Annotated in this window: 106 protein-coding genes, 2 tRNA genes, 1 pseudogene and 1 CRISPR repeat array (2 of these 110 running past the window's edge); of the genes and pseudogenes, 24 read left to right on the top strand and 85 right to left on the bottom strand. The window is 42.3% G+C overall.

The features are described 5' to 3' along the window. Positions 1-726, top strand: partial view of an ABC transporter permease gene (locus tag ACIRUQ_RS04750; protein ID WP_055288826.1) — the 3' portion only. The gene continues 72 nt to the left of window position 1, outside the view; the window shows 726 of its 798 coding nt (coding positions 73-798); its start codon lies beyond the left edge, outside the window; it ends in the stop codon at positions 724-726. Between the two features lie 163 nt (positions 727-889). On the opposite strand, the gene ACIRUQ_RS04745 is transcribed toward ACIRUQ_RS04750, so the two are convergent. Next, positions 890-1246, bottom strand: a complete 357-nt coding sequence (locus tag ACIRUQ_RS04745) for a hypothetical protein (protein WP_242831208.1) — start codon at positions 1244-1246, stop codon at positions 890-892. Positions 1247-1306: 60 nt separating this feature from the next. After that, complete coding sequence (locus ACIRUQ_RS04740; RefSeq protein ID WP_172679860.1) at positions 1307-2245, bottom strand: SH3 domain-containing protein; 939 nt, start codon at positions 2243-2245, stop codon at positions 1307-1309. Positions 2246-2600: 355 nt separating this feature from the next. On the opposite strand from ACIRUQ_RS04740, the gene ACIRUQ_RS04735 reads away from it, so the two are divergent. Beyond that, positions 2601-3749: an RtcB family protein gene (locus ACIRUQ_RS04735; RefSeq protein ID WP_082432643.1), complete on the top strand. Its 1149-nt coding sequence runs from the start codon at positions 2601-2603 to the stop codon at positions 3747-3749. 82 nt (positions 3750-3831) lie between these two features. On the opposite strand, the gene ACIRUQ_RS04730 is transcribed toward ACIRUQ_RS04735, so the two are convergent. From ACIRUQ_RS04730 to ACIRUQ_RS04710, 5 genes are all read right to left on the bottom strand, one after another. Continuing rightward, positions 3832-4062, bottom strand: a complete 231-nt coding sequence (locus ACIRUQ_RS04730) for a DUF697 domain-containing protein (RefSeq protein ID WP_242853556.1) — start codon at positions 4060-4062, stop codon at positions 3832-3834. Between the two features lie 87 nt (positions 4063-4149). Then, on the bottom strand, positions 4150-4371 hold the full coding sequence (locus ACIRUQ_RS04725) for a hypothetical protein (RefSeq protein ID WP_172679861.1): 222 nt from the start codon (positions 4369-4371) through the stop codon (positions 4150-4152). A 416-nt stretch (positions 4372-4787) separates the two neighbouring features. Further along, complete coding sequence (locus ACIRUQ_RS04720; RefSeq protein ID WP_055288830.1) at positions 4788-6200, bottom strand: hypothetical protein; 1413 nt, start codon at positions 6198-6200, stop codon at positions 4788-4790. Between the two features lie 11 nt (positions 6201-6211). Beyond that, positions 6212-6667, bottom strand: a complete 456-nt coding sequence (locus tag ACIRUQ_RS04715) for a hypothetical protein (protein ID WP_055288832.1) — start codon at positions 6665-6667, stop codon at positions 6212-6214. A 48-nt stretch (positions 6668-6715) separates the two neighbouring features. Next, positions 6716-7666, bottom strand: coding sequence for a YafY family protein (locus ACIRUQ_RS04710; RefSeq protein ID WP_055288834.1), 951 nt, complete (start codon positions 7664-7666; stop codon positions 6716-6718). A 195-nt stretch (positions 7667-7861) separates the two neighbouring features. On the opposite strand from ACIRUQ_RS04710, the gene ACIRUQ_RS04705 reads away from it, so the two are divergent. Further along, positions 7862-8098, top strand: a complete 237-nt coding sequence (locus ACIRUQ_RS04705; RefSeq protein WP_055288836.1) for a helix-turn-helix transcriptional regulator — start codon at positions 7862-7864, stop codon at positions 8096-8098. 86 nt (positions 8099-8184) lie between these two features. Here the strand turns inward: ACIRUQ_RS04705 and ACIRUQ_RS04700 are convergent, their stop codons facing one another. The 3 genes from ACIRUQ_RS04700 to ACIRUQ_RS04690 all read right to left on the bottom strand — a co-directional run bounded on the left by ACIRUQ_RS04700 (position 8185) and on the right by ACIRUQ_RS04690 (position 9368). After that, positions 8185-8628, bottom strand: coding sequence for a phosphate-starvation-inducible PsiE family protein (locus ACIRUQ_RS04700; protein ID WP_021739808.1), 444 nt, complete (start codon positions 8626-8628; stop codon positions 8185-8187). 30 nt (positions 8629-8658) lie between these two features. After that, complete coding sequence (locus ACIRUQ_RS04695; RefSeq protein ID WP_055288839.1) at positions 8659-9102, bottom strand: VOC family protein; 444 nt, start codon at positions 9100-9102, stop codon at positions 8659-8661. A 193-nt stretch (positions 9103-9295) separates the two neighbouring features. After that, positions 9296-9368: transfer RNA gene (locus tag ACIRUQ_RS04690), tRNA-Thr, on the bottom strand. 307 nt (positions 9369-9675) lie between these two features. Here ACIRUQ_RS04690 and ACIRUQ_RS04685 point away from each other — a divergent pair. After that, the gene (locus ACIRUQ_RS04685; RefSeq protein ID WP_022036425.1) at positions 9676-10575 is read left to right on the top strand and encodes a DUF5688 family protein; all 900 of its coding nucleotides are present in this window, start codon (positions 9676-9678) and stop codon (positions 10573-10575) included. Positions 10576-10962: 387 nt separating this feature from the next. Here ACIRUQ_RS04685 and glgA read toward each other — a convergent pair. Together glgA and spo0A are read right to left on the bottom strand one after the other, a co-directional pair. Continuing rightward, positions 10963-12396, bottom strand: a pseudogene (gene glgA / locus ACIRUQ_RS04680) (glycogen synthase GlgA); the annotation flags it as partial. A 116-nt stretch (positions 12397-12512) separates the two neighbouring features. Then, on the bottom strand, positions 12513-13301 hold the full coding sequence (spo0A, locus tag ACIRUQ_RS04675) for a sporulation transcription factor Spo0A (RefSeq protein ID WP_021739804.1): 789 nt from the start codon (positions 13299-13301) through the stop codon (positions 12513-12515). A 250-nt stretch (positions 13302-13551) separates the two neighbouring features. On the opposite strand from spo0A, the gene ACIRUQ_RS04670 reads away from it, so the two are divergent. From ACIRUQ_RS04670 to ACIRUQ_RS04655, 4 genes are all read left to right on the top strand, one after another. Further along, entirely contained in the window at positions 13552-15990 is a 2439-nt protein-coding gene (locus tag ACIRUQ_RS04670; RefSeq protein ID WP_082432644.1) for a heavy metal translocating P-type ATPase, read from the top strand. A gap of 251 nt (positions 15991-16241) precedes the next feature. Further along, positions 16242-16550, top strand: coding sequence for a metalloregulator ArsR/SmtB family transcription factor (locus tag ACIRUQ_RS04665; RefSeq protein WP_022036421.1), 309 nt, complete (start codon positions 16242-16244; stop codon positions 16548-16550). A 22-nt stretch (positions 16551-16572) separates the two neighbouring features. Further along, a complete protein-coding gene (locus tag ACIRUQ_RS04660) occupies positions 16573-17523 on the top strand; it encodes a DMT family transporter (protein ID WP_022036420.1) in 951 nt (316 codons plus the stop codon). Positions 17524-17606: 83 nt separating this feature from the next. Next, positions 17607-18176 (top strand): sugar O-acetyltransferase, encoded by a 570-nt coding sequence (locus ACIRUQ_RS04655; RefSeq protein ID WP_022036419.1) that lies wholly within the window; start codon positions 17607-17609, stop codon positions 18174-18176. Between the two features lie 94 nt (positions 18177-18270). Here ACIRUQ_RS04655 and yedF read toward each other — a convergent pair whose 3' ends face one another. Then, positions 18271-18903 (bottom strand): sulfurtransferase-like selenium metabolism protein YedF, encoded by a 633-nt coding sequence (gene yedF, locus ACIRUQ_RS04650; protein WP_055288845.1) that lies wholly within the window; start codon positions 18901-18903, stop codon positions 18271-18273. Between the two features lie 112 nt (positions 18904-19015). Then, positions 19016-20044, bottom strand: a complete 1029-nt coding sequence (gene selD / locus ACIRUQ_RS04645; protein WP_055288847.1) for a selenide, water dikinase SelD — start codon at positions 20042-20044, stop codon at positions 19016-19018. Positions 20045-20216: 172 nt separating this feature from the next. On the opposite strand from selD, the gene ACIRUQ_RS04640 reads away from it, so the two are divergent. Further along, positions 20217-21563 carry an MATE family efflux transporter gene (locus tag ACIRUQ_RS04640; protein ID WP_021739796.1) on the top strand — a complete coding sequence of 449 codons (1347 nt, stop codon included), beginning with the start codon at positions 20217-20219 and terminating at the stop codon, positions 21561-21563. 74 nt (positions 21564-21637) lie between these two features. Here ACIRUQ_RS04640 and spoIVB read toward each other — a convergent pair whose 3' ends face one another. From spoIVB to ACIRUQ_RS04560, 16 genes are all read right to left on the bottom strand, one after another. Beyond that, positions 21638-22855 carry a SpoIVB peptidase gene (spoIVB, locus tag ACIRUQ_RS04635; RefSeq protein WP_021739795.1) on the bottom strand — a complete coding sequence of 406 codons (1218 nt, stop codon included), beginning with the start codon at positions 22853-22855 and terminating at the stop codon, positions 21638-21640. Positions 22856-23014: 159 nt separating this feature from the next. Continuing rightward, positions 23015-24691 carry a DNA repair protein RecN gene (gene recN, locus ACIRUQ_RS04630; RefSeq protein ID WP_055288849.1) on the bottom strand — a complete coding sequence of 559 codons (1677 nt, stop codon included), beginning with the start codon at positions 24689-24691 and terminating at the stop codon, positions 23015-23017. Positions 24692-24709: 18 nt separating this feature from the next. Continuing rightward, positions 24710-25162, bottom strand: coding sequence for an arginine repressor (argR, locus tag ACIRUQ_RS04625; RefSeq protein WP_021739792.1), 453 nt, complete (start codon positions 25160-25162; stop codon positions 24710-24712). An 11-nt stretch (positions 25163-25173) separates the two neighbouring features. After that, positions 25174-26034, bottom strand: coding sequence for an NAD(+)/NADH kinase (locus ACIRUQ_RS04620; protein WP_044964072.1), 861 nt, complete (start codon positions 26032-26034; stop codon positions 25174-25176). Between the two features lies 1 nt (position 26035). Next, positions 26036-26839: a TlyA family RNA methyltransferase gene (locus ACIRUQ_RS04615; protein WP_021739790.1), complete on the bottom strand. Its 804-nt coding sequence runs from the start codon at positions 26837-26839 to the stop codon at positions 26036-26038. A gap of 89 nt (positions 26840-26928) precedes the next feature. After that, positions 26929-28791 (bottom strand): 1-deoxy-D-xylulose-5-phosphate synthase, encoded by a 1863-nt coding sequence (gene dxs / locus ACIRUQ_RS04610; RefSeq protein WP_055288852.1) that lies wholly within the window; start codon positions 28789-28791, stop codon positions 26929-26931. Positions 28792-28800: 9 nt separating this feature from the next. Beyond that, entirely contained in the window at positions 28801-29688 is an 888-nt protein-coding gene (locus tag ACIRUQ_RS04605) for a polyprenyl synthetase family protein (RefSeq protein ID WP_055288855.1), read from the bottom strand. A 13-nt stretch (positions 29689-29701) separates the two neighbouring features. Beyond that, complete coding sequence (xseB, locus tag ACIRUQ_RS04600; protein WP_021739787.1) at positions 29702-29929, bottom strand: exodeoxyribonuclease VII small subunit; 228 nt, start codon at positions 29927-29929, stop codon at positions 29702-29704. A 4-nt stretch (positions 29930-29933) separates the two neighbouring features. Then, complete coding sequence (xseA, locus tag ACIRUQ_RS04595) at positions 29934-31148, bottom strand: exodeoxyribonuclease VII large subunit (protein WP_021739786.1); 1215 nt, start codon at positions 31146-31148, stop codon at positions 29934-29936. Next, positions 31145-31540, bottom strand: a complete 396-nt coding sequence (nusB, locus tag ACIRUQ_RS04590) for a transcription antitermination factor NusB (RefSeq protein ID WP_022036410.1) — start codon at positions 31538-31540, stop codon at positions 31145-31147. The genes xseA and nusB overlap by 4 nt, the downstream gene beginning before the upstream one ends. Positions 31541-31627: 87 nt before the next feature. Further along, positions 31628-32011, bottom strand: coding sequence for an Asp23/Gls24 family envelope stress response protein (locus tag ACIRUQ_RS04585; RefSeq protein WP_021739784.1), 384 nt, complete (start codon positions 32009-32011; stop codon positions 31628-31630). A gap of 81 nt (positions 32012-32092) precedes the next feature. Further along, complete coding sequence (locus ACIRUQ_RS04580; protein ID WP_021739783.1) at positions 32093-33565, bottom strand: chromate transporter; 1473 nt, start codon at positions 33563-33565, stop codon at positions 32093-32095. Between the two features lie 43 nt (positions 33566-33608). Beyond that, positions 33609-35630, bottom strand: coding sequence for an NAD-dependent DNA ligase LigA (gene ligA / locus ACIRUQ_RS04575; RefSeq protein ID WP_404856533.1), 2022 nt, complete (start codon positions 35628-35630; stop codon positions 33609-33611). Next, entirely contained in the window at positions 35631-36410 is a 780-nt protein-coding gene (locus ACIRUQ_RS04570) for a pseudouridine synthase (protein WP_055288857.1), read from the bottom strand. Positions 36411-36499: 89 nt separating this feature from the next. Then, the gene (locus ACIRUQ_RS04565; protein WP_021739780.1) at positions 36500-36952 is read right to left on the bottom strand and encodes a hypothetical protein; all 453 of its coding nucleotides are present in this window, start codon (positions 36950-36952) and stop codon (positions 36500-36502) included. Positions 36953-37078: 126 nt separating this feature from the next. Next, the gene (locus tag ACIRUQ_RS04560) at positions 37079-38506 is read right to left on the bottom strand and encodes an SH3 domain-containing protein (protein WP_022036406.1); all 1428 of its coding nucleotides are present in this window, start codon (positions 38504-38506) and stop codon (positions 37079-37081) included. A gap of 174 nt (positions 38507-38680) precedes the next feature. Between ACIRUQ_RS04560 and ACIRUQ_RS04555 the strand changes: the two genes are divergently transcribed. Together ACIRUQ_RS04555 and ACIRUQ_RS04550 are read left to right on the top strand one after the other, a co-directional pair. Next, positions 38681-38752 (top strand) — tRNA-Arg (locus tag ACIRUQ_RS04555). A 64-nt stretch (positions 38753-38816) separates the two neighbouring features. Then, positions 38817-39101, top strand: a complete 285-nt coding sequence (locus ACIRUQ_RS04550) for a PqqD family protein (protein WP_167618686.1) — start codon at positions 38817-38819, stop codon at positions 39099-39101. A gap of 51 nt (positions 39102-39152) precedes the next feature. Here the strand turns inward: ACIRUQ_RS04550 and ACIRUQ_RS04545 are convergent, their stop codons facing one another. Genes ACIRUQ_RS04545 through aroD form a run of 4 tightly spaced genes read right to left on the bottom strand, consistent with a single transcriptional unit; the run spans position 39153 to position 42500 of the window. Further along, positions 39153-39308: a hypothetical protein gene (locus ACIRUQ_RS04545; protein ID WP_021739777.1), complete on the bottom strand. Its 156-nt coding sequence runs from the start codon at positions 39306-39308 to the stop codon at positions 39153-39155. Further along, the gene (locus tag ACIRUQ_RS04540) at positions 39305-41161 is read right to left on the bottom strand and encodes an NAD(P)-dependent oxidoreductase (protein ID WP_242853558.1); all 1857 of its coding nucleotides are present in this window, start codon (positions 41159-41161) and stop codon (positions 39305-39307) included. The genes ACIRUQ_RS04545 and ACIRUQ_RS04540 overlap by 4 nt, the downstream gene beginning before the upstream one ends. A gap of 30 nt (positions 41162-41191) precedes the next feature. Continuing rightward, positions 41192-41704, bottom strand: coding sequence for a shikimate kinase (locus ACIRUQ_RS04535; protein ID WP_022036403.1), 513 nt, complete (start codon positions 41702-41704; stop codon positions 41192-41194). A gap of 31 nt (positions 41705-41735) precedes the next feature. Then, positions 41736-42500: a type I 3-dehydroquinate dehydratase gene (aroD, locus tag ACIRUQ_RS04530; RefSeq protein ID WP_022036402.1), complete on the bottom strand. Its 765-nt coding sequence runs from the start codon at positions 42498-42500 to the stop codon at positions 41736-41738. Positions 42501-42709: 209 nt separating this feature from the next. Between aroD and ACIRUQ_RS04525 the strand changes: the two genes are divergently transcribed. Beyond that, positions 42710-43579: a shikimate dehydrogenase gene (locus ACIRUQ_RS04525; protein ID WP_172679862.1), complete on the top strand. Its 870-nt coding sequence runs from the start codon at positions 42710-42712 to the stop codon at positions 43577-43579. A 12-nt stretch (positions 43580-43591) separates the two neighbouring features. Next, complete coding sequence (locus ACIRUQ_RS04520; protein WP_022036400.1) at positions 43592-44623, top strand: 3-deoxy-7-phosphoheptulonate synthase; 1032 nt, start codon at positions 43592-43594, stop codon at positions 44621-44623. Positions 44624-44799: 176 nt separating this feature from the next. Here ACIRUQ_RS04520 and ACIRUQ_RS04515 read toward each other — a convergent pair whose 3' ends face one another. From ACIRUQ_RS04515 to ACIRUQ_RS04450, 14 genes are all read right to left on the bottom strand, one after another. Next, positions 44800-45426, bottom strand: coding sequence for a hypothetical protein (locus ACIRUQ_RS04515; protein ID WP_021739771.1), 627 nt, complete (start codon positions 45424-45426; stop codon positions 44800-44802). Positions 45427-45453: 27 nt separating this feature from the next. Then, positions 45454-45996, bottom strand: coding sequence for an NUDIX hydrolase (locus ACIRUQ_RS04510; protein ID WP_021739770.1), 543 nt, complete (start codon positions 45994-45996; stop codon positions 45454-45456). Positions 45997-46097: 101 nt separating this feature from the next. Further along, positions 46098-46595 carry a preQ(1) synthase gene (queF, locus tag ACIRUQ_RS04505; protein ID WP_022036398.1) on the bottom strand — a complete coding sequence of 166 codons (498 nt, stop codon included), beginning with the start codon at positions 46593-46595 and terminating at the stop codon, positions 46098-46100. Positions 46596-46702: 107 nt separating this feature from the next. Further along, entirely contained in the window at positions 46703-47389 is a 687-nt protein-coding gene (gene queC / locus ACIRUQ_RS04500; protein ID WP_022036397.1) for a 7-cyano-7-deazaguanine synthase QueC, read from the bottom strand. Positions 47390-47518: 129 nt separating this feature from the next. Next, a complete protein-coding gene (gene folE / locus ACIRUQ_RS04495) occupies positions 47519-48097 on the bottom strand; it encodes a GTP cyclohydrolase I FolE (RefSeq protein WP_021739767.1) in 579 nt (192 codons plus the stop codon). Positions 48098-48115: 18 nt separating this feature from the next. Then, positions 48116-48784 (bottom strand): putative 7-carboxy-7-deazaguanine synthase QueE, encoded by a 669-nt coding sequence (gene queE / locus ACIRUQ_RS04490; protein WP_021739766.1) that lies wholly within the window; start codon positions 48782-48784, stop codon positions 48116-48118. A gap of 69 nt (positions 48785-48853) precedes the next feature. Further along, positions 48854-49273, bottom strand: coding sequence for a 6-carboxytetrahydropterin synthase (locus ACIRUQ_RS04485; protein WP_021739765.1), 420 nt, complete (start codon positions 49271-49273; stop codon positions 48854-48856). 208 nt (positions 49274-49481) lie between these two features. Beyond that, complete coding sequence (locus tag ACIRUQ_RS04480; protein WP_022036395.1) at positions 49482-50477, bottom strand: SseB family protein; 996 nt, start codon at positions 50475-50477, stop codon at positions 49482-49484. A gap of 13 nt (positions 50478-50490) precedes the next feature. Beyond that, a complete protein-coding gene (locus tag ACIRUQ_RS04475; protein ID WP_055288859.1) occupies positions 50491-50955 on the bottom strand; it encodes a hypothetical protein in 465 nt (154 codons plus the stop codon). Between the two features lie 121 nt (positions 50956-51076). Continuing rightward, a complete protein-coding gene (locus tag ACIRUQ_RS04470) occupies positions 51077-51847 on the bottom strand; it encodes a S1 RNA-binding domain-containing protein (RefSeq protein ID WP_021739762.1) in 771 nt (256 codons plus the stop codon). Between the two features lie 71 nt (positions 51848-51918). Further along, complete coding sequence (gene lepB, locus ACIRUQ_RS04465) at positions 51919-52545, bottom strand: signal peptidase I (RefSeq protein WP_055288861.1); 627 nt, start codon at positions 52543-52545, stop codon at positions 51919-51921. Between the two features lie 52 nt (positions 52546-52597). Continuing rightward, entirely contained in the window at positions 52598-53356 is a 759-nt protein-coding gene (locus ACIRUQ_RS04460; RefSeq protein WP_055288862.1) for an exodeoxyribonuclease III, read from the bottom strand. 170 nt (positions 53357-53526) lie between these two features. After that, the gene (locus ACIRUQ_RS04455) at positions 53527-54747 is read right to left on the bottom strand and encodes a GNAT family N-acetyltransferase (RefSeq protein WP_341436954.1); all 1221 of its coding nucleotides are present in this window, start codon (positions 54745-54747) and stop codon (positions 53527-53529) included. After that, positions 54701-55354 (bottom strand): DUF1847 domain-containing protein, encoded by a 654-nt coding sequence (locus tag ACIRUQ_RS04450; protein ID WP_021739758.1) that lies wholly within the window; start codon positions 55352-55354, stop codon positions 54701-54703. The genes ACIRUQ_RS04455 and ACIRUQ_RS04450 overlap by 47 nt, the downstream gene beginning before the upstream one ends. Before the next feature lie 198 nt (positions 55355-55552). Between ACIRUQ_RS04450 and ACIRUQ_RS04445 the strand changes: the two genes are divergently transcribed. After that, positions 55553-56365 (top strand): MBL fold metallo-hydrolase, encoded by an 813-nt coding sequence (locus ACIRUQ_RS04445; RefSeq protein ID WP_055288864.1) that lies wholly within the window; start codon positions 55553-55555, stop codon positions 56363-56365. A 643-nt stretch (positions 56366-57008) separates the two neighbouring features. Here ACIRUQ_RS04445 and prfA read toward each other — a convergent pair. From prfA to rho, 5 genes are all read right to left on the bottom strand, one after another. Continuing rightward, positions 57009-58082: a peptide chain release factor 1 gene (gene prfA / locus ACIRUQ_RS04440; protein WP_021739754.1), complete on the bottom strand. Its 1074-nt coding sequence runs from the start codon at positions 58080-58082 to the stop codon at positions 57009-57011. A gap of 3 nt (positions 58083-58085) precedes the next feature. Further along, positions 58086-58922 (bottom strand): peptide chain release factor N(5)-glutamine methyltransferase, encoded by an 837-nt coding sequence (gene prmC / locus ACIRUQ_RS04435; RefSeq protein WP_055288866.1) that lies wholly within the window; start codon positions 58920-58922, stop codon positions 58086-58088. Continuing rightward, positions 58919-59920 carry a DUF1385 domain-containing protein gene (locus ACIRUQ_RS04430; protein ID WP_055288869.1) on the bottom strand — a complete coding sequence of 334 codons (1002 nt, stop codon included), beginning with the start codon at positions 59918-59920 and terminating at the stop codon, positions 58919-58921. The genes prmC and ACIRUQ_RS04430 overlap by 4 nt, the downstream gene beginning before the upstream one ends. 78 nt (positions 59921-59998) lie before the next feature. Next, positions 59999-60199: a 50S ribosomal protein L31 gene (gene rpmE / locus ACIRUQ_RS04425; RefSeq protein WP_021739751.1), complete on the bottom strand. Its 201-nt coding sequence runs from the start codon at positions 60197-60199 to the stop codon at positions 59999-60001. A gap of 144 nt (positions 60200-60343) precedes the next feature. Then, positions 60344-61858, bottom strand: coding sequence for a transcription termination factor Rho (gene rho / locus ACIRUQ_RS04420; protein WP_021739750.1), 1515 nt, complete (start codon positions 61856-61858; stop codon positions 60344-60346). A gap of 294 nt (positions 61859-62152) precedes the next feature. Between rho and ACIRUQ_RS04415 the strand changes: the two genes are divergently transcribed. From ACIRUQ_RS04415 to ACIRUQ_RS04405, 3 genes are all read left to right on the top strand, one after another. Continuing rightward, positions 62153-63307, top strand: a complete 1155-nt coding sequence (locus ACIRUQ_RS04415; protein ID WP_022035239.1) for an NADP-dependent malic enzyme — start codon at positions 62153-62155, stop codon at positions 63305-63307. 5 nt (positions 63308-63312) lie between these two features. Then, positions 63313-64230, top strand: coding sequence for a TIGR01212 family radical SAM protein (locus ACIRUQ_RS04410; RefSeq protein ID WP_021739748.1), 918 nt, complete (start codon positions 63313-63315; stop codon positions 64228-64230). A 64-nt stretch (positions 64231-64294) separates the two neighbouring features. Continuing rightward, positions 64295-64810, top strand: coding sequence for a DUF4364 family protein (locus ACIRUQ_RS04405; RefSeq protein ID WP_021739747.1), 516 nt, complete (start codon positions 64295-64297; stop codon positions 64808-64810). Positions 64811-64894: 84 nt separating this feature from the next. Here the strand turns inward: ACIRUQ_RS04405 and ACIRUQ_RS04400 are convergent, their stop codons facing one another. The 11 genes from ACIRUQ_RS04400 to nifJ all read right to left on the bottom strand — a co-directional run bounded on the left by ACIRUQ_RS04400 (position 64895) and on the right by nifJ (position 79932). Then, positions 64895-65458, bottom strand: coding sequence for a flavin reductase family protein (locus ACIRUQ_RS04400; RefSeq protein ID WP_022035241.1), 564 nt, complete (start codon positions 65456-65458; stop codon positions 64895-64897). 37 nt (positions 65459-65495) lie between these two features. Further along, a complete protein-coding gene (locus tag ACIRUQ_RS04395; protein ID WP_044964016.1) occupies positions 65496-67151 on the bottom strand; it encodes a putative manganese-dependent inorganic diphosphatase in 1656 nt (551 codons plus the stop codon). Between the two features lie 95 nt (positions 67152-67246). Further along, a complete protein-coding gene (locus ACIRUQ_RS04390) occupies positions 67247-68362 on the bottom strand; it encodes a CdaR family transcriptional regulator (protein WP_021739744.1) in 1116 nt (371 codons plus the stop codon). 133 nt (positions 68363-68495) lie between these two features. Next, positions 68496-69608 (bottom strand): ABC transporter ATP-binding protein, encoded by a 1113-nt coding sequence (locus ACIRUQ_RS04385; protein ID WP_021739743.1) that lies wholly within the window; start codon positions 69606-69608, stop codon positions 68496-68498. A 238-nt stretch (positions 69609-69846) separates the two neighbouring features. After that, positions 69847-70281 (bottom strand): dUTP diphosphatase, encoded by a 435-nt coding sequence (locus tag ACIRUQ_RS04380; RefSeq protein WP_055288871.1) that lies wholly within the window; start codon positions 70279-70281, stop codon positions 69847-69849. Between the two features lie 128 nt (positions 70282-70409). Further along, positions 70410-71300 (bottom strand): hypothetical protein, encoded by an 891-nt coding sequence (locus ACIRUQ_RS04375; RefSeq protein WP_055288873.1) that lies wholly within the window; start codon positions 71298-71300, stop codon positions 70410-70412. Positions 71301-71422: 122 nt separating this feature from the next. Beyond that, complete coding sequence (locus ACIRUQ_RS04370; protein ID WP_021739740.1) at positions 71423-72430, bottom strand: NAD(P)H-dependent glycerol-3-phosphate dehydrogenase; 1008 nt, start codon at positions 72428-72430, stop codon at positions 71423-71425. 194 nt (positions 72431-72624) lie between these two features. Next, the gene (gene plsY, locus ACIRUQ_RS04365; RefSeq protein WP_055288875.1) at positions 72625-73269 is read right to left on the bottom strand and encodes a glycerol-3-phosphate 1-O-acyltransferase PlsY; all 645 of its coding nucleotides are present in this window, start codon (positions 73267-73269) and stop codon (positions 72625-72627) included. Further along, positions 73269-74594 (bottom strand): ribosome biogenesis GTPase Der, encoded by a 1326-nt coding sequence (der, locus tag ACIRUQ_RS04360; RefSeq protein ID WP_021739738.1) that lies wholly within the window; start codon positions 74592-74594, stop codon positions 73269-73271. The genes plsY and der overlap by 1 nt, the downstream gene beginning before the upstream one ends. A gap of 207 nt (positions 74595-74801) precedes the next feature. After that, positions 74802-76229: a DUF512 domain-containing protein gene (locus ACIRUQ_RS04355; RefSeq protein WP_055288877.1), complete on the bottom strand. Its 1428-nt coding sequence runs from the start codon at positions 76227-76229 to the stop codon at positions 74802-74804. 166 nt (positions 76230-76395) lie between these two features. Next, complete coding sequence (gene nifJ / locus ACIRUQ_RS04350; protein WP_055288879.1) at positions 76396-79932, bottom strand: pyruvate:ferredoxin (flavodoxin) oxidoreductase; 3537 nt, start codon at positions 79930-79932, stop codon at positions 76396-76398. A 601-nt stretch (positions 79933-80533) separates the two neighbouring features. On the opposite strand from nifJ, the gene ACIRUQ_RS04345 reads away from it, so the two are divergent. From ACIRUQ_RS04345 to ACIRUQ_RS04330, 4 genes are all read left to right on the top strand, one after another. After that, positions 80534-82174, top strand: a complete 1641-nt coding sequence (locus ACIRUQ_RS04345) for an ABC-F family ATP-binding cassette domain-containing protein (RefSeq protein ID WP_021739734.1) — start codon at positions 80534-80536, stop codon at positions 82172-82174. Positions 82175-82459: 285 nt separating this feature from the next. Then, the gene (locus ACIRUQ_RS04340; protein WP_055288882.1) at positions 82460-83305 is read left to right on the top strand and encodes a transporter substrate-binding domain-containing protein; all 846 of its coding nucleotides are present in this window, start codon (positions 82460-82462) and stop codon (positions 83303-83305) included. Between the two features lie 377 nt (positions 83306-83682). Then, positions 83683-84366 carry an amino acid ABC transporter permease gene (locus tag ACIRUQ_RS04335; RefSeq protein WP_021739732.1) on the top strand — a complete coding sequence of 228 codons (684 nt, stop codon included), beginning with the start codon at positions 83683-83685 and terminating at the stop codon, positions 84364-84366. A gap of 15 nt (positions 84367-84381) precedes the next feature. Continuing rightward, entirely contained in the window at positions 84382-85170 is a 789-nt protein-coding gene (locus ACIRUQ_RS04330; RefSeq protein WP_021739731.1) for an amino acid ABC transporter ATP-binding protein, read from the top strand. Positions 85171-85494: 324 nt separating this feature from the next. On the opposite strand, the gene ilvA is transcribed toward ACIRUQ_RS04330, so the two are convergent. The 13 genes from ilvA to ACIRUQ_RS04265 all read right to left on the bottom strand — a co-directional run bounded on the left by ilvA (position 85495) and on the right by ACIRUQ_RS04265 (position 99091). Beyond that, complete coding sequence (gene ilvA / locus ACIRUQ_RS04325) at positions 85495-86706, bottom strand: threonine ammonia-lyase (RefSeq protein WP_055289015.1); 1212 nt, start codon at positions 86704-86706, stop codon at positions 85495-85497. A 1-nt stretch (position 86707) separates the two neighbouring features. Continuing rightward, positions 86708-87649: a signal recognition particle-docking protein FtsY gene (gene ftsY, locus ACIRUQ_RS04320; protein ID WP_021739729.1), complete on the bottom strand. Its 942-nt coding sequence runs from the start codon at positions 87647-87649 to the stop codon at positions 86708-86710. 48 nt (positions 87650-87697) lie between these two features. Further along, the gene (smc, locus tag ACIRUQ_RS04315; RefSeq protein ID WP_055288884.1) at positions 87698-91267 is read right to left on the bottom strand and encodes a chromosome segregation protein SMC; all 3570 of its coding nucleotides are present in this window, start codon (positions 91265-91267) and stop codon (positions 87698-87700) included. Positions 91268-91288: 21 nt separating this feature from the next. Continuing rightward, positions 91289-91981 (bottom strand): ribonuclease III, encoded by a 693-nt coding sequence (gene rnc / locus ACIRUQ_RS04310; RefSeq protein ID WP_055288886.1) that lies wholly within the window; start codon positions 91979-91981, stop codon positions 91289-91291. An 82-nt stretch (positions 91982-92063) separates the two neighbouring features. Further along, positions 92064-92291, bottom strand: a complete 228-nt coding sequence (gene acpP / locus ACIRUQ_RS04305; protein ID WP_021739726.1) for an acyl carrier protein — start codon at positions 92289-92291, stop codon at positions 92064-92066. 21 nt (positions 92292-92312) lie between these two features. After that, positions 92313-93323: a phosphate acyltransferase PlsX gene (gene plsX / locus ACIRUQ_RS04300; protein WP_055288888.1), complete on the bottom strand. Its 1011-nt coding sequence runs from the start codon at positions 93321-93323 to the stop codon at positions 92313-92315. Positions 93324-93505: 182 nt separating this feature from the next. Next, positions 93506-94360 carry a patatin family protein gene (locus tag ACIRUQ_RS04295; protein WP_055288889.1) on the bottom strand — a complete coding sequence of 285 codons (855 nt, stop codon included), beginning with the start codon at positions 94358-94360 and terminating at the stop codon, positions 93506-93508. 125 nt (positions 94361-94485) lie between these two features. Continuing rightward, a complete protein-coding gene (locus ACIRUQ_RS04290; RefSeq protein WP_055288891.1) occupies positions 94486-95661 on the bottom strand; it encodes an ATP-binding protein in 1176 nt (391 codons plus the stop codon). 523 nt (positions 95662-96184) lie between these two features. After that, entirely contained in the window at positions 96185-96697 is a 513-nt protein-coding gene (locus ACIRUQ_RS04285; RefSeq protein ID WP_022036442.1) for a hypothetical protein, read from the bottom strand. 107 nt (positions 96698-96804) lie between these two features. Then, positions 96805-97113: a helix-turn-helix transcriptional regulator gene (locus tag ACIRUQ_RS04280; protein WP_022036443.1), complete on the bottom strand. Its 309-nt coding sequence runs from the start codon at positions 97111-97113 to the stop codon at positions 96805-96807. Between the two features lie 345 nt (positions 97114-97458). Beyond that, positions 97459-98049, bottom strand: a complete 591-nt coding sequence (locus ACIRUQ_RS04275; RefSeq protein WP_021737696.1) for a DUF1294 domain-containing protein — start codon at positions 98047-98049, stop codon at positions 97459-97461. Between the two features lie 152 nt (positions 98050-98201). Continuing rightward, the gene (locus ACIRUQ_RS04270) at positions 98202-98477 is read right to left on the bottom strand and encodes a sigma-70 region 4 domain-containing protein (protein ID WP_021737695.1); all 276 of its coding nucleotides are present in this window, start codon (positions 98475-98477) and stop codon (positions 98202-98204) included. A 176-nt stretch (positions 98478-98653) separates the two neighbouring features. Then, complete coding sequence (locus ACIRUQ_RS04265; protein WP_070103930.1) at positions 98654-99091, bottom strand: DUF6431 domain-containing protein; 438 nt, start codon at positions 99089-99091, stop codon at positions 98654-98656. A 256-nt stretch (positions 99092-99347) separates the two neighbouring features. On the opposite strand from ACIRUQ_RS04265, the gene ACIRUQ_RS04260 reads away from it, so the two are divergent. Continuing rightward, on the top strand, positions 99348-99455 hold the full coding sequence (locus tag ACIRUQ_RS04260; RefSeq protein ID WP_242831171.1) for an ATP-binding protein: 108 nt from the start codon (positions 99348-99350) through the stop codon (positions 99453-99455). A gap of 224 nt (positions 99456-99679) precedes the next feature. Here ACIRUQ_RS04260 and ACIRUQ_RS04255 read toward each other — a convergent pair whose 3' ends face one another. From ACIRUQ_RS04255 to ACIRUQ_RS04225, 7 genes are all read right to left on the bottom strand, one after another. After that, positions 99680-101449, bottom strand: a complete 1770-nt coding sequence (locus ACIRUQ_RS04255) for a hypothetical protein (RefSeq protein ID WP_055288899.1) — start codon at positions 101447-101449, stop codon at positions 99680-99682. Between the two features lie 106 nt (positions 101450-101555). After that, positions 101556-102576: direct repeats of the CRISPR family, unit length 36 nt; unit sequence GTTTTACACCATTACAAACTTACAAGGTTCTCAAAC. A 53-nt stretch (positions 102577-102629) separates the two neighbouring features. Beyond that, a complete protein-coding gene (csn2, locus tag ACIRUQ_RS04250; RefSeq protein WP_021737689.1) occupies positions 102630-103301 on the bottom strand; it encodes a type II-A CRISPR-associated protein Csn2 in 672 nt (223 codons plus the stop codon). Next, a complete protein-coding gene (gene cas2, locus ACIRUQ_RS04245) occupies positions 103298-103588 on the bottom strand; it encodes a CRISPR-associated endonuclease Cas2 (RefSeq protein WP_404856548.1) in 291 nt (96 codons plus the stop codon). The genes csn2 and cas2 overlap by 4 nt, the downstream gene beginning before the upstream one ends. Positions 103589-103614: 26 nt before the next feature. Further along, positions 103615-104481: a type II CRISPR-associated endonuclease Cas1 gene (gene cas1, locus ACIRUQ_RS04240; protein WP_055288903.1), complete on the bottom strand. Its 867-nt coding sequence runs from the start codon at positions 104479-104481 to the stop codon at positions 103615-103617. Between the two features lies 1 nt (position 104482). Beyond that, the gene (cas9, locus tag ACIRUQ_RS04235) at positions 104483-108610 is read right to left on the bottom strand and encodes a type II CRISPR RNA-guided endonuclease Cas9 (RefSeq protein WP_055288905.1); all 4128 of its coding nucleotides are present in this window, start codon (positions 108608-108610) and stop codon (positions 104483-104485) included. Positions 108611-108928: 318 nt separating this feature from the next. Further along, on the bottom strand, positions 108929-109108 hold the full coding sequence (gene rpmF / locus ACIRUQ_RS04230; protein ID WP_021737685.1) for a 50S ribosomal protein L32: 180 nt from the start codon (positions 109106-109108) through the stop codon (positions 108929-108931). A gap of 281 nt (positions 109109-109389) precedes the next feature. Then, positions 109390-110580, bottom strand: coding sequence for an acetate/propionate family kinase (locus ACIRUQ_RS04225; RefSeq protein WP_021737684.1), 1191 nt, complete (start codon positions 110578-110580; stop codon positions 109390-109392). Between the two features lie 318 nt (positions 110581-110898). On the opposite strand from ACIRUQ_RS04225, the gene ACIRUQ_RS04220 reads away from it, so the two are divergent. After that, positions 110899-112203, top strand: coding sequence for a nucleotidyltransferase family protein (locus ACIRUQ_RS04220; RefSeq protein WP_055288907.1), 1305 nt, complete (start codon positions 110899-110901; stop codon positions 112201-112203). A gap of 1 nt (position 112204) precedes the next feature. Here ACIRUQ_RS04220 and ACIRUQ_RS04215 read toward each other — a convergent pair whose 3' ends face one another. Then, positions 112205-112432: a hypothetical protein gene (locus ACIRUQ_RS04215; RefSeq protein WP_021737682.1), complete on the bottom strand. Its 228-nt coding sequence runs from the start codon at positions 112430-112432 to the stop codon at positions 112205-112207. Positions 112433-112610: 178 nt separating this feature from the next. Between ACIRUQ_RS04215 and ACIRUQ_RS04210 the strand changes: the two genes are divergently transcribed. Next, on the top strand, positions 112611-115343 hold the 5' portion of the coding sequence (locus ACIRUQ_RS04210) for a pyruvate carboxylase (protein WP_055288909.1). Its footprint extends 732 nt past the window's final position; the window shows 2733 of its 3465 coding nt (coding positions 1-2733); its start codon is at positions 112611-112613; its stop codon lies beyond the right edge, outside the window.

The raw sequence follows: 115343 nt of genomic DNA, 5'->3' as shown, positions 1-115343 counted from the left end.
TTGCGCATTTTTATCTTTGTGGTTTTTCTCATTCTCTGGGAACTGGCAGCAGATCTGTCCTGGATCAATGACTTTATTTTCAGTTCCCCGAAACGGCTTGTCACCTGCTTTGTGCAAATGCTGATGGAAGGAATCATCTGGCAGCATGTCAGCATCACATTGTTGGAAACAATGATCAGTTTTGTGCTGGTCATTCTTTTTACCATTCTGATTGCAGTTTTGCTCTGGGCAAAAAAATCTGTCTCTGATATATCAGAACCGTATATGGTTGTGCTGAACAGCCTGCCAAAATCTGCCCTGGCGCCACTGCTGATCGTATGGCTGGGCGGCAATTACAAAACCATCATCGTCACCGGAATGTCTGTGGCAATATTTGGTTCCATCCTCAGTCTCTATCAAGGCTTTCTGGGTGTCGATCCAAATCAGATGAAACTGATTGAAACACTGGGTGGGAATCGACGGAATATCCTGACAAAAGTTGTTTTTCCAGCCAATATTCCCAATCTGTTTTCCATCATGAAGGTAGACATCGGACTTTGTCTGGTAGGCGTTGTAATTGGTGAATTTATTTCTTCCCGCCGGGGACTGGGATATATGATCATTTATGGCAGTCAGATCATGAAACTGGACTGGGTCATTCTTGGAATCGTGATACTCTGTCTGATCGCCATGGGATTGTATCAGTTGATTGTATCTTTAGAAAAATGGTATCTGAAAAAGGTATAACCGTTGTCATTATCAGTAGATATATAGGGAACACGAAAACGCTGTATCCGGATCATTCTGTGGATACAGCGTTTCACTTTCTTTTACTGTTTTTCAAATGTTTTACTGTCTTTTACTGCTAATCAATTCTAACTTTTATATTCTCTGGCCAGTCAATAAATAATTAATAATTTTCCATAACATATTCTTCAAAAAGCGGCAATGTAAAATATACATAACCTCTCGTTTCACCGGAAAGAATTCCCTTTTTAATCAGTCTTTTCCGATATGGATTAAACTCATTTGTTTCCATGTGTAAATGTTCCCGAATATCCTTTATTTTTCCACCTTCCACATCTGCAATTCCACGTGCAACCATACGATCTTTCTGTGACAGTTCCGACCAGATTTTGTCATAAACAAATTCACTCAGATATTGCTCATATTCTCCTCTGACAGCGTTGTAATCTCCATGATGATTCCATGTCAGATAGCCAAGAACCTGAAATGCAAAGGGATATCCTTTCGTAAGATCTGCCATCTGTGTCGCCTGATCCACCTCAATTTCAAAAATAGACTTATACTTATTTACAATTATATACTACTCTTTCACAATATTTTCAAGCTCCTTTTCCGAAAGCTCATATCCCAAAAAATCCTCACAAAACTGTTGTCCCCTCTTTGGATCAGAACCAATATACTCCTGCACCTCTTTCAAAATTTCATCTCCAATTCCCATGTTTCCACGCCAAATCGTTGCCGTATAAAGCGGTGACACAGTTGGGAAAGAAAAATAACCAACTCTCCCATGTTTTACCGATCCAATATACCAGGTATCATCTGCGGTCTTACTCAATGCTCTCACTGAACAACAGTTACGATTGTCTCCAACCGTCAAAATCAACATAGGAAATGCTATGGCATATGGGAAACCATTGACATAAATCAGATCTCCCGCCTGAAACGGCACAGGAAGATTCAAATTCATACCATCGCAATAATCAATGCTGTCCTCCCGTTTTTCACCATTCGGCGTATTGTCCAGCTCCGCGTAATAAATCTCATCATCCGCCACTACATAAGAACACGCGTCATAATATTCTCCATCATCATTTTTGATCCATTTCTTCAAAATATACCAGATGCGTCCATAAGGATCTGTTCCTTCCTTTTTGGCATGACGATCTACAAAGTTCATTGCTTCATTACAGGTATCAAACACCCCTTCAAAATGTGAATCTGCTTCATTCATCATCTCATCCGCAATATTCGATTCCACTGAAATAATCCCATTTACACGCAAATAAGACAACGCTTCTTCCATATTTGAAATATATCTGTGGCACTCTTTTTTCAAAATTTCATCCTGATTTTTCTCTGCCAGATCCCGCAATCTGTAAAATGCTTGCTTTTTCTGTTGCAGCAAAACCGGCGAAAAATAAATCAACTGCGTGATCTGTTCCACACTTAAATCTACGGTTTTCAAATACTGCCTCATGCTTGGTGACAACACAAATTCGTCTATAAATTCTCTGTACATTCCTTTTCGCTCCTTCGTCTTTGTTTGAATTGAGACTCCCGCTTCTGTAATTAAAGGGAAATCTGTAAGTAATGAAAAATAAGAAACCTTTCTCCTTGGAAGTTCAATTTCCGATTTTTCCTTGATTGTACCGCATAAGACAGACATATATTGTCATTGTGATTTCTCACAAAAGAATTTTTCAATATTCCATTTTGTGGCTCACAATGTCAATATATGTCACTCTTAAATGTTATCGTACATAACGAAAAGGTTCCATAAACCAGCCGTTTACTGCTATGTTGTAAAATTTATAGTATAATGACGCCAATAAAGCCACCAAAACAAATGAAGAAAAATAATGGAGATAAATATTATGAAAACAATCGAAGGAACATACACATTTGCAAATATATTTACCACAAATAATGAAGTTCATGCCATTGAGGACTATGCCCTGGCTCAGATTCAAATGATCTGCGATCAGGAAGCTTCAAAAAACTGCCGCATCCGTGTCATGCCGGATGTTCACCCGGGCAAAGTCGGTCCCATCGGCTTAACCCAGACACTTGGAGACAAAATCATTTTAAACCTTTTAGGCATTGATATTGGCTGCGGCATGACCTTAGCACAGATCAAAGGGAAAAAAATTGAATATCAGAAATTAGATACCGTAATCCGTGAAAACGTACCATCCGGATTTTCCATTCGAATGAAGCCGCATCGATTTGCAGAATACTTTGATTTTTCTGCTTTGCACTGTGCTTCCCACATCCAGATGGACAAAACAATGCGAAGTCTCGGAACACTCGGGGGGGGCAATCACTTCATCGAAGCGGATAAAGACGATGACGGTAACCTCTACATTGTCATTCATTCCGGAAGCCGCCGTCTTGGAAAAGAAGTAACAGAATATTACTTAAATCAAGGACAAAAAGTTTTAAAAGAACAGGGATTACAAATACCTTATGAACTTACCTGGCTTGAAGGTGACATGATGCAGCATTACCTTCATGATCTGCAGATTGTACAGAAATTTGCCTCCCTGAATCGTGAAATCATGCTGGATGAACTTATCAAAGGTATGAAATGGAAAGTCTTGGATTCTTATGAGTGTATTCACAACTATGTGGACAATCGCCCTGAAATCACAGAGTTATTTCATGCCCCTATGCTCCGCAAAGGTGCTATTTCTGCCCTTTCCGGTGAAAAAGTGATCATTCCGATCAACATGCGGGATGGTATTCTTCTTGGCACCGGAAAAGGAAATCCAAACTGGAACTGCTCCGCCCCACACGGTTCCGGTCGAATCATGAAACGGGAAGATGTCAAATCATCCTTTACCGTTTCCAGCTTTAAATCAGTAATGAAAGGAATTTACAGCAGCTGTATCAACAAAGACACTTTGGACGAAGCACCATTTGCCTACCGTTCCATGGTTGATATGCTGGATGTCATTCAAGATACGGTAGATATAACAAATGTACTTCGTCCGGTGTATAACTTCAAAGCTGGTGGAAAATAATCATCATTTTCCTGCCAGCTTTGGCAAGTTTTCCCCTGCCTCTGTCGCATTCACACCCAATCCCTAAAAATACTTCTCAAAACTAATGTGTAAGGAAACTTGCCGCTCCTGCGATAGAGACAGCACCAAGTACCATAGTTGCAAGCATTTTCAATCCATCTTTACCAATATTCATTCCATATATTCCACAGATGGTAGCCATCAGAGTAACCTGTTCGCCAATAAGCAATAAGGCATCCGCAAAAGGAATGGGAATTGCAACTGTTGCAACGGTAGCAGCAACTGCAATCGCATTGTCTGCCTTTTCATTCATCTTTACAAACTCAAGTCTTTTCAATTCATCATTTTGCTTCTTCCACAGCTTTATCCGCCAACTCTTCATTTTTATTAGAAAGAGAAATTAACGAAATACCTGTTGAAGCAGCTGTAATTCCTCAGCCAATGCCAGAAATGCCTGTCCGGCAGCCATACCAGCACCTTCAGCTGCAAATCCAGCGAACATCCTTCCAATCCATACCAGAGCAGCTTTCTGAGCAACACATCCTGATAATGTACTAATAGCCGTACCGGTTGATGCTGTACCAAAAGTTGTAGCGATACTCATTAAAGTTGTTGGTGCCATAGATGCAACACCCAATCCAGTTGCCGCTCCTCCTGCAATATTTACACCTGCCTGAACGGAAGCATTATATGCTTTTTTGCATATTTTTCCGTATCATTAAATTTAATTAACTCTTTGCCTATTTTTCCAAGGGTTGTGTCAAATTTTTTCGGTGTGTTTGCAATACTGTTAATAACATTTTGAATCAATTTTATAATCGTTATGGCCTATCCTCGAAGATCATACAAATTTTCACATGTACTCTTCATTCCGTCATATGAACTATTGTATCTTTGTAATGTCTTCTCATGTATTCTTAATGTTTCTTTTTTCAATTCTACATTAAACATTCCTTTTTCTCCTTTGCCACTTCACAATTTTACAAAACTTTTGCCATTGCTTGCATCTACCTAGCATATCTGAAGAAGAATTTTTATTTATAACATTTCTTGATACATCTGATCAATTTCGTTCAATTCAGCTCGTAATTTTGTCGAAATTTCATTTTCCACAAATTCTTTCTTTATTCTTGCAAAAAATGCAATATCTGTAAACAAATGTGTGACGGTATTTAACAGTCCACCTATGTCCAGATTTTTAGGATTTTTAGTAATGCTAGAACAAATAATTGAACTTGTAGACGCCAGTGAATTCGAAATCAAGAGAATTTTTCTTGTTTTTACTTCGTACAAATCCTGATTTTCATCTGGCTTTCTAAATAATCCATGTGTAAGCGTAATAATAATATCTATTATTTTCGACACAGCAAAAGATGCACCTACAATTTTCAGATCCCTAGAAAAACATAATGCGTCATAGTGTTCACTATATAATTTACTAGCAAAATTTTCATTTATACTGGACAAAAAAGGTACAGGCAACCCCATTTTTGTATACTTATCTGATTCTAAATGTAACGCTTGCATATACAATGCTGCAGGAAGGTCTAAATAATCGGCACATACATAATCATAACATTCTTTAAACATAACCCCTATCGGTACAATTTCTGGTGTAATAACCAATGCCTTTTTCCTTGTAGCCGTATTAAATCTAGTTACTTTATTTGTTTGAAATGTATTAAAAGTAATACAATCTGTCATAATATTTGCAGTTCCAAAAATCCATCCTAACATAGGATCATGACCTAATGTATACATTCGATGGTTTCTCCCACCCATATTGATTCCCAATTCTCTGGAACCTTGTGTGGCATCATATGCAACAGGTTGCGTTACTATATATCTCCAATGTTTTATTTCAGATTTGTCTTTATGTTTATTTAAAAAACGCTCTTTTGCATTCTTATAATCCTGTTCTATTGACTTATCATCAGACACTTTTCTGTTAGTCGCATCAAAGCCTTTCCCATAGTCAAATTTTTGTGCTACATATGGGAAAAGCAAAGACTTTGCCACTTGCAATCCTGTTGCAATTGCCAAAAAACTTAAATCCGTTTTGTTAACAATGCCTGTCTTTTTTGAAAACTTCTCATTAATCTCATCAAGTTCCCTAAATGCATTCTTTATCTCTTCTTCTGTCATAATATCTTCAAGGATTATTTGATCTGGAGAATATGCACTAGCCTCATCATATATCTTGTCCCATGACTCCAAAATTGGTTTATTTTCTAGCTTACGATTTTCAGAAATCTCTTGCTTATTTTTCAATACATCTGTACTTTTTTCCATAGATTCAATCAGTTCTAAAGATTTTCTTATCGCATCATCAGCGTTGTCTCTAACATTTTTCATTTTCTGATCATGCAATAATTCCGTTGATTGCTCCTGATTCATTTTAAGAACCTTATTAATTTTCTTTTCTTCTGATGTATATATAAATTTTTTCATATATCCCTCTTTTAAGATTCCATATCTAAATCATATTTTAAATCATTAATAATTTGAGTTAACATTTTATTTGTTGCTTCCAAAAGCTCTACCCGCTCTTTATCCGCATCCTGTTCTTCACGAAGTGCCTTAATGATAGCAGTTTGTTTTTCCAAAGCATTTTTATAAGTTAAACTTTTTGCCTTATTCAAATCTTTCATCATAAGAACTGCGGGAGTAATCAGACCAATACCTGTTGATGCTAACATAGGTGTTGCCCCAATTGCTACAAATGGTCCAATAACTGGCAATAAAGATAGAGCCACTAGTACACCACCTGTCGCCACCATCGAAAACGCAGTTTTTGCTGAAGGATCTGTTAATTTTATTGTCTTGTCTTTTATAATAATATCTGCATTCTTTAAAAATGCCTGTATCTTCTTCAAAGAATCTGCGTCCTTAATTTTCATCGTTTCATTGTTTTTCATGTTTCCCTTTTCTCCTTTCAGAAATTAAATCATTATAAACTGCTAGTTTTATATTACTTTCACCACATCTCCCTGACTCCTCAGCCACATCTCAATCCCGGAGCCGAATACTTCTGCCAACACTGTATACTCGCCTTCTTTCTCCTCTAAGATCTGTGCCGTCGGCAACCGGTCTAACACAGCATCAATATCCGCACCGGAATACCGAAACTTCACTTTTTGAAGTCTGCCTCCATACATAAATTGGATCCGCTTCCGGAATTCGCCTTCTTCAAAGCGATCACTGTATGGCACTGCGAAATGCTCGTTTAATACTTTTATACTTTTTAACCGATCCACCCGATAGATGGTCGGAAAGGTATCATTTGGATTTTGAAATGCCTTTTCTTTGTCAATTCCATCAATATATGCAACCAGATAGAAGTAAAATTCTGAAAAGATTACACCAACCGGTTTTACTTTCCGATTGACTACTTCATGGTTTTTCAGTTTCTGATATTCGATTTCCAGATACTGCTGCGCTTTTACTGCCTGTTCCAGTTTCCAGATGCTGTCCAACAGCGGTTTCCCATGCCTCAGTTCCACATAATGAAATTCCTCATTCTTAATCAGTTCCCTCAAAAGCTTCATATCCGCTTCATTGCTGCACAGATGAATCAGTTTGTGAATAATCGGATACAGTTCCTGTTTTGTGAGTGCCCGGCTCTCCAACAGTATTTTGGCAACGGCCAGAAGTTCTTTTTCCTCCAGCTGTGTCTTTTTCTTCGTCTGAAGTACATACCCCCCCAGAGCCTTTTCAAATATAATTTCCTGAATTTCTCCGGATGTGGAGGCATGCTCCTCCAGAAAGCACTGAATATCTACGATATCACGCTGAATGGTTCGTTCCGCTACCCCGTAACGGATACTCTCTTCCTGCTTATAAATCACTTTTCCTTGTTTCAATCTCGTATATATCGACAGAATACGTCCTGCTTTATCTTCTGAATCTCTTCCCATTTTTTACTCCTTTTCCTGTTTTTCTTGATTATATAATTACAGACGGACATATACTGTCATCGACACAATATTTTTTTAATTTTTCAAAGACATCATATGTCATTTAATTCCATATTTTGTCCTGTAATAAGACAATTTTTTGTGCTTTTTAGTATACCATTTATTATGTCCTATTTCAAGACAGGAGGTCTTTGTATGGCACGGATTATTGATACTGATAACAAAAATCTGATTGGAAATAAAGTGAAACTTTTACGAAAAAAGAAGCATATGAGCCAGCAGCAGCTCTCTGACAAACTGGAAACACTGGCCATCTATATCTGTCGCGGTTCCATTTCCAGAATTGAAGACGGCAGTCGGACAGTTACGGATATTGAATTGTACGGTCTGTCTCAGGTGCTTGCAACACCCATAGAAGATTTTTTCAAATAGCCTCAGCATAAAAACTATTTCAAAACAAAAAAGACGGAGCATATCATCTTTCATATGCTCCGTCTTTTTACATACTGTTTTTTATTCTATTCTACTTTCCCTTTTGTGATAACGTCCAGTTTTTCTCTGACTTTACTTTCCGGTATTTCCTTTTCTTCTTCCCTTGGTGTTTTCAGGAATTTTTTAATTGCAAATATAATTGCCATACCAATGATCGTCAACAGATTTTCCACCGCACTGGTATCCAGCACCACCATATGACGGACGATTACGAACATTACGACTTCCAGGATCGTGTCCACATCCGGTTTACAAAGCATCTTGAAAAACTCAATGCCGATGAGAACATTTAATACATACCCCAGGAAATCCAGAAATGCATGTGCCGATTCCCGGTTCTGTACAAATGCCAAAAACGGTTTCCATAACGACAAAATTGCTACAACCACAGCAATTATAATAATGACATTGACCACAAGCTCCAGCAATTCACTGGCATGGTCAATCATTTTTCGAATCTTTGCCCCCATATATCATTCCTTTCCTTTCTCTGAATTATCTTATGCCTGATCTTTGTGCTGATTGAACACCACGTCACCAGACTCTTCAAAAATCTCAATCAGATTTCCTGTGTTATCCCGGATAAAAACACCATACGTATCATCTACTTCCGCAACCATCGCGATTTCGACACCCATTGCCTCCAGCTCAGCTTTCGCTTTTTTTCCATCCGGTACGCCAAAGGACATATGCTTGTTTCCATGTGTCAGCAGATCCCGATTCGGTACTCTGCGATCTTCCGGCAAGGCATTCGCTCCTGGTGCTTCAAATACTTCCAACAAAAAATCTACTCCTTGCAGATGTGCCACTTTGATGCCTGCTCCTGGAATTTCCGAACGGTTAACCACGGTAAATCCAAACACATCGTGATACCATTTAATCGTTTCTTCAATATCCGCAACACTGATTGCACAGTGATTGATCCCATTGATTTTTACTGCCATTTTTCTCTATTACCTCCATCTGACAATCTTTCTTTCAATAATCGTGACGTCCCAAAAGTGCTTCATCCGCCCTTGTACGACAAATGCTTCGTCCTTTTGACGATGTAATCAGTATATAGAAAAAATATGCCTCCTGCAAGATGATTTTTTACAAACAAAAAATCCCGGTAAAAACCGGGACTTTCTGATTACAAGCTTCGAAAGGGACTCGAACCCTCGACCTACGCATTACGAGTGCGTCGCTCTACCAACTGAGCCATCGAAGCACGCATGAGATATTATATTAGATTTTTCCCTTTGTTGCAAGACCTTTTTTTCATTTTTTTCACAAATCTGTACAAAATTTCAGTTGTGAAACAAATTTTATTACAGTTCCATGCCAAATACTTGTAAAGCGGACATTCACAATCCGCTTTCGCTACTTGCTCATGAACGCAGCCGCTTTGCGACCTGTGTTCAAATGGTATTCATATTTAGAATATTTTTCAGATTACACTTGCTATTCTTCCTAAACTGTGATATGTTATCCAAGTAAAAACTACTATATTCGTCTTATCTTTATACAAATCAATCATGAACTATTCTACATTTCAAACGGTGATCATGGAACGCTTAGAGCGTGATATCCCGGATCCCAAACATATTTCCATTCAACAGGTTACAAAAAATAATGGCATTGTTCTGGACGGACTTTCTATCATGGAAAATGACTGTAATATATCACCAACACTGTATCTGAACTACTATTACGATTCCTATAAACACGGCGTAGCCTTTCAAGATGTGTACCAATCATTATTAAGGGATTATCAGAATCACAGGCCATCCGGAAATATTGATCCCTCTTTTTTCACAGACTTTTCCAACATCAGAGACAAAATCGCCCTGAAGTTGATTCACTACGAACGTAACAAAATACTACTCAAAGATGTTCCGCATATTCGTTTCCTGGATCTTGCCATCGTCTTCTACTGCCTGATCAGCATGGATATTACACAAGGGTCAGCTACGATACTGATTCATCATTCTCATTTAAAAAACTGGAATATGCAGACCGACGATCTCTTCGAGATTGCGAAAAAAAATACGCAGCAGATTCTTCCGGAAAAACTCTATGACATGAATGATGTTTTGCATGAACTCACCGATAAAAGCCAGCATGTATCTGATGACTGCTGCTGTGAGGTACCATACCCGATGTTCGTTCTCACCAATGAAAGTAATCTTTTCGGTGCAGCCTGTATCATCTACCCAAATCTTCTGCAGCATTATGCCGCGGAAGCACAGACGGATTTCTATATTCTTCCAAGCAGTATCCATGAAGTAATCCTTGTACCAACACTGGAGAATAGTGATTATCAGGAGCTTTCTGAAATGGTTCAGGAGGTCAATGACACACAGCTTCAGGATGATGAAATTTTATCTACGCACGCCTATTATTATTCACGCAAAGAAAATGAAATCACGATGTAACAATGTATATGAATTCACGTTGATCGCACGTGAGACTTGGTGCGTGATTCCGGTCAGCATAAGCTGACCTATTCTCCTCAGAATCACTGCACGTTACACTTCCCTTGATGATTCATACTGCAGCCATCAGGGGAAGCATTATTTCTTTTTATTATTTGTCTTTGTTTTTGCAGCTGGCTTTGCCTTTGGCTTGACCGTTTCTTTCTTCTTTGCCTCTGCTTCTTTTGCCGCAGCTTCCATTCTTTGAAGTTCCGCTTCTCTTTCGGCAGCTTCCGCTTCCAGCATCAATTTGACCCTCAATTCTGCTTCCAGACGTTTCTGTTCCCGCTCTTCCAGTTCTTTTTGCCATTCCAGCTCCTGTGCACGATCTTTTTCACTGCGTGCATAGAGTCCTTCGTAGATCTCTGCATATTTGCTGGCAGATGCCGCCCAGGAATAATCCATCGCCATGCCTCGGTGAATGATACCTTCCCATTCTTCCGGATAGCCAAAATAAATCTTGCAAGCGTAACGAATCATATAAAGCATCTCATGTGCATTATAATTATGAAAACTGAATCCTGTTCCGGTATGTTCAAACTCATTATATGCTTCTACCGTATCCTTCAGGCCACCGGTTTCACGAACCATCGGTACAGTTCCGTAACGCATACTCATCAGCTGACTCAGTCCGCATGGTTCAAACAAGGACGGCATCAGAAATGCATCACAGCCTGCATAGATACGGTGTGCAAACTCCTCAGAATAACAGATATTCGCAGACACACGCCCCGGATATTTCTGTGCAAAATACCGGAACATATCTTCATAACGCTGTTCTCCTGTCCCAAGAACTACGATCTGAATCCGCTCATCGCCAAGGATTTCATCCATCATATAATCTACAAGATCAAATCCTTTCTGATCGGTCAGACGGGATACCATTCCAAGCAGGAACTTATCCGTATCTTCTTCCAGGCCAGTCTCCTTCTGTAATGCCTGCTTATTTGCTTTTTTATAAGAGGAAACATCACCCGTCAGTTTTTTTGCAATGGCCGGATCTTTCTTCGGATCAAACACATTATAATCCAGACCATTGATAATTCCGGACAGTGCAAACGATTTTGCACGCATCAGACCATCCAGCCCTTCGCCACCTTCGGTGGACTGAATCTCTTTCGCGTATGTCTCACTGACGGTCGTGATATGGTCCGCATATACGATACCGCCTTTCAGAAGATTCGCATTTCCATAGCTTTCCAGCTTGTCTATCGTAAAATAGGAACTGTCCAATCCGGTCACATCTCGAATTGCATCCACATACCAGCGTCCCTGGAATTTCATATTATGAATAGTGTATACCGTACGCATATAGCGATAGAACTCATTCTGCCGGAACTGAGCTTCCAGAAATACCGGAATCAGACCTGTCTGCCAATCATGACAATGAATAATATCCGGCTGGAATCCGATTTCCGGCAAAATAGTCAGGACAGCTTTTGAAAAATAAGCAAATTTCTCCGCATCCTGATAAATCTGTCCATAAGGTGCCGGTCCCGCAAAATAATACTCATTGTCAATGAAATAAAATGTGACACCATCTTCTTTCCGTTCATAAACACCTGCATACTGGGTACGCCAGTTTAACTGCACCTGACATTCAGTCACAAGTTTCATCTCTTCTGTGTATTTACGGTCCATGCACATGTACTTCGGAACCACAACACGTACATCATATTCATTCTTTGGAAAATATTTCGGCAAAGAACCAACGACATCGGCCAGTCCGCCTGTTTTAATAAACGGTACTGCTTCCGATGATGCAAATAATATTTTTTTCATCCTGTTCCCCCAATCCTTATTGTAGGTAGTATATTTGTAAAATATTATAGCACATTTGCCGAGCCTCACCAACTGCTTTTCTCAGTTTCTTTTCCTGCTTTTTATCTTTTTTAACGTTAACTATTTTCCAGACGGATTTTGTCTGCTATCAGTGCGATAAACTCTGAATTAGTAGGTTTACCCTTGCCATTATTGATGGTATAACCGAATAAAGCATCAATGGTATCCATTTTTCCACGGTTCCATGACACTTCAATCGCATGTCTGATGGCACGCTCCACACGGCTTGCCGTTGTCTGATACTTTTTGGCAATCGTAGGGTACAGAATTTTTGTAATTGAATTTAACATTTCTATATCATTTACAGACATAATAATCGCATCCCTCAAATATTGATATCCTTTGATATGTGCCGGTACACCGATTTCGTGGATGATATCCGTGACACGACTTTCCAGACTTTTCTGCAGTTGCTCCGGATTTTCTCCCGGATTAATCCGACGCATATGAAAAGACTTTCTATTTTCATGATGTCGGACCATTTTTATCCGATTTACGATCATATCTCTGTCAAAAGGCTTCATTATGTAATAGTCCGCGCCAAGTTTGAAGGCATCCTCCGTCACACGCTCCTGACCGATTGCACTGATCATGATAAATGTCGGAAATTTCTTTAACGTTTTATCTTTTTTAACTTTGTCGATCACACCTAAGCCATCTAATTTCGGCATCACAATATCTAATAGAACGACATCCGGCTCCTTTGTTTTTATCATTTTGTACGCTTCCTCACCATTACATGCGGTTCCTACCACCTGTAATTCTTCATCTCGTGCCACAATATCTGACAACAGATGTACCATTAATTCATTATCATCTGCAATTCCGACATTCAGCTTACTCATATTTACCTCCTAGTGATTTATATTTTGCGAACAAATGTATTATAAACACAGGAAATCTTATTTTTTGTCGACTATTGTCTATAAATTTCATTTCGTGTTTATATATAATATGCTATCACAGTAAGACGCAGATTGCAATTTTTTCGTTGTATAAATAAAATATACTGTTGACAAGTAGACGTTCATATGTTTTAATATTCATATGAATAATTAATCATATATTCATCAATATAGACAGGAGGATTTCCCTATGCATAAATTGGAAGACGAACATAAATTGGAACATCAGCACGAAAAAGAGGCCTGCACCTGCGATTGCTGTGCTCATGACCATGACGATGACTGCTGTGAACATGAGCATGAGCATGAACATCACCACCATCATGACGACCACTGCGACTGTGGTTGCTGTGATGACGATGACGACGATTGCTGCGATGATGACGACTGTGACTGCGGATGTCACGAACACGATCATAAACACCATCATCATGAACATGAGAATGAATGTGGCTGCGGACACGAGCATCACCATCATGAGCATGAACATCATGTAGAACGTGTCCACAGTGGGAACAGTAAAGTTTATATTTTGCAGAACCTTGGCTGTGCTCATTGTGCAGCAAAAATGGAAGATAAGATCAATGAACTTCCCGGTGTTACTGCTGCCACTATTACTTATACTACAAAACAACTGCGCCTCTCCGCCGCTGATCCGGACAAATACCTCCCGGAAGTTCAGAAAATCTGTGCTTCCATCGAGTCAGAAGTAAAAGTTGTTCCAAGAGATACGCTGGAAAAAGAGAAAAAGCAGAAACAGACGGAAGGTCATTCTCACGAAGAAGAAGGCGACGATAAGAAAGAACTGGCCTGCATCATCAGTGGTGCCGTACTTTTTGCCATCGGTATCATTTTAAACCACACCATTGATAATGCACTTGCTTCTTTTATTATTTTTGCGATTGCTTATATCATTCTGGGTGGAGAAATCCTGGTAAAAGCATTCAAAAACATCTCCCACGGACAGGTATTTGATGAAAATTTCCTAATGAGTGTGGCTACTCTTGCCGCGTTTGCAATCCGTGATTTTCCAGAAGCTGTCGGTGTTATGCTTTTCTACCGCATCGGTGAATTTTTCGAGGATAAAGCAGTGGAACGCAGCCGTGGTCAGATTATGGATGCCGTTGATATGCGTCCGGAAGTTGTAAATCTCGTATCTGATCAGAATATTACTGTCATTCCGGCAGAAGATGCAAACGTAGATGATATCCTGTTGATCCGCCCAGGTGACAGAGTTCCACTGGACGGTGTGATCATTGAAGGTGAAAGCCGGCTGGATACTTCTCCGATCACCGGTGAACCGGTTCCGGTAAGTGTATCTGTGGGTGATTCCATCACATCCGGCTGTGTCAACACCTCCGGCCAGTTAAAAATGCGTGTGGAAAAGCCGTTATCCGAATCTATGGTTTCCCGTATTCTGGAATCCATGGAAAACGCTGCCGCAAGTAAACCGAAGATTGATCGTTTTATCACAAGATTTGCAAAGGTATATACCCCTTGCGTCGTAATCGCAGCCGTCATCATTGCTATTCTTCCATCTGTTGTGAGCGGAAACTGGAATTACTGGATCTACACAGCCATTTCCTTTTTGGTAATGAGCTGCCCTTGTGCCCTTGTATTAAGCGTGCCGCTGGCATTCTTCTCAGGTATTGGTGCCGGTTCCAAAAAAGGTATCCTGTTCAAAGGCGGACTGTCCATGGAATCTTTAAGCAAACTTGGTGCCGTTGTCATGGATAAAACCGGAACAATCACAGAAGGTAACTTTAAACTTCAGAAAACTGTATCTTCCGGTTCCCTTTCAGAAGACGAACTGCTTGCACTCTGTGCCGGATGTGAACAGCATTCCACACACCCGATTGCTGTCAGCATCGTCGCAGCGGCAAGAGAAAAGGGACTGCACTTTGCAGAGCCGGAAAAACTCTCCGAAATCGCCGGACACGGTATTATCGCAGAAACTTCTTATGGTTCCGTTTTATGCGGAAACCATAAATTGATGGATAAGTATCACATTATCATGCCGGAACTGACAGCTGATTCTTATGGTTCCGAGGTATTCCTTGCAGTAAATGGTATGTTTGCCGGATATATGGTTATCTCTGATACGATCAAATCCGATGCTGTATCTGCTATCCGGAAATTGAAAGCACTTGGCCTGCATTCCGTTATGCTCACCGGGGATTCTCAGTCCGGAGCTGACGCAGTCGCTGCTGCTACCGGCATTGACGAAGTACATGCGAAACTGCTCCCGGAAGGCAAATTAAATGAGCTTGGAAAAATACGCAATAAATATGGTGCTGTCATGTTTGTCGGTGATGGTATCAATGACGCTCCTGTACTGGCCGGTGCAGATGTCGGTGCTGCCATGGGAACCGGTGCAGATGCTGCCATTGAAGCGGCTGATGTCGTATTTATGACATCTTCCACAGAGGCCATTCCGCAGTCTATCAACATTTCAAAAGCAACGAACCGTATTGCAATTCAGAACGTTGTATTTGCACTTGTCATCAAAATTGCTGTTATGATCCTCGGACTGACCGGACATGCAAATATGTGGATGGCTGTATTCGCAGATACTGGTGTAGCCATGATCTGTGTATTAAATTCCATCCGTGCGCTCTATATTAAATAAAAAATAGTCGGTGGTATTCTCCTGCTGCTGAAATCTGATTACATCTTGAAGCAATGCATACATTACATTATCCTGTATCAGATCACTTTCAGCAGTACAGAGAAACCCCCGATAATTATTTGACTTGCTTTTCATTTTACGTTACAATAGAAGTACTATGCAGGGAACCGTTGTGCCACACGATCGGACATTTGGAACAATATTTTTCCTGCAAAGTGCAGCTAGAATTTCGATTTGGAGGATATGATACAATGGGGATAGCAAATATGGATGATTCCAATTATGATGACACTTTATATCAGCTTGCTGATTTATTTAAAGTATTTGGAGATCCGACCAGAATACGAATTTTATCAGTTCTTTCCAAACAGGAATTGTGTGTGCAGGACATTGCAGATGCGCTGTCCATGACACAGAGTGCTATCTCGCATCAGCTTCGGATTCTGAAACAGTCCGCACTGGTTAAATTCCGCCGGGAAGGGAAAACCATCTACTACTCCCTGGCAGACGATCATGTGGCAACCATCATGGCTCAGGGTCTGGAACATGTGTGTGAATGATTATGTATGATGAAAGGGTTATATGAATATGAAAGAAAAAGCATTGCAAAGACGCAACTCATTTTTGCTTGTTCTGGCGGCTTTTATCTGGGGAATTGCATTTGTCGCACAGAGCGAAGGCGGCAAATTCGGACCATATACATTTAACGGCATCCGTTTTTTACTGGGTGCCGCTGTCTTATGTCCGGTACTTCTGATTATGAGCAAAAAGAATCCAGACCACAAAGCGCCATCTCCTAAGAGCAGAAAAGCTTTGATCACCGGCGGCATCGCCTGCGGTATTGTTCTCGGATTTGCAAGTACCCTGCAGCAGCTGGCGCTCTTTTACGGAGCAACTGCTGGAAAAGCAGGATTTTTAACTACCTGTTACATTTTAATTGTACCAATCATTGGTCTGTTTTTGGGAAAAAAATGCGGATGGAACATTTGGATTGGCATTGGGCTGGCACTGATCGGTCTTTATCTGCTTTGTATGAAAGGCTCTTTCTCTCTGCAGTTGCCGGATCTGCTTCTCCTGCTGTGTGCCCTTGGATTTTCCTTTCATATCTTGTGTGTGGATCATTTTTCCCCACTTGTGGATGGCATCAAGCTTTCCTGTGTCCAGTTTCTGGTAGCAGGTATTGTCTCTCTGATTCCTGCATTCTTCATTGATATGCAGCACTCATTTGCTAATATTCCATCCACACTTGCCGCCTTTGGTGCACCTGCTGCCCTGATTTCCCTGCTCTATGCCGGAATTCTTTCCTCCGGTGCAGGCTATACACTTCAGGTAGTGGGCCAAAAAGGTATCAATCCGACAATTGCATCTCTGCTGATGAGCCTGGAATCTGTATTTTCCGTGCTGGGAGGCTGGATCATTCTGCATGAGCGCATGAATGGACGGGAGTTGTTCGGTTGTGCCTTAATCTTTGCAGCAGTTATCCTCGCACAAATACCACTGGAAGCTTTCCGCCGGAAATCTTCTACACAATAATTTTACAATTTTGTACTAATAATACTCCCAGGTCCTTTATGCTAAAAGGAACTGGGAGTATATCATTAAGGAGACATGATTCTATGGAAAAAGATACCCGTACTGAATTTGAAAAAATGGAAGCCGGTGAAATGTTCTGGAACAGTGACGCAAAAATCGGCGAACTAAAAAAGCACGCCCGCAGACTTGCCGACCGATTTAATGCAACTACCGAAGATGAAGATCAGCTTCGTCTCTCGCTTTTAAAAGAATTATTCGGCGACTGCGACGATGATATTTTTATCAAACCACCATTTCACTGCGATTATGGTTTTCATATCCATGTCGGCAAAAATTTCTTCGCCAATTTCCAGTGTGTCATGCTGGATGCAGCACCGATCACCATCGGTGATAACTGTCTGATGGGACCACAGACCTGTCTCTACACCGTCAGTCATCCAATGGATTCCAAAACCAGGATAGCAAATTATGTAAGCGGCCAGCCCATCACCATCGGTGACAATGTCTGGTTCGGCGGTAACTGCATCGTCCTTCCGGGTGTGAACATCGGAAATAACGTCGTAGTCGGTGCAGGTTCCGTCGTAACAAAAGACATTCCGGATAACGCCGTAGTCGTCGGTAATCCCGCCAGAATCATCCGCTATACGACATAAAAAATAGAACAAATAAAAAAAGAACTCCAACATAAGACGGTAGGGAAATTTTCCGTGTCGGTGTTGGAGTTCTTTTTCATTTGTTCTTTTCATATCAAGGCTTCACAATCAAATCTGCTTGTGTCATTTTTTCTGCAATGACATACATATTTGTCACGTCTCCTACTTTCAGTTTATCTGTCAACCCATAATGATTCAGGCATGTTCCACACGTCAGAATTTCTACTCCCTGCGCTTCCAGGGAACGCAGATCTTCCAGAGACGGAGATTCTTCGCAGGAAATTTTTGCACCTCCATTATACAGGAGAATCGTAGCCGGTAATTCTTCCTGCTGGCTCAGGGCATAGATAAATCCTTTCATCAGTATTTCTCCCAGTTCTTCATTCCCGGCACCCATCGTAGCAGAAGCCAATACTACAACCGTATTTTTCTTTCTTGCATCCGGATAACATACGATCTGCTCTTCTTCTGCGGAATCTCCTGTTGTGGTAATAGCGTCAGCATTTCCATCGGAAATAGTCATAGTGACTTCATATTTTCCTTCTCCCAGTTTCTGAGATTTCACACCATAACCTTTCTGATTTGCCATTTTCGTCAGGTTCTGCACAGCAATTTCATTATCAACCAATGTCTGTACCTCACCGCTACCCTTTAACTCTTTGATCGCATTTTTGGTTTTTACAACCGGAATTGGGCAGGTATCGCCCATTGCATCTACTTTGATCATTCTGTTTCCCTCCTGTATAAAAACATTTCTTTTTTATATTGATTTGGATGTCATGCAATGCATGACATATTCTTCTGTGCATCTCTGCAAGTCTATACCCAGGCAATAACTCTTACATCTCAACGGTAATCTCTGCAGTTTCTTTTTCTGTTACTTCCCCGACAATAGCCGCAGGAAGTCCAGCATCACATAATTCCTGCAACAATGCCTTCGCATGTCCGGCACTTACCGCAACCAGGAGTCCACCGGAAGTCTGTGGATCATAAAGCACCTCTTCCATGGCAAACGGCACATTCACAAACTTCACAAAATCCTGTACATGATTCCGATTTCTCTGTCCGGCTGCTGTCAACAGAAACTCATCCGCAGCCTCCAGTGCCTCCGGGAACACCGGTACCGAAGAGCCATCGATTCTGCAGCTTAATGTACCATCCATCATCTCATGCAAATGTCCAAGGAAACTAAATCCCGTCACATCTGTACATGCATGTATCTCATACTTCCTGCAGATTTCTGCCGCATATTTATTTAAGGTAGTCATAGATGCGATTGCCTCCCGCATTGCCTCCTCCGAAGCTTCCTGCACACGGTTTGCCGTACATATAATTCCTACGCCGAGTTTTTTGGTCAGGATCAGCTTGTCCCCTGGTCTGCCACCATTATTCGGATAGATTTTTTTGGGATGCACTACACCGGTTACAGACAGTCCATATTTGACATCCGTATCGTTAATAGAGTGACCGCCGGCCAATGTGCCTCCTGCCTCAATTACTTTATCAGATCCGCCGCGCATGATTTCACCCAGAATATTCAAATCCATCTGTTCCGGAAAGCAGACAATATTCAAGGCTGTCTTTACTTCACCACCCATGGCATAGATATCACTCAGGGCATTGGTTGCCGCAATTTTACCAAATGTATATGGATCCTCCACCATCGGTGGAAAAAAATCCAATGTCTGTACGATAGCAATATCATCACTGACCTGATACACTGCTGCGTCATCCTTGCTGTCATAACCGATCAGCAGGTTGGGATCCTGTTTTCCTTTCGGCAGACGTTCCAACACACGACTTAAAATGCCGGCACCTAGCTTTGCTGTGCATCCACCGCCTTTGCAAAATGTAATTATTTCTCCCATTCTTCCGTCCCTCACATCTTTTTTTCATTGTTATATATCATTATAGCAAATATCACTCAGTTTGAGAAAAAGATTTTTCCTATGAAAGTATTTTCTCTATTGAAAAAAATAATAAATGCGATACAATAGTGTTTGAACTTTTCAAATCAATCATTTTTTAAGGAGAAAACATATGCAATTGGACATGACAAAAGGGCGACCGCTTCCGGTCATCCTTCAATTTACACTTCCGCTTATCATCGGAAATATATTTCAGCAGTTATATAATATGGTGGACACCATCATTGTCGGACGTTATGTGGGGGCAGACGCTCTGGCAGCAGTCGGTTCCACCGGAACAATCATGTTTTTACTCACCGGTTTTTCCCAGGGTATTACTGCCGGATTTGCCATTCTGATTTCTCAGCGATATGGTGCCCACGATGCAGATGGCGTGAAACAGGCAGTTGCTAACGGTACCCTGCTGTCTGTTTTGTTTACGCTATTCCTGACATGTTCCTGTTTGTTTCTGATGAAACCGCTCCTAACGATCATGAACACACCGGATAATATTTTTGCCGACGCTTATAGCTACATAATGATCATTACCGCAGGAATTGTTGCTAACATTTTTTACAACCTGTTGTCAGCCTTTCTACGGGCAGTTGGAAATAGTAAAGTTCCTTTGTTTTTCCTTGTCTTTTCCGCCTGCCTGAATGTGCTTCTGGATCTGTTTTTTATCATTCAGCTGCACATGGGTGTGGCAGGTGCCGCTTGGGCTACCAATCTGGCTCAGGCCATTTCCGCTGTTTTATGTGCCATTTATATCTGGTGTAAGATTCCGGAGCTGAAGCCATACAGAAGTGACTGGAAAATCTCACGCACAGATACGAAAAATCAGTTGGCAGCCGGTATTCCCATGGCATTACAGTTTGCAATCACCTCTTCCGGTACTATGATTATGCAGTCTGCCATCAATCTGTTCGGTTCTACGGCAGTGGCTGCATTTACTGCTACCGGAAAACTACAGAGTCTTCTTATGCAAGGTATGATCGCTATGGGACAGACTATGGCAACATACAGCGGACAAAATTTCGGTTCCGGTGATATCAAAAGGATCAAAGCAGGTGTAAAAACAGCACTTGGCATCGCACTGGTCTATGCTCTTGTGGTGACCGCACTGATGTGTTCTCTGTTAAAACCGGCATTGCACCTGTTTTTCTCCGGAGATGTAGATATGTCAGCCATGCTCCCCTGGGCACAGACTTATGCATACATGTGCTCCATGTTCTTCATCCCGCTGAGCACGATTTTCATTTTCCGAAACACTATGCAGGGATGCGGTTACGGCTTTCTTCCGATGATGGGCGGCGTAGCGGAGCTTCTTGCAAGACTGGTCGTTTCCATCTTTGCCATGAAAATCCTGAATTTCCGTCTGGCTTGCTTTGGCGATCCGGCAGCCTGGATTGCAGCTGCTGTATTTACCGGTATTTCCTACCTCTATGTTATGCGAAAAATCGAACAATCTCATCCTGCTTAAATAATATCATCCCGCATCCACTCCCATATAATTCAAGAATGCCAATGGCATTCTTGAATTTCCTAATGTCCATCTCATTGTTCTATCATAGTTTCAATAAAAATTCCGTATCCTTTGCAGGGATCATTTACCAAAACATGGGTTACCGCTCCAATGACTTTTCCATTTTGCAGAATCGGAGCTCCGCTCAGCCCCTGGATAATCCCACCGGTTTTCCGAATCAGATTCGCATCTGTCACTTGAAAACGAATGCCCTTATTTGACTCTCTGGGATTCAGATCCACATCCATGATCTCGATATCAAATAACTCCGGCTGATCATCAATCGTAGCCAGAATCTGTGCCGGTCCGTTCTCAATCTCCTGCTTGAAACCAATCTCCATCGAAGTGGCATCTGCCAGAGAATCCGGCAGATTTTCAATCTGACCAAAAATACCATTTTTTGTGTTTTTCGTAATCTGTCCAAGACGATTTGCCTGATTATAATGAATCTGTCCCACCAACTCTCCGGGTTTTCCCTGTTCTCCCCGAATGACACTAAGGATCTTTGCCTGATATACAGTGCCATCCAGCACGCTGATCAGATGTTCTACATCCGTATCTGTGATTCCATGTCCCAATGCACCGAATGTTCCTTCCCCGTCAATATAAGTCAGAGTCCCTATTCCGGCCAGATCATCCCTTACCCAGACACCAATTTGAAAGATTTTGCTATCTGTGCAAATCGGTGTCACACTACATTGAAAGGCTTCTCCACCACGCACCACTGTCAACTGCAGCACACTGCCTCCACTTTCTGCTACTGCCCGCTGTAAATCTTCTTTGGCTGTTACTTGCGCTCCATTCACTGCTGTGATGTAATCCCCGGGTTTCAAAATGTGTTCGGCCGGACTTTCCACGGATATGCCATTTTGCTCCAGATCACATAGTTCCACCACAAGGATACCTTCCATTTCAATATAAATACCAAAAGGGATTCCACATGGTATTACTTCAGTTTCCTCTACAATATGAACTGTCACTTCTTTTACCGGAATCAGACCAAACAACTTGCATTCGACCTCATACCTGCCGCCAGTCATCATCCCGGCAGAAACAGCAATTCCGTCCGTGCTGCGAATCTGACTGGTCACTGGCAGACCTTCCGTAATATTTAGCGGCTGACCATCAGAAACACAGACAGTTCCTGGGATTTCATCCAACATCCACACATAAGCAGACATGAGCCAGATGGTCATGCCTGCCGCAGCAATCCATCTTCTTTTATTTCGATAAGTGCTCAAAAAAATCATTTTTTCACACCCTTCTTTCGTAAAATAGAAAATTTTCGATCAAATAAAAAAGATACCTTTTTTACCAGGTATCTTTCTTCTATCTGTTCATGATCTGTCATATTCAGTGTTCTTTCTTCTGTTTTTATTATATGGATATTCCGCCATTTCACACAGGGATTATCTTACCGCATCTGCCATTTCTTTCATTTCTTTTGCATTTTGTAGCACAGTATCTGTAATCTTGACACCACCAAGCATCCTGGCAAGTTCCTGGATACTTTCTTCTCTCTCTAACGGCCTGATATTGGAGATTGTACTGTCCGCACTGGAAGTTTTTTCAATTAAAAAATGATGATCTGCCATTGCTGCGATCTGTGGCAGATGAGTGATACAGATAATCTGATGGTTTTTACCGGTCATCTTAATCTTCTCCGCCACCATCTGTGCTGTTCTGCCGCTGATTCCGCTGTCAATCTCATCAAAAATCAATGTCTCGATTTCATCATGTTCTGCCAGAACCGTCTTCAGAGCCAGCATAATGCGGGACAACTCACCGCCGGAAGCTACTGCATCCAACGGTTTGAGCGGTTCGCCTGGATTCGTGGAAATCATAAATCGTGTTTCATCCCATCCATTGGCAGTAAAATGATCCAATCTTGAAAATTCCATCTCAAACCGGACATCCAGGAAATTTAAATCCTGTAATGCCGCTGTTGTCTGTGCTGTTAAGTCTTTCGCGTAACTCTTGCGAATCTCTGTCACTTCCTGACACAGTTGATTCAGCTTTGCTTCTGCCTGGCTGAGATTTTCCTGTAGTTGCTGACGATATTCTTCATAATGCTGCAACTGATCCAGTTTTTCTTCCTTTTCCTGCCGTGCTTCCAGAATCCGTTCAATCGTTTTGCCATATTTTGCCTTCAGATGATTGATCTGATTGAGTCGATCCTCAATCTGCTGAAACGCTTCTTCTGAAAAGTTCAGTTCCGATGCATAACCAGACAGTTCTCTGTTAAAATCGCTGAAGAGATTTTCCACTTCTTCCAACTGACCGGATAATGCCTCCATAGATGCGTCAAACTGTGCCACCATATGCAAAGCCCGCACGGATCTGCCGATCAAATCTGCCGCATTTTCATTTCCTTCGGAACACAATTCCTGACACTCCGCAATGGCTTCCGTGATTTTTCGACCATGAGACATCTTTTTGAAGTCTGCTTCCAGAGCTTCATCCTCTCCCGGTTTCAGATCTGCCTGATCAATTTCATCAATTTCATACTGTAAAAAAGAAAGTTCTCTTGCCTGCTGTTTGGCATCCAGTGAAGCTTCCTCCAGTTTCTTTCTGCAGGCAGTATACTCATCATAGACTTCCGTCAGTAATTTCTTCCGTTCTGCCAGCACACGTTTTGCAAAATCATCCAGATATTTCATATGATTCCGCTTGGCCAGCAGGGATTCATGTTCATGCTGGCCATGAATATCAATCAGCAAAGAAGCCACTTTACGCATCACGGATGCAGAAACTGTCTCCGAATTGATCCGGCTGACACTTCTTCCACTGGCATAAATCTTTCTGCTCATAATAATCTCCCCATTTTCCGGGAAAATATCCAATGCTCGCAGTACCTCTGCCTGTGCTTCATTTTCAATGGAAAAGATTAATTCCACCAGAGCAAATTCTGCATTCTCCCGCAGCATGGAACGAGATACTTTTCCGCCCAACGCAAGATTAACAGAACCGATGATTATAGATTTACCGGCTCCGGTTTCACCGGATAGAATATTCAGACCTGAACCGAAGGATACTTCGGATTCCTCAATCAATGCCAGATTTTTAACATGCAGATTTAATAACATTCGTTTTATTTACTCCTTCTACTCTCTCTGCAATGCCCGCAGTCGCTGCATCAGCGCCGCAGTATCTTCTACAGTCCGCACCGCACACATGATCGTGTCGTCACCGGCGATGCTTCCTACAATTTCATTGCAGTCCATGGCATCCAGTGCAACTGCAACTGCCATGGCCATTCCCGATACGGTCTTTATCACGAGAATATTCTGCGCCATATCCAGGGAAATCACCCCATCCTTGAACACACGGCTGTATTTCTCCTCCAAATCTGTACCTGCATCATACAGCGATGTGTATTTCTGTTTTCCACCTTTGATGGCGACTTTTGTTAATTTTAACTCCCTGATATCACGGGATACGGTTGCCTGTGTTACTTTATAACCAGCTTCATTAAGCCGTACACACAACTCCTCCTGTGTATCTACATCATATTTGCGAATGATCTCCAGAATCTTCGCATGCCTTTTTGCTTTCAACTAGGCACCTCCTAATGAAATTCCTGCATTTTTTTCCGCAGAATCTGTAAAAAGCTCAACTGATTTAACTTCAAAATTTTTGCATGTGCATCCGCTTTCTGAATTCGAATATTGTCTCCCACTTTCATATGCACGAAACGATCTCCGTCAAAGCTTACCTCGGCTTCCTCATCTTCTTCCTGCCGACGTTTAGCCAAAGTGACATCAATCACAGCATCCGAACCAACCACAATGCTCTTCGCCAGTGCACTGTGTGGATTGATCGGTGTGATCAACATCAGATCCGCTTTTGGATCTACGATCGGACCTCCCGCAGACATGCTGTATCCGGTAGAACCCGTCGGAGTGGAAATGATGATACCATCTGCACTGTAATTGGCCAGATATTCGCCATTCACAGATACGATCAGATTAACTATCTGCGGCAGCCCTGTCCTATGGATAACAATATCATTCAATGCAAATGTTGCTTTTCCGGAACCATCCTTCTGGCTGCTCCCCTTGATCAGCATCCGCGTCTCCAGCTCGTAACGATCTTCAAATAAACGGTCAATGGCATCGTATACCGTACTGCGTTCCAGTTCACACAGATACCCCAGTGTTCCAAGATTGACACCGATCAGTGGGATTCCAATGCTTGCCATATCTCTGGCGGCTCGTACCAGTGTACCGTCACCTCCAAGCACAATGATGCACTCCGCATCGATATCCGATGGCTGAAAACGCCGCAGATTACGCTCCCTCCAGCCGGATTTCGTGCTGACATAATGCATGCATGTACCGCCTTTTGCAATAATGTAATCCGAAATGGCATTGGTCATTGCCAGATTCATATCCTTATGTTCATTGGTAATAATAAAAAACTTCTTCATATTACTTATCAAGCTCTGCATGAGCAGCTTCCACTACTGCTACCGGATCTACGCCTTCCTCCTTTACCGCTGTTTCCTTCTTTTCAATGTGCACCAGATATTCAATATTTCCCTCTGGTCCCTTGATTGGGGAATAAGACAGATGATGTACAGAAAATCCATGCTCCAGAGCAAATGTAACAATGCGTTCCACGACTTCCAGATGTACCGCTTTGTCACGCACAACACCTTTTTTTCCTACCTTTTCGCGCCCTGCTTCAAACTGTGGCTTGATCAGGCAGACCATCTGCCCGCCATCCTTCAACAGATTGCGTGCCGGTTCCAGGATTTTGGTCAGTGAGATAAAAGATACATCCACAGAAGCAAAATCCAGTGCATCATCAATATCCTCCGGCGTCACATAACGGATATTCGTCTTTTCCATACATACAACTCTTGGATCCTGACGCAGTTTCCATGCAAACTGACCATATCCGACATCCACAGAGTATACTTTGGAAGCACCGTTTTGCAGCATACAGTCCGTAAAACCACCGGTAGATGCTCCTATATCCATGCAGATATCACCGTCCAGATTCAGGTCAAACTCATTCATTGCTTTCTCAAGTTTCAAACCACCACGGCTGACATATTTCAAAGTAGTGCCATGAATCTCAATCGGTACATTCTCATCAAAAGAGGAACCCGCTTTGTCCTCCCGCTGATTGTTTACAAACACATTTCCCTCCATGATCATGGCTTTCGCTTTTTCTCTGGAAGGTGCAAGATTTCGTTTTACAAGTAATATATCCAGTCTTTCTTTCATATCTGTTATCTATTTCCTTCTTTTTCACAGGAAAGTTTCCTTTCCCGTTTCAGCTTTCTATGATTCTTTCATTCTTTTTGCCTTTTATTCTAAAGCTTCTGATAAGTTTCAATAATCTTATCTGTCATACTTGCAGCGTCCAGGCCAATCCGTACATGCAGCTGTGATACAGTCCCATGCTGCACAAACTGATCATCAATACCAAAATGCAACACTTTCACAGTTTCATCCGCTGCACTTAAAAATGCTGCCGCAGCATAGCCGAAACCGCCCCGCAGGATATTTTCTTCCATGGTCACTACGAGCAGATGTCCGCTGGCTGCTTTGCGCAAAGCATCGTAATCCAGCGGTTTTACAAAACGTGCATTGATCAGAGAACAGTCATATCCCCGTTCATGCAGAAGTTCATGTACTTTCAACGCTTCTTCCATCATATTTCCCACCGCAAAGATGGCAATCTGCCGTTCTTCGAAGATCCATTCACTCTGTCCGTAAACAATCGGAGCACGGTGTTCTTTCAGACCATCGTATGCTGTTCCACGGGGATAACGCAGCGCAACCGGTCCTTCCTGTCGGAATGCAAACCGCAGCATGTCTGCCAATTCCCATTTATTCTTTGGCGCCAGCACCATCATGTTCGGAATCATCCCAAGATACGACAGGTCAAACACACCCTGATGCGTCTCGCCGTCTGCGCCCACCAGACCTGCCCGGTCAACAGCAAAGACCACCGGAAGATTCTGCATACAAATATCATGAACGATCTGGTCAAATCCGCGCTGCAGGAAAGAAGAGTACACTGCAAACACCGGATGCATTCCGGCTGCTGCCAGTCCGGCTGCAAACGTCACGGCATGTCCTTCTGCAATTCCCACATCAAAAAAGCGCGCCGGATATTCCGCCCGAAACCGCTTCAGCCCGGTACCGTCCGCCATAGCTGCTGTGATTGCAACCACCCGGTCATCCTTTGCCGCAATCTTCGTAATAACCGTGGAAAACACATCGGTATAGTTCGGTTTTTCCTTTTTCACCAGTGGCTGTCCACTTGGAATATCAAAAGGTCCTATACCATGAAACCGATCCGGATGTTCCTCTGCAGGTTGATATCCACGGCCTTTTTCCGTCTGCACATGTACAACCACCGCACCGTTAACTTTTTTTGCCTCCCGCAGAATCCGTACCAGATCCATCAGATTATGTCCATCCACCGGTCCCAGATAAGTGATTCCCATATTTTCAAAAATCATGCCCGGAATCAGCAGCTGTTTCAAACTGCTCTTTGTCTTTCGGATTCTGCGGACCACATGTTCTCCGTAAGGCAGACGCTCCAACGAATTGTGTACGCCGGACTTGAACTCCTGGTATGCTTCCGCAGTTCGCAAAGAGGCCAGATGCTGAGATAATCCTCCTACATTTTCCGAAATAGACATTTTATTATCATTCAGCACAATAATCATGTTGGTCTGAAGTTCTGCCGCATTGTTCAGAGCTTCAAAAGCCGGTCCACCCGTCAATGCACCATCACCAATAACAGATACCACATGATAGTCCTCTCCCAGAAGATCTCTGGCTCTCGCATATCCAAGACCTGCTGAGATAGAAGTAGAACTGTGTCCGGTGTCAAAAGCATCACAATCACTCTCAGAGCGTTTCGGAAAACCGCTTATGCCATCCAGCTGCCGCAAATGCTCAAATTCCCACTTTCGTCCTGTCAGGATTTTATGAGTATAAGACTGATGTCCTACATCCCAGATCAGCTTATCCTCTGGAAAATTCAGTACCAGATGCAGCGCCATAGTAAGTTCCACCACACCAAGATTGGAGGCCAGATGACCACCTGTTTTTGAAATATGTTCGATCAGGAACTGTCGGATTTCTCCCGGCAGTTCCTCCAGCTGTGCCTCATTTAAATATTTTATATCATTCGCCTGATTGATTCGATCCAGTACCATTTTTATCCCCTATTTTTTTCTGTGAATTAAATATCTGATCAATTCATTCAGGAATACATTTTTCTCTGAAAGCGATGCCACTCCCTCTAATGCACGCTCAGATATTTTTTCGACATCCTTTTGGGCTTGTGCAAGCCCACGGATCGTCACATAAGTCGTTTTGTGATTTTTCTCATCACTACCAATAGGTTTTCCAAGTGTCTCCATGTCACTGGTCACATCCAGAATATCATCCTGAATCTGAAAGGCCAGCCCCACATCTTTTGCCACCTGCAAAATCGCCTGCTGTTCTTTCTCAGAAGCACCTGCCAGCACTGCGCCGATCAGCATGGAAGCTTCTATAAGTGCACCTGTTTTTAAATCGTAGATAAAATCCAGTTTTTCCCGCTCCAGCGGTTGTCCCTCCGATTCCACATCTACCACCTGACCGCCCAGCATGCCATAGATACCGGCTTTCTGCGCCAGGATCTGAACAGCTCTTGCCACCGCAGGATTACCGACATCCTGCATCAGGCCTTTGCACGCTGTCTCAAAGGCAAAATTCAGCAGTGCATCTCCTGCAAGGATTCCCATTGCTTCACCATAAACCACATGGGTTGTTTTTCTTCCACGACGATAATCATCATTGTCCATCGCCGGAAGATCATCGTGAATCAGAGAATACGTATGGATCATCTCAATCGCAGCCATAAATGGTTCAATAATATCAGAGCTTCCGCCAAACAGCCTGTAAGTCTCCTGCATCAGCATTGGCCGCAGCCGCTTACCTCCTGCCAGAAAACTGTAATTCATGGCTTCCATAACTGTTTTCTGATATCCGCTCTCTTTCGGCAGATATTTTGTTATGATTGCCTCTACCTGAGTGGTATGCTCTGCAATTTCTTTGTTGATATCCATCATTCGCACCTCTCTATTCAAAGGGAACTTCTGTCCCGTCTTCTGTAATCTGAAGCATCTTCTTTTCTACAGTATCCAGCTTCTGATTGCAACGTTGTATTTTTTTCATTCCCTGTTCATACAGCATAAATGCATCCTCCAGAGAAAGTTCCGGATTTTCCATGTCCGCAAGAATATTCCCCAGCTGTTCAAACAGTTCTTCTAATGATTCTTTTGATTCCGTCGGTTCCATTGTTTCCATCTCTCTACACTACTCCGTTTTCTTCGGTTCTACAGACTATTGCCGTAATCTTTCCGTCCAGCAGTTGTGCCTGGATCGTATCATCCACCTGCACTTGCATCACGGACTGAATCGGTCTTCCATCCATCCTGCTCAAAAAAGCATACGAGCCCTGCAGCTTTTTCAGCGGTGAACATCCATCCAGCTTGGCTGCATACATTTCCAACTGATGTCGTTTTTTCTGCAAAAATTCCTGCATCTGCCGTTCCAGTTCTTCCTCCAGATCCGTCAGATACTGCCGCTTCTGCAATAGCTGATTTTTTGGATGCAATGCTTTTAACTGCAGCTGATACTCCCGGATTCTGCCTCTGGCAAATTCCATCCGTTGTTTCATCTGGTGGAACATTCTCTGTGCACTCATATCCAGCCGTTCCCGCACCTGTTCATAATCAAAAACCGCCAATTCCGCTGCAGCAGAAGGCGTCGGTGCACGTAAATCTGCCACATAATCGGCAATTGTGTAATCTGTTTCATGTCCTACAGCTGATATCACCGGAACCGAACATTCAAAAATAGCCCGTGCGACAATTTCTTCATTAAATGCCCACAGGTCCTCCATTGATCCACCGCCTCGTCCGACGATGATCACATCTACATTTTTCTGTTCCATCGCATAAATACCCTGCACGATGGATGCGGCTGCTCCTTCACCCTGCACAAGTGCAGGATACAGCAACAATTGTACATACGGATTCCTTCGATGGGAAATATTCTGAATGTCGCGGATCGCAGCTCCCGTAGGAGCAGTTACAATACCGACTCGTGACGCATAACGGGGAATGTCACGCTTATACTCCTGCGCAAACATTCCCATCTCCTCAAGTTCTTTCTTCCGCTCCATAAATTTCTGATACAGAATTCCAACACCATCACGGGTCACCTGCTGTGCATACAGCTGATACTGTCCGTCACGCTCATAGATGCGGATTTCTCCCAGCACGACCACACGGTCTCCCACATCCATATGAAAAGTAAGACCTTTGTCCACACTTCCGCGAAACATTACCGCTTTCAGTACACCGGTTTCATCTTTCAGGGTGAAATAAATATGCCCGGAACTGTGATATTTGCAGTTCGAGATTTCTCCGCGAACTGCAATATGTCCCATCATAAAATCCTGTGCAAACATGTTCTGAATATAAGAATTTACCTGTCCGACAGAATAAACATTCCTTCTCATGCCAGTCCGGATAAAATTCCGTTTACAAATGCCGGTCCCTGATCAGAACCATATGCTTTTGCCAGTTCAACTGCTTCATTAATGGAAACAGACACCGGAATATCTTCTTCATATTTAATCTCGTAGGCTGCCAGACGCAGAATTGAAAGCTCTGCTTTTGCCATACGGGTTGTCTTCCAATTTTTAGATGCAGCATTTAAACTGGAATCCAGATCATCCAGATGTTCCACAATGCTGTGTACCTTATTTAAAATATAGTCAGCTTCTTTCTGACGAATTTCTCCAAGTTCTTCCATGTACAGTGCAATCTGTTCATCCAGTTCCTCCGCACTGTGAAATTCTACTCCAAACAGAATTTTAAAAATCTGCTCTCTCTGTTCTCTTCGGCTCATGTTATCCTCCATCTATTATCTCCATCGGGAATCTGTTCCCGCGGCTGCCAAAAGGCAAATCTTTACTCACAAATCGAGTAGGTTGCCCTACTCGACTGCACTCTTCATGTCAACATCTGCGATTCTGACATTTACACCGGATACCTCAAGCCCTGTCATATTCTCAATTGCTGCTTTCACTTTTTCCTGTACGTTGCCGGATACCGCCGGAATTGCATAACCGTAAGCAATGTTAATCGTTACAAATACTTCAATCTTGCCTTCCTCTGTTACTTCCACACGGACACCTTTGGACAGGTTCTTCATTCCAAGACGGCTTACCAGCTCTTTTGTGATATTTCCGCCCATAGAGCATACACCCTCTACCTCAGTGGCAGCAAGACCTGCGATGATCGTGATGACTTCTTCTGCTATCTGCACTTCACCAAGTCCGTCTTCTTTGATTTTTAATCCTTTTCTATCTTCAGCCATGGAAAAACCTCCTATTTAAAATTCATTTTTAGATATTATTTATTAGTATACCAAATTATTTTCCATTTGAAAACTTATTTTTTACGGGATTGATGCAAACACATTACACATGGCCAGAGAAGCAGCCGCGGAAAACAGCACACTCTGCAACGGACGTACCACGCCACGTCTGCGCCAGAAAACATTCAATAAAATCACACCTATTGTCAATAATGCCATTCCGGCTTTCGGCCAGCCATACCATCCTGCAAGATTCACATTCTGATACAGCATGGAAGTACTGACAGATAAAAGCAAACCAGCTACAATCGGACGCATATACGTCTGCAAAACCTGAAAAATCCGCAGATTTTCAAACTGTTCATAAATATATACCACGGCGGAAAATGTACCACCGGAAGCGGCAATGCTACAGGCGAATCCACACAATGCCACAAAAATCCCGCACCAGACGCCGCCATCCTGACAACCAAGTATGTATCCCACTCCAGCAAGAATCTTGCACAAAATAGAACCCGGCAGTCCATTTGCCACTGAAGCAATCTGAAAATAAAATTCATCATGACTGATCATGCCGGTATTCACAAACATCCCATTCGCTACCGCCAAATAGGCATCGCCGCCGCCAAAAGAAAGAACCGCTGAGATCAGGCCACGGACAGCAAACCGCAGTGTATTACCAAAACAGAGCAGAGCCGGTACAGACAAAAGCATCAGCAATAATGTCCAACCAAGCTCTTCCTGCACCAGTTTTTTCAATGCCTTCCAGGAAAAAGAAATTTTCCCTTCAATTCCGTTGCACAGTCCATAAATTGACAGCGCGATCATGGTAAGGCGCAACCCAAACAGCACCTTTGAACTGCTGATCAGATGCATCTGTCCCACACACAGGCAATATGCCACTGTGATCACCGTTGAAAGGATAATCCTGCTCCACCGGAACCTGCCGCCGGTAAAAAAGATGATAAAAAACGCCGCACACAGCACATCAATCGTCGCTATATCAAACACAGGCGTCCGATTGATACCAAACAGCTGAAAAACATCTTTTCCTGAAGTCAGCAAAAACACCAGGAACATAAAGACGGTCCCGCTCTTTGCCATTCCTTTTTCCCGACATTCCCGAAAAGTTCCCTTTGCGTACATCAGCAACATATAAATGATATACGCAGTCACGCCTACAGAAGCGAACAGAATCTGTTGCAATATCCGCTCACCGGAACTGTTGATCAGCATCAGAATCAGCACCGTCAGAAAGGTTCCCGGCAGTCCCATCAGAACTGCTGACAAAAGCATTCCCGGTATGCCACACACCTTACGGCCCACACCTGCTGCCACTTCCACCGGCAGTGCTCCCGGTGTAATGTTTGCCACTACCACATCTTTGGTATACTCATCTTTGTCGATCAGCTTCTTTTCATACACCACTTCCGATTCAATCACCGGAACCAATGCGGTTCCACCGCCAAATCCGATGCATCCGATCTTAAACATGGTAAACAACAATTCTTTCATATTTAGATTTTTATCACTGTTTTGTTTCTTCTTCCTCATCTGATTACTTTCTTTTCAATCCGTGTTAATACATCATTTGTTTTTATGCAGTTTCAGGTTGAATCATCTGTAAAAATTCAGTTTCACTGAGTACAGGAATACCAAGATCCTGTGCCTTTGTCAGTTTACTACCGGCATTTTCACCTGCCAGCACATAACTTGTTTTCTTAGAGACGCTTCCGGCCGCCTTTCCACCATTTTTTTCAATCAGTTCCTGTGCTTCTTTTCGCCCCAGCGTTGGCAGTGTACCGGTTACAACAATGGTCATGCCTGCTAATGTATCTCCGGTTTCTTCCGCCTCGGACATATGCATATTGACACCTGCCTGCTGCAGCCGTGCAATGATGTCCTGATTTTTCTCGCTTGCAAAATATTTTAGAATACATTCTGCACTGACTTCTCCGATATCATTTACAGCAAGCAATTCTTCTTTTCCGGCTTTCTGCAATGCTTCAATACTGCCAAATTGGCGCATGATCGACTTTGCTGCTGCTTTTCCTACATTTTGGATGCCAAAACCGGTAAGCAGACGAAACGGTTCATTGTTTTTGCTGTTTTCAATAGCATCTAACAATTTATCGGTATTCTTTTCTTTCCCAATGATTCCCTGCTCGATCAGTTCCTCACGATGCTTTTTCAATGAATAAATATCTGCGATATCCTGCAGAAAACCTCTGCGCACCAGTTCCTCGATATAAACCGTTCCAAATCCCTTGATATCCATGGCATCTCTTCCGACAAAGTTGATGATATGCCGTTCTAACTGAGCCGGACGATCCGGGGATACACAACGGATATCAGCGGTGTCTTTTTCCCGGACAGTTTTCGCTCCACAGACCGGACAGGTATCCGGTATCTGAAAACGCTGCCAGTGCTCCGGCCGTTTTTCTCTGCGTACTTCCTTGATTTTCGGAATAATCTCACCAGATTTGTATACCACGATCGTATCTCCGATTCCAATATCCAGATCATTGATAAAATCCTGGTTGTGCAAAGTAGCACGGGATACAGATGTCCCGCACAGACGCACCGGTTCAAAAATCGCTGTCGGTGTAATTCTTCCGGTTCTTCCAACGGAAAGTTCGATATCCAGAAGTTTTGTTTCCTTCTCCTCCGGCGGATATTTGTATGCGATCGCCCAACGTGGTACTTTGGATGTCGCCCCCAGAATCTCACGGTCTGCAATCGAATTGATCTTTACGACCGCACCATCAATATCATACGCCAGGTTTCCTCTGTTCTCACCAATCTTGCAGATGGCATCCCAGACCTCATCTGCAGTATGACAGACCCGATAATCATTAATAACCGGAACCCCCTGCTTTTTCAGATATTCATACCCTTCCACATGGGTTTTGAACTCCCGGCCACGGACTTCCTGTACATTAAAAATAAACATAGACAAATTGCGCTGTTTTGTAATGCTGCTGTCCAGCTGACGCAGCGTACCTGCCGCACAGTTTCGCGGATTTGCAAATGTCTTTTTTCCAAGCATCTCCTGTGTTTCGTTTACTTTTTCAAAATCCGCATTCTTCATATAGACTTCTCCACGGATTTCAATATAAGGCAGCGGATCTTTCATCTTTTTCTTTACATCATGGATTACTTTCGCATTGGCTGTTACATCTTCTCCCTGGATGATGCCGTCTCCTCTGGTCACCGCCAGTTTTAATGCCCCATCCTCATAGCGAAGCGCCATGGAAAGCCCGTCAATCTTATATTCCACCACAAATTCCGGATGCTCCAGCTGTTGCTGCATTTCTTCCACAAAAGCATAGACTTCCTCTTTGGAAAACACATCCTGCAGACTCAGCATCGGTACATTATGCCGCACCAGCACGCCTGCGGTTCTCTTTGCCGTTCCACCAACCTTCTGTGTCGGTGAATCCGGTGTCACAAATTCCGGATGCTCCTTTTCTAATTTTTTCAGTTGCTGCATCAGCATATCATATTCATAATCTGTGATCTCCGGATCATCCATATTATAATACCGGTTGCTGTGATATTCGATTTTTCTGCGCAGTTCATCAATCTGTGTCTGCACCTGTTCCATTCTCTGCTCCATCTATCTCTTACCCTCGCTTCTCTTATGCTGACCTTTCGGTGCACTGTATGACTGTGCAGTCAGCTTTTTCAATTTCCGCATCTCCTCTGCAGTCAATTCCCGGTAAGTACCCGGTGCAAGATCCCCCAACAGAACATTCATCACTCTGGTACGAACCAGACGTGTCACCCGATATCCGCAGGTCTCACACATTCTGCGAATTTGCCTGTTATACCCCTGGGTCAATATAATACGAAAGGTTCGGTCATTCACTTTTGTTACTGTGCATGGTCTTGTATGTACATCCAGTTCTTCCAGATACAGACCACCAGACATCTGCCGCAAAAACTCCGGTGTGATCTTCTGATCCACCGTCACTACATATTCTTTTTCATGATAATTTCCGGCCCGCATCATTTTATTCACCAAATCACCCTGATTCGTCAGCAGGATCAGCCCCTCGGAGTCTTTATCCAGGCGCCCCACCGGGTAAATTCGTTTCGGATAGTTGATAAAATCAATAATATTCTGTTTTTCCCGTTTTTCTGCCGTACAGACGATGCCCACCGGCTTATGAAAAGCAATCATAATTTCTTCTGTCTCCGGATGTACTTCTTTCCCACAGAAAATAACCTTCATCCCCGGCAACACCCGGTCTCCGTTCACGGCCTGACGCCCATTGATCCATACATTTCCGTTCTCAATCTCACGATCTGCCGCGCGCCGGGAACATATCCCGGCTTCGCTCAGATACTTATTAATACGGATTCCTTCCTGTTGTTCTCTCTTCATTATATCCATCTGCATTTCTCTTTCTCACTGATTTACTGATTCTGTATTCAAGCGGTTCTACTGCTTCCTCTTCTTAATTTCTGCATACTTTTCGTATGCTATGATTCTTCCGGATATCTGCAGTAAGTATACATTTTTCTCAGATTATCTGATTCAAAATCCACCATTTCCTTTGCCAGCTCTGTGGCGTAAATCCCAGCATTCCGATACTTGTGAATAGCATTTTTGAGTTCCTTTACACCACGTTCATTTCCTTTTCCGATGAGATCCGCCACATCCTCGGTTCTGTTCTGTAATGCCTGTTTCATACGGATTGCAGTTACCAGCATAGCTGTGGCAATTGGCTTTGGTTCCGACGGCTCACTGCCGTTTTCCCGCAGACGTATCCCGGCCTTTCGGGCAAACTGTTCCATTTTGTCTGCCTGTACATTCAGTTCATACGCAAACTCTTCATCATACACATCTTTGAGCACCTGGTTAATTGCCGCTACACCCATACCGGAGTTTCGGCAGATTTCCTGTAAAAGATAGTTTTCGTCTTTCTGTGTCATGACAGATACCTCCTCTTTTTGATTTAGTATTGTCCTGCAGCACAAAAACTATGCAGATTTCGAATCCCCGTTTTATACACATATCAAAAGGGAACAGTTAACCTGTCCCCTCTCTCTGTTTTTTACTTACTGCTGTTGGGTGGTAATGTACTCACTCTTGACATATCCAACGATATCACCGGTCTTAACTTTAACCCAGCCATTTGCTGTCACCGCCAGCTGGCGCAGTTCAGACCCCTGGAATGCAGATGCCAGTACGGCGGACTGTTCGTTTGGTTCCTGTCTGATATTCATGGTTTCCGTCGCATAGACCCATGCCTTTTGTTCAACTTCTGTGGTATCTGCCACCTGTGTCTGATCCGGCTGTGTTACTTCCGGCTGTTGTACCGGCTGATCTGTAATCGGGGGATCCGGCTGCTGTATCTGCTGCTCAGTCTGATCCTGCTGGGCAACCTGATTTGCTGCTTCCTGCGCTTTCTGCTCTGCCAGCTGCTGCTGCTGTATCTCCCACTCACTGACTGCATTCGGAATCGTTACTTCCAACAGATTTTGCAGATTTGCATCGGCATTTACCGCATCTTCATAACGGGTCTGCACGTTTGCCTGCAAAGCAATGATATCCGCTCCATTCTGGAAATCAGAAATCAGCTGACGGATCGTATCGTCAATCGGGTTCTCCTGATAACTCATATTAAAGGGGCTGTATACATTATCAATATAATACTTGCCCTGCTCGTTGGTCTTTACATAAAAACAGTCAAGCCCCGGAGCTGCAGTATCCACATTTTTGTATTTCAGATCAAATGCCACTATCACAATAAAAGAACTGTCATCTGCACCAGTCTTGGTATAACAGGTAATGTTATTGTATTTTTCAATATACTGACTGTACATGGAGATATAGCTTTTCTCCATGTCGGAAATTGGATTTGCAAACTCCAGCATCTCACCGGTATTTCCGGATGCATAAGATGCATAATAATTTTCCATCAACGTATTGATCTCAGCATACTGATCGGTTTCATATTCCTGTGCGGACAGTGCCTGGTTCTTATTCGCTGCTGCTTTTTTTGCTTTCATATTCTTAACACCTATGGCAGCTGCACTGACACCTACTACTACAACAAGACATCCAATGCCTACGAAAGCAATATTCCGACGCATAAAGGCAACAGATTTCTCCTTTTTCGCCTCTCTGGCATCCACACTTCTGCGCAATGTCTTTTTCTTTGACACAAATTCATGGGAAATCGGTTTTCCTTCAGCCATCCGGGACTTGTCCTTTACACTCTCTTCCGAAATAAATTCCAGTTCCTCCAGAATGTCCGATTTTTCCTTTTCTTTTCTATGATGATGTAACCGGTTTTCAAACATATGTTTCTGTGTATGATCTGTTTTTTTCTTTTTATCTTTTCTATCTTCCATTTTATTACTCTTCTTTCCGTTGCTTACAATATCCGGAATCTCATAAATATCATCGTCTGTATGATCTACTTTTTTATTATAATTTTCATTATTGTTCACAGAACTTTTTTTCTTATCAAAATCTGACATTTTTTACCTCCGATATTTCGCCTAACATCATACCACAGGGAAAAAACTACGTCTAGGCATTTTCCGAAAAGTTTATGAAATAGTCATAGAATATTTCAGATTTAACAAAAAATGTTTTGATTTTTTTCAAGTTATGTGTTATGATGTTTTCTGTTGAGTCAATCAACCAGTTAAGCAACCGTAGTCTAACGGATAGAACACAGGACTCCGACTCCTGCAATGTGGGTTCGATTCCCGCCGGTTGCATTTTCCCCCGGTTTCATGCCGGGGGATTTTTTATCTGATTATACCTTTGGAAATGGAGATTTTCATGTTAAAACAACAACAAGGCTATGTGTTAAGCAAAATCGGTCCTCACACCTATCTATTACCTTACGGACAGAGCATTGCCGATCAGAAACACGGCATAATAATAAACGAAACCGGTGAATTTCTGTGGAAGATGCTGGAAACGCCACAATCCATGGACACGCTCATAACTGCACTCGCCGGACATTATCATATGGACATAACAGCATTACAACTGCTTTCATCCACCGTCCCTGTATATTTTCTGTTTTCCGGATATATCCCAAAAACAGATATATTGCCGTAATTACTGTATTGACCAGCAGCAACATTATAATCAACCTGATATGTCTGTCCATCATTCTATCTCCACAGCCACGACCGGATATCCTTTTTTCTCAAATCGCTGCTCCACAAATACCGCATCCGTTCTTCCGGTATTTGTCAACAGAACATATAATTTTTCATCCGCACGCATTCCCATATAATCTGTACTTCGCAGCAACCCTCTCATATCACTGCAGATTTTTTATATCTTTCCGGCTGTTCCGAAACACACAACAGGGTATACTGTGTCAGATTGCGTCCCTGCGCGTGTTCATATGCCCTGACAAGCGATTCAAAAGCTTCCGGCTCCAGGATCTCACTGCCTTCCCGATAACGTGCTTCTTCCAGTGCCTTTATATACCGCTGTGCACGGAGAACCGCATTCTGGATCAGATAACTGACAACCGTCAGAAAATTTGCTTCTCCCAGTGTCATATGCTCCCAGCTTAATCCCCATACCATAATGATCAGCCGGATTTCTTCTTCCTCGTAAATAGCAGTTGCCATAAGCGGATACTCCTCAGCCATCGCTTTGTTAATATATACTCTCCGCTCTGCAAGTTCCTGATAAATATCCGGCATCTGCTGTTCCAGTCTGGATGTAATCTGGTAAATCTTTCCGATACTGTCCTGATGTCCGATCAGCTGTTGCTCCATAGCAGCCTTAATCCGAACATTTGTTGCATTGATCTCCTGCAAATCTGCAATTTGCCCGGTCAGATGCTCTTCCATCTCCAGACTTTCCCTTCGGATCATCCGGATCTGATCCCGCATATACCCAACGATCAGTCCGAGGATAAATAACTGTGCTATCCACACATATGTATTATAATCCAGCACTACTTCAAATCCTGTCCTTTGATACATCTGCCGGAACAGATATCCCGCAACTGCGCAGACAGCCGAAAAAGTTGCCTGCTGCTGTCCATAAATAATCGCAAAAACCAGTACATACAGCAGATACGGATCCAGATTCGTAAAATACGCACTGTCAGTCATCCTGTTATTCAACATAAAGAACGGAATGAAACATAACAAGTTTTCCACAAATGGAACTATAACCTGAAACACCCATTTCCATTTCTTCCAGAGAATTTTCCACCATGAATCCCGGCTCTCCTGATACTTATCAAACCGTTCTTCATGTTTTCTCATATAATCAATGGTCTGGCCAATAATTTCATCCAGTTCAAAAATTGTATGCATTCCAAATTCTTCTTGAAACCGCTTTCCACTGAGAATACAGCGCTTGTCATACTTTGAAACTGTCACAATGCTTGATCCGTTGTTCAGACATTTCTGAATCCGTCCTGCCAGTTCCACCTCACTGATCACACAGTCTGATGACAGATGATACAGATAAAATTTATGTTCCCTGCTCTTTACGATCTGAAAAATAAATTCTACAGCATCCTGCTCATAGAGCATGGCAAATTCATGATTGCTGTCTGCGCTGATACATCCATCCCGCATACTTTCCAGGCACATCCGGGCACACACACTGTGAATCTCCGGTGCGCTTTCCGGAATGCAGAACAAATGATCCAGACGCAGGATCAAAAGATCTAATTTCCAGTTTTTTCTGTAATTGTTACAAATTTCTTCTGCCTGGATCAGCGTCGTTCCACGATATCCCGTTGTCTCTGGTGGAATATCCTCAGTCAGTGCATTTTCATGATAGCCTTCATATACTTCATGAGAAGATAAAAAAATAAATTTACCCATCCGGATCGTAGAATATGCCACCAGCACATTCATAAGATCCGATGTGAAACGTACGGTCTCCCGTTCCTCGGACATCCAGCGGTAATTCGGATCAAAAGCCCCGGTATAGATTGTTATATCCGGACGAACACTTTCCATAATCTCTTGCAGATTTTCACTGCTGTAGGCAAAATTGTACCGTTCAAATACCGGTTCATATTTCTGTTTTTTATACCGGTCTCCTGTCAGCAGAAATATTCGGTGTCCTTCTTTTTTAAATTTCACAATCAAACTGTTGATCAGGCTTCCAGATCCGCCTATCAGTAATACATTCATATACCAGTAAACCTTTCCCGGATTTTATGTTCACATTTCGCCGGCCGCCGCCAGAATTTCCATTGCAATCTGCTCCGGTGTTTTTCCATCTGTTGACACGCTGATGTCACAGGCTCCCGCATACAGTGCCCGACGCTTTTCCATCAGGGATGCAATATACTCCACATTCATATGACCGTTAAGCAGCGGTCGGTCTGTGCTGTTCTTTACCCGTTGGTATACTGTCTCCGGTGTTGCTGTCAGCAACACGATCCTGCCGCTCTCCTTCATTATCTGTGTATTTTCCTGCCGCAGTACCGCACCGCCGCCGCAGGATACGATTGCCGAAGCAGACTTTGCAATCTCACATACAGCATCCGTCTCCCGGTCTCTGAAATAAGTCTCACCGTATTTTTCAAACATTTCATTGATAGACAAGGCATTTTTCTCTACGATCCATGCATCCATATCGATTTCTTCAGCCCCTGTCAGTTCCCGTAACTTATGCGAAATCGTTGTTTTACCAGTTCCCATAAAACCAATCAGATAAATATGTTGTTTCATCACAATTTTCCTCGTATCTTAATGTTTTTATTTATTCCAGTCCCTTGTGGATTATCTGCAGAATATGTTCCAGCTGACCAGCCGGAATCTGTCCCGGTGCAGAAATCTCCCCAACAGCGCCAAAAGTGATGCAGGATCCGAAGATTTCTCCGGCCATACGACTGACTACTCCAAGAGCACCCATAGACATGGTAACAACCGGAAGCGTCGGATATTTCTGCCTGATGTCATTGGTCAGTTTCAATAAACGTACCACATCATCTGCATTTTTCGGCATTACTGCCAGTTTTGCCACATCAGCTCCACCCTGCTGCATCTGTTCCATCAGCATCCGCAGAATCCGGTCATCCGGAGTTTCATCAAAATCATGATGGGAAGCAATGACACGCACACCCATCCGCTGAAACCGGCGGATTTCTTTTTCCGGTTTTGTGGCCTCAAAAAACTCCAGATCTATAAGATCCGCACAACCACTTTTTGCTGCCAGTTCATTCAGCTTCAGGATTTTCCACTCTTCCATCTTGCGGCTTCCGCCCTGTTGTTTTGTCCGAAAAGTGAAAAGGAAAATGGTATGCTCCAGTACCGGACGTATTACCTGCAGCACTTCACTCACCGCATGGAAATCATCGACTTCTTCAAAACAATCCACACGCCACTCGATCATTTGCACCTTTTGTTCCGCCAGAAAACGGATATTAGTAATGACTTCTTCCTTTTTTAGAGCCACCACCGGCACACAGATCACCGGCTGACCATCTCCAATTCGTATTCCTTTTATTTCAAATGCATTTTGCATAATGTTCCTCCGTTCCATTATTTACGCTTAACATTTTCATTGTAACATGTTTTTTCGTAATGATAAACCTTAAAAGATTGAAAATATTGACTTTTTTTCTAAAACACCCTATCATAAGGACATATAAAACCGTTCATATTTACCAAATACCCATCATTATTATTGAAAAGCTTGAAAAATATGAGATACAAAAAGGCAGGGAAAAGATTATGGAAATTACCGGAAAAACAACATTGACCGGACTCATCGGAAGTCCGGTAGCGCACAGCATCTCCCCCCAGATGCACAATGAAGCATTTCGTCAGCTGGGACTGGATTATGTCTATCTGGCATTTGATCTTGCCGGCAGTGATCTGGGTACCGCAGTACGCGGTCTCAGAGATATCGGTGCAAAAGGCTTCAACGTAACTATGCCGTACAAAGTACACGTGTTAGAATACATGGATGAGCTGACACCAGCCGCCAAAATTGCACAGGCATGCAATACTGTCATTATTAAAGATGGCAGGCTGACCGGTCATACTACAGATGGTATTGGATTTATGTCTTCCGTATCAGATGCCGGACATGACATCATTGGGAAAAAAATGACAGTGCTCGGATGCGGCGGTGCTGCCACTGCAATTTGTACTCAGGCAGCTCTGGATGGTGTATCAGACATCGACATCTTTCAGCTGAAACTCCCGGAAGAATTTGACCGTGCACTGGCATTCGCAGACCGCGTCCGCGAACATACCTCCTGCAATATTCACATTTATGATTTTGCAGACACTGAACAGATGCGCAAGAGCGTTTCCGAAAGTGCCATTCTGACCAATGCTACCAACGTAGGTATGGCGCCACATGACGATCAGTGTCCGATTCCGGATGCATCCATGCTGTTCCCGGAACTGATTGTATGCGATATCATCTACAATCCACGCAAGACAAAATTGTATCAGATGGCCGAAGCTGCCGGATGTTCCGTATTTAACGGACTGTATATGCTTCTGTTCCAGGGTGCAGCTTCCTTTGAATATTGGACCGGACAAAAAATGCCGGTCGACATCATCCGTCAGAAATTTTTCAGCCATCAATAAAGGAGTAATATCATGAGTTTTTCTTATTTAAAACAATTACCGACACCGGAAGAGATTAAGCAGACCTACCCGTTAAATGATACCTGCAAAAAAATCAAATGTGAAAGAGATGAAGAAATCAGCCGCGTACTGCGTGGCGAATCAGATAAATTTCTTGTCATCATCGGACCATGCTCCGCAGACAAAGAAGAGCCGGTTATGGATTATATCCACCGCCTGGCAAGAGTAAACGAGCAGACGAAAGACAAGCTGATCCTGATTCCACGTATCTACACGAACAAACCACGGACCACCGGAGAAGGCTATAAAGGAATTGCTACCCAGCCGGATCCGGAGGCAAAACCGGATATGATTGCCGGACTCATCGCAGTCCGCAGTCTGCATCTGCGTGCCATTGAAGAAACCGGTCTGTCCGCTGCAGATGAAATGCTTTACCCGGAAAACTGGGACTACATCAACGATCTGCTCTCCTACGTGGCTATCGGTGCCCGTTCCGTAGAAGATCAGCAGCATCGTCTGACTGTCAGCGGATTTGATGTGGCCAGCGGCATGAAAAACCCTACCAGTGGTGATTTTTCTGTTATGTTAAATTCTGTATATGCTGCCCAGCATCCTCACCATTTCGTACATCGCGGATGGGAGGTAGACACTACCGGCAATCCACTGGCTCATGTTATCCTGCGTGGTGCAGTCAACAAACGCGGGGTTGCTATCCCCAACTACCACTACGAAGATCTGATTCGCCTGAATGAAATGTATGAAAAAATGGATCTGGTAAATCCGGCATGTATTGTGGATGCAAACCATTCCAATTCCAACAAAAAGTACGAAGAACAGATTCGTATCGTCAAGGAAGTAATGCACAACCGCAAAGAATCTGCGATCATCAATAAACTGGTCAAAGGCGTAATGATCGAAAGTTATATTTGTCCGGGAAATCAGAAAATTGGTGAACACATTTATGGAAAATCTATTACTGACCCATGTCTTGGATGGGAAGAATCCGAACAGCTCCTGTATGCAATTGCTGATTCTGTCCGTTAGCATTCAGGTCAAACCCATTTGACCCGGAATGTTTGATCTATTCAGTGTAATCGGGCAGATTCGTTTCAGAATCACTGACATAAGCATCCCCCTTCCCCCCGCTTAGTGCTCTACACACTTGAAGCGTGGGGGGAAGGGGGATGCTTATTCTGCGATCAAATTGATACCAGCTGATTTTATTTTATCGGTAATTGCATTGAAAAAGTTGCAACCCACGGGTTCACAACCAATTCCAACCAAATTCCCATCGTATAAATACCAGTGTTACACAATAGCAAAAATACAAACACCGCCAATGTCTTTCCATTCCGGTTCCTGTGCATAACGACTGCATTTCTCCGTTCCTTACGCAGTTTCTGCCATGCTACCAGTAAGAGGAGTAGTCCAAAATATGCCACACTATAGACAAGCATCTGCGGAAAACAAAATCCCAGAACCTGTCCGATACCTGCCAGTCCGTTTCTGTTCCAGAATGCACCTGTCACCATACCGCCGGACACCCCCAGCCATCCATACCAACCTGCGAACACCCACCGTCCCCAGGAAATGAAGAGGAAAATCTGCAGTATAATCCAAGGAATCCCCCGCAGGATTAAAACCTGCCCAAAAAAGCGTTCCCGCTGTTCTCCATCTGCCAGAATCTGTTGCCAGTCTGTATCCCCTGCAGATCCAATCCACCAGGCTGTATCCTGCCATATAAAATTGCTCAGAATGCTTCCAAAAAAGAAACAACCAAGAAAAAGTGCGATACCGATCTGCAGCATCGTTATTTTCCCTGGTTGTTGTACAGTATCTGTTATCATTTACCATCCCGCTGCTTTGCTTTTTCTCTAATCTATGCAGTATTTTCCATAATATGCCATAATTGCAGCGGCAGTTTTTGAATCCTGAATCTTCTGAGTCAGAACCATATCTTTTAATTCATCGATTGTAAAGCACTCCACTTCCACAAATTCATCTTCATCCAGATGCTGCTGCGTCGGTGTCAGTTCTGTTGCCAGATATACATCGATGGTCTCATTACAAAAAGCAACTGTCGTGGATACCGTTATCAGAAGTTCCATCTTTGCTGCTCTATATCCGGTCTCTTCTTCCAGCTCACGGGCAGCGCATACAGATGTCGCTTCCTCCGTACTATCTCTGGAACCAGCCGGAATCTCCAGTGTCTCCCGATCTAATGCGTTCCGGTACTGACGCACCATCAGGATCCGTCCATCTTCTAACACCGGAAGTACCGCTGCCGCACCTTTGCGGTGTGCAACGTAATCCCAATGTGCAATCTTTCCGGTTGGCGACTGCATCACATCATCATATACATCCACAATAGAACCTTTATATTTTAACACACGGTCAATTCGTTTCATCTCGTCCATTTATTTAATATTCTCCCACTAGGCGGTATCTTCTTTCCGAATCTATACCTGTATGATCCGAAAACATTTTACAGATACCGGATTTATATATTCTTATGACTTTATCGATTATCAACCTTTTCCGGATACAGATCATGGTTTGTCAGACGGTTCCATGCTACCTCTTCCCACTTTGTACCTGCTTTTCCGTAATTGCAATATGGATCAATGGAAATTCCACCTCTCGGTGTGAATTTTCCCCATACTTCAATATATTTCGGATCCATCAATTTAATCAGATCTTTCATGATAACATTGACGCAATCCTCATGAAAATCTCCGTGATTACGGAAGCTGAACAGATACAGCTTCAGTGATTTGCTCTCTACCATCCGTTCTCCCGGTACATAGGAAATAGTAATCGTTGCAAAATCCGGTTGCCCTGTGATCGGACACAAACTGGTAAATTCCGGGCAGTTAAATTTTACAAAATAATCATTTCCCGGATGTTTGTTCACAAATGTCTCCAGCACTTCCGGTGCATAATCATCCGGATATCGGACATTCTGATTTCCCAGCAGGGATACTCCTGCTGTCTCTTCTTTGCTTCTTCCTGTCATCGTTCCTTCTCTCCTTTTTTCTATCGGTCTTTTGCAGATAGCGACAGTTCTTTCTGTTTTCCCATCTGGCTGTACATCTCTGCAAATCTGCACTCCGTTCCAGTCAGCTAATCAAGTGCCGGATCTTTTACGCCATTTTTTTCAAAAGCAGCTGCCCGGTCAATACAGGTACCGCATTTTCCACATGGCTTCTCGCCGCCTTCGTAACAACTCCAGGTCAGTTCGTAAGGAACATTCAGCTCCAGACCTTTTTTCACCACATCTGCCTTTGTCCAATTTACAAAAGGTGCTTCAATGGTCACCTGGTTACCACTTCCAAGATAAATAGCATCCTTCATTGCCTGATTAAAAGCATCCGAGCAATCCGGATAAGCACTTCCTGCCGCATCGTCACTATGTGCACCATAAAAAATCACGTTGCAGTCTTTAGACAGCGCAATACTTGCTGCAGAAGATAAAAACAGACCATTTCGGAAAGGCACATAAGTTGATACCGGTTTTCCGTCTGTCTTAGTCAGCTGCTCTGCATACGCTTCCTCCGGAATTTCTTCTGTAGAATGACTCAGCAAGGAACAGTTACTGTACTGGAAGATAGCTCCCAGATCCAGATATAAATGCTCCACACCATAATGCTGTGCAATTTTTTTCGATGCTTCAATTTCTTTTTCATGTTTTTGCCCATAAGAAACAGACAGTGCAATTACATTTTCTTTGCCATACCGTTCAATTGCAAGACCGAGGCAAGTGGTGGAATCCACACCGCCGCTGAATAATACTAATGCTTTTTCTGCCATTTTTCTTTCTCACTCCTTATTAATGTTTCGAAATATCTGATATTCCAATCGTAAAGCGGACATTCGCAATCCGCTTTCGCGTCATGCAATTGCATGACATACTTCTACTGCGTACCTCTCAACACACGCTTATCGGTTCAGACGCATCTGAAGCTGCAAATCTGTCTGAAACCGTCCGCGCAATGTCGTCGTATATGTCTTTGCTGCCGTTTTTTTAATTCCGCGGGCAGTCATGCAGCTATGACAGCCTTCAATTAATACCGCTACATCATCGGAACCGGTGATTTCCTGCATAATCTCTGCAATGTCCGTACCAATGCGTTCCTGCAGCTGCAAACGTTTGGACACCATATCTGCAATGCGGGCAATTTTACTCAGACCAATAACTTTTCCATTTGGTACATATGCCACCGTTACTTTCATATCATACATCAATGCCATATGATGCTCACAGTAACTGAAAATATCGATATCCTTTACAATCACAAAATCACTGTTTTCAGAAGAAAACGTCAGATCCTCCTCAAATGTCTTGTCAAACATCTGTGCAATCTCGTGATTGGTATAATTCATGCCTTCAAATACTTCCTCATACATGCGTGCTACACGATCCGGTGTATCTTTCAGACCTTCTCGGTCCGGATCATCTCCCAGTGCGATCAGAAGCCCACGGATGTGTTCCCGCACTGCATCTTTATCTATTGCCATTGTATCTCCCTCTCTTTCCTACACACCACGCATTTCGCTGTCCCAGATGATCTTATGCATCTGTAGCTGCATATTCACATCGTTCAGGCGGTTGTCTTTCATAAAGTTTACAATATTTTCCAGTTCAATCTGTCCATAGACCGGACTCAGATATACATGACATTTTTCTGTCAGATCGTATTCCCGGATCACATCCCTTGCCCGGCACAGATCTTCATAATCTTTCACCACAAATTTCACTGTATCCTGCGCACGAAGCACTGCAAAATTTTCCGGCAGCATATATTTTTCCATGCCGCTACCCGGCAACTTGTAATCCATGGTAAAAGACGGTCCGTTCGGAATCTCTGCAAACGGCTGCAATGGTACACTTCCATTTGTTTCAATCTCAACCCGCAGGTTCTCCTCCTTTGCCATTGCTTCCAATAATTCTCCTATCTCTTCCTGAAGCAGTGGTTCTCCTCCTGTGATAGTTACATTCTTTATCTCCATACTACGAAGCAATTCCAGAATCTCCTCTGTGGAAGTCCAGTGAAATTTTGCGTCCGCCTCATTTGCCCATTTTGTATCACAGTATGTACAGTTCAAATTACATCCCTGCATCCGGACAAACACTGCCAGCTGTCCGGCACGAGTGCCTTCCCCGTTGATACTGCTGAATATTTCTACTACTTTATAATTTGTCATATGATTTCTATATTACCTCTACCCTTTTTCAACTTTTGTTGCTCACCACCTGCATAGGTAGGAGTCATCTCACATCTGATATACAGCACAGTTATTTGGAGTCTCATACACGGCTATTTCCTGTACGGCATATCCTTTTAATGTCATTTTCTCATAAAAGAATTTTGCAAAATTCTCTGCTGTTGGCCGAAACGGCACTTCGATCAGGCGGAACTGTTCATCCTTCAACGCCTGAATGGTCAGCGACTTTAAAGTTCCGCTCTCGTAAATCAAAGCATGGTCGTAAAAATCTGCAAGTTCCTTCAGATCTCTGCGAATGTCACCAAAATCCGTAACCATTCCACGCAGCTGTCCTTCTTCATGCAATTTATCTGCTTTTGCTTCCATCACGATCCGCCAGCGATGCCCGTGCAGATTACTGCATTTTCCATCGTAACCGGCAAGGAAATGCGCGGAATCAAAACTTTCTTCTATTCTGATCTTATACATATTGTCTGTTCCTTTCAAAAAAAGAACCGTGATACTGTTACATACCACGGCTCAGATCATAGTTCATAGATATTCTATCTAATCTAGCCCTGGTTTTATTTTACGACAGGATGGTACAAACGAACTGTCTATGCTTTTTTCAGGAATGCTGAAAAACATTCTCATTGTAAGATACGCGTCATGAAACACATGACATATGATTCTAAATTTACGCTTCTTCTTTCTCTTCACGTACAAGATCCAGCACTGCAGAAATTTCATTTCCGGCTGCCGGTGCAGTCTGCAGTTCCTCACGTTTTCCGTTCTCACCAAATCCGCACAGAACATTCTCTTCGCCCTGCGGTCTTTGCTCGATGGTAAAATAATGCATTTCATCATTCTTCGGATTCCATACGATATACATAGAAGCAGCCATATGCGGAGCAAGATTCTGCTTCGGAAGCTCAATACTTGCCACACAGGTCTCCTCATCAATATCCAGAATCATGATATCGAAATCCTTCTCGGAATACGGAAAAGGAATTTTGTCCCCGTACGGCTGACGGTATAACGCCGCCATAAACCGGCCCTGCTGTTCTTCGAGTTTCTTCATAAACTCTGCTTTTTCTTTATGTACAGCCCCTGGAATAATTCCCCACTCGCATGTTCTGCGGGCAAATAATTCGAACTGGGCACGACTCATTTTAATATCTTTTTCCTGTCCCTGCACACCTGGCTTTGGCTGCGGCTGCGTCTGTGCTGCCTTCACCTGTTTCATCGCATCAATAAATTTCGGATGCAGGATCATCTTGTCCGTATCCGGATTCAGGATAATACCTTTCAGATTCAACTGCGGTGCAGAACCGATACGAAGCAGTTCATCAATGGTCACATTCAGAATTGCCGGATATTTGGCATTTGTTTTCATCTGTTCTATGGATGTATATGCCGGTGCAAAGTGCTCCCCATTCTGATTCTGTACAATGATCGGAAGCATACGCGGTGCTATCTTGGTATCGACTTTTTCGCCACGTTTTGCCTTTTCAATCACTTGTTTTTTTACATCAGGTGGAAAATCTGCCGGCACAAGAAATCTGGCATCACGCATAACTGCCATTAAATTTGCCATTGTCTGGTTTGTTTTATCTGCCAGAAAGGCTTTCATCGCTTCCTCAACAGCCTCATTTTTTAATTCCTGAATGCCTGTTTTATTTTCTTTTTCCATTATTCTTACCCTCTCAACTCTCCATCATCCCACAGATCATAAACTGGTTCAGATTGTAATCTTTGCTGTTTTCCCGGATACGAATGATATTTTCTCCGACAAACATGATTTTTGCCCGAAAGAATCCCGGACTGGCTTCAAACAGCCTGGTCTGGTGTATATGAATATCGCACCGCTTATCAAGAAAATAAGTAAACGGATTCACTCCGTCTTCCCAATCACGAACTACCAGTTCCTGTTCCTTCTTCAGCTTCCGTTCATTCATTTTGATCTCCACGATATGTTTGACATATGCCTTTGCTACCAGCCCCATTTTATCCCGGAACTGAAACAGAATATAATCCTTGCCGGAAGAAATAATTCCGACACGGGCATATCCCACATCCTGACCCACCAGTGTGATCGTACACCATTTACCATGCATCGATGTACAGTCAAAATATTTTCCAGGTTCACGCACAAGCTTATTCGCCGCCATGAGTAACCTCCAACTTTCCTCAATTTTCTCTTAGCATAAACGGACGTTCCCTGCTCTGCAAATAGTGTACAGTCACAGGTATTCTTATGATCACATCCGCATCACAGGTATTCTTCACCGATTACTGAAACTTGAAATTTTTTAACAAATCTCCCATAGAAGTTCCAATTTCTTCAGTTTCCGGAATTTCTACCTGAACTTCTTCCTCTTCTTCTTTTTCCTGAAGAAGTGCCTTCATGCTCAGGCTGATTTTTCCATCTTTGTTTCCGATGACTTTCACCTGTACTTCCTGTCCCTCTTTCAGAACAACAGACGGATGCTTAATACGATCCAGAGAAATCTGGGAAATATGCACCAGACCGGATACGCCGTCTCCGAGATCTACAAATGCACCGTAATCTTTGATGGTCTCAACTTTTCCTGTGAGTACTTCACCTTCTTTAATCTCTGCTACTTTGAGTTTTTTCTGTGCATCGCGCTCTTCCTTTAAAATCTCTCTTGCAGATAATACAAGCTTGTCATTCTCTGCATCTGCAGTAATAATGCGTACTTTCAGTTCTCTTCCGAGCCACGGATTCAGGTCATCCACATGGCTCAGGCTCAGGCGGGATGCCGGAATGAATCCGCGGATTCCTTCTACCAGAGCAATCACACCTTTATTTACAATACCGGATACTGTTACATCCAGTGTTGCCTGCTCTGCATACAGTTCTTTAATCTTCTCCCATGCAAGCAGCGTATCAGTATCTTTCTCTCCGTCTCCCATCACTTTATAGGATTCTTCCAGTTCTTTTTCAAAGTCTTTCATAGATTCTGCCATTGTTTTTTCTTCCTTTCTGTCAGCCAACGCTGTCATTTCCCAGTCTTTCACTTCTTGTATCTTATCAACCATTTTGATTTAGGTGTCAAAGCATCCATCCTTGTGCAAGCACAGGTGGACTTAGGTCTTTTAACACGGTAATCCTATTTTAAAATTGCTAATTTCGAATAATATTTAAAAATTGCTTTTCCTTTAATTTGATCTTTCCGGACAAAACTGTATTGCTCCGCCTCTTCCGGTGTGGATGCAAGCCCTTCCTTAATGGCTTCATTTGCCCATAACCGACCGTCTTCCGAGTCATTTCGATTGTCTCCCAGGACAAAATAACAGCCTTCCGGCACTTCAAAGGTATATCCGTCATTCTCCCAGATCCAGGTTTCTTTCAGATAATCCTCCTCCAGAGGTTTTTCTGAACCGTCAATATAAATATGTCCATCACGGATTTCTACTGTCTCACCGGGAAGTCCGATCACACGCTTAATATAAGTTTGTTTTTCATCCACCGGATACTCGAACAAAATAATATCTCCACGTTGTGGTTCGTCAAACCAGTATGCAAACCGGAATCCAATGAGCCGGTCATGTGTCATGATCGTATTCTCCATAGATCCGGATGGAACCTTTGCATTGATAATGATAAAATGTGTCAGCACAAACACAACTACAATCACAGTTGCAAACATCCGCACCCAACTGAATACTTCTTTTCTTGCATTTCGTTTTTGTTCATCTTCCAAACGTCTTCTCTCTGTCTGTCGCTCTTTTGCCATCTGCTATTCCTGCCATTCCATATTTTATTATTCTGCCTTCCGGCATTCCCTTCTATTCAAACCTGATATCAAGTTCCACCGGGCAATGATCTGATCCCAGAATATCCGTATGAATCTTCGCATCCTGAAGCAAATCTTTTAATGCCTCCGATACAATAAAATAATCGATTCTCCATCCGGCATTCTTTTCCCTTGCCTTAAACCGGTAAGACCACCAAGAATAAATTCCTGTCTGCTCCGGATAAAAATACCGATAGGTATCGATCATACCACTTGCCAGTACATTGGAAAATTTTGCGCGTTCTTCATCCGTAAATCCTGCATTTTTCCGGTTGGTTTTCGGATTTTTCAGATCGATTTCCTGATGAGCCACATTCAGATCTCCGGCATAGATCACCGGTTTCGTTTCCTCCAGCGATTTCAGATAAGCGAGAAAGTCATCTTCCCATTTCATGCGGTAATCAAGACGTGCCAGTTCACTCTGAGAGTTCGGTGTATAAACTGTCACGAAGAAAAAATTTTCATATTCCAGTGTGATCACACGACCTTCACGGTCATGTTCTTCCATACCGATGCCATAACGCACAGATAACGGTATTTTCTTTGTAAATACCGCCGTTCCGGAATAACCTTTCTTCTCTGCATAGTTCCAATATTGTTCGTAACCCTCCAGTTCCAGCTGAATCTGTCCTTCCTGGAGTTTCGTTTCCTGAACACAAAAAATATCTGCGTCTGCTTCATGAAAGAAATCCAGAAATCCTTTCTGTACACAGGCACGCAGGCCATTTACATTCCATGAAATTAATTTCATTTTAAACTTCCTTTTATTTTTCTCCAAATGACTCGTTTAGAAAGATTCCGAGAGTACATTCTTATGAGATTTTTCATATATCCTATAAATTGACGCATTTCACGTAATTTCACACTGAATTAGTATAGCATATTCAAGAGCAGACAGCAAGATAACATTTTTACGGAAACTTATTGCGGTTCCTGTCTTTTCGCTGCTTTTTTTCTCAATTTTGAAAACCAGATCATCGGTTCCGGATGTTCCGGACGGTCACACAGACTTTTTTCCATCCAAACCATATTATACCATCGGTCAAACTTATAGGCACACCGATGAAATTCTCCCACCATCCGATAACCCATACGTGTATGAAACGCCACACTGTCTTTTGTCAGATACTTATCTGGTTCCTGATCCGGATATGCGATACAGGCATTTGCACAAACAATATTCTGATTCTTCAACCATTCTTCCAGTGCATCATACAGTAATTCACCAATGCCCTGTCTTTTCACATCCATCCTGACATAAATTGAAGTTTCCACCGCCCAGTCATAAGCAGATCGATCATGCAGCGGACCTGCATAAGCATATCCGATAATTCTTCCATCCTGCTCTGCAGCCAGATACGGATATTTTGCCAAGGTACGCTCCATTCGCTGCGTAAAATCCGTCAACGTCGGTACTTCATATTCAAAAGTGACTGCTGTCTCTCGGATATAAGGTGCATAAATGTCCAGGATTTCTTTTGCATCTGCCGGTGTAGCGATTCGAATCCTGACCATAGAACCAGTTGCTTCATCTTCTGACATCACAGTTTTTGCCACCAGGGCTGCCTCACTATTTCCCAGTGCCTTTGTTTCATCGGTTTTCTCATAGGCAAAACGTGGAGAACCATCATCTGTATAAATAATTCCACGTTTTTCAAACCCGTTTTTCAAAATCAGATGCTGCATCACTTCATTGTCTTCATGGGTATCAATCCGCAGATGTGTAATCTTCCCACTGGAAAAATCCAGCGCCTGCTCCAGAATACCATGCGCCCCCGGTGCCGAAGCTACCCGATGAAGTGTACCATAGAGACTCTCATCTTTCCAGCTTCCCTGTTCAATCCGCTGATAAGTAGGGTCTTCCCCGATAATCAGAGCAAATACTCCCAGGATCTTATCCTTTGCATCATTCTCAATTACATATAGCTGCTGCTGCCTGATATCATTTCTCAATACTTCCTCCCGGGGGGAAGTACTGCCCCACTGCGTGGGATTTCCATGTTCTGCCATAAATTTTCTGGCATAAGCATAAATCATCAAAATCTCTTTGAAATCCTGGTTTTGTGCCAGTCGAATCACATTAAAAACCTTCTTTCTATTTCTCCGGATATAATTTTCCGTGATAATAACCATCTGCTGCATACAATGCTGCTACCGGATTGTGCCCAAGCACGCGATCCTTTACTACCAAAGTAGTTGTCAGTCCTTCTGAATATTTGTAAAACAGACTGTCATGCCCCACACAAAGCCCCATTACAATATTCAGATCTGTATGCTCCGCATTCAATATCTTTGCCTGTAAAATCGGATTGCACATGTTCACACCGGTATTTTCACAGGCTTTCGGTATACCGACTTCTGTTTTGCGCACGATACCTGCCTTACAGGCCACTCCATAGACTTCAAAGCCATGATAACGTAAGATATCCGTCAGTTTTCGTGTCTCACGGATCAGCCCCACACAGGTAGCTATTCCAATTTTCTTTGCTCCGATGCGCTTTGCAAACTCAATGGTCTCCTCCACGCGACACATCTGACAATAATAATCACTCTCCACACCCGCTGCTGCCACAGTGACTTTTTTATTTTCTTCGTCATCATATAGACGGATCACTTCCCCCAGCAATCTCTCATCCATATCGGTAGTCAGACAAAATTCAGGATAAAACCGATCCATTTTATTACAATTTGTTACGCCACAATCCACACAACTGTGAACAGTTTCACTTTTACGATTATACTCACCCATTTTTTTCCTCCAGAATCATACTTTATGCACTTTTATACATGATTTTATCACTATTTCTTGCAAAAATGCAAGTTTACTTTCTGTCTGGAAACTACTGCTGTTGGGTGATATACTGAAAATATCAAGAAAAATGAGTTCAAAAGTTTCTACATACACATAACTGTTTTATAATACTTGAGATTTAAGGAGAAGACTTATATGTTAGCAATCGTATTATCCGATAATATCGCCGATGGAGATTTTCAAGGTGAATGGGGATTGAGTATTTATATTGAGTATAATGGAAAAAACTTCCTGCTTGATACTGGTGCATCTAATTTGTTTGTACAAAATGCAAATAAACTTGGAAAATCAATCAAAGCTGTAGATTATGCTATACTGTCGCATGCGCATTATGACCATTCAGATTCAATGGCAACATTTTTTAATTTAAACAACCACGCCCCATTCTTTTTACGGAAAGGCTGTAAAGAAAACTGTTATTCAAAGAAACGGATATTTCACAAATATATTGGATTACCTAAACACATTTTAACGGATTTCCATGACAGAATAACCTATGTGGAGGAGGACTATGAAATTATACCGGGAGTTTATCTGATTCCTCACAAAACCCCCAATCTCAAATTGATTGGCAAGCGCGAACGTATGTACCGCCGGGAACATCATCAATGGATATATGACAATTTTTCACATGAACAGAGTCTTGTTTTTCGAACAGAAAAGGGATTGGTCATCTTTAACAGCTGCTGTCATGGCGGCGTAGGCAATATTATTCATGAAGTTGCAAAAACATTTCCGGCAGAACGAGTGTATGGTATTATTGGCGGATTTCATTTGTTTAACAAATCTGATGAAGAAATCGATGCCGTCATACGGCAAATAAAAGATGCCGGTATTAAATATGTCTGCACCGGGCATTGTACAGGGGGGCATGCTTATAAAATTCTCAAAAGTAATCTTGGCGACATGATACATCAATTGAAGGTTGGTATGCAGATTGAACTATAATTTCCAAAAATATTTTCTATTCTAGTATATACATTTTCAAGCAAGCAAAGGGCAAATCGGAGTCACATCCGATTTGCTTTCCCCAATTCTGAAAATAACGTCATATTCAAAATTTCCCACCTCCAACTGTTTTTCTTATATATTAATTCCCCACAATTCTTATGATCTGGATGGAACAATATACAGATAAGCGTCTGCGTGAATTACAGCAAGATGTGATCCGCAATCGTTGGCACACTATTGAACTGGAAGTAGGATGTGATTTTCCGATTATCAGATGCCCTCTAGTTTCAAAAGGAGGGTGATGCCCTATGAACACAATGGAAATTCTCACTTTATTGCTAGTAATTTTCGCGGCTCTGGCTTACATAGACAATCATAACGATAAAAAGAAATAAACATCCTCTACCGCACAAAGTTTAGGATGCTTATTTCTTAATATACATTTTCAATTAAACAGAGGGCAAATCGGAGTCACATCCGATTACCTTTCTAAGTAGATTATACACAAGGGTGCTTGGTTTTTCAAGTAGCCTTTTTCATCATTTACCATATTAGCTTTCCCTATATGATGCCAACTCAGCGTCATAATCAATAAAACTTTTGCCCTAAAACTGGATAAAAGGCTTTACCCTGTGATAAATTAATTCTCATTCATCTTAGCAAGTTTTGCTGCCTGATCTGCTGCTATCAATGCATCGATAATCTCCTGAATGTCACCATTCATAATAGACTCCAGACGATACAGCGTCAGCTTGATACGATGATCAGTTACACGTCCCTGTGGGAAGTTATAGGTACGGATCTTTTCAGAGCGATCTCCGGTTCCTACCTGGCTTCGTCTTGCCTCTGCCTCAGCATCGTGTGCTTTCTGACATTCCATATCATACAATTTTGCACGCAGTACCTTTAATGCTTTGTCCTTATTCTTCAACTGGGACTTTTCATCCTGACAAGAGATTACAATGCCTGTCGGAATATGGGTCAGACGAACGGCAGAGTCCGTTGTATTGACACACTGTCCACCGTTTCCTGATGCACGGAATACATCAAATTTACAGTCATTCATGTCAATCTGTACGTCTACCTCTTCTGCCTCCGGCATAATAGCAACCGTAATCGTAGATGTGTGGATACGTCCACCGGACTCAGTCTCCGGTACACGCTGTACACGATGTACACCACTCTCATATTTCAAAAGAGAATATGCACCCTGACCGGTTACCATAAAGCTGACATACTTCATACCGCCGATACCGATTTCCTCCACATCCATGGTTTCAACTTTCCAGCGTTTGCTCTCTGCATAATGAACATACATACGGTAAACTTCTGCTGCAAACAATGCTGCCTCATCTCCACCGGCACCTGCACGTATCTCCACAATAACGTTCTTGTCATCGTTCGGATCTTTCGGAAGCAACAGAATTTTTAATTTCTGTTCTAATTCTTCTACTTTTTCTTTGGACTCAGCCAGTTCTTCTTTGGCAAGTTCACGCAGTTCCTCATCGCTCTCCTCCTGCAACATGGCAAGACTGTCCTCGATGTTCTGCTTGTTTTCTTTATATTCTTTGTATGCTTCTACGATGGGAGCCAAATCTGCCTGCTCTTTCATCAGTTTCTGGAAACGTTTCGGATCATTTGCCACATCGGGCTCGCTCAGCATACTGAGCAGTTCTTCAAAACGTACCAGTGTGTCTTCCAGTCTGTCAAACATAGTTTATCTCCTTCCTCTCACAACCCGGTCAAGTCCCGCCAGATCGCGAATCACTTCTATCTCATCAAATCCATTTTCTCTCATATAGCTGCTGACGGCTTCGCCTTGATCATGCCCGATCTCATACAACAGATATCCGCCCGGTTTCAGATATGCCACACTCTCCTCTGTAATCCTGCGGTAAAAATACAGACCGTCCTCTTTTCCGTCCAGTGCTTTTATCGGCTCGTGATCACGTACCTCAGGCATCAGTGTCTCAATGACTTTGCTTGGAATATAAGGCGGATTTGACACGATCATATCATAGCTGCCACTGATTTCTTTAAACAGATCACTGTGTACAAATTTCACCGGCACCTGATTCTCTTTTGCGTTCTTCTGTGCAACCTTCAACGCATCCTCTGAAATATCCGCTGCTGTCACCTGTGTGTTTGAACAGAAAGACTGAATACTGATTCCAATACAGCCGGAACCGGTACACAGATCCAGAACCGCTGCTTCCGGCATTTCTTTCTGTATCACCCGAATCGCTTCTTCCACCAGCACCTCAGTATCCTGTCGTGGAATCAACACATGCTCATTTACACAAAAGGGTAATCCCATGAATTCCTGTTCACCGGTCAGATACTGCAACGGCATACGTCCGCAACGCTGTCTGGTCAATGCAAAATAGACCTGCTCCTGTACCGGATCCATAGCCTCCTGTTCATGCAGCAGATAAAAACTGCGGCTGATCCCGCACACAGCTTCCATCAGGAACCAGCTCTCTGCCGCCTCATTTTCCACACCGGCTGCCGCCAGTTGCTTTGCCGCCTGCATTCTTGCTTCCCGGTATGTCATTGCTTCATCTCCTGCACTTTCTGTCCGGTGCCTTCTGGACTTACAGCAGCATTGATTTCCTCTGAAATGCCTTCTTCCGCACGGATTTCTGCAATGTACGCTCTCCAGTCAAATACTGCTTCCACAGAAGCGATACCGACCTCTATCATCTCATCATCCGGTTCCTTTGTCGTCAATCCCTGCATCCACAATCCTGGTTTGCTGATCAGATTGATCACCGGATTGTCACTGCGTCCCGCTACACGCAGCAACTCATAGGACACACCTGCAATCACCGGAACCAGCGCCAGACGCAGTACCAGACGTAATACATGGGAGTCCACACGGATAAACAGGAACAACACCACACTTAAAATCACCACAAACATCAGAAAGCTTGTTCCACAACGCTTATGCTCTTTGGAGCTTCTCCGTACATTCTCCACATTCAGTTCCATACCGTGTTCTATGCAGTTAATGCATTTGTGTTCTGCACCATGATACATGAACACCCGCTGAATCTCTTTCATTTTTGAGATTACTACTATATATCCGATAAAAATTGCCAGACGCAGGATGCCTTCCAACACCGCGACAATCATATCGCTCGCAATAAATCGGGAACAAAATACCGACAGGTAATATGGCAAAATCATAAAAATCGCAATGGCCAGAATCACAGACAGTGTCACCGTTCCGCCCATCATTGCATTTTCTTTTGCCTTCATTTTCTCCGGGCTGTCCTTTTGCTTCACTTTTTCAGATTCATCCTCATCTTCAAAAAAGGAGGCTGAATACATCAAAGTAGACATTCCAAGCACCAGTGAATCAATAAAACTCAACACACCGCGTACCAGTGGAATCTTCTGCCATATCTCTCCCGGAACAATTCCCTTATATTCCTTTGTCATGACTTCAATCTCATGATCCGGCTTACGGACTGCCACCGCATACCGGTTTTTGTTCTTCATCATGACACCTTCCATGACGGCCTGACCGCCAATTCCAGAATAACGCATAGAATTTCCTCGATTTCCTATTAACAAAACAGGTTGAGATTTTGCAACCTCAACCTGATTTTCACACATATCTTACTATTATTTTAAGCCGTATTTCTTGTTGAACTTATCAATACGTCCACGTGCCTGAGCTGCTTTCTGCTGTCCTGTATAGAATGGATGGCATTTAGAACAAATCTCTACGTGAATATCGCTCTTTGTAGAACCTGTTACGAATGTGTTTCCGCAGTTACAGGTTACTGTTGCCTGATAATAATCCGGATGGATTCCTTCTCTCATTAATTTCACCTCGCATACCAAATTTCTTTGTAATTCTACTCTCGTCTATGAAAAACAATAAACTTGTTAATCTTTTGCACCGATACACTCTCGGTACACAGCTTTTAAATTGTATCATACAGCTTTATCTAATGCAAGCATTTTTTAGAAAATTTTACGTTTTTTGACAAGATCCACAAATTCTTTATTATTCTTCGTATGAACAAACATATTCAAAATATTTTCTACGGCCTCATCTGCTTTCATACCATTGAACGCTTTCCGCATAATATAGACTGCTTCCTGCTCATCCTGATCCAGCAGCAGATCTTCACGTCTCGTTCCGGATTTTACAATATCAATAGCCGGAAAGATACGCTTCTCCGACAGACGCCGATCCAGAATCAGTTCCATGTTACCGGTTCCTTTAAACTCCTCGTATACCATATCATCCATCTTGCTTCCGGTCTCTACCAGTGCTGTTGCAAGAATGGTCAGACTTCCTCCTTCACGCATGTTGCGAGCCGCACCAAAGAACCGTTTTGGCATATGAAGTGCTGCAGGATCCAGACCACCGGATAAGGTACGTCCACTTGGTGGAACTACCAGGTTATATGCTCTTGCCAGACGAGTAATGCTGTCCAACAGGATCATAACATCTTTTCCGTGCTCTACCAGACGTTTTGCACGCTCGATTACCATCTCAGACACCCGTTTGTGATGTTCCGGCAATTCATCAAACGTGGAATAAATGACTTCTACATTATCGCCCTCAATCGCCTCTTTAATATCTGTAACTTCCTCCGGACGTTCATCAATAAGTAAAATGATCATATGCATATCCGGATTATTATGTTTTACCGCATTCGCCACTTTTTTCATCAATGTGGTTTTTCCCGCCTTTGGCTGAGCTACGATCATACCACGCTGTCCTTTTCCTACCGGAGAAATCAGATCCATGATTCGCATAGCTGTTTCTTTCGGGGTTGTTTCAAGACGCAAACGCTCATTCGGGAAAATCGGGGTCAGATCCTCGAAAGCCTTTCTTCTGCTGGCCTCATACGGCGGATATCCGTTGACTGTGTTGATATACAACAAAGCACTAAATTTTTCACCCTGGGATTTGATTCGTTTATTACCACAGACAATATCGCCTGTTTTCAGATTGAAACGACGAATCTGAGAAGGAGCCACATATACATCATTGTCACCCGGCAGATAATTCTCACAACGGATAAATCCGTATCCGTCCGGCATAACTTCCAGAATACCATTTCCCTGCTCTCCGCTGTCCAAAGATGCCTCATCCTTACGGATTTCAGGCAGTTCTTCTTCCGACTGTTTTTCCGGATCATTCGTACTTCTGGTATCATTCACAGTTCTGCGCTCCGGACGTTCTCTGCGCTCATAAATACGTTTTCTGCTCTCATGCTCCGATTTTTCAGATTTGTGTTCTGTCTGCGTATGCTTTACACTCTCTGAATGCTTGTCTGCTTCCGATTTTTTTTCAGCATCATGTTCTGCTTCCCCGGCATGCGCCTTCTGTGCTTCCTTCTCATCTTCCTGCAGCATGCGTTCCACAAGTGCTGCTTTTTTCAGAGTTGAAATTCCCTTCAGCCCTCTGCTTTTTGCAAGTTCTTTTAAGACTGCCAGGGACAGGCTTTCGTATTTTTCTCTCATTTATAACCTCCGCCAAAGATATTTTGTCACGTTTATAAAATACTAAACTGTTAAAAATCGAACTGTTGCTATTTTTCTACGGTTCTTTCTATTGTGATGACCACAAGATCATCTGTTCTGTTTATCATTTCATAGTTTCATTGGATTTTCTTGTCAGAATCGACACGAATACTTGTCAGAACCGTATTATACACTAAAATCCTTTAAATAGGAAGTATTTTTTTGAATTCCTTGATTTGTGTTTTTTTTGATGGTATGATAGGCAGGAAAAATGATTACAAAGGAGCCACGAACATGGATTTAAAAGAAAAAGCATTAGCATTACATAAACAGTGGAACGGAAAGCTTTCCACGGAAGCAAAATCTCCGGTAAAATCCCGGGAAGATTTATCAATCGCATACACTCCGGGCGTTGCAGAGCCATGTAAAGTCATTGCAGAGGATCCTTCTGCTGCCTACACCTACACGATGAAAGCAAATACCGTCGCTGTTATCTCTGACGGAAGTGCCGTTCTTGGTCTCGGTAACATCGGTGCTCTGGCTGCTATGCCGGTTATGGAAGGAAAATGCGTACTCTTCAAAGAATTCGCAGATGTCAATGCAATTCCTATCGTACTGGACACACAGGACACAGAAGAAATTATCCGCACAGTTGCAAATATCGCACCTACCTTTGGCGGCATCAACCTGGAAGATATCTCTGCACCGAGATGTTTTGAAATTGAAGAACGTTTAAAATCCATGCTGAACATTCCAGTATTTCATGATGATCAGCACGGAACTGCCATCGTTGTACTGGCTGGTATCATCAATGCCCTGCGCGTTACCGGCAAACAGAAAGAAACTTGCCGCGTCGTTGTAAACGGTGCAGGTTCTGCCGGTATAGCCATCACAAAATTACTGCTTACCTATGGATTCAAACATGTGACTATGTGTGACAAGTTCGGCATCATCGGAAAAGATTATCCGGATCTGAACTGGATGCAGCAGAAAATGACAGAAGTAACAAACCTGGAAAAACAGACCGGTACACTGGCAGACGCTCTCCGCGGTGCTGATATCTTTGTCGGTGTATCTGCTCCGAATATTGTCTCCGCAGAAATGGTCGCTTCCATGAACAAAGATGCGATTCTCTTTGCCATGGCGAATCCGGTTCCAGAAATCATGCCGGATGTAGCGAAAGCTGCAGGTGCAAAAGTAGTCGGAACCGGTCGCAGCGATTTCCCGAACCAGGTAAATAACGTCATTGCTTTTCCTGGCATCTTCAAAGGTGCTCTGGAAGGACATGCACGTCAGATCACAGAAGAAATGAAACTTGCCGCTGCCAAAGCAATTGCAGATCTTGTCAGCGATGAAGAATTAAACGAAGATTTCATCATGCCTGAGCCATTTGATCCACGTGTATCTGATGTAGTCAGCCAGGCTGTAAAATCTCACATTGAAGCTTAGGATATATGAATCAGAATCATTTTTATTCACTGGACACCTATCTGAAAGAAACTTTTGGTGAAAAAGTATATCGTATTTCATTGAATGGTGGTATGACCTGCCCGAACCGTGACGGCACCAAGGGAACCCGCGGCTGTATCTTCTGCAGCCGCGGTGGCTCCGGTGATTTTGCTGAAAATCATCTGCTCTCTGTAAGTGAACAGATTGCATCCGGTCAAAAGAAACTGGCAGCTAAAACAAAATGCCGCAAATTTATCGCCTATTTTCAGGCGTATACAAACACCTATGCCCCTGTCTCTTATCTACGCCCGCTTTTTCTGGAAGCGATCCGCCATCCAGACATTGTTGTACTATCCATCGCCACAAGACCGGACTGTATCAATGATGAAATCCTCACACTGTTGTCCGAATTGAACCAGATCAAACCGGTGTGGATAGAATTCGGGCTCCAGACAATCCATGAGAAAACAGCAGATTTTATCCGCAGAGAATTTTCACTGGCATGTTATGAAACGGCAGTGACAGCCTTACACACCTGTAAAATTCCGGTGATCACCCATGTCATTCTCGGACTCCCCGGTGAGACAAAGCAGGATATGCTGGATACGGTAAACTATGTGGCACATTCTACGGTATCCGGTGTCAAGTTGCAGTTGCTTCATGTACTGTCTGATACTGATCTGGCAGATTATTATGAACAGCATCCATTTCCACTCTTTACGCTGGAAGAATACTGTGATTTTATCGCAGACTGTCTGGAACTGCTTCCCCCTTCCATGGTGGTACACCGCATTACCGGGGACGGTCCCCGCGCCCTGCTGCTGGCTCCCCGCTGGAGCACGGATAAAAAACGAGTGCTGAATACCATCCGTAAGCGTCTGCAAGAACGAAAGACCTATCAGGGAAGTAAATTTCAATCCTGATACTATGCTGTTGACATTCTTACTACAAGATATGCAGGAGAATATAGAAAGAAGGCATTGAACCATGACAGAATTAGACACCATGTACCGCGTTATGATCCTGTATATGCTGAACCTGGTCGAATATCCGCTGACTAACACACAAATCACAAATTTTGTTCTGGAAAAAGAATATACAAATTATTTCACGGTACAAGAAGCGATCACCAGTCTTCTGCAGACAGATCTGATCACTGCCGAATCCACCCATAACAATACCCGCTATCACCTGACAGACTACGGCCGACAAACCCTGGATTTTTTCCACACAAAAATATCCGATGCCATCAAAGAAGATATCCGTACTTATTTTCAGGCTCATCATTTTGATCTGCGACAGGAAACGGCAATTTTTGCCGATTACTATAAAGCAGCTAATCATGGATATGCTGTCCGTTGTCGAATTCAGAATCAACGCACTGACCTGGTAGATCTGACAATTCATGTACAGAACCGTGATCAGGCAGAGGCTGTCTGCCGTAACTGGAAACGGTCAAATTTTGATGTATATGAAATGCTAATGGACACTCTGATCCGATAAAAAGAAAAGAACAGGATATAGCAACTGGCTCTTCCGATTGCTATATCCTGTTCTTTTTTATTTAATATTTTTCATTCAGAGTTTCTATTTCTTTTTCACACTATAACCGAAAGACCCGATCTTCTCTCCAAGCTTAAAATATTCACCATGAGAATAAGCCGTCAGACCGATATCATTCAAATGAAATTTTCCCTTCTCATCCATATATTTCGGATCGACTGATACTGCCGTCACCTCCGCCAGAAACATATCGTGTGAACCAAGTTCCAACACCTGCTTTACTTTACATTCCAGACTTACCGGGCTTTCTGAAATACCAGGTGCGGAAATCGTCTTTGACTTACTCGGTGTCAGATTCATTTCTTTAAACTTATCTACATCCTTTCCGGACTTCACACCACAGTAATCGGTTGCAAAAGTCAGATCATTTGTAGTAAGGTTGATGACGAATTCTCCAGTTTCTCTGATAATATCATAAGAATAACGCTCTTTCCTAACAGAAATAGACACCATCGCCGGATCAGAACAGATTGTTCCGGTCCAGGCAACCGTAATAATATTCGGACGCTCTCCCGGTCTCTGACAGCTGATCATCACTGCCGGCACCGGATAAAGCATGTTTCCTGCTTTCCAATACTCTCTTTCCATCGCTCTCTTATCCTTTCTCACTTTATGATTGCAGACTCTACTGTTCCTGCATCGCTGACATAAACATCGGAATCAGCTGCTTCTTTCTGGATACAACACCTTTCAAGACATGATAATCGCCTTCTTTATGAACATGGTATGCTTTTTCTACTAAGTCATCTGCCTTTTCACCCGCACAGATAAGATAAGTTGTCTCTTCAATAATATTTGTCAGCATCACAAATACCATCTCGATTTTTCGTTCTACCAGAACGTCCCGCAAATATGGCAGTAATTTGTCACGCACCTGCTCCAGTTCTTCCTGGGTCATGGCACTGAGCTGACCGACACCAAACTCCACACCATCCTGGCTGAAAGTTTTGAAATCCTGATAGAAAATTTCTTCCGGTGTTTTGCTTCCGAAATCACTGCCGGCCTGGAACATTGCTTTTGCGTGCTCCTCGATATTGATATCAGCGATCTGTGCCAGTTCTTCTGCAACAGCCTTATCAAGCGGTGTGCAGGTCGGAGAACGGTACATCAGTGTGTCAGACAGAATTGCCGAACAGAGTAATCCTGCTACTTTTTTATCAATGGCAACCTTCTGCTCCTGATACATCTGATAGATGATTGTTGCTGTACATCCCAGTGGCTGATTCCGGAAAAATACCGGGGACATCGTCTCAAGACTTCCAATCCGGTGGTGATCAATGATCTCCAGAATATCCGCTCCACTAATGCCGTCTACTGCCTGTGTCTTTTCATTATGATCCACCAGAATCAACTGTTTTTTCTTCATATTCAACAGGTTTCGTCTGGAAATCATGCCGATGTATTTGCCATCCTCGTCCAGTACCGGAAAATCACGATGTTTTTCCTTGGACATAATCTCGCGTACCTCGTCAATATACTCTTCTGTTTCAAAAGTGACCAACTGTTCCCGGCGCATAAAGAATTTGATTGGCATGCTCTGGTTGATCAGACGGGCTGCTGTATAAGTATCGTAATCCGTTGTGATCAGTACGCAATGCTTCTCCTCTGCCATTTTTACAATCGTTTTCGGAACCTGTGGGCTTCCGGCGATCACAATACAGCTTGCATTGGACTCCAGTGCACAGATCTGAGCATCATAACGGTTTCCCATGATAACCAGATCATCATCCTCCAGAAACTGTTCCATGGTTTCCGGATTTGCAGAGCCAACCACTACTTTTCCTTTCATAAAGTATGCATGCTCATTGCCACACAGCATAGTTCCGTCCAGTGTATCCACAATATTCTGATACTGTGTCTTGGCACGGGACAAAATACTGTTATCATATACATCCATATAAGAAGTTGCAATATCACCTGTAATGATCAGACCCTCAAGATTATTCTCCTTATCCGTCACCGGAAGCGTTACAACATTCTGCTCCTTCATCATTTCCCAGGCACGTTTCAGAGAAATTTTGCCGCTGACACCCGGGGTCTTCCGAATCTCGATATCCTTTACCTGTGCCCCAACGTCTGTGATCAATCCAGGCGATTTTACCCCAAATGTATCCAGCACATATTTTGTCTCTTCATTCAGTTCACCGGCACGTTTTGCCTCGTATCGATTCCCGTCCGCCTGATTTTTCAGATTTGCATAAGCGATGGCAGCACAGATAGAATCTGTATCCGGATTCTTATGTCCTACCACCCAGACTTTCTTTTTTTCGTTTATACTCATATCTGATTTTTTACTCCTGTACCCTTTATTGCTTAACGTGTAAGTACCCAGCAACATACGTCACTGGGTATTATATTATTTTACCACTTCAGTTTTTATTTGGCAACTATGGATTGTGCTTCCTGTGCAATTGTATTTCGACGGGTACGAACCATCATTGCGATTTTGAATAACATCGCATCTTCAAAAGTCCGTATATCCAGACCAAGTTTCTTTTCGATACGTTCCAGACGATACACCAGCGTATTGCGATGAATAAAGAGCTGTCTGGCCGTCTCAGATATGTTTAGATTGTTGTCAAACAGATGATTGATCGTCGCCAGAGTCTCCTCGTCCAGTTCCACCTCTGCGTGCTCTCCCAGTACTTCTTCCAGAAAAAGATCACAAAGTTCCGGGGACAGCTGTTGAATAATCCGTCCAAGACCAAGATGACGGTAATAAAACACCCGCTCTTCGTCATAAAATACCGTTCCAATCTGCAACGCCGTACATGCCTGCTGATACCGGCTACGGAAGTCCAAAAAACTCTCTGCCGGATCCGAATAGCCCACCCAGGCATTGATCATGGCCTCTGTCTGAAGATTATCTATAATGCAGCGTGCATATTGTTCTGCCTTCATCTCCATGCCCTGAACATTTTTGATCAGCACGACACAGTCCTCTTCCACATCCACCAGATAATCTACATTATACAAGACAAACAGATTCTTCAATGTTTCCATGACAATCTCATCCTGTTCTGTCGCCAGACGTATCACATATAACAAATACGATCCGCTTTTCAGTCGGACTTCCTGATTTTCTTCCCGTATCTGCCGTTCAGAATAATCGCCATGCAGCATGCGGCGCAGAAAATTAGTCTCATTTACCGGCTCTTGTGCAGACAGGTACAAATTTCGGATCTGGCAGGCTGCCATCCGTCCAATGACATAGGAAGAGTCCTCACTTCCATTTTTATTGACCAGTAAAATGTGTTCTGTTTTCTCATTAATCTCGATTTTCAGGAAAATCCAGTCCTGGATCGTCTGACTTTCTGCCATGGATTTTCCAAACTGTGTCACAAACTCCTGCATCTTCATATCCGGTTCGGGACAGGTCGACGCCAGAAGTTTTCCTTTTTTTGAAAAAAGGACGAAATCCATTCTGGATATTTCTTTCATTTCACGCAATGCCTGCGTCAGTTTTTTCCCGGATATATGTGCTTCCGCCACTGTTCTTACCTCCCAAATCAATTATTGACGTACAGGGAAGGAACACCCTATACAACAAAACTGGGTATGATACTCATACCCAGTCTTATATCTACACAACTGCCTCAATGTACATACAATTGTATTTCATCTCTTAGTGTGAAATAATCTGCTCTGTCTCTTTGTCGAAAATATGTCCTTTGTCGATATCGAAAGCAACTGTCACATCATCACCATAGCGGCATGGTGTAGTGGAATCAACTTTAGCAGTCATTGTGACACCATTAGTTGTGTAGTACAGTAATACTTCAGAACCAAGCAGCTCATATCCGGTACATTTTGCTTTGATCGTATATCCTGCATGTTTTTCAATATACTCAGAATAATCATCCATATCATCCGGACGAATACCAAATACAACCGTCTTTCCGTCATATCCACCATCTTTTAATGCCTTTGCTTTATTTGCAGGCATTACATAAGTTGCATCGCCATTTGTCAGAGTAACTTTGTCACCCTCGATTTTGCATACGCAATCCATGAAGTTCATCTGCGGAGAACCGATGAATCCTGCAACAAACAGGTTGTTCGGCTCATTATACAGTTTCTGCGGAGAATCTACCTGCATGATGACACCGTCTTTCATAACAACGATTCTTGTACCAAGTGTCATAGCCTCAGTCTGATCATGAGTTACATAGATGATAGTTGCACCAAGTCTCTGATGTAAGGAAGAAATCTCAGAACGCATCTGTACTCTTAATTTTGCATCCAGGTTGGAAAGCGGCTCATCCATCAGGAATACTTTCGGCTCTCGCACAATAGCACGTCCCATGGCAACACGCTGTCTCTGTCCACCGGAAAGAGCTTTTGGTTTACGATCCAGTAATTTCTCAAGATCAAGAATTCTTGCTGCGTTACGAACTTTTTTATCGATCTCGTCTTTCGGAACTTTTCTTAATTTTAACGCAAATGCCATATTATTATATACTGTCATATGAGGATATAATGCATAGTTCTGGAATACCATGGCAATATCTCTGTCTTTCGGTTCAACATCGTTCATTCTTTTACCGTCGATATCGAACTCACCTTCAGAAATTTCCTCCAGACCTGCGATCATACGAAGTGTTGTAGATTTACCACATCCAGACGGACCTACGAAGATGATAAATTCTTTATCTGCTACATCAAGGTTAAAATCCTTTACAGCCTCAAAACCGTTTGGATATCTCTTATAAACGTGTTTCAATGATAATTCTGCCATTTTTAATTACCCTCCATAAAATAATTCTCCACAAAACCACTGCTTTGCTTTATGTTGTTATTTTAACAAATTGTGTTTCTTTTGTCATCAGGTATTTTAACAAAATTACCATCAAAACCTTGTTATTTCTGCCAGTTTTTTGTATATATCTCATAATTTTTCAGCATTACGCCGATAGGTTTCCAATTTTTTTGACATTTTAACGAACTTGTTTGTAAAGTGGACATTCAACCGCAGATTATTGTTTTCCGGTACTGCCAAAGCCACCACGGTTACTGTTTCCCAGAGCATTTACCTCCTGGAACACTATCTGTGGCTGATTTTGCATAATTCGGAACTGACAGATTCTGTCATTAAGATTTACAACCGTATCACGGGTCGCATATACCGGCATCCGCCACATATCTTCATCGCCACAGTAAGAACCATCAATAATGCCGCAGCTGTTCACCTGCAACAGGCCATAGTTTTTAAAGGTGGAACTGCGTGGAACCACATGTGCCTCATATCCCTTCGGCAACTCCATGGCAACGCCCAGCGGAATCAACTTAAATTCACCAGCCTTTAATTCTACGGTCTCGCTGGCTCGCAGATCAATCCAGTCAGATTTTCCGTCGATATACTCCAGTTTATCAATTTTATCCGTAAAATATTTAATTCGAATGTTTTCCATTTTATCTTCCTCCATTTATTGATAAGCACAATTCTGATTACGTAATTACGCTAAGAAGACCTGGTATCCTCTGTAAACACCAGGTCTCCTACTGCTTTTATGTATTTTATATCAATGATTTTATCATCCTAATCCTGATATAAATAACAATCAAATTCTTCTGTATTGTCATTCAAGGCACAAGCACCATAAAGATCTTCCAGTTCTTCCGGAACTGCTACAAGTACATCGATATAATTATTATCCATGGACTCCGTCTCCGGCTGACTGATAGTAAACAGTTTTTCCACCGGATAATAAGTGTCTGGATTACCATCCATATCTTCATCGGACCAGAAACTGATCAGATCAGCCGTCAGGTATGACAGATTATACGTTTCAGGCAGATTGTTTTTGATATTTATAGAAATCAGATAATACACATATCCGGGTTCTGTCGTAAGTGTGGAAAGCTGTTCCAGTTCTCCATCGGTAGCCTCTGTGAAATAATCATTCACATATTCCTCCCAGTCTACCTCGCTGAGCTCATCTCCCAGATAATCCGCCCATGCATAATCTACATAAATGCGGTTTTGATATTCCGGATCAATCACTTCCTCTGTCTGTTCGTAATCCTGATCACCAATCTCCCATCCATCATTGAAAATATCCTGTACATGAGAAAACAGAACCGCTGCTACTGCCGAAATACCGACGATCATACATATCACAATAACGAAAATTTTTACTCCCATATGCTCTCTGATTTCGCTGTTATCGGATCTGTCAGCTGACTTCCACCCAGTTTCACGTTTCTCTTCCTCATGTGCATAGGACTTCGGACTGTGCTTGTAAGTATTTTTGGGTTCCTGATACCAGTCATGCTGATGCGGATGGCTCCCGGTATCATATCTGTCATGCATGTTTTGTTCCATATCCTCCCGACTGTCCAACCGGTTATACCGCGCACACTTCGGGCAAATCCCGCTGTACTTGTCATAATCATACACTTTACCACATTTTCCGCATTGTATCAGCATTCTGTCATCCCCCAATCATATGTTCTGTTATCTGCTTTTCCCGGATATTTTTTCAGTAAAGCGGACATTCGCAATCCGCTTTTGCTACTTGCTCATGAACGCAGTAAAACACACGCTGCACGCTACCACAGAATATCCTCATGTTCTGCCTTTTTATCCCTCAGCATCAGCTCCATTACAGCATCTTTAGCCGGCTGATTTTCGAAAAGCACAGCATTCACCTGTTCAATAATCGGCATATTGATTTCATATTTTTTAGCGAGGGCAATGGCAGCTTTCGCTGAATAAACACCTTCCACGACCATTTTGACCTCATCCATTGCCTGCTGCATCGAATAGCCACGACCGATCAACATACCGGCTTTTCGGTTCCGGCTGTGACGGCTGGCACAGGTTACGATAAGATCACCGATGCCGGACAATCCGTTCAATGTCTCGGTATTTGCACCCATAGCAACGCCTAAGCGGCTGATTTCCTTGATTCCACGGGTGATCAGAGCTGCTTTTGTGTTATCACCATAACCAAGTCCGTCTGCCATTCCGGCTGCCAGCGCAATAACATTTTTCAGGGAAGCCCCCAACTCTATCCCCAGCATGTCCGGACTTGTATAGACACGAAACACTTCATTCATAAAGAACGTCTGGACCTGCTCAGCAGACTGTTTTGTATGTGCACCTGCCACCACAGTAGTCGGTAAACCACGGCCAACTTCCTCCGCATGACTCGGACCAGACATAACTGCTACATCTGCCTGCGGAATCTCCTGTTCCACAATCTCAGACTGAATCATCAGGGTACTTTCTTCAATACCCTTGGACACGATAACAATCAACTGCCCCTCTGTGATAAATTCGGCCAGATTATGTGCTGTACTTCTGGTAAAGGGTGACGGTACTGCCAATACAACCATTTCTTTTCCCTCTGCCGCAGTCTTCAGATCCGTGGTGAATGTCACTGTCTCCGGGATTCTTACGTCCGGAAGCTTATCTTTATGCTCATGCTCTCTGGTCAGCATTTCCACTTCTTCTTCCAAAATTGACCATACGGTTACCTGATGTCCATTATGGGCCAGAACTACTGCCAACGCTGTTCCCCAGCTTCCGGCACCGATTACACCTATTTCTGCCATTTTCTGCCTCCCTGTTATCCGTTTTTACTATATACCAGTGAACTTACCCATTGTCTAAATCCAATGGATCTCCTGCTTCACAGACCTTGTAATCTATTATCTCCACAGGCGTTTATTCGGGTAGTCCCTGCCCTATGATATGTTTTTTCTTATACTATCATTGTATAATACATACCTATCATCCGCAACTGTCATTATTTTTTCGCCGGGCGGAATTTATTCTCCGTTCCGGTTGCCAGACGTTTGATATTCGTCCGATGCTGCCAAAATGCCAGTGCTGTCAGAATACCGGTAAGCACATAGACTTCCGGCAAAAACTGTGTAGCAATCTTCAGCCACCCCATCTGCCCAAACACAATGGTCTGTACAAAAAATCCACTGAGGATTCCAAGGGAGCCCAAAGACATAAATCCCGTTGGTACCACAGATGCAAAAAAGAGAATTGCACAGATTGGAACCATTCTCCAGTCGAATGTAAAAATGATTCCCACACTGCTGGCAATACCTTTCCCACCTTTAAACTTCATATAAAATGGAAAATTATGTCCCAGAACCGCACCGAATCCCGCATACAGTTCCAGTAACTTCACCGTGTCCGGATAACGGTCTTTTGCCACAAACCAAATAATGACCATAGCTGCAACTGCCTTTAGACAGTCACCGAGAAATACGATCACGCCGGCTTTCCACCCAAGGACACGCAGGGAATTTGTCGTACCGGTATTGCCGCTGCCCTTGGAACGGATATCCACATGATGGGCATTTCCATACAGAACTCCGGTAGGAAATAAACCAAACAGGTAGCCTAACAGAGCACTGATGATTCGAAATACTACCATTATTTATCTTCCTTTCTCTCACGGATGATAAATTTCAGAGCCGTTCCTTTGAACCCAAAAGTATCACGGATTCTGTTTTCCAGATATCTCGTATAGGAAAAATGCATCAGTTCTTTATCATTTACAAAAATGACAAATGTTGGCGGTTTTACTGCAACCTGTGTAATGTAATACAGTTTCAGACGTTTGCCTTTATCAGAAGGTGGCTGCTGCATTGCCACTGCTTCTGTCATAATCTCATTTAAGACGCCGGTAGCCACACGCATTGCATTGTTCTCCAGAACCATATCGATCATTTCAAACATTTTGTTCAGGCGCTGCCCCGTCTTAGCAGATATAAACATAATCTCCGCATAAGACATAAAACTTAAAATTTCACGGATCTTATTTGTATGTTTATAAATCGTCTTGTCATCTTTTTCAATGGCATCCCACTTATTTACTGCAATAATGATACCTTTTCCCCGCTCATGAGCAATGCCTGCGATCTTCGCATCCTGCTCAGTGACACCTTCTGTGGCATCGATAACAATAACAACCACATCTGCGCGCTCCACCGCTGTTACCGCACGAATGATGCTGTAACGTTCGATTTCTTCTTTGATTTTATTTTTGCGGCGCAGACCCGCAGTATCAATAAAAATATACTCTTTGCCATTATATTTCACTTCTGTATCAATGGCATCACGGGTTGTCCCTGCGATATCAGATACGATAACACGGGCTTCGCCTGCCAGCTTGTTGACCAATGAAGATTTTCCTACGTTTGGTTTTCCGATAATGGCTACCTTTGGTCTGGAATCTTCCTCTTCTTCTTGGGCAGACGCCGGAAAATGCTTTACAACCTCCTCCAGCATATCACCGATTCCAAGGCGGGATGCTGCAGAAATTGGAAGCGGATCACCGATTCCAAGATTATAAAACTCATAGACATCGGACATATATTTCTGGAAACTGTCCACTTTGTTCACTACCAGAACCACAGGTTTGTGCGAACGGCGCAGCATATCAGCTACTTTCGCATCCGCATCCACCAAACCCTGGTGTACATCTGTCATAAAAAGGATTACATCCGCAGTAGCAATGGCGATTTCTGCCTGTTCACGCATCTGTGACAGGATTACATCCTTGCTGTCCGGCTCAATACCGCCAGTATCTACCATAGTAAAGGAATGGTTCAACCATTCCACATCTGCATAAATACGGTCTCTTGTGACACCCGGTGTATCCTTCACGATGGAAATACGTTCTCCTGCCAGGGCATTGAATAACGTAGACTTTCCTACATTCGGACGTCCCACAACCGCTACAACCGGTTTACTCATATTTTATACCTCGTCTCTTTTCGAATTCTGTTTAACCTCAAGTTACTTCTATAGATCTGTAAAGCGAACATTCGCAATCCGCTTTTACCACTTGCCCATGAACGCAGACGCTTTGTAGCCTGTCAGTGCGAGTGCTCAACTCCTGCCGCATAAAGCATCCGCTTACCCATTGCTTCGTTACGTCACGCACCAGAAACTGGGAAATGCTTATTCTACGTTCAGGTTATGACCAAGCAGTTCCTCATACAGACACTGCCCGTCTGATTTTACAATATGAATCGGCACTTGTAAAGCGTTTTCCAATTCTGACAATGTCACATCATCCAAAAATACTTCTTCTCCGCTGCGCAGCAGATTACATGGAAGCAACAATACATCCCCCAGTTCCTGGCCCATCAGCTGTGCCTTCAAATCCTGTCCTGTCAACAGTCCCGACACAGTAATCATCTCTCCAAAGAAATCATTTCGAATCTGATATACATTGACTTTGATATCCGGATGCAGGCAGATAAACTTTGCTGCCAGCTTCCGCATCAACGGTGCCGCTGATTTTCCGGTAGCAATGGATACAATACGGCGATACCCAGATGTTCCCTCAGCAGCCACCTGTTTTTTCTTTCTGCCAAACAGTTGAAAACCTTCGGTTCTGCCGGAGCGTTTTGACTGAAACAGGTCTTTTTCTCCCTCTTCCTGTTCCAGCTCCAGACAAGCATCAAACTCGCTCGCCAACAATGGAATCATGCCCACACCATTTTCCAGCTGAATATATCCATCATAATTTTCTTCCGGTGGAAACGGTTCTTCTGCCAGCAGATACCATTCATCCGATGCCTGCACAAAATGTGTACCGTGTTTTTCATAGCATATTTTCTGCCATTTATGAATCATCTCCAGTACTTCTTTTGCATCCTCCTTTGTAAACGGCTCCAACGGATACAAACCATCCCGGAATTTTGTCAATCCCACAGGTACCACAGAAAGACTTTCCATGTAGGGTAGATAGTCTGCCAGCTCCCGGATACTTCGTTCCAGCTCTGCGCCGTCATTAACCCCTTTGCATAGCACGATCTGACCGTTCATCTCAATCCCTGCCTCATAAAAACGGCGGATTTTGTTCAGTGCTTCTCCGGCAAAACGGTTATGCAGCATCTTGCAACGCAACTCCGGATTCATTGCATGCACAGATACGTTGATCGGTGCCAGTTTATAAGTGATTATACGCTCCACATCTTCATCCTTCATATTGGTCAGAGTTACATAATTCCCCTGTAAAAAAGATAGTCTGGAATCGTCGTCTTTAAAATATAATGTCTCCCTCATATTAGGCGGCATCTGATCTATAAAACAGAAAATACATTTATTATAGCAGGATTTATAATCATCCATCAGACCATTTTCAAATACAATACCCGGATCTTCATAATAATCTTTCTCTATTTCAAGTTCCCACTCTTCACCATCCGGTTTCCGGATCAACAGGTTCAATGTCACGTCATTGATCAGAAAATGATAATCAAACACATCCTGGATCGGCTTTCCGTTGACAGTCAGCAATACATCCCCGGCTTCAATTCCCATCTCATCCGCAATGCTGCCCGGTTCGACACTGTCGATCTTATGTTCTTTTTTCTTCATTCATTTCATCCTTTCATTCTGTACCATTGTAACCAATTTGTGATATAACATCAACCTTTTTTTCCAGTCCCTCCACTCCTGAAGACAGTAAAAGAGGCATGCCGCCAAAGCGGCATACCTCTTATTATCATTCGAAATATTTACAAATCAGACTGAGATGAAATTCTTACTCTTCTGTTCCGTAAAGTTTTACGAGTTTGTTCAGGTAAGCGTATCTTGCCTTTGCATTTTCTTCAGATTTCTCAAAGAGACGATCTGCTTTCTCCGGATCCTGTCTTACAAGAGCATTGTAACGAACCTCTCCGTTCAGGAATGCTTTGTAATCTCCGCTTGGAGCTTTGCTGTCAAGAGTGAATGCATTCTTGCCTTCAGCAGCCAGAGCCGGATTGTAACGGAAGTTATTCCAGTAACCTACTGCTACTGCATTCTTCTCCTCTGTCTGAGCTTTGCTCATACCAATCTTGATACCATGGTTGATACATGGAGCATAAGCAATGATCAGAGACGGTCCCGGATATGCTTCAGCCTCAGCGATTGCTTTCACGCACTGATTCATATCAGCACCCATTGCGATCTGTGCTACATACACATAACCATAGCTCATTGCGATGGAAGCAAGGTCTTTCTTCTTAACATCTTTACCACCTGCTGCGAACTGAGCAATTGCACCGATGTTTGTAGATTTGGAAGACTGTCCACCTGTATTGGAATATACCTCAGTATCAAATACCATTACGTTGATATCTTTGCCACTTGCAAGGATATGATCTACGCCACCGAATCCGATATCGTAAGCCCATCCGTCACCACCGAATACCCACTGGGATTTCTTTCCAAGGAAGTCTTTCTGAGCAAGGATTTCCTGAGCTTTGTCACAACCGCATGCCTCTAACGCTTTGATGAGCTTGTCAGTAGCAGGTCCGTTTGTAACGCCGCATCCGTAAGTATCTAACCATTCCTGGCCGGCAGATTTTACATCTTCGTTAGTTCCGTTAGCAACAACATCTTCTACTTTCTCTTTTAATGCACCTCTTAATGCATTGTTTGCGAGAAGCATACCATAACCAAACTCTGCAGCATCCTCGAACAGGGAGTTTGACCAAGCCGGTCCTTTTCCTTCCGGAGTTACTGTGTATGGTGTGGACGGTGAAGAGTTACCCCAGATAGAGGAACATCCTGTTGCGTTTGCAATGTACATTCTGTCACCGAATAACTGAGTGATCAGTTTTGCGTACGGTGTCTCACCACATCCAGCACAAGCGCCTGAGAACTCAAGCAGCGGCTGTTTGAACTGAGATCCTTTTACGGAATTTTCTTTGAATTTAGCAATAACTTCTGCTTTGTCCGGAACAGATACACCATAATCGAAGTAAGCCTGCTCTGCCTCATTAGCTTCGAAGTTCTGCATTGTGATTGCCTGAATCTTATCCGGGCAAACGTTTACACAGGAACCACATCCGGTACAATCGTATGCGGAAATTGTGATAGCGAATTTGTATCCCGGCATTCCTGTCATATCTTTGTACTGCATTCCTTCCGGAGCTGCAGCTGCCTCAGCCTCTGTCATAGCAACCGGACGGATTGCTGCGTGCGGGCAGACATAAGAACACTGGTTACACTGGATGCATTTATTTACATCCCATACCGGAACGTCTACTGCCACACCACGTTTCTCATAAGCGGATGTACCAGAAGGTGTGGAACCATCTACATAATCCTTGAATGCAGATACCGGTAATGTATTACCCATCTGAGCATTGATCTTCTTCTGAATGTTGTTTACGAAATCAACTGCATCCTGACGTGCGCCTGTTACTGCAGCACCTGTAAGGCTCTCTTCACCTGCTGTTTTCCAGCTTTCAGGAACTTCGATTTTAACAACGTGCTTAGCACCGGCATCAATTGCATCGTAGTTCATCTGTACGATCTTATCACCTTTTTTACCATAAGTAGCTTTTGCAGCTGCTTTCATCAGTTCGTTTGCTTTGTCAGCCGGAATGATGTTGGAAAGTGCAAAGAATGCAGACTGAAGTACTGTATTGATACGTCCGCCAAGTCCGATTTCTTTACCGATCTTGATACCGTCAATTGTATAGAACTTAATATCGTTCTCTGCAATATAACGTTTTACCTGTCCCGGAAGATGCTCTTCCAGTCCTGCCATATCCCATGAGCAGTTCAGAAGGAATGTTCCACCCGGAACCAGATCCTGAACCATGTTATATTTGTGGATATAAGCCGGGCAATGGCATGCTACAAAGTTTGCTTTGTTGATCAGATATGTGGAACGGATCGGATCTTTACCAAAACGTAAGTGGGAAATGGTTACACCACCTGATTTTTTGGAATCATAATCAAAGTAAGCCTGAGCATACATATCAGTATTATCACCGATGATCTTGATGGAGTTCTTGTTAGCACCTACGGTACCATCTGCTCCAAGTCCCCAGAACTTGCAGTTGATTGTTGTAGCCGGAGTTGTAACCGGATGCTCTGTAACTTCCAGAGAAAGATTTGTAACATCATCAACGATACCGATTGTGAATTTTTCTTTTTCTGTATTGTTATAAACAGCGATGATCTGTCCAGGTGTTGTATCTTTGGAACCAAGTCCGTAACGTCCTGTAAAGATCGGAACTGCATCGAATTTTGTATTCTTTAATGCAGCAACTACATCAAGGTAAAGTGGCTCACCCATAGCTCCCGGCTCTTTTGTTCTATCAAGAACGATCAGCTGTTTTACAGAATCCGGAATAGTATTAACCAGAGCTTCTGCTGAGAATGGTCTGTACAGACGTACTTTTACAAGACCTACTTTCTCGCCTTTTGCCATCAGATAATCAATTGTCTCATCGATTGTCTCACATACAGATCCCATAGCGATGATAACTTTCTCAGCATCTTCTGCACCATAGTAGTTGAATAATTTATAGTTTGTACCAAGTTTTTCATTAACTTTGTCCATGTATTCCTGAACAATTGCAGGCATATCATCATAAGTCTGGTTGCATGCCTCTCTTGCCTGGAAGAAGATATCCGGATTCTGTGCGGAACCCATCTGACATGGATGATTTGGATTTAATGCATTCTGGCGATATGCGTTGATTGCATCAAGATCTACCATATCTTTCAGATCTTCATAATCCCATGTCTCGATTTTCTGAATCTCATGAGATGTACGGAAACCATCGAAGAAGTTGATGAACGGAAGTCTTCCTTTGATTGCTGAGCAATGAGCAACCGGTGTCAGATCCATTACTTCCTGAACGCTGGACTCACAAAGCATTGCGCAGCCAGTCTGGCGACAGGCATAAACATCAGAATGATCACCGAAGATACATAATGCATGGCTTGCAAGTGTACGTGCAGATACGTTGAATACACCTGGTAATCTCTCACCAGCGATTTTATAAAGGTTTGGAATCATCAGGAGAAGACCCTGAGATGCTGTATAAGTAGTTGTCAGAGCACCTGCTGCCAGAGAACCGTGTACAGTACCGGCTGCACCAGCCTCGGACTGCATCTCTGTTACTTTTACAGTCTGACCGAAAATATTTTTTCTTCCCTGTGTTGCCCACTCATCTGTAGCTTCTGCCATTACAGATGACGGAGTGATCGGATAGATAGCCGCAACATCTGTATATGCATATGATGCATGAGCTGCTGCATGGTTACCATCCATGGTTTTCATAGAACGTTTCATTTCCATTCCTCCTAAATTCTTTTGATTTAGTTTTGTTAATTAGTTAACAATGCTTTACCCTTATCTTACAATATTTTCACAAAAAAGCAACATCAGTATATCCCAAAATTGTATATATTTCAATACAATTTTGTTTTTTTCTGCGTTCATCTTTGTGGCAACGTTACAAATCCCCGAAAACTTCCCCGAGAACTTCCAACGTGATAACCGTATTGTAACCTACTTTTCTGTTGAAAACAAGAACCTTGAGCGTATAATATTGCATACAATCTCATCACTCAACTTATTCATGTCTATCTTGAATTTTATTCATTTAAAATCATAAACCGTCATACCCAAGCATAAAGTTTCTATTTTAGAAACATCAGTAAAGCGGACATTCGCAATCCGTTTTCGCTACTTGCTCATGAACGCAGTCGCTTTGCCCCCGCAAAAAATGCAGCCACACCCCCAAAAAATTTTCTAAATGTTTTCTGTGATGCAAAAATCATTCTTCTGCGCATGTTTTCCTTGCTTTTATATATAATCTTGTGTACAATACCAGAGGTAAATTATTAGAAATAAAACACATATATAATAAAGAAGTTAAGGAGAAGAATTTATGATCAGTGCAAATAATGTAACATTACGAATCGGTAAAAAGGCGTTGTTTGAAGATGTAAATATTAAATTTACAGAAGGCAACTGCTACGGTCTGATTGGTGCCAATGGTGCCGGCAAATCCACATTTCTGAAGATTTTAAGTGGACAGTTGGAGCCAACAAACGGCGATATCTCCATCACCGCCGGCCAACGACTTTCCTTCTTGCAGCAGGATCACTTCAAGTACGATGCCTACACCGTTCTTGATACTGTTATCATGGGAAACAAACGTCTCTATGAGATCATGAAAGAAAAAGATGCCATCTACATGAAAGAAGATTTCACAGATGAAGATGGTATCCGTGCCAGTGAACTTGAGGCGGAATTTGCCGATATGGATGGCTGGAATGCAGAATCTGATGCCGCTACCATGCTGAACGGTCTTGGAATTGACACTGAATTCCACTACGCTACCATGGGAGATCTGCCAGGTCCGCTGAAAGTTAAAGTCCTGCTTGCACAGGCATTATTCGGAAATCCGGATATCCTGCTGCTGGATGAGCCGACAAACAACCTTGATCTTGATGCTATCGCATGGCTGGAAGAATTCCTGATCAACTTTGAAAATACTGTCATTGTCGTATCTCATGACCGTTATTTTTTAAACAAAGTTTGTACTCATATCGCTGATATTGACTACGCAAAAATCCAGCTTTATGCCGGAAACTATGACTTCTGGTATGAATCCAGCCAGTTAATGGTAAAACAGATGAAAGAAGCGAACAAAAAGAAAGAGGAGAAAATCAAGGAATTACAGGAGTTCATCTCCCGTTTCTCTGCAAATGCTTCCAAATCCAAACAGGCTACTTCCAGAAAAAAAGCACTGGAGAAAATCCAGCTGGATGAGATCAAACCGTCCAGCCGCAAATACCCATACATTGACTTCCGCCCATCCCGCGAAATTGGTAATGAAGTGCTTCTTGTAGAAGGATTAAGTAAAACCATCGACGGTGTTAAAATTCTGGATAACGTATCCTTTATCGTAAACCGCGAAGATAAAATCGCATTTGTCGGAAGCAATGAGCTTGCAAAAACTACTTTATTTAAAATTATAACAGGCGAAATGGAACCGGATGAAGGTACTTACAAGTGGGGTGTTACCACAAGCCAGTCCTATTTCCCGAAAGACAATACCAAAATTTTTGATACAGATCTTATCATTGTAGATTGGCTGACACAGTTCTCCGAGATCAAAGACGCTACTTATGTCCGCGGATTTCTTGGCCGTATGCTCTTTCCTGGCGAGGACGGTGTTAAAAAGATGCGTGTACTCTCCGGTGGTGAAAAAGTACGTGTACTCTTCTCCCGCATGATGATCGAAGCATCCAATGTACTGATTCTGGATGAGCCGACCGACCACCTGGATATGGAATCCATCACCGCTCTGAACAACGGTCTGATCAAATTCCCGGGTGTACTGCTCTTCGCTTCCCGCGATCACCAGATTGTACAGACAACCGCAAACCGCATCATTGAATTTATGCCAAACGGCTCAATCATTGACAAAATCACCACATACGATGAATATCTGGAAAGTGATGAGATGGCAAGAAAACGTTCTGTATATACAATGGCATCTTCGGATGAAGAAGATAACTAAATCCTTGTTTCTTGAACACACGGATTGCTTCGTGCTTTGCACTCCCACAATCCTCTCAAAATAAGAAGGGGCTGAATTCATATTGTTTCCGATACTTACAATATGAGTTCAGACCCTTTTGTCATTCTGTAATAACAAAAATACCCCTATATTCTGTATGATCTATAGCGCGAATATCCTTGCTGTATAAAAACTTTTTTCATTTTTTTCTTGACTTTAGTATGGTAAATTGGTAACATGGTAGCATGTTTTAAGAAAGATTTATCAGAGGAGAGAGAAAAGAAGATGAAAAAGAAATTATTAGCACTCGTTCTTGCTGCGGGTATGGTCGCTTCCATGGCTGCATGTGGCAATACAAACAGCAGCGGATCTGCTTCCGCAGGCAACAGCAAAGATACCTCTGCAACAGCAGAAAGCACAGACAGCGATCTTGCTTATGTTAAAGACAAAGGTACTTTGGTGGTAGGTATCACAGATTTCGAGCCAATGGATTATCAGGATGAAAACGGAAACTGGATTGGATTTGATGCTGACCTTGCATCTGCTTTTGCCGAAAGTCTTGGCGTAGATGTTGAGTTTGTAGAAATCGACTGGGACAACAAAATCCTTGAATTAGATGGAAAAACCATCGACTGTGTATGGAATGGCATGACACTGACAGATGAAGTAACAAGTTCCATGTCCTGTACAACCGCTTATTGTAACAATGCACAGGTAGTTGTTGTTCCGTCTGACGTAGCTGATAAATATCAGGACAAAGACAGCTTAAAAGATCTCACTTTTGCTGTTGAATCCGGAAGTGCCGGCGAAGCACAGGCTCAGGAACTTGGCTTAAACTACACTGCTGTTACTGCTCAGTCAGATGCACTGATGGAAGTTGCTGCAGGCACATCCGATGCTGCTATCATCGATTCCCTGATGGCTGCCGCAATGGTTGGCGAAGGCACCGGTTATTCCAACCTGACTTACACCATTGGATTAAATGATGAAGAATACGGTGTCGGTTTCAGAAAAGGTTCTGATCTGGCTGTGGAATTAAATAACTTCTTCAAATCCAGCTATGCTGACGGATCCATGGAGCAGATTGCTGAAAAATATGGTGTACAGGCTGCAGTTGTTGAACAGAAATAATCCTGTGATCACACAACATAGCCATTTGCTTATGTTGCTTATTCATAACCAAATAACCGCTATCCGGTCTTATCTGGTTATATCCTTGTTTTATTGAGAGATATTTGTTTGTTGAGTAATATTTGTTTGTTGAGAAACATTTGTTTGTTGAGTAATATTTGTTTGTTGAGTAATATTTGTTTGTTGAGAGATATTTGTTTGTTGAGATTTGTAAAATAAATAGTGATTTTTAATTAAAAACAGAGAGCGGAGTTTCCGCTCTTTGTTGTGCATAAAAATGTACCGTTCACACGTTTTTTCACGTAGGCATACGCATGAATTCAATGCATATGATGCGTGAGCTGTGACAAAAATATTTAGAGAAAGCAGGAACTATCATGGATTTTTCACAACAGCTGCCGATTGTCATTCATTCCTTAAATATCGGCTTTTTACAGACATTACGACTTTTTGTCATTACCCTGATTGGCGCATGTCCTCTGGGTCTTGCAATCTGTTTCGGTTCCATGTCCCGCATCAAACCAGTCAGTGCTTTTTTTAAACTTCTGATCTGGGTTGTCCGCGGTACCCCTCTGATGATCCAGTTACTGATCATCTACTTTTTCCCGGGACTGGTATTACATAACCCAATCTGGGGCGGCGGCGAAACCGGACGTTTCCTCGCAGCATCCGTTTCCTTCATTTTGAACTATGCCTGCTACTTTTCCGAAATCTACCGCGGTGGTATTCAAAGTGTACCGGTAGGTCAGGAAGAAGCCGGATTGGTTCTGGGCATGACCAAATCCCAGATTTTCTTCCGTGTAAAATTATTACAGATGGTAAAAAGAATCATTCCACCAATGTCAAACGAAATCCTGACACTGGTAAAGGACACTTCTCTCGCACGCATCATTGCACTGCAGGAGATCATCTGGGCAGGACAGGCCTTTATGAAAGGTTCTCAGGGTATTTCCGGACAGATCTGGCCACTGTTCTTCACCGCCATCTACTACCTTATTTTCAACGGTATTCTGACAGTGGTACTTGGAAAATTAGAAAAGAAACTGGATTATTTCAGATAAAAGGAGAAACTGATCATGAAAATTTTAGAAGCAGAACATTTATGCAAATCCTTTGGACAGACAAAGGTGCTGAAGGATATCAGCTTTTCTCTGGAAGAAAGCCAGGTACTGTCCATCATTGGTTCTTCCGGAAGTGGAAAAACCACGCTTCTGCGCTGCCTGAATTTCCTGGAACAGCCGGACAATGGTATGATCCGCGTCAAGGACAAAACGGTCTTTGATGCAGCAAATCCAACAACCATGCAGGAATCGGAAATCCGTAAAAACCGTCTGCATTTCGGACTTGTTTTTCAGTCTTTTAATCTCTTTCCTCAATATACAGCACTGAAAAATGTTATGCTCGCAAAGGAATTACTTGCCAAAGAGCGTCCGGACTATAAAGCACGAAAAAAAGAAATCCACGACGAAATTGAAGCACAGGCTGTCAGTCTTTTAAAGCAGATGGGACTTTCCGAACGGATCAACAACTACCCGCATCAACTCTCCGGTGGACAGTGTCAGCGTGTTGCAATCGCCCGCGCACTGGCCATGCAACCGGATATTCTCTGTTTTGATGAGCCAACTTCTGCCCTGGATCCGGAACTGACCGGCGAAGTACTGAAAGTCATCAAAGAATTAGCGGAAACCAAGACAACAATGGTCATAGTAACACATGAAATGGCCTTTGCCCGGGATGTGGCGGATCAGGTTATCTTCATGGATGATGGCTATATCCTTGAACAGGGTGATCCTTATCAGGTATTCGAACATCCGAAGGAAGAACGGACACGGCAGTTTTTGTCCCGGTTCCACGACGGAGAGTAAAGCTTATTTGTCTTGTTGTTGGCTGAAATTTAATTTTTAATGCGAAAACGAAGCATCCTGTCGGAACGCTAGACGCTCACTACCCCTGACAGGATGCTTCGTTTTCGCTATTTACACAGTGAAATAATTAGCCATTCAAGTCGAACGCACGTGAGACTTGGTGCGTGATTCTGGTCAGCGTAAGCTGACATATTCTTCTCAGAATCACTGCACATCCCCGCGGAGCGTTTATCTCAGTCGGAGATTGTACTCCCACTGAGAAAGACTTGTTATTACTCACCACTTGCAGAAGTGGGAGTCTTCTCGACTGAGCTAAACAAAAAATTACAGCACCGCCTGGATCAAGTTTGGTTCATAGCCCGCATCACGAAGTGCCGCAATAATCTGTTTTTTATGCTCGGTACCAAATGCTTCCATGGTAATCCGGATTTCCACAGCTGCATTCCGGTTGGAAGATATGAACTGGTTATGATCCAGTTTGATAACATTCGCCTGTACACTGGCTACAACACCTGCGACTCTGCACAATTCACCCGGTTTATCCGGAAGCTGAATGGATACAGTAAAGATACGATCGCGCAGGATCAGACCTTTCTGTACTACAGAGGACATGGTGATGACATCCATATTTCCGCCACTTAAGATAGAAACGACACGTTTATCTTTTACACTTAAGTGTTTCAGTGCTGCCACGGTCAGCAAACCGGAATTTTCTACGATCATTTTATGATTTTCTACCATATCCAGAAATGCTACAATCAGTTCATCATCATGAACGGTAATGATATCATCCAGATTCTCCTGAATATACGGAAAAATTTTACTTCCCGGCGTCTTTACAGCAGTACCGTCTGCAATCGTATTTACCTGTGGTAAAGTCACTACTTCACCGGTCTTCAGAGATTCCTGCATACAATTTGCGCCAGCAGGCTCTACACCGATGACTTTAATCTTCGGATTCAACAATTTTGCAAGTGTAGATACACCCGTTGCAAGTCCGCCGCCACCGATTGGTACCAGAATATATTCTACCAGCGGAAGTTCCTGAAAGATTTCCATTGCAATGGTTCCCTGACCGGTTGCAACCGCAGGATCATCGAAAGGATGGATAAAAGTATATCCGTGCTCTTCTGCCAGCTCATATGCTTTTGCACAAGCCTCATCATATACATCTCCGTACAGGACAACTTCTGCACCATAACTCTTCGTACGGTTTACTTTGATCAGTGGTGTTGTAGTTGGCATTACGATGGTTGCCTTTGCACCATAACGTTTTGCCGCATAAGCCACACCCTGTGCATGATTTCCTGCGGATGCGGTGATCAGACCACGCTGACGCTCTTCTTCTGTCAATGTGCTAATCTTGTAATAAGCACCACGCACTTTATATGCACCGGTAAACTGCATATTTTCCGGTTTCAAATATACTTTATTACCTGTCTGTTCGCTTAAATATTCACTGTATACCAGCTTTGTCTCCTGTGTTACTTTTTTGACAATTTCACTGGCTTCCTCAAAACGATCCAGTGTCAACATTTCACTCATTTACGTCCTCCTTCTCAAACAGTGCATCAACAAACTGATCTGCATCAAATTTCTGCAGATCATCAATGCTTTCTCCTACACCAATATATTTTACCGGAATACCAAGTTCAGAATGAATTGCAACTGCAATTCCTCCCTTGGCCGTTCCGTCCATCTTGGTCAATACAATACCTGTGATCTCGGCAGCCTCGCTGAACTGCTTTGCCTGAACGAGTGCATTCTGCCCGGTAGTGGCATCCAGAACTACTAAAGTCTCGCGGTATGCTTCCGGATACTCTTTTTCCAGAATACGGTTAATCTTCTTTAATTCTTCCATCAGGTTTTTCTTATTATGCAGACGTCCTGCAGTATCACACAGTAATACATCTGCTTTCCGGGCTTTTGCTGCCTGCACGGCATCGTATACAACGGAACCCGGATCAGATCCTTCCTGACCACCAACGATCTCCACACCGGCACGATTTGCCCACTCTGTCAGCTGTTCACCCGCAGCGGCACGAAAAGTATCCGCCGCTCCAAGAATCACTTTTTTCCCCTGGCTTTTCAATTTTCCTGCCAATTTTCCAATGGTAGTAGTCTTTCCAACGCCATTGACGCCGATGACCAGAACGACGGAGGTTTCCTCTTCAAAGCGATACGCTGTATCACCTACATACATCTGTTCTTTGATACTGTTGATCAGCAGCTCTCGGCAGTCTGCCGGCTCTTTGATATGGTTTTCTTTTACTTTTTTCTTCAGATTTTCGATGATTTCTTCTGTGGCATGGATTCCGATATCACCCATTACAAGAATTTCTTCCAGTTCCTCGTAAAAATCATCATCAATATGTGAAAATCCGCTGAAAATAGAATCAAATCCGGACACGATATTGTCACGGGTTTTGGTCAGACCACTGACCAGTCGTTTAAAAAAACCCTTTTTTTCTTCAGCCATACTATTCTTCCTTTCTCAAATAAATTTTGTATAAAAACTGTTTCCAGATTACGCATCCAGCTCTTTTTCAATCAGGTTGACGGAAACCAATGCAGACACACCTTTCTCCTGCATGGTGATACCATACAGACGATCTGCGGCTGTCATAGTTCCCCGTCGATGAGTAATAACAATAAACTGCGTATTTTTTGTGAGCTTATGCAGATAATTAGCAAACCGATCAACGTTAGAGTCATCCAAGGCTGCCTCGATCTCATCTAACAGACAGAACGGAGATGGCTTTAAGTTCTGGATTGCAAATAACAATGCAATCGCTGTCAGTGCCTTTTCTCCACCGGACAGCTGCATCATATTCTGAAGTTTCTTTCCCGGCGGCTGCGCAATGATCTTGATACCACATTCCAAAATGTCATTTGTATCTTCCTCACCGGTCAGCTCCAGTGAACCTTTTCCTCCGCCGAACAACTCCTTAAATGTCCTGTCAAACTCCCGCTGAATATCTGCAAATTTCTCTGCAAACTGCTTACGCATACCTTCATCAAGTTCTGTAATGATCTTCTCCAGACTCGCTTTCGCTTCCTCCAGATCCGCATGCTGTGCGGACAGGAATTCATAACGCTCCGAAACACTCTTATACTCTTCAATGGAATTGACATTGACATTTCCAAGCTTACGGATTTCATCCCGGATACCTGTGATCTGCTTTTTGAGTTCAGCTACGTTCAGCTTCTCCGGCCGTTCTGCTCCCTTTGCTACATGATAGGTGATTTCATACTCTTCCCACATATAAGTAGTCAGAGAATCCTGTGCCTGCTCCGTCTTTTCCTTCTGCTGATTCAATCGGAACAGTTCTTTATCCAGATCACTCATAGTCTGTGAAAGTTCTTCCCGCTGTGCAAAAAAGTTTTTCTGCTCTCCAAGCATTGTTTCTTTCTGTGTACGGATTACCGTCAGTTTCTCATCCAGCCCCTGCTTTTGTAAAACAGCTGCTTCTGACTGTTCCTGCAGCTGTCTGATCTGTTTTTCCCGCTCTTCAATGGCAGTCTCACTATTTGCACTGTCCTCCAAAATCTGCTTCTTCTCCTGATTCAGACGGTGGATTTCTTCTTCCGTTCTCCGGATATTCTGCTGCAGGAAATTATTTTGCTGCTGTTTCTGTGCAATCTCCAACAGAACATCATTCAGATCCTGGGAAACACTCTCAATCTCCAGATTTTTATTTTCTACCTGTTGAGATAAAACATTATTCTGACCGGTTATTTCAGCTTCCTTGTCCACAGACATCTGTATCTGTTCTTCCATCTGTGCCTGATCGATGGACCATTCTTTTTTATCCGCATCAATTTTGGCAATCTCTTCATGAATGCCGGCATAAGCAGCTTCCTGTTTTTCCTGCTGCTCCCGAATATGACTGGTCTCCATCTCTAATGTGTTTTTATGTAGATAAGCCTGCTGCAGATTTACCTGCAATTCTTCATAATCATCCTTCAGCAGTGCATTTGCGGTCTTCACATCTTCCATCCGACTGCGGATTTCCTGCGCCTGTGCACGGCAGTCAGCCACTTGTTTTTCTAAAATCTCAATCTCACGATTCCGTCCCAGCAGATTGCTGTTGTTTCGGAACGCACCACCGGTCATGGAACCGCCAGGCTGCAGTGACTCGCCCTCCATGGTAACGATACGCAGAGAATAACGGAACTTTCTGGCAACCATCACCGCATGCTCAATGGTGTCCATTACAAGCACCCGTCCCAGCAGATAACCTGCCACCTTTTCATACTGTGGCTGCGTGTGCACCAGACTGCTTGCAATACCAATGACACCGGTCTCACCTAACGCTTTTTCCGCCGGAACATGCTCCGGTGCAGACACACTGGTCAGCGGCAAAAATGTAGCACGACCATACCGGTTCTTTTTCAGATATTCAATCATCTGACGGGCAGTATCCTCATTGTCCGTTATAATATTCTGGATACTTCCGCCCAGTGCTGTCTCAATGGCGGTCTCATACGCTTTTTCCACTTTGATCAGATCTGCGATAACACCGTGAATTCCCGGTGTATCTGCCTTACGCTCCATGATCCGGCGGATGCTGTTGCCATATCCGTCATAGCGCTCCGCGATATTCCGCAGAGATTCCAGACGGGAACTGTCCTTGTGATATTGCTCCTTGCACTGATCCATCCGGCCACGCAGTTCTTCAAACTCCTGCTGCCAGTTAGTCCGCTTCTTTTCAATGGAAGTCTTTTCTTCCTCCATGGACACAATCTGTTCCTTCAGTTCTGCCAATTCTTTTTCCTGTTTGAACAGTAATCCGCTGACATCATCACCGCCGCTCTTCTGCTCCAGCAATTCCTTATTTAACTGCGCCCGGTGGATAGAAGCCTGTTCCTGCATCGTTTTCAGACGCTGTTGTTCTGCTTTCATGGAAGCGCGGGCATTCAGCAAACGCAAAATTTCTGCCTTCCCTGCTTCCATCTGCTGCTCCATTCCGGCTGTCTCTTTCCGCAATGTCTCCAGCTTTTCTGTCAGCAAACGCTTCTTCTGCTCGATTTCACGAATGCCGGCTTCCAGTTCCGTCTGCCGGCTGCTGTAATCCTCGCCTTCCTTCTGCTGGCGGTCCACATCGGCCTGCAGTGCCTCCACACGGCTTCTGACATGTTCCTCATTCTGCTGTGCTGTATGGATCTGTTCCCGCAGAACATTGATCTGTCCCTCCAGTTTTTCTTTCGAAACACCGGTATCATTCATACTCTGCTGCAGTTCACCAATCTGTTCATCTGCCTGCGCAACCTGCTTCTCAAGCTCCTCATAACGGGATTTGATTCCTTCAAATTTCTGCCGGATTTCCGCCTGTTGATGCTCTGTAATACCACATTTCTCCTCCAGACCCTCCAATTCGGTATCCATCCGTTCCATCTCGAGTAAAAACAGATTCTGATCGCACTCCTTCAGTTCTTCCTTTTTCTTCAGATAAACTTTCGCGTGTTCCGCCTGTCGTTCCAGAGGGCCTACCTGTCGCGTCAACTCCGCCAGAATATCATTGACACGCACTAGATTCTGCTGCTCATCTTCCAGTTTTTTCAATGCCGTTGCTTTTCTACGCTTGAATTTAACAATTCCGGCTGCCTCATCAAACAATTCCCGGCGTTCCTCAGGTTTGCCACTCAAAATCTTGTCAATCTGTCCCTGACCAATAATAGAATAGCCTTCTTTACCAATACCGGTATCATAAAAAAGCTCATTGACATCCTTCAGACGACACTGGGTACCGTTGATCAGATACTCGCTCTCACCGGAACGATACACCCGTCGTGCTACTGTCACTTCATTATAGTCCAACGGTAGCTGATGATCCGAATTATCCAGTGTGATGGCCACATAGGCAAAACTTACCGGCTTTCGATTTTCCGTTCCTGCAAAAATAACATCCTGCATACTGGCGCTTCGCAGCTGCTTTACCTTCTGTTCACCAAGCACCCAGCGGACCGCATCTGCAACATTGCTCTTTCCACTGCCGTTCGGACCTACAATACCGGTAATTCCGTTATGAAACTCAAATACAATTTTATTGGCAAATGATTTAAAACCATGTACCTCGATTGATTTAAGATACATACATTCCTCCGTTTATTACTTTTACTTGTCCTTCTTTCTCAGTTCCAGAATGGCCTGATAAGCAGCTTCCTGTTCTGCTGCCTTCTTGGTATGTCCCTCACCGCAGCCATAACTCTTATTGCCGATACGGGCTTCTACTTTATAATTCTTATTGTGATCCGGACCAGATTCTTCTACCAGCACATACTCCAGCTTTCCGCTATGCTCATCTCCCTGCACGATCTCCTGCAGGATAGTCTTGCTATCATAAAAGAGCTGCATATGCTCCACATTATTCAGCACAAAACGATGAATAAACTCTTTTGCATTAGCAAAACCACCATCCAGATAAATGGCTCCGATAATTGCCTCAAATGCATCTGACAAAATAGATTTTCTCTTTCGACCACCGGTCTGATCCTCACCTTTTCCAAGAAAAAGATAATTACCCAGATTCAGTGCTCTGGTACAAAATGCCAGTGTCTGTTCACATACAATACTTGCACGCACACGGGTCAGTTCCCCCTCCGGCACATCCGTATGCTCATGATATAAAAAATCACTGGTTACGATTTCCAGCACCGCATCTCCCAAAAACTCCAGACGCTCATTATCGGATAATTTTTTCATCCGATGTTCATTGGCATAAGAACTGTGAGTCAGTGCCTGGCGCAGCAGACCTTCCTGCTGAAACTGATAACCGATTTTTTTCTGAAACTCTTTGAGCTGTTCCATATCATTCCTCCTGTAAAACAAAGAGCTGTTGCAGAGACAAATACTCACTGCAACAGCATCCATTTTCCTGTTATACTGATTCTTACAATGCTTTTTTAATCTGTTCTACCGCATCGCCAACAGTTGTGATTTTTTCTGCTTCTTCTGTCGGAATCTCGATCTCAAACTCTTCCTCGATTGCCATAATAATCTGGAAAATATCCAAGGAATCTGCTCCAAGATCATCTACAAAAGTAGTCTCTTCTGTAATACCATCAGCATCAATGCTTAATACTTCACTGATGATACTTTTAATTTTATCAAACTCCATGACGCAAATCCTCCCTCCCTGTTATTTTTCTACAATAATATGCTCTTTGATTTTACCATTAATATCCTGCTGCTTGAATGTCACGCACTGAAGAATAGAATTCTTCACATCAATTGCTTTCGCACTGCCATGTGTCTTGACCACCAGACCATTCAGCCCAAGCAGAGGAGCTCCACCATACTGGGAGGCATCAAAGGACTTCAATGTCTGTTTTAATGCAGGTTTAATCAAAAGTGCTCCAATTTTAGACCGGAGAGATGACATCAGTCCTTCTTTTACTTTGGAAAGTAATGTCGCAGCCACACCTTCATACAGTTTCAGTACGATGTTTCCCGCAAATGCCTCACAGACAATCACATCGGCACCGCCATGTGGAATCTCCCGTGCTTCAATACTTCCGATAAAATTGATACCAGGACATTCTTTCAGCAATGGAAACGTCTCCTTTACCAGCTGATTGCCCTTTTCCTCTTCTGCTCCGATATTCAGGATCGCCACTCTCGGATTCTTGATTCCGACAATGTTCTCCATATAAATAGATCCAATCTGGGCAAATTGCACCAGATGTGACGGACGTGCATCCACATTCGCTCCACAGTCGATCAGAAGTGAAACTCCCTTTTCCGTCGGAACTAAAGGTGCCAACGGCGGACGTTCAATGCCTTTAATTCTGCCAACCAACACCTGACCGCCAACTAAAGTAGCTCCGGTACTTCCGGCTGTCACAATGGCATCTGCTTCCTGATGCTTAATCATATTCATTCCGATCACCAGAGATGACTGTTTCTTCTTACGAATCGCATTTACCGGCGGTTCTGCCATCTCAATAACTTCCTCGGCATGTACAACTTCAATTTTTTCCTTATCATAAGTATATTTTGCAAGTTCAGCATTGACAGCATCCTGTCTGCCTACCAGAAATACTTTGATATCTTTCTCTGCCTGAACAGCTTGTACCGCACCTTTTACGATTTCTCCCGGTGCGTTGTCACCACCCATGGCATCCACTGCTACGCGGACTGTTTCGCTCATACTTTTTCCTCCGTCTCCTTGTCCATCCACTAAAAAATATACACTATGTCTATCTATAAATCAACCGGTTTTTCTTATCCCGATGTAAAACTTTTTACCGTTTTTTCAGTAAATATTATATTGCAAGAAAGTGTACGATCACATATTCTCCCATATAACATCATCCATAGCACAACTTCCTATCAAATAAGAAATTTTTTGAATCGATCCTCAGCATCATGAAAGTCCTTCATCCCAAGATCATATAATTGCTGTTCTACTTCCCGATCCATCGTATAGGTACTCATTTTCGGTGGATTGCTCGGTGCAAAAATAAATGCTTTGCCTTCTTTTTCCAGATCAAACAGCTGCTGCTGGCATTTACTATACATAATATGACGGTTATCCAGTGCTTTCACTGTATTTGGAAACTTACGGCACATTCTGCTGTATAAGAAACGCATACCTTCCGGTTTCTTTATAAATCCTCTTGGCTTTGATAAAATCGCAACGATCTTATCACAGCCATCATCCAGCGCACGCTGCACCGGGATCGCATCTGTCACGCCGCCGTCATAATATAGTTTTCCGTCAATCTCAATTGGTTTGCATGCTGCCGGCAGCGCACAGGAAGCCATAATACAGCGGTAATCATCCTGTTTCATCTTGCTCTTTGGAAAATATACCGGTGTTCCTGTCGCAGCATCCGTTGCCACGATCCAGTATTCCGTAGGATTCGCACTCAATGCAGGAAAATCAATCGGATCCACACCGGTAGAATTCGTCATATCACCGTAAATATGCTGCAAACCAAACAAATTCCCGGTTTTGATAAAACTCTTTATACCAAAATATCCCGGATCCTTGATCCAATCTGTATAGTAGCGAAGATTACGCTCACGCTGCCCTGCCAAAAAAGATGCCACATTTGCGGACCCTGCTGACACACCGATGGCATAATCAAATGTTATATTTTTATCCAGAAAGGCATCCAGAATACCTGCACTATATGCACACTTCATTCCGCCGCCTTCTACAATTAATCCTGTTTTGCTCATATGTTCTGTCACCTTTTCATTCTCTCATGCTTTATAAAATATCAATCATTTAATGTCTATCCTATTTTATCAGAGATGAAACAGATGTCAATGAACGATTTGCCGGAATTGTTGCTGAACATCCCCTATTCACATTGCTGATATTCACTTAATCGCTGAATAAATCCGGAAAATTCCGGAACCGTAAAATCAAGTTCCTTGTAACGTACCGGATAAATAATCCCTTTGCTGATCAGCTGTGCCCTCGCTGTGGAAATCGATGTGACTGATTTTCCCATGATTTTTGCCACATTCGAAATCGTACAGGGAAGTTCCCCACATTGTACCATTGCGAAAATAAATTTCTTATCTGAAGCAGAACACCGCTCATAACGCACCTTGAAAAATCCATTGTCAAGTACAGACCAAAATTCTTCAATATTTTGTTCAACATCCGTCACATCAATTGATTTGCTATCTGTATTCTGATAAACAATCTGACAAAGCTGCTGAATAAAAAACGGATATCCCTTTGTAATTTCCACAATTCGGTCAATCGCCTCATCCGTATAATGCACATCAAATTTTCCAGCCGGAACCCGGATCGCCGCCTCAGACTGCTCTTTGCTCAAAGAACCGATTTCTTTATATAGAAACAAGCGTTCTGAATAGGATTTTTTCTCTGAAAGCATCGCATATATTTTCGGTAATCCGGCTCCCACGATCATAATCGGATAGCCCAGCTGGTTCGTCCGATGAAGTGCCGCTATCAGTGCACCAAGTTCTGCAGACTTCATATACTGGATCTCATCAATAAAAAAGCAGATCGGTATCTCTGACTGATAGGCCGCCTCTCCCAGAGTCGTAAATACATCTGTCAGACTCTGCGTAAGGTTCGAACTTTTATACAGCTCTCTTTCCTGAACAGCTAAGGAAAAGGTACTGTCATTTGGATCAAAAGAAATCACCAGAGATTTAATTGCCTCCAACGGTTTCTGAATCAGATGTTTAAACTTTTCCTTTGCACTGATTTTTCGTAAAAATGCCTGTGAACAGCTTGCAATCTGCGAAATAAAGTCATTCCGTTCCTCCACTTCGATATGCTTGCAGAAAATATTTTTTTCTTCCGCTTTCTTCTGTAAGCTATTGATTAGAACCGTTTTCCCCACCCCACGCAAACCGCTGAAAATCACGGACTGCACAGGGATATTATAAGTCATCGCCATAAACAGACTGTCTATATTTTCAAGATCATCGTCACGACCGGCAAGATAAATTGGCATTAATCCAGCGCCTGGTCTGTATGGATTTATTTTGAACATTATAAATGCACCTCCTAGCCGTATTATTTCATTGTAATACGTCTGCGTCAATACTTTTTCGTAATTATACGCCGTTTATCGCGAAATAATTCAGATAAAATCATATAAACTTATCGTTTTAAACCCCATCACCTGCTTATTGTCGCTGTCTGCCCCACAATCATTCATAAATACAAAAATCGACGGTATATCCATTTCCGATACACAGTCGATCTTTCATATTTTTCTGTATTTTCCAATTTTTGTCAAAATATTGTGTATGTAACCGAACCTCCACACAAGCAGTTTCCTGCAGGTTTTTTACAAGATTTACAAGATTTTCTTGATTATATTTTTCCCATTCAACAAACTGAACTTTGAACCATAACTTTAAGAAATAACTCATAACAAATAAATCAATATCAATAAACAATAACCCATCTTTTTTTCCGCGCTATGTATGTTCAATCTTGTACGGATAACTTTGATATTTTATCACTCTAACTATCTTACAGATTCATCAGAAGTGCAGGGAAATCTTTCTTTAAAAATCTACTTCAAACTCTACTGTCTGATTATATTTATCAAGCGACATCTGCATTAACAAAATCATATCAGATACACGCTCGTATTCCTGTTTGATCAGTGCCAGATCATAGTTGATATAACGATATTCTGCTATCGAATTTCTGACCCGGTAAGAATTATCAAGCCGCTCCTTCGGAAGTTGCTTACGCATCATATCGAGTATATTTTTACGTTTGTTCAACTGCGCCATCTTGACCAAAATTGTATCAATGCTCATTTTCTCATCGCCAACCGGTACTTTTGCCATAGCATTATTCAGATTGATGGCATGCTTGAGCACCGCTATCTTAGCATCAATATCTTCAATGATCTGTGCCACTTCCAAATAATCATATTCCGGGATCACCGGCTCTTCATTAATTGCTGCGATGTAAGTACATGAAGTTGCTTCTTTATTTACCCAAAATGCCTTATCCTCTTCCAGACTCTTTAATTTTTTATTCGCATAGGCTGATGTCATCTTCTGCATAACAAATCCCCCTTCTCATTATCATTTTACTTCTGCTGTATTTACTATAACACTTTGTCGTTTATATTTCACTAAACTGCCGGTTTACAAAGGAAAGTATTATTATACTATTGAGGAATATTTTTTTCGAAAAACGGTTGATTTTTATAAAAAATAAGGTAACAGCTCCATAAACGAACAATATCCCCGTCAATGACGAGGATATCTTCTATACTGGTATGCAATAATCTGCTCAAAATAATAAAATTGTCGATGCTTGGCAAGGATCTTCCAGACAGCCATTTGTACACCGCCTGCGGATTCTCGAATCCCATAGCTCCCTGAATATCTTTGACCGTATAACCATTCTGCTTCAGCAAACTCTTGATTCGATTGCCTGTTTCTTTTTGCTGAATTGATACATACATTGGTTGCATTTTTTGTACCTCCGTAATCTTCTCCATCCCGAAACACGTTGTCTTATTACTTTAGCACTTTTCCATCAAAAAATCCAGCTTTTTATCAGTGCAAATGCGCTGAATAAATCAATTATATATGGGATCCATTCAAGTCGAACACACGTGAGACTTGGTGCGCGATTCTGGTCAGCGTAAGCTGACATATTCTTCTCAGAATCACTGCACATCCTCGCGGAGCGTTTATCTCAGTCGGAGATTGTACTCCCACTGAGAAAGACTTGTTATTACTCACCACTTGCAGAAGTGGGAGTCTTCTCGACTGAGATAAAACACGCCGATGAAAATATCCTATCCCCCCCTACTCTACCACCCCGCATTCATTACATAAAACAAAACAACAACCTGCATCACAATTATCAGCGGCATTCCAACCGTAAAGTAGTCCTTTTGTGTCTTGTGTCGGAACAGATACATAGAAATGAGTCCGCCCACAGATCCGCCGGCAAATGATAATCCAAGCAGTGTCACGATTTTGATTCTGGAACGATTTGCTCTGGCATTGACCTTATCAATCGCAAATACGATAAATGTCACAAGATTCATGATCCCAAGATATATCAGCAATATCCGGTGTTCTGCAAAGAACTTCCAGAATGCAAATGTAAAATGCTCTGCATGATGTCCTTTGAAAATCAACAGCATAATCACCTGAATAATGAAAATGCATATAATAAACACCCGAGACATCATATTTTCTTTTTCCGCTTTCCTGTCAAAAAGTAAAATCATAAGCAGCATACCCGCCGAACCGCCAAGTAAAGATACCATCGTCACGATCACATCTATCCGCCCGTTTGCGGTATGTCTATACAAAAGCAGATTTATCAGATAGGCCAATGCACCTATTGCATTTACCACCAACAAATAATATTCCAATTTTCCAAATTCTATCATTTTTTCTCTGTTGCCTTTCCGGGAAAGAGTTTTACACCATTACAAACTTACAAGGTTCTCAAACAATGCCAATCGTGAAGTGGTCCTATGTCAAGATTTAGTACAAGTTAAAATGAGGTTTGCCATAATGAGATCCTCCTTCAGTGCGGTAACTACATAGTACCATAAAATTTGTAATTAGGGATTCTCATTTTGACTTTGTTCTCATTTCGACCTCCTGATCCAGCTACAGATCCATACGCCTTCAGGGCAATACCATAGTTAGTGATGCCTGCTGGTAATGGATAGTTCAGATCTTCGCACTTCTTGAATGCTCTCAAGAAGTCATTAACGCCAGACTTGCTGAAACCAATCTGACGAGCTATTTCGCTACCGGACATTGATAGCACGTAGTGTTTGATAATGATGTCCTTGTAATCCAACTGCATACATTATCCTCATCCCTGAGATGGCTACTATCATTATAAGGATTAGATTACACAGGTTGGTAGCAATTCGGCTGTTCAGAAACGGAATGCGACCGTTTTGCTCCGCAAATCCGGCCGTTTAGCTTCGCAATATGCAGTTTTCAATTTGCCCCTCAATAGATAGCCAGCGAGAAGGCTTATTTACTAACCCCCTCAATAATCTTGTTGAGCAGTAAGTCTGGAGTAAACAGGAGTTCCTCTCCCAGATTTAATATCTGATATCCAGCGGTTCGTAAATATCCTTCTATACGTTGCAGGTTTTCACGAAACCATTGAAGCCAGCGGAGCATGGTGTTGAAGGACAGATAATCCTCAGAGTCCAGGTCTTCCGGAAGGATAACTTCATCCAGAACATCAGCAATCACCTCTGCTTCGTAATGTTTATAGGGAACAAGACAGTTAGGAAGTTCATTGTAATAACTATGACAGTTCTGGCATCGGAACCTGCGGATCATCAGACGTTCCCTCGTTCCGCCCTCCTTTTTGCAGATGCGAGGACGGGAATCCCTGTAACGGAGCATTCCCTGACAGATAGGGCATATATGGGAGTTCTCACTGCTCTCAACAAAAAACACCGATATCCTCTTTGAGGACCAGTGTGTAATCTGATATAATAATCATGGTTTTTGACCATGGTCTCAGAGTACACGACTTGTCACGGTGGGTGCTCTGGGACCTTTTTCTTTCTGTAAACTAATGACAGTATACAGATCATTCCAGAGACAGGCAAGTAGATCAGTATTATGCTAATTTAAGGAGTCAACAACAACCAGAGATGGAAGAAAATCAACTGTAGTCATCTCACAATTTCCAGTCAGCACATGGTTCGATATGTTTGCCGATAACACCTACGCCGATGCATGTCTTACACGAATCACGGATAAGCACCATACGTATCGTCTGGAGATGAACGGTATAAATATGTGTGAAACAGAATGATGTAATCTAGCGGTACTTCGTACCGTTAAAAATGGAATAGCCGTTCCGCAGTAGCGGAACTGGCGTTCCGTTTAAGCGTAATTTGCACAGTGACCAGCAACACTCTTCGCAATGCACAGAAATGATGCAGAATGCACCATTTCTCGCCGTATGTCTCGGCATTTTCGTGCTTACAGCCCGAAAACACCTCGCGGAATAGTGACGTGTAAACAGTAACCAGAAATCTAACTTAGTGAATACAATGTGATGGCAAGAAAATCTTTCAGCATAGACTCATTTTCAGCAACACCATTTTTTCCTATCGTTTTGTTTTCGCCAGTATTTTCAGATTCTTCAAGTGAAACTGTTTCATCTTCCGATTGCTGTTTCTCCTTTTTTTCTTTCAAAATAGGTGGCTCTGCCGTTAAATTCTCATCATTTTCAATAGATTCCTTCGTTTCAAACAAAATTGGCTCTTTTGTTGCGATATCATACACAGAATTCTCAAATAATGTAGTATAACCAATATTTCTCAATTCGAGCGTAAACTCGCTTAATAACCAATTAGCTACAGTCTCTGCCTGTTCCAACGTATTTCCCGTAACAATTAATACATCTCCTGGATTAACTTTATCATTTACAGTTTCTTTAAATTCTTGTAATTGTTCAACATTTTCCGTCACTATTCCAGCGAACCAGTTAGTAATATCACTATCCTTGCCAGGATATCCTTCAACAAAATAATCTGTTGCCATTACATTCATCCTAATCACAAATTCATAATCAGGAACCAACTTACGTTGTTTAATGCTACTGTCAAAAGAAAGAAGACGCACAATTGACGAATTTGCAGTATCTTCAATTGGTTCACCATCATCTTGTGAAGATACTTTTTCTTTTATATTCTGATTAATAAAAGAAAGAGAATCTTTTGCTACAAAAGCACGTTCTCCACGTGGAGACAAAGTGAAAAACTCACCCATTTTATCAACTACATATCTTTTCAAATAACCAAACTGGTACAATTTTTCAGTAGAAAGTTTATAGCTTTCTGCTTTACCATTCTTCTTTTCTGTAATACTTTTTATTGAATACCCACAGCCCTTTAAAGCTTCAACCATACACTCAAGTTTTTCTTTTGGATACTGTTTTATGATATCATTTCTGAACTCTTTTACGCCAAATTTAGTTTCTGCCTTTGAACTCATTTGGACATGCAAAATAAAAGGCTTTTCCTTAACCAAGATTCCTTCATACTCTTTGCCAGCAACGTTATCAACCAGTTCAGGTTCTTCCATTTCAGATTCTTTCGATTCATTTTTTACCACATAATTGTTCTCATCCTTTTCTGTTTCGTCTACTGGTGATTCTGAAGTATCAAGCTCAACCGCCCCCTTCTCGGAACTATTGTTGGTAATTTCTACATTTAACACTTCATCATTTGGCTCTTTTATGGACAATGTGCCAAACTGAATACCCATAGCAATTTCTTCTTCAAAGCATGATGCCAATCTATACATTAAAGAAAACTTTTTCTTAGCATCTATTTCCCAGAATGCCTCTTGTAACCAAATATATGGTTTTCCTAACGACTGTAAATCATCACGTTCCATTGCATCAATGTTTAAGTTATTTAAAGTATTTTTTCTATTCTGCAAAATATTCTCTGTTTTTTCATCATCAGAGTGCAAAGACAAAAAGAATTTAATTCCATTTACATACCTATCATTTTCTTCGAAAACCTTCTTAGCTTCTTCCAATTCATTTTCGAGAACCACATATTTTGTATTGGGCTCACGACTATTAAGAGCTTCATATTTTGAAACAAACTCCGTCTGTTTTTCATTTATCTTCTCTAAATATGTCCTTATTTTCTCTCCCAAGCTAGTAGGAATAAATTCTTCAACATCTAAAATCTCTTTTAGACTAGAAATGCTTCTATTAAGATCCACTGTAATGGATCTCATATCCTTTAATAATTCTTGAAGCTCTAAAACCGTTTCTGATTTAGACAAATTTCTCAACTCCTTCTTTTGTGTAATTAATAAACTTTTTTTGGTAAATGCTTCTTACTTGTTGGTATTCTCAAACTGGCTTACTTTGGGATCTGACGAATATGCCGTTTTACACCATTACAAACTTACAAGGTTCTCAAACTTTTTTATCTGCTGAGATAATTTGTAGTTTGTTTTACACCATTACAAACTTACAAGGTTCTCAAACGACTGAATGGACGCAGAAGGGAAGGTTGTTGTTTTACACCATTACAAACTTACAAGGTTCTCAAACGCTAACGGAAATGAAATTTACGGTTATCAGTTTTACACCATTACAAACTTACAAGGTTCTCAAACAATTGCGTTTGTTTAATCTTGAAAGCAAATGTTTTACACCATTACAAACTTACAAGGTTCTCAAACTGCGTCGTTCTGGATTAATTCTGAAACGCAGTTTTACACCATTACAAACTTACAAGGTTCTCAAACTAGAATTACGATAGCCGGACTTTATGAATAGTTTTACACCATTACAAACTTACAAGGTTCTCAAACATCCAAGATCCAGATTGTTTGCGCTTGTTAGTTTTACACCATTACAAACTTACAAGGTTCTCAAACGAGTATACGTTGGCAAAGAAATCATAACTGTTTTACACCATTACAAACTTACAAGGTTCTCAAACGGATTTTAGGAGGTGTAGGAAACGTGAAAAGTTTTACACCATTACAAACTTACAAGGTTCTCAAACACTGTAATTGCCAAATGGTTTGGAATTGCAGTTTTACACCATTACAAACTTACAAGGTTCTCAAACTGGCGTGATGTTGATAGCTGGGCTATCGAGTTTTACACCATTACAAACTTACAAGGTTCTCAAACCGACTGTAAAACTTTTGAACCGTAGAATTTGTTTTACACCATTACAAACTTACAAGGTTCTCAAACACCGGAAAAAGCATACTCTTCCTTGAGTTGTTTTACACCATTACAAACTTACAAGGTTCTCAAACTTTGAGGACACACAGCATGGTAAAGATCAGTTTTACACCATTACAAACTTACAAGGTTCTCAAACATACAAACTGGATTTCCTGATCTTTGTATTGTTTTACACCATTACAAACTTACAAGGTTCTCAAACCTCAAATGAGATCATCACCGAACCGAACATATCGGTCAATATGCGTAAGCCACCTAGTAATGTATAAAACACATGTCTTCATCTATTAATTGATTTTTTTCACATTCTAAATTTTTCCCTTGATGTGCCTCAACTAATAATAAATTTATTTTATAATAAAATGTTGCTTTGTACAATTCTTTTATCTGCATTTCTGACAAATAATTTTTCACATTTATAAATACCAGCAAGCGAACTCCACACAATGATTTCAGTACTTTGACATACTCCAAGAGCCGTTCAAACATATCAATTTCTTCTGTATCCAACTGAACCCCATATATTTTATAAAGATCAAGTACATCTAACTCCAGTCGAAATTGAATCGGATATGGCATTTTTAAATTTAAATCATCCAAATAATGAACAACTTTAGCATTCAATTCACATATTTCTGCATACTGCTCTTCCATCGAAACAGTTTTCAATTTCTGAAACAACTTACCCAGTATTTTCTTATTGTTAATATCTACAGAGAACGGATTCCAAACAATTTCTGCTACTTTATTCAGAGATAATATTTTTTCACCTTCTGATAAGATAATATCTCCTTCTGATCCCTGACTTTGATTATACAAATTTTGCAAAAAAGCAGAAAAATACTCTCTGTTTTCTATTGTTATCACCTGAACTTCATTTTCACGAAACTCCAGGGTCAATTCCCGTTCTCCATAGATAAATTTCATAACACTACCAGCCTTTCATCACTGTCCAGCACATCCGATTTTGATTCACCCACAATATATTCCATTCTGGAATACTGCTTTTCTGTAATTTTCAATACCTGTACCAGACCATCATCCGGCCTGTTTTTTCGCACATTCGCAATAATAGCATCTGCCACTGTTGTATTCTGTGCAATTTTACAGTAAACAGATTCCTGCAACATCAAGAAGCCGCTTTTTATCAAATGCTTCCGAAATAAGCGGTAATTTTTTCTTTCTGACTCCGTGCCAACAGGCAAATCAAACATCACAAGTATTCTCATATATCGATAACTCATTTTCTATAAAACCTGATCAATGACACATCCGCATCTTCCAATGCATCAAATACACTTTTACAATATATTTTTATCGCGTTACTGATAAATTCACATCGTTCATTGATCATCACTTCCTGATTCATCAAATTGACCAGTTCCATTTTTTGCGTGTGTTCAAACTCCACAAGTGTCATATGCGCTACCAGGCGATCCACAAGTGGTCGGAACGGCTCCATCAAATCAGATGCAAGATTAAACTGATTAAACATATTATCATGAAACAAACCTAACTGTGTCAGATATCCATTTAGAACAATCTCACGATTAAAAGCGGAAAGTAAAATGCTATACCCATAGTTCAATGCTGCATTAATAAGTAAATCATCCGTTCTGGTAAATGATTTTCCGAACAGCGCATTAAAATATACTTTTGCAGCATGTCCCTCTCTGTTTGTTGCATCACCATATTCAATTTCGCCCAAATATTCCTGTAACAGAATTGCCTCATTTTTTCCAAGTTCCTGAAGCAGACATTTTTGTTGGCGTATCTTTTCAAAGACAATTTCTGTCCACACTGCTCCTTTGATATCATCAGACCACGCAGTCTGACGCTTGATTTTCAAACTACAATCATGTGAACCATAATAGGGCATCATTTCGGCAGATGGATTTCTCTTTTCATCGCAAAATATCACTTTCACTTTTTTCTTCACCAGTTCCGACAGTAACGCCGCCGTCAATGATACAGCTGTTGATTCAATCAGTAACGTGCGGATTTCGCCCAGATGGATTTTTGTTGTAGTATCTTTTCGCACCACCAGATATCCCATTTGATAATCTAATTTTGCACTTGAAGATACCACAACCGTTCTCCAGCTCATATTATATTGTCAGCAGATCAATTTCTCTGCTGAATACACCTGTAACAGATTGGTCTATTAATTTTAATTCCTGGGCATTCATTATTTTCTTGTTTAGATATGTTACTCCTGACTTGTTGCTACCATCAACAGATGTAAGATCTACCCCTATACCGCTTTGGAAATTCAAAAATATCTGCATCAATACTTTGCATTGTTCTTCCAATGATATTTCAGCAAACTTTTCTCTTTTTTCTATAATTGTATCGCCTATAGCACCAACTTTTTTCTTAAAAATAGACTGCTGATATTTTTCTATAATAAGTTCATACACAAATTCGTTCTGCTGTTTAGAAAGAACCTGTTTCCCATTCTTATCTTTTTCTTCGAAATTTCCAGTAGAGCATGCCTTTTCTATTTTTTTAATATATAACATTGTATCCATCGGCAGGCATAATTGCACGGCACTTATTAAAACTATCCGATTACCGGTTTTTCCAGCCAGATAATAATAGAATCCATTATATTTTATCAGTGAACCACTAGGAATCATTTTTTTCCTTATTATCACATCTGATACTACTTTTTCCTTATTTTCCTGCTGCAATATATTGGAAAAATATTCCACCATCTGCTCTTCCGTCAGATTTTTTGATCCACCCAGATAAATTGGCAAAGCTTCCAGACTTCGAACCGTTTTCCCGCCAGCTTTATATTCTAGTAAAGTATATCCTGCAACTGCAATTGTGGTTACTCCACCATACTTCGTTACATCTGCCAGCCTTGGATCATTCATTTTAACCGGAATATACGCATCTGTATTACCACTTTCTGCTTTTTTTGCACTCCATATCGTAGCCTTTTGTGTGATACCACCGTGTTTTTCGTATACCATTTTTGTAATCAATGGCGAATTCTTATTTAAATATTTTTTTACAAGTTGAATGGTTCCTGGGTTTTCATTTGACTGTGCAACCCATGCTGTTTCACCATTTCGCGTCACATCCCACTCGAAAGTTTTATCCATATTATAGCGATTTTCTCTGCTGTTCGGATTTTTCTTTGCTTCTTTAATAAAATTTAACGGATTGCTTGTAAATTTTACACGGTACGTATTTCCAGCTACGATATTCAGATAAGCATCATGCGCATGATGATAATCATTTACGCAACGCACTTTATAACAATCAAATTTCTGCCGGAACGCAGATACTACACTTGCCTTTGAAAATACAATCTCTGAATCTGCAAACGCCTGTTTAAAAATCTGTGTAATTGCTTTTGTACCCTGGCTGGTTTCTACAAGCTGACGACTGATAAAAGCAGCTTTTTCCTCATCTGTAAACGCAGACATTCTGGTTAAGCGATTATATTTTTCCTCCGTTAAGAATCCTTTTTTACGCAGACTCTTCCAGAATGGCATCATTTTGTTGCGAATCTCCGGTTCGATCGGGAAACTGTCACTCTTATGTGCATTCCTCTCTTTTTTCACCAATACCAGATTGTTACTGATATTATCATCTTTTATAAAATGCCTTGGGTAAATATGATCAATATCATACAGATGATTATCATTCATCAACGGTTCCAGTTCGATCGATTCACCCGTATACATACATTTTCCCATCTGCAAATAATACAGATATAACTTTTTGATTCTGAACTGGCCCTCGGGAGTGTTATTTAGTTCTTCACTCCAGATTTTTCCTTCTTTACCCAGTGCCTTATACAAATCTACAAGTTTCTTCTGTCTGGATACGGTACGCTTTCCTTTCTCGCCATCGGAACGTGTCATTTCTACAAATATACGTTTCGGCGGGCAGCCCATGATCTGCTGAACTTCATCCACAACCCGGATGGTCTGCCAAACCATGCGTTTCACCGGTGCTGACAGATACATTTCATCCAAATCTTCGATTTTCCACTCACACAACGGCTTTTCTGCGGTGGTCACCATCTCATTCAATTTGTCTTTGTATGTAAATCGCTCACTCAAAAGTTCCATCAGATTGCAGTTTGTATCCCACATTGCCTGAATAAGACCTTTGATTTCTCCATTGTCTTTTGAGGCACCTTCCATAGTCAGGAACGCTTTTGATAATCTTCCCCAGCCGGAAAATTTGAATCCGAAAATTCTCTTCTTTTGTGCTTCTGTCAGTTGATTTCCATATACTTCTTCCACTTTTTCTTTCAGAAGTTTTTTACCATCACCAAATACAGTTCCCCAGAATATAATATCTTCTATCATTTTTCGATGCTCATCAGTGTGTACTGTATCACCAAACACTCCTTTAAATTTTCCGACGGAAGATAATGAGTTATGGAAACCACCATCGATACCGGAAATACAGCTATCTTTTTCCTCACTGGAAATAACACCATTTTGAAGCAGATAATTGGTCAATCTTGTCATTGACACTTTCTTTCCATCTCCAAACAGGTCATGATAAATCTCCTGTTTTAAAGAAACCGGGATTTTTTCGCCCCTGATACGAAGATTATTCAGTTCATTTAAAACCTGAAATTTTTCATATAACAGCGACTGCTTTGGCAACGCCTGCTCCCCTGACAAATATGTGCAACGTCTGACCATTCGTCCAATAAATTTTTCTGCACTCTTTTTCACATCTATTTTTTCTTCAAAATTCCATGGATAAATTTTTCCAGGTTCCTTTCTTTCTGCCCAGACATTATATCCTTTTTTATCTTTATACTCCTGTCCCAACGGTCCCACGTAATACGGAATTTGAAACATGAATAATTTCAATATTTTTTCAGATACACTCAGCCCCGTATCATCTTTTTCCTGCAAAAATGGCAAATAAAGCTCTGCATGCTTTAAAATTGCCAGCATTTCTCTGGCATGTACCTGATTTGGGATAACACCGTTGGAAGCGGTCAGTTGTTTCGGCAGAAAACTCTCTGTTTCTATTTCCTCCAAAACATATGTAACACCTTCATCATCCTGCGGAAATTTTCCCAACACTTTTTTAATATGTTTATACAGATCTTCCTGCTTTCCCCCACTTAATCCACGCCGAAATGTTCCATGATATTTAACACTGCCAACGTATGCACTGTAATTTTCTGACTTTTCACTTTCATTTCGAAACATTTCGAAATATTCTTTTGTATCATATTTTTTCAATATGTCTTTTAAAATTTGCAAATCTTTCTTATGTTTTTCATAAGATGCCACTCGTGCAACAGACAGATATCGTTCGCCATTCATAATTCCAGACAAAACACCGCTATCATGCACTGCTTTTACAGCATAGATCATATTCATCTCAGATTCATCCAGTAACTCCTGAATCGTATTTTCCTTATCCTCATAATCAGAATCCTGAAAAGAAAATGCTATTTTTTTCTGTTCTTCATCATATTCCTTATCCGGGAACAGCTCTGACAATTTTCCTTTCAGACCACAGATCAGATTAACAAACTGGATTTCTCTTTTCTGTTTTTTACTGAGGTTCATTTCCGCAAGCAAATTTTCCACTTTTTTCTTTCTGGAATCGCTGCTTCTAAAGATTTCCTGCAATCGCTCCCCGGACACCTGTTCCGGAAAATCAAGTTCTTCATCTTTTAAGGTATCCACAAACATCTGATAGGATTCGGCTATATTACTGTTCTCTCCTTCAATTTGAAGGGAGCTATTCAGAAAATGACCTCTATGTTTAAACATATTTAACAGTGCCAGATATACCAGACGCACATCATGTGGTTCTTCTGATTCCAGCAATTCTTTTCTCAAATGAAATATTGTCGGATATTTTTTATAATATTCCGCATCAGAAAACAGTTTATCCGCAAATAAGCCGTACTTCTGCTTATTGTTTTCACTGCGATCTTCCATATGAAATTTACTTTCATCTAATCGAACAAAAAAACCAGGATCCACTTTTTCAATTTCATCCGCAAACAATTCCTTTAAAGCGCCAATTCTTGCCACTTCGCGCTGTCTGCGACGTCTGTTGACCCGATATGTTCTTCGGTCCACTGAAGTCTCTGCTGCCGGGAACAGGCGCACTCCCCACAAATCTTTTCCTTTTGCTCTTAATATATGATATGAAGAATCAGTCACTGCCCAACCCAGAGAATCAGTTCCCATATCCAATCCCAGATAGTATGTAAATTTTGTTTCCATTTTTACCTCCTGCCATTCTTGACAGACAATCCCTCCTGTGCTATTCTAATCGTACAAACTTACAAGGTGAGTGCAAATAAGGAATTATTCCGACATCGATTGCCCGCATTGTGCGGCATCCAAAAGACTTCGTCATACGAGGTCTTTTTTATTTCCCCCATCATCGTTTTATATTGTCTGTTCTTTTAAATGAATAATATAATTTGATTTTACACTATTCCTCCCGCATATACAATTGTATTTTTATACTTTACAAAAAGGCAAAAAAAGGAGCTGAGATTTCTCTCAACTCCTTCATTTCATTACATATTCTGCTAATTAGTCAACTGCGATGATCTCTTTTTTATTGTAAGAACCGCAAGCTTTGCATACTCTGTGCGGAACCATGAGTTCGCCACATTTGCTGCATTTTACTAAAGTCGGAGCAGACATTTTCCAGTTTGCTCTTCTTCTATCTCTTCTACCTTTGGAAGATTTATTTTTTGGACAAATAGACATTTCGTTACACCTCCAATTTATCTGAATCTAAGTGAATTGTTCTGAATCACACTCAGTAGATTATACACAGAACAGCACTTCCTGTCAACAGATTTTTTGTATTTTGTGTAATAAAGTTTCAGTTCACACGTGCCATTCGCAAAACGCCCTTCGGGCTTCTCCGTAGCTGCGCTCCTATTTTTGCTCATAAAAAGGCGCTCCCTTCATCACTATGTATTCAGGTAATTCCTCATGCAAGCATGGTCATTACCAGAATTCATGTGATGAGTGAACTGGAGCAATTATTTTACTAATGCTACTGTCTCTCTTGCGATTGCAAGTTCTTCGTTTGTCGGAATTACGCAAACTGTAACTTTGGAATCCGGAGTAGAGATTACGATATCATCGCCTCTCTTGCTGTTTGCTTCCTCATCTACTGTAATTCCGAGGTATCCAAGGTATGCTAATACTTTAGAACGAACGATTGGCGCATTCTCACCGATTCCTGCTGTAAATGCGATCACATCTACACCATTCATTGCTGCTACATAAGAACCGATGTATTTTGCTACACGGTAGCTGAATACTTCGATAGCTGCTGTTGCGCGCTCGTTTCCAGCTTCCATACCTTCCTCAAGGTCACGGAAATCACTGGAAAGTCCGGAAATACCCTGTACACCTGATTTTTTGTTTAATACGTTCATAACGCCTGCGATATCAAGGTTCTCTTTTTTAGCGATAAACTCCATGATCGCCGGATCGATATCACCGGAGCGTGTTCCCATTACAAGACCTTCCAACGGTGTAAGACCCATAGATGTATCTACACATTTGCCGTTTAATACAGCACTGATGGAAGCACCGTTTCCAAGGTGAGCAACGATGATCTTGGAATCGTTAAGATCTTTGCCAAGGAACTCAGCAACATGTTTGGATACGAAGCTGTGACTTGTTCCGTGGAAACCGTATCTTCTTACTTTATATTTCTCATAGTACTCATATGGAAGTCCGTAGAGGTATGCTTTCTCCGGCATTGTCTGATGGAAAGCGGTATCAAATACACCAACCATCGGTACACCTGGCATCAGTTCCTGGCACGCATGGATACCGATTAAGTTTGCCGGATTGTGAAGTGGTGCAAGGTCATTACACTCTTCTACTGCTGCAAGCATCTCCGGTGTGATCACTGCAGAAGAAGCAAATTTCTCGCCACCGTGTACGATACGGTGTCCAACTGCATTTACTTCTGCAAGGCTTGCGATTGCACCTGTTTTCTCATTTACAAGAGCGTCAAGTACAAGCTGGATAGCTTCTTTATGTGTAGGCATCGGTGCCTCTGTAATCTCTTTGTCAAGACCTGCTTTCTGATATGTAAGTCTTCCGTCAATACCGATTCTCTCGCAAAGTCCTTTTGCAAGTACTGCCTCTGTGTCAGAGTTGATCAGCTGATATTTCAGTGATGAACTACCACAGTTGATTACTAATACGTTCATTATTTATGTTCTCCCTTCATTTTTCCTTTGACTTTTCGTAAAAATACCTGTCCTATCCATTATATCTCAATTTTTTTGTTTCGCAAGAGGTTACCAAATGGTTTTTTGTATGTTTTTCCTCTTGCATCTGTTTTCGTACACTGGTTTTTAGTCAAAAAGACAACTCTCCTCTGTTCCCTCGCAAATATGTTTGTTTTTCTGCATATTTCATGCTATGCTTTTTGTTATAATAAAATGTAGGCTGTACGTCTGCATTGTTACAACGGTCACTTTATCCGCATGACAAACAATCAGAAAGATTCAGGAGTATCAGATACAATGAATGTCACAGGAATTATCGCAGAATATAATCCGTTTCACAACGGACATGCATTTCATATAGAAGAAACAAGAAAAAATACGGACGCCGATTACTGTATTGCTGTTATAAGCGGCAGCTTCGTCCAACGTGGAGCCCCGGCTCTGGTAAATAAATATGACCGGACAAAAATGGCACTTGAACATGGCATTGATCTTGTCATTGAACTGCCTGTAATTGCTGCCACTTCCAGTGCGGAAACGTTTGCTCAGGGAGGTGTCTGCCTGTTGGATAGCCTCGGCGTAGTATCTCATATCAGTTTTGGTGCCGAAGCAAACACAACTTCAGATATCGATATGCTGGACAAACTGGCTGATTTTTTTGCATTTGAGCCACCCGCATTTCAGAAATATCTGGATCTGGAATTAAAATCCGGATGCAGTTTTCCAGCTGCCCGGGCAAAAGCAGCTGTTCTTTGTTTGCAGCAGATGGCTTTCGATTCGATGAATACAGACACAGTTGCTCAGCTTGTACAATTGCTTGCTTCTCCGAATAATATTCTTGCCATCGAATATATGAAAGCCATTCGTCGTCAGAACCTTAAATTGACACCATCTGTTGTTACACGAAATGGTGCAGGTTATCATGATACTGATACTGATACAGAACTTGCCAGTGCTTCTGCCCTGCGTAAGTTTATTTTTCAGGATAATTCCTGCCAGAAAGCTGATTCCAAAGTGCTGAATCAAATGCTGACGCGCACGGTTCCTGATTCCGTTCGTGAACTGCTGCTGACTGCACATAAAAACCATGCTTTTTTGCAGGAAGATGATTTTTCTGACCTGTTATATTATGAGCTTCGCCGCAAGTTTCTGCATTCGGCTTTCTCTGATTCCGATACCGAATGCAGCGATTTGGAAAAGCGTATTGCAAATAACTTAGAAACTTTCACCTGCTGGTCTGATTTTGTATCAGATTTAAAAACGAAAAACCAGACCTATACAGCCATCAGCCGTCATCTGCTACATGCCTTCCTCGGCATTGATGCAGAACTCCTGGCTGCTGCAAAGAACTGTCATTATGCACCATATGCCCGCATTCTAGGTTTTCGAAAGGATGCTTCGCCTTTATTAAAGGAATTGCAGGAGCACAGTCAGATTCCGTTGCTGCGCAAAATTGCAAAGGAACGTCAGTCACTGACACCGGAACAACAAAACCTTCTGGATCTGGATGTTTATGCCACCGATCTGTATAATCGTATTCTTTTTTCAAAAACCGGTATCCAACGAAAAAATGAATATCGTCAGCCTCTGATCATCTTATAATCTACTTTTCAAGCGGAACGCACGAGAGACTTGGTGCGTGATTCCGGTCAGCGTAAGCCGGTTGGATTGCAGAGATACACAGAATCACTGCAATCCAACATATCTTTTGCATTTTCAGCACTGTTCCGCGCATATTCCACGACGCCATTGGTTTGCCATCTTGCAGCAAATCTTGCACAATGTACAATTCCCCCTCCATTTTTGCATTATCCAGAATCATTTCCTTCATTTTTTACTCGTTATTTATTTAACATTATCATTATTTTATATTTTTTTGAATTATTTTATTTTTTCTCTTGCATTTTTCTTTCAATTTCCATATACTTTTAAACATGGTGTCAAACATTCGGCACTGAGGGGAAAATTTTCAATAATTAAGAAAGAGTTAAATCAAAGGAGTATGACACATGAACAATCAGGTACAGATCAGAAAATTTAAAAAAGTTCTGGTAGCAAATCGTGGCGAGATCGCCATCCGTGTATTCCGAGCCTTAAATGAGCTGGGAATCACAACCGTCAGCATTTATTCCAAGGAAGACCGTTATGCACTCTTCCGTTCCAAAGCAGATGAATCTTATCCGCTGAATCCGGAAAAAGGTCCGATCGATGCCTATCTCGATATTGATACGATCATCAAGATCGCGCTGGCAGCTAATGTCGATGCTATCCATCCAGGCTATGGATTTTTATCAGAGAATCCGGATTTTGTAGATGCCTGTGAGCGAAACGGCATTGTATTTATCGGACCTTCCAGCCAGATCATGAATGCAATGGGCGATAAGATTTCTTCCAAAAAAATGGCCATTGATGCGCAGGTACCGATTATTCCCGGTGTTGATTACGCGATCAAAGATATTGACACAGCAACAAAAATTGCAGCAGAAGTCGGTTTTCCGATTATGCTGAAAGCTTCCAACGGTGGTGGCGGACGCGGTATGCGTATCGTAAACACGATGGAAGATCTGGAAAAAGAGTTTAATGAAGCAAAAAATGAATCCAAGAAAGCATTCGGCGACGACAAGATTTTCATTGAGAAATACCTGCGTGCACCAAAGCATATCGAAGTACAGATTTTAGGTGATAATTACGGAAATGTCGTTCATCTGTATGACCGTGACTGTTCCGTACAACGCCGGCATCAGAAAGTGGTAGAATATGCACCTGCATTTTCTATCCCGGATGAGACCCGTCAGATTATTTTTGACTCTGCAATCCGCCTTTCCAAAGCAGTTGGCTACCGCAATGCAGGTACTCTGGAGTTCCTGGTTGATGCAGACAACAACCCATACTTTATCGAAATGAATCCTCGTATCCAGGTGGAGCATACTGTCAGCGAGGAAATCACAAATATTGATCTGGTGCAGTCTCAGATTCTGGTGGCGGAAGGTTATCCGCTTGATTCAGATGAGATCAATATCAAATCTCAGGACGATGTTCACTGCGATGGTTACTCCATCCAGACCCGTGTCACCACTGAGGATCCTGCAAATAACTTTATGCCGGATACCGGTGAGATCACTGTTTACCGTTCCGGTTCCGGAAAAGGTATCCGTCTTGATGGTGGTAATGCCTACACAGGAGCTGTCATCTCACCTTACTACGATAGCCTTCTGGTAAAAGCAATCTCCCACGACCGCACGTTTGCCGGTGCTGTTCGCAAATCAATCCGTACCTTACAGGAAATGCGTATCCGTGGCGTAAAAACAAATATTCCGTTCCTGATCAATGTACTGCATCATCCGACCTTTGTTGCCGGAAAATGTTATACAACTTTCATTGAGGAAACACCGGAGCTGTTCCAGCTCACACAGAGTCAGGACCGCGCAACCAAAATCATTGAATTCATCGGTGACCGTATTGTCAACTCCCAGAAAGGTCAGAAACCGCACTATGAAAACCGTGTGCTTCCAAAGTTGGATCAGTCTAAACCAGTATACGGTGCCCGTGACGAATTCCTGAAGCTTGGTGCAGAAGGTTTTATGCAAAAAATTCTGAAAGAAGATAAATTATATGTAACAGATACTACTATGCGTGATGCACAGCAGTCTCTGATGGCGACACGAATGAGAAGCAAAGACCTGTGCGGTGCTGCCTATGCTACAAACGCATACATGCAGAATGCTTTTTCTGTCGAAGCATGGGGTGGTGCTACTTATGATACAGCATACCGTTTCTTAAAAGAATCTCCGTGGAAACGTCTGGAACTTCTCAGAAACCGTATGCCAAACACTCTGATCCAGATGCTGCTGCGTGCTTCTAATGCCGTTGGATACAGCAACTATCCGGACAATGTTGTTCAGGAGTTTATTAAAATCTCCGCTTCCCATGGTATTGATGTGTTCCGTATTTTTGATAGTCTGAACTGGGTTGAAAATATGAAAATGCCGATTGATGAGGCATTAAAAACAGGTAAGATCGTTGAAGGAACCATTTGTTATACCGGCGATATCACAAGCCCGAAAGAGACAAAATACACGCTGGATTATTATGTAAATATGGCCCTTGAACTGGAATCCTTAGGATGTCATTCCATTGCCATCAAAGACATGGCAGCACTGTTAAAACCGCGTGCTGCAAAAGAGCTCGTAACTGCTCTGAAGAAAGAACTTCATGTGCCACTCCATCTGCATACACACGATTCTACCGGAAATGGTGTCAGCACTGTTCTGATGGCCGCCGAGGCAGGTGTAGATATCGTGGATCTGGCCATTGAATCCATGTCTTCCATGACAAGTCAGCCTTCCATGAATGCGGTTGTAGAAGCTCTGCGGGGAAGCAAACGTGATACGGGTCTCGATTTTGAGGAACTGGATGAACTCAGCCGCTACTACGGCCGCATCCGTAAAGTTTACGAGCAGTTTGAAAGTGATATGAAAGCTCCGAATGCCGAAATTTACAAATATGAAATTCCTGGTGGACAGTATTCCAACCTCTTGGCTCAGGTTACAAGCATGGGTTCTGCAGATGAATTTGAATCCATCAAAGCATTATACAAAGATGCCAATGATCTGCTTGGAAATATCGTAAAAGTTACTCCGACTTCGAAAGCTGTTGGTGATCTGGCCATCTTTATGTTTAAAAATGGCCTGACAAAAGAAAACATCCTGACTGCAGGTGCAGGACTTTCTTATCCGGATTCT

The sequence above is a fragment of the Eubacterium ramulus genome, assembly GCF_045002895.1.
Lineage (GTDB): Bacteria > Bacillota > Clostridia > Lachnospirales > Lachnospiraceae > Eubacterium_I > Eubacterium_I ramulus.
The sequence above is the reverse complement of the archived record's forward strand: the minus strand, read 5'-3'. Positions and strand labels throughout refer to the sequence as shown.

Excerpts from the sequence above, each read along its gene's own strand:
- ACIRUQ_RS04455 (WP_341436954.1), bottom strand. The coding sequence starts at position 54,747 with ATGCAGCAGATGGTTATTATCACGGAAAATTATATCCGGAGAAATAGA.
- cas9 (WP_055288905.1), bottom strand. The coding sequence starts at position 108,610 with ATGGAAACAAAATTTACATACTATCTGGGATTGGATATGGGAACTGAT.
- ACIRUQ_RS04525 (WP_172679862.1), top strand. The coding sequence starts at position 42,710 with ATGGAAATTACCGGAAAAACAACATTGACCGGACTCATCGGAAGTCCG.
- ACIRUQ_RS04515 (WP_021739771.1), bottom strand. The coding sequence starts at position 45,426 with ATGATAACAGATACTGTACAACAACCAGGGAAAATAACGATGCTGCAG.
- smc (WP_055288884.1), bottom strand. The coding sequence starts at position 91,267 with ATGTATCTTAAATCAATCGAGGTACATGGTTTTAAATCATTTGCCAAT.
- cas2 (WP_404856548.1), bottom strand. The coding sequence starts at position 103,588 with ATGTTTGATTTGCCTGTTGGCACGGAGTCAGAAAGAAAAAATTACCGC.
- ACIRUQ_RS04720 (WP_055288830.1), bottom strand. The coding sequence starts at position 6,200 with ATGAAAAAATTTATATATACATCAGAAGAAAAGAAAATTAATAAGGTT.
- ACIRUQ_RS04270 (WP_021737695.1), bottom strand. The coding sequence starts at position 98,477 with ATGCAGTTGGATTACAAGGACATCATTATCAAACACTACGTGCTATCA.
- rho (WP_021739750.1), bottom strand. The coding sequence starts at position 61,858 with ATGAGAGAAAAATACGAAAGCCTGTCCCTGGCAGTCTTAAAAGAACTT.
- ACIRUQ_RS04640 (WP_021739796.1), top strand. The coding sequence starts at position 20,217 with ATGCAATTGGACATGACAAAAGGGCGACCGCTTCCGGTCATCCTTCAA.
- xseA (WP_021739786.1), bottom strand. The coding sequence starts at position 31,148 with ATGAGAAGGAATGTTTATTCTGTCGGACAGGTAAATTCTTATATTCAG.
- ACIRUQ_RS04740 (WP_172679860.1), bottom strand. The coding sequence starts at position 2,245 with ATGTACAGAGAATTTATAGACGAATTTGTGTTGTCACCAAGCATGAGG.
- ACIRUQ_RS04290 (WP_055288891.1), bottom strand. The coding sequence starts at position 95,661 with ATGTTCAAAATAAATCCATACAGACCAGGCGCTGGATTAATGCCAATT.
- selD (WP_055288847.1), bottom strand. The coding sequence starts at position 20,044 with ATGGGAGAAATAATTACATTTTGCAAAGGCGGTGGATGCACAGCAAAG.
- rnc (WP_055288886.1), bottom strand. The coding sequence starts at position 91,981 with ATGGAACAGCTCAAAGAGTTTCAGAAAAAAATCGGTTATCAGTTTCAG.
- ACIRUQ_RS04665 (WP_022036421.1), top strand. The coding sequence starts at position 16,242 with ATGGGGATAGCAAATATGGATGATTCCAATTATGATGACACTTTATAT.
- ACIRUQ_RS04275 (WP_021737696.1), bottom strand. The coding sequence starts at position 98,049 with ATGATAGAATTTGGAAAATTGGAATATTATTTGTTGGTGGTAAATGCA.
- ACIRUQ_RS04545 (WP_021739777.1), bottom strand. The coding sequence starts at position 39,308 with ATGAGAGGGTTGCTGCGAAGTACAGATTATATGGGAATGCGTGCGGAT.
- der (WP_021739738.1), bottom strand. The coding sequence starts at position 74,594 with ATGAGTAAACCGGTTGTAGCGGTTGTGGGACGTCCGAATGTAGGAAAG.
- spo0A (WP_021739804.1), bottom strand. The coding sequence starts at position 13,301 with ATGAGTAAGCTGAATGTCGGAATTGCAGATGATAATGAATTAATGGTA.
- ACIRUQ_RS04340 (WP_055288882.1), top strand. The coding sequence starts at position 82,460 with ATGAAAAAGAAATTATTAGCACTCGTTCTTGCTGCGGGTATGGTCGCT.
- queE (WP_021739766.1), bottom strand. The coding sequence starts at position 48,784 with ATGACAAATTATAAAGTAGTAGAAATATTCAGCAGTATCAACGGGGAA.
- queF (WP_022036398.1), bottom strand. The coding sequence starts at position 46,595 with ATGACAGGAAGAAGCAAAGAAGAGACAGCAGGAGTATCCCTGCTGGGA.
- ACIRUQ_RS04355 (WP_055288877.1), bottom strand. The coding sequence starts at position 76,229 with ATGAAGAAAAAAGAACATAAGATCGACAGTGTCGAACCGGGCAGCATT.
- ACIRUQ_RS04415 (WP_022035239.1), top strand. The coding sequence starts at position 62,153 with ATGGATTTAAAAGAAAAAGCATTAGCATTACATAAACAGTGGAACGGA.
- ACIRUQ_RS04330 (WP_021739731.1), top strand. The coding sequence starts at position 84,382 with ATGAAAATTTTAGAAGCAGAACATTTATGCAAATCCTTTGGACAGACA.
- ACIRUQ_RS04620 (WP_044964072.1), bottom strand. The coding sequence starts at position 26,034 with ATGAAGAAGTTTTTTATTATTACCAATGAACATAAGGATATGAATCTG.
- ACIRUQ_RS04480 (WP_022036395.1), bottom strand. The coding sequence starts at position 50,477 with ATGGAAAAAGAAAATAAAACAGGCATTCAGGAATTAAAAAATGAGGCT.
- prmC (WP_055288866.1), bottom strand. The coding sequence starts at position 58,922 with ATGACATACCGGGAAGCAAGAATGCAGGCGGCAAAGCAACTGGCGGCA.
- ACIRUQ_RS04485 (WP_021739765.1), bottom strand. The coding sequence starts at position 49,273 with ATGTATAAGATCAGAATAGAAGAAAGTTTTGATTCCGCGCATTTCCTT.
- yedF (WP_055288845.1), bottom strand. The coding sequence starts at position 18,903 with ATGATCAAAGTAGATGCAATGGGCGATACCTGCCCAATTCCGGTTGTA.
- ilvA (WP_055289015.1), bottom strand. The coding sequence starts at position 86,706 with ATGTTGACACTGGATCGTTTTGAGGAAGCCAGTGAAATTGTCAAAAAA.
- queC (WP_022036397.1), bottom strand. The coding sequence starts at position 47,389 with ATGGCAGAAAAAGCATTAGTATTATTCAGCGGCGGTGTGGATTCCACC.
- ACIRUQ_RS04470 (WP_021739762.1), bottom strand. The coding sequence starts at position 51,847 with ATGGTTGATAAGATACAAGAAGTGAAAGACTGGGAAATGACAGCGTTG.
- ACIRUQ_RS04715 (WP_055288832.1), bottom strand. The coding sequence starts at position 6,667 with ATGAAAAACAATGAAACGATGAAAATTAAGGACGCAGATTCTTTGAAG.
- ACIRUQ_RS04605 (WP_055288855.1), bottom strand. The coding sequence starts at position 29,688 with ATGGATATCAACAAAGAAATTGCAGAGCATACCACTCAGGTAGAGGCA.
- ACIRUQ_RS04410 (WP_021739748.1), top strand. The coding sequence starts at position 63,313 with ATGAATCAGAATCATTTTTATTCACTGGACACCTATCTGAAAGAAACT.
- aroD (WP_022036402.1), bottom strand. The coding sequence starts at position 42,500 with ATGCAAAATGCATTTGAAATAAAAGGAATACGAATTGGAGATGGTCAG.
- ACIRUQ_RS04685 (WP_022036425.1), top strand. The coding sequence starts at position 9,676 with ATGAACTATTCTACATTTCAAACGGTGATCATGGAACGCTTAGAGCGT.
- cas1 (WP_055288903.1), bottom strand. The coding sequence starts at position 104,481 with ATGAGCTGGAGAACGGTTGTGGTATCTTCAAGTGCAAAATTAGATTAT.
- rpmE (WP_021739751.1), bottom strand. The coding sequence starts at position 60,199 with ATGAGAGAAGGAATCCATCCGGATTATTATCAGGCAACAGTAACCTGT.
- recN (WP_055288849.1), bottom strand. The coding sequence starts at position 24,691 with ATGTTATTAAATCTGCATGTTAAAAATCTGGCATTGATTGAGGAATCC.
- ACIRUQ_RS04735 (WP_082432643.1), top strand. The coding sequence starts at position 2,601 with ATGAAAACAATCGAAGGAACATACACATTTGCAAATATATTTACCACA.
- ACIRUQ_RS04450 (WP_021739758.1), bottom strand. The coding sequence starts at position 55,354 with ATGGGTGAGTATAATCGTAAAAGTGAAACTGTTCACAGTTGTGTGGAT.
- ACIRUQ_RS04280 (WP_022036443.1), bottom strand. The coding sequence starts at position 97,113 with ATGCAACCAATGTATGTATCAATTCAGCAAAAAGAAACAGGCAATCGA.
- ACIRUQ_RS04615 (WP_021739790.1), bottom strand. The coding sequence starts at position 26,839 with ATGAAAGAAAGACTGGATATATTACTTGTAAAACGAAATCTTGCACCT.
- ACIRUQ_RS04725 (WP_172679861.1), bottom strand. The coding sequence starts at position 4,371 with ATGGCACCAACAACTTTAATGAGTATCGCTACAACTTTTGGTACAGCA.
- lepB (WP_055288861.1), bottom strand. The coding sequence starts at position 52,545 with ATGGCAAAAGAGCGACAGACAGAGAGAAGACGTTTGGAAGATGAACAA.
- ACIRUQ_RS04660 (WP_022036420.1), top strand. The coding sequence starts at position 16,573 with ATGAATATGAAAGAAAAAGCATTGCAAAGACGCAACTCATTTTTGCTT.
- ACIRUQ_RS04565 (WP_021739780.1), bottom strand. The coding sequence starts at position 36,952 with ATGACACAGAAAGACGAAAACTATCTTTTACAGGAAATCTGCCGAAAC.
- ACIRUQ_RS04215 (WP_021737682.1), bottom strand. The coding sequence starts at position 112,432 with ATGAAGGAAATGATTCTGGATAATGCAAAAATGGAGGGGGAATTGTAC.
- ACIRUQ_RS04540 (WP_242853558.1), bottom strand. The coding sequence starts at position 41,161 with ATGAATGTATTACTGATAGGCGGATCTGGAAGCCTGATCAACAGTTTG.
- ACIRUQ_RS04710 (WP_055288834.1), bottom strand. The coding sequence starts at position 7,666 with ATGGGAAGAGATTCAGAAGATAAAGCAGGACGTATTCTGTCGATATAT.
- ACIRUQ_RS04570 (WP_055288857.1), bottom strand. The coding sequence starts at position 36,410 with ATGGATATAATGAAGAGAGAACAACAGGAAGGAATCCGTATTAATAAG.
- ACIRUQ_RS04400 (WP_022035241.1), bottom strand. The coding sequence starts at position 65,458 with ATGGAAAGAGAGTATTGGAAAGCAGGAAACATGCTTTATCCGGTGCCG.
- ACIRUQ_RS04705 (WP_055288836.1), top strand. The coding sequence starts at position 7,862 with ATGGCACGGATTATTGATACTGATAACAAAAATCTGATTGGAAATAAA.
- ACIRUQ_RS04745 (WP_242831208.1), bottom strand. The coding sequence starts at position 1,246 with ATGGCAGATCTTACGAAAGGATATCCCTTTGCATTTCAGGTTCTTGGC.
- ACIRUQ_RS04285 (WP_022036442.1), bottom strand. The coding sequence starts at position 96,697 with ATGCAGAAGATGACATCAGCCTATGCGAATAAAAAATTAAAGAGTCTG.
- csn2 (WP_021737689.1), bottom strand. The coding sequence starts at position 103,301 with ATGAAATTTATCTATGGAGAACGGGAATTGACCCTGGAGTTTCGTGAA.
- ACIRUQ_RS04345 (WP_021739734.1), top strand. The coding sequence starts at position 80,534 with ATGATCAGTGCAAATAATGTAACATTACGAATCGGTAAAAAGGCGTTG.
- ACIRUQ_RS04655 (WP_022036419.1), top strand. The coding sequence starts at position 17,607 with ATGGAAAAAGATACCCGTACTGAATTTGAAAAAATGGAAGCCGGTGAA.
- ACIRUQ_RS04445 (WP_055288864.1), top strand. The coding sequence starts at position 55,553 with ATGTTAGCAATCGTATTATCCGATAATATCGCCGATGGAGATTTTCAA.
- ACIRUQ_RS04405 (WP_021739747.1), top strand. The coding sequence starts at position 64,295 with ATGACAGAATTAGACACCATGTACCGCGTTATGATCCTGTATATGCTG.
- ACIRUQ_RS04380 (WP_055288871.1), bottom strand. The coding sequence starts at position 70,281 with ATGGAAAACATTCGAATTAAATATTTTACGGATAAAATTGATAAACTG.
- prfA (WP_021739754.1), bottom strand. The coding sequence starts at position 58,082 with ATGTTTGACAGACTGGAAGACACACTGGTACGTTTTGAAGAACTGCTC.
- ACIRUQ_RS04430 (WP_055288869.1), bottom strand. The coding sequence starts at position 59,920 with ATGCGTTATTCTGGAATTGGCGGTCAGGCCGTCATGGAAGGTGTCATG.
- ACIRUQ_RS04550 (WP_167618686.1), top strand. The coding sequence starts at position 38,817 with ATGTTAAAACAACAACAAGGCTATGTGTTAAGCAAAATCGGTCCTCAC.
- ftsY (WP_021739729.1), bottom strand. The coding sequence starts at position 87,649 with ATGGCTGAAGAAAAAAAGGGTTTTTTTAAACGACTGGTCAGTGGTCTG.
- plsY (WP_055288875.1), bottom strand. The coding sequence starts at position 73,269 with ATGGTAGTATTTCGAATCATCAGTGCTCTGTTAGGCTACCTGTTTGGT.
- ACIRUQ_RS04335 (WP_021739732.1), top strand. The coding sequence starts at position 83,683 with ATGGATTTTTCACAACAGCTGCCGATTGTCATTCATTCCTTAAATATC.
- ACIRUQ_RS04510 (WP_021739770.1), bottom strand. The coding sequence starts at position 45,996 with ATGGACGAGATGAAACGAATTGACCGTGTGTTAAAATATAAAGGTTCT.
- ACIRUQ_RS04585 (WP_021739784.1), bottom strand. The coding sequence starts at position 32,011 with ATGGCTGAAGATAGAAAAGGATTAAAAATCAAAGAAGACGGACTTGGT.
- rpmF (WP_021737685.1), bottom strand. The coding sequence starts at position 109,108 with ATGTCTATTTGTCCAAAAAATAAATCTTCCAAAGGTAGAAGAGATAGA.
- ACIRUQ_RS04375 (WP_055288873.1), bottom strand. The coding sequence starts at position 71,300 with ATGCTGATACAATGCGGAAAATGTGGTAAAGTGTATGATTATGACAAG.
- ACIRUQ_RS04670 (WP_082432644.1), top strand. The coding sequence starts at position 13,552 with ATGCATAAATTGGAAGACGAACATAAATTGGAACATCAGCACGAAAAA.
- ACIRUQ_RS04385 (WP_021739743.1), bottom strand. The coding sequence starts at position 69,608 with ATGGCAGAATTATCATTGAAACACGTTTATAAGAGATATCCAAACGGT.
- ligA (WP_404856533.1), bottom strand. The coding sequence starts at position 35,630 with ATGGAGCAGAGAATGGAACAGGTGCAGACACAGATTGATGAACTGCGC.
- ACIRUQ_RS04580 (WP_021739783.1), bottom strand. The coding sequence starts at position 33,565 with ATGAGGAAGAAGAAACAAAACAGTGATAAAAATCTAAATATGAAAGAA.
- ACIRUQ_RS04695 (WP_055288839.1), bottom strand. The coding sequence starts at position 9,102 with ATGGCAGTAAAAATCAATGGGATCAATCACTGTGCAATCAGTGTTGCG.
- ACIRUQ_RS04370 (WP_021739740.1), bottom strand. The coding sequence starts at position 72,430 with ATGGCAGAAATAGGTGTAATCGGTGCCGGAAGCTGGGGAACAGCGTTG.
- acpP (WP_021739726.1), bottom strand. The coding sequence starts at position 92,291 with ATGGAGTTTGATAAAATTAAAAGTATCATCAGTGAAGTATTAAGCATT.
- ACIRUQ_RS04475 (WP_055288859.1), bottom strand. The coding sequence starts at position 50,955 with ATGGCGGCGAATAAGCTTGTGCGTGAACCTGGAAAATATTTTGACTGT.
- ACIRUQ_RS04295 (WP_055288889.1), bottom strand. The coding sequence starts at position 94,360 with ATGAGCAAAACAGGATTAATTGTAGAAGGCGGCGGAATGAAGTGTGCA.
- dxs (WP_055288852.1), bottom strand. The coding sequence starts at position 28,791 with ATGGTACTGGATCGAATCAATCAGGCGAATGATATAAAATATTTAAAT.
- ACIRUQ_RS04225 (WP_021737684.1), bottom strand. The coding sequence starts at position 110,580 with ATGAACGTATTAGTAATCAACTGTGGTAGTTCATCACTGAAATATCAG.
- folE (WP_021739767.1), bottom strand. The coding sequence starts at position 48,097 with ATGGCAATAGATAAAGATGCAGTGCGGGAACACATCCGTGGGCTTCTG.
- ACIRUQ_RS04700 (WP_021739808.1), bottom strand. The coding sequence starts at position 8,628 with ATGGGGGCAAAGATTCGAAAAATGATTGACCATGCCAGTGAATTGCTG.
- ACIRUQ_RS04395 (WP_044964016.1), bottom strand. The coding sequence starts at position 67,151 with ATGAGTATAAACGAAAAAAAGAAAGTCTGGGTGGTAGGACATAAGAAT.
- ACIRUQ_RS04260 (WP_242831171.1), top strand. The coding sequence starts at position 99,348 with ATGTTTGCCGATAACACCTACGCCGATGCATGTCTTACACGAATCACG.
- nifJ (WP_055288879.1), bottom strand. The coding sequence starts at position 79,932 with ATGAAACGTTCTATGAAAACCATGGATGGTAACCATGCAGCAGCTCAT.
- spoIVB (WP_021739795.1), bottom strand. The coding sequence starts at position 22,855 with ATGATTTTTTTGAGCACTTATCGAAATAAAAGAAGATGGATTGCTGCG.
- nusB (WP_022036410.1), bottom strand. The coding sequence starts at position 31,540 with ATGAGCCGAAGAGAACAGAGAGAGCAGATTTTTAAAATTCTGTTTGGA.
- ACIRUQ_RS04520 (WP_022036400.1), top strand. The coding sequence starts at position 43,592 with ATGAGTTTTTCTTATTTAAAACAATTACCGACACCGGAAGAGATTAAG.
- ACIRUQ_RS04730 (WP_242853556.1), bottom strand. The coding sequence starts at position 4,062 with ATGAATGAAAAGGCAGACAATGCGATTGCAGTTGCTGCTACCGTTGCA.
- xseB (WP_021739787.1), bottom strand. The coding sequence starts at position 29,929 with ATGGAAACAATGGAACCGACGGAATCAAAAGAATCATTAGAAGAACTG.
- plsX (WP_055288888.1), bottom strand. The coding sequence starts at position 93,323 with ATGAGCGAAACAGTCCGCGTAGCAGTGGATGCCATGGGTGGTGACAAC.
- ACIRUQ_RS04220 (WP_055288907.1), top strand. The coding sequence starts at position 110,899 with ATGAATGTCACAGGAATTATCGCAGAATATAATCCGTTTCACAACGGA.
- ACIRUQ_RS04535 (WP_022036403.1), bottom strand. The coding sequence starts at position 41,704 with ATGAAACAACATATTTATCTGATTGGTTTTATGGGAACTGGTAAAACA.
- ACIRUQ_RS04560 (WP_022036406.1), bottom strand. The coding sequence starts at position 38,506 with ATGTCAGATTTTGATAAGAAAAAAAGTTCTGTGAACAATAATGAAAAT.
- ACIRUQ_RS04460 (WP_055288862.1), bottom strand. The coding sequence starts at position 53,356 with ATGAAATTAATTTCATGGAATGTAAATGGCCTGCGTGCCTGTGTACAG.